We start from the raw sequence: 82,129 nt of genomic DNA on the forward strand, positions 1-82,129 counted from the left end.
GAGAGATGGATCAATCATTACCCCAAACGACTACTAAACTACAAGACGCCTAGAGAAGTTTTAACAACTGGCTAACTTGGACTTGAAATTTGGCTATTTGATAGAATAAGAGCCTATTTCAAGAAAAACAAGCAAAAAGATTGTAAGCGATAACCCTTTGTAGTATAATAGATGATGTAACATTATATTTTATGAAAGAGGAACTTTTAATGAGTAAAATCGTTGTTGTTGGTGCAAACCACGCTGGTACAGCCTGTATCAAAACTATGTTGACAAACTACGGCAATGCAAACGAAATCGTCGTGTTTGACCAAAACTCTAACATTTCTTTCCTTGGGTGTGGGATGGCGCTTTGGATCGGTGAGCAAATTGCCGGTAGCGAAGGTCTCTTCTACTCTAATAAAGAAGAATTGGAAAGCCTTGGCGCAACAGTTTACATGGAGTCACCAGTACAACACATCGACTACGATGCTAAGACTGTTACAGCTCTTGTCAACGGCCAAGAGCATGTGGAATCGTTTGACAAATTGATCTTTGCGACTGGTTCACAACCAATCTTGCCACCAATCAAGGGTGCTGAAATCAAAGAAGGTTCATTGGAATTTGAAGCGACACTTGAAAACCTTCAATTCGTGAAATTGTACCAGAACTCAGCTGACGTTATCGAACGCTTGAAGAACAAGGACATCAACCGTGTAGCAGTCGTAGGTGCTGGTTACATCGGTGTTGAGCTTGCGGAAGCTTTCCAACGTAAGGGCAAAGAAGTTGTTCTGATCGACGTTGTTGATACTTGCTTGGCTGGTTACTATGACCGCGACCTCAGCGATTTGATGGCTAAAAACCTTGAGGACAATGGTATCCAATTGGCCTTCGGTGAGACTGTTAAAGAAGTGGCTGGTGATGGCAAAGTTGAAAAAATCATCACTGACAAGAACGAATACGATGTGGACATGGTTATCCTTGCAGTTGGTTTCCGTCCAAACACTGCCTTTGCTGGCGAGCAAATCGAGCGCTTCCGCAACGGTGCCTTCCTTGTTAACAAACAACAAGAAACATCTATTCCAGGCGTTTACGCCATCGGTGACTGTGCGACAATCTATGACAACGCTTTGAAAGACACAAGCTACATCGCGCTTGCTTCAAACGCTGTTCGTACAGGTATTGTGGCTGCTCACAACGCATGTGGCACTGAACTTGAAGGTATCGGTGTACAAGGTTCTAACGGTATCTCTATCTATGGTCTTAACCTTGTATCAACTGGTTTGACTTTGGAAAAAGCGACTCGTCTTGGCTTCAATGCTGCAGTGACTGAGTACACTGATAACCAAAAACCAGAATTCATGGAACATGGTAACTTCCCAGTAACCATCAAGATTGTTTACGATAAGGATTCTCGTCGTATCCTTGGTGCGCAAATGGCTGCGCGTGAAGACATCTCTATGGGGATCCACATGTTCTCACTCGCTATCCAAGAAGGCGTGACCATCGAGAAATTAGCCTTGACAGATATCTTCTTCTTGCCACATTTCAACAAGCCATACAACTACATCACGATGGCTGCCTTGAGTGCAGAGTAAATCAAGTTGGAAAAAACCTGATGCGTCAGGTTTTTTCCTTTACCTTAAAAATTTTTGGTATAATGAAGAGAAGTGTTTGCTACCTTGTAGGAACTATTCTTGGGTAAGAGACTGCGTATGACGTTTGAGGCACAGAGAAGCAACCAGCGTCCATGCCATGACTCTATTGTTCCAGGAAACCTTGCAATAGTTAAAAAGGTTAGTATTTGAGAGTGATAAACGCTCCATAAATTTATGTTACGAGGAAGAGAAGGATGCACCATATCAAATGCCCCCATTGTGGCACAGCTTTTCAGATTAATGAAACAGAATACAGCGAACTGCTCAGTCAAGTCCGTACAGCGGCGTTTGAGGAGGAAATCCATGACCGTTTGGCAAGAGAGCTGGATTTGGCCCACGAGAAAGCCAAGAATGAACAGCAGCGCCTTTTGGAAGAAAAAAACACTGCCATTCAGGCTCTAACTAGCCAAATCGAGCAATTTGACACGCAAAAAGAGCTGATCAAAAAATCAACTGAGCAGGAGATGGCTGATCAGCTGACTAAGAAGGATCAGGAGATTCTATCTCTTCAAGCTCAACTGGACCGTTTGAAACTAGAACATGAAAACCAGCTCCAGATCAGCCTCAGCCAGATTGAAAAAGAGCGAGACCAGGCCAAAAACCAGCTCCTTCTTCAGGAAAAAGAAAGCCAACTAGCCCTGACAGCTGTCCAAAACGATTATCAAGTCCAGTTAAAAGCGGCCAATGAGCAGGTGGAGTTCTATAAAAACTTTAAGGCCCAGCAGTCAACCAAGGCTATCGGCGAGAGCTTAGAAGCCTATGCGGAAACCGAGTTCAACAAGGTCCGGGCTTATGCCTTTCCGCGTGCCTCCTTTGGCAAGGACAATGAGGTATCCGGATCTGGCTCCAAGGGAGACTTTATCTTCCGTGAGACGGATGAGAATGGCGTGGAGTTCATTTCCATCATGTTTGAGATGAAAAACGAGGCCGATACGACCAAGACCAAGCACAAAAACGCAGACTTTTTCAAGGAATTGGACAAGGACAGACGGGAGAAAAAGTGTGAATATGCCGTCCTTGTGAGCATGCTAGAAGCTGACAACGACTACTACAACACGGGTATCGTGGATGTCAGCCACGCCTATGAGAAGATGTACGTGGTTCGTCCCCAGTTCTTTATCCAGCTGATTGGGCTTTTGCGAAATGCTGCGCTTAATAGCTTGGCCTACAAGCAAGAGCTGGCCTTGATCCGAGAACAACATATCGATATCACGCATTTTGAAGAAGACTTGGAGACATTCAAGACCGCCTTTGCCAAGAACTACAATTCGGCCAGCACCAATTTTGGCAAGGCCATTGATGAGATTGATAAGGCCATCAGGCGGATGGAGGAGGTCAAGCGTTTCCTAACCACTTCTGAAAATCAGCTCCGCCTAGCCAACAACAAGCTAGAAGATGTCTCCGTCAAAAAGCTCACCCGCAATAACCCCACCATGCGGGAGAAGTTTGAGGAGTTGGCAACGTAGGAGCAGTATGATGGGAGTCTGCTGATAACTAGAAATCAAGGAAGTTAATGAGTTGGAGAAGTTTGTCTGTTTTCATTAGTGAAACTATATTGCCTTGCCATAATGGACAGAATCATTGGCAAAATAGATTATGCCAAAAGCATGAGGAAAACGTCGGTTTCAGCCACCTTGTTTTCGTAGACAGTTGTATTTTTAGGATGATATTTTGGTATCTGTCATAAGGAAAGTCAGTGATCATTATACTAAATAAAATTCAAAAATAGATAATTTAGTGCATTACTGACTGATTCTCAAATAAAACAGTATTGGTTGATTTCCAAACGTCGCAATTAGATAAAAACTGCTTCAGTAATTCACGGGACTGTTAGAGAAGCGTGCTACAGAACTAGAAAACGTGGTGGCAGTAAGGCTAGACAAGCTAAGATCAAGTAAACGACCCCTTTACCCCTTCTATTTTTGATTTTGAATGAGTATTAAAATGTAAGAACCTGTGAAGATGTTTAAAAAATGGATGGACTAGAAAAAGGCTACATCCATTTTCTTTCACGAATAGTCACGCCAAACACATGAAGCAAAGATGGTTTTAGAAAACAAATTTTCGGGGAATTAGTGTGCTTTTTAGATAAAATTTGTGGTATCATTTCTGTGAGATGAACAGAATGGTACCGATTAGCCGAAATATTTTCAAGAATTTTTTTGAAAAAATGCAGGTGGCTAGAAAATAGTTGCATGCATTTTCTTCATGCGTATGGCGTGATAAATAGTCAAAAAACATTGACAACGCTTTCTTTTTTTTTTTTTTTATATAATAATCTTGGAATAGAAAAAAGAGTATCCCGTTGATGAAAGGAGGTTAACATTAAGAAAAACGGGAAATGTTTGATAGGAATCATTAGTTATAGAAAGGAACTCAGTCAATGTCTACTAAATCTAATATTCTCAAACTGTTTTTGGGTGTTTCATTTGTTCTAGGAGTTGGAAGTCCAGTTTTGGCCGCGCAGAACGGTGGTTACTGGTCTTATGGAGGCCATCACGATCCCAACAATTGGGGAGCTTTTTCTAGCTATCGTCACGATTATCTGTGGCATTGGGCAAGCGTTACCAGAGCTAGTGATAGTAGAGGGGATTATAAAGCAGCCGATAGGCATTATACCGCATATGCCTTCATCAATACAAGCTTTGGCGAGCATGCTTGGTTTGATTGTGGGACAAACTAGCTTGGTTTTTAGAGGGAGTGGGAAAGAACGCCAACAAGCGAAAAAGAGTTCGTCTTCACTGTCTTATATCAAGGCTCAAACCTGAAACTGTCCACTGGACAGTTTCACTCCCACCCTCGCACAGTTAATTAGGTCAGTTTTGGAGCCTAAAAAACCAACAAAATTGCCAATCAATCACTGCGTCAAGCTGTTTTTTCTACCATTGTTTCAGTAGGACTGACTTTTTACTCAGTCTATTAGAGTGAACCATAAAACTAAAAAGAGTATAACAGTCACGGAAAAGGCTGTTTGAGATTGCAAAATGTAGGGTAATAAGTCTATTCACCTAAACTGATTTCAAAAAATAGGTGTGGCGAAAAGGAGAGTAGATTGCCTAGAGTGAGGCGGTCTAGGCCCTAAACTATTGCACTTTGCTTAACCAATTTAAGACCCTGTATTCACAATAGAAGTACGGACTAGAATGGACTAATTTTAGCTTACTCAATATCAGATTTCTGGAAATACGGTCATTATTCCTGCAAAAAATTGTTCACATTTGGACAAAAACTAGTCTAATCAGCTTAGTATCCCTATTGTGAATACAGATTCTAAAATCGAGTGGAGCGGTTAGGACTTTTTATTCCAGACTGGCTGTACAGATGGAGAGGTAAAATGAAACGATTCTTTCTTTTATTTTCAAATCTACTGTTAACTGTTTTTGTAGTTTGGTTGATTAGTGGACGTGTTACTCAGTTACGGTATGGAAGCTATCCTAGCTTATTTATCCATCAAATAGTGACAGAATCTCCAGCAAATTTAGAAACTCTTGATGCTGAATTAGAGAAGCTTGCTGTAAAAACAGATAGTACGATTGCGAAAGTTTTGGCTGTTCCGCAAGAGAGTGGTGAGGCCAATTTTTTCTATCAGGTTTATGGCCACGGAAAATTACCTAAGGAATTATCACCTGCAACGGAGCAAATGGTCCTTAGCTATCAAAAGCAAGCTACCTCTTATGCTATTATTGATGGTCCGTTGACGGTTCAGGCGCTGGTTGACTTCTTTTTAGGTTTGGGTTATCAAGCGATTCCCAAGCTACCTGAGTCACCTTGGTTATTCGCCTTGTTCGCTTTATCTCGAGGATCTCAGCTACTAGCGGTTTTGATTTGTATATTGACTTTTACGGCCTTGACCCTAATTTATCGGATTACAGAGCTGAAAGCAGTTGGAATTAACCTTTTATCAGGTCAGTCGTTACTCAGTATTAGTCTAGCGAGTATTCTAAAAGATATTATAGGGACAAGTATAGCTACCTTGGTCTCGCTGTTACTTGGTAGCGCTTGGTTATTTTATAGAGGATTAGGGGAATGGTTTTTTATATCCTTTTTATTAGCTAGTTTACTTATTTATCAATTCATTTTGATTTCAATTTCTGCTTTTCTGACACTCGTCTATGTTTTTGGCGTCAGAAAGAACCATATTCTTCCCATTATCAAAGGGAGGCTACCCTTGCTCGGTTTGTTGAGTCTAATGTTGGGAGGGCAATTCTTAGCCATTACTATTGTTGGAGTTAGCCTCAATCGCGTCTTGATTTATCAGAATGAAATGAGCTTACAAGAACAGTCTAAGTCAGATTGGACCAAGGAGCCAGACCTTGTCAATATGAGTTTTAATCTAGCAGTTGGAGAAAGGGATAGACAGGCTACCTATTTTGATAAGTGGTATCCGTTTATCAATAAGGCAGTTGAAGCCAATGTTGCTATGCTGGTTCAAAACAATTTGACACAGTATGTTTTTTCAGATCAGAATAACCAAGGTGTAAAAAAAACAGATTATCATCCGGATGGCAACACCCTCTATGTTACTGTGAACTATCTTGATAAGCAATCCATCGATGTAGATGCTAAGGTAAGACAGCAATTAGAAGAACTCTTGCCGGGTCAGTATGGCCTGCTGTTGCCTTATTCTTTGAAAGATAGAGCTAATGATTACGTAGAACTTTATAGCAAAGAGTTGAACGATAGATTCAAGACTGATGAATCAACAGCCCTTCAGCCAATAAATCCGATTGTCGGTTATCTTTCGGATGGGAGAGAATACTTTTTGTATAATCAGACGGCCATTACTTCCCAACAGTATTTAACTGATCCAATTATTGTGGTGATAACCCCTAAGTCAACAGGAAGTAGTTCATTAGCACGGCAATTTTGGGGAAATGCATTTACCAATCACCTATTTTTCAGTGACTATGCAACCGCTAAACGTTTGCTTGAAGAGGAACAGTTGTTACCTTACATCTCCTATATCGAAAATAGTCGCTTGCTCTATCAGAGACAACTTGAACACATCGCTTCGGAACGATTACTCAGTCTAGGAGGCAGTATTCTAGGCATAGCGACATCAGTTCTTCTATTTCAGTCAATGAATCTCCTTTATTTTGAGCAATTTCGCAGAGAGATTTTTATTAAACGTCTTTCAGGTCTAGGATTTCTTCAGCTACATAGAGACTATTTGACTGCCCAATTAGCGATATTCTTTTTGGCATTTGCTGTATTGGTTTGGTTAAAGATTCCTTTATTTTTAAATAGTTTGACATTTTTGATTTTCTGGTTAAATGCCCTCCTTACGCTAATTTATAGAGCGCATCGTGAAAAATTGAGCCCAGCAACCGTTTTGAAAGGAGCTTAGAGATGATTACACTTCAATCTATATCGAAATCATTCGGGCAACGGCAATTGTTTCAAAAACTCAATTTAACCTTTGAGGCAGGTAAGGTTTATGCTCTGGTTGGTAAGAGTGGTAGTGGTAAAACAACTTTGCTCAATATGATAGGTAAGCTAGAAAAAGAGGATTCAGGGAATATTTTTTATAACGATAAATCTCTGCAATCAATAAGTGATTTAACTTTTTTTCGTCGCCATTTGGGTTACCTTTTCCAAAACTTTGGCCTATTAGATAACCAGAGCATTCAAGACAATCTTGAGTTAGGGCTTATTGGTAAAAAAATGGGAAAGCAGGAAAAAACGAGAGCCCTTTATCAGGCATTAGAGCAAGTAAATCTAGGTTATTTAGAGTTGAATAGAAAGATTTTTGAGCTTTCAGGAGGCGAAGCGCAACGGGTCGCTCTTGCAAAAATTATTCTTAAAAACCCCCCGCTTATTTTAGCAGATGAGCCAACAGCAGCACTGGATCCTAAAAATTCAGAGGCTATTATGACTTTGTTGCTACAATTGAAATCTCCTGAGCGGTTGATTATTATCGCTACTCATAATCCAGCAATATGGGAGAAAGCAGATTGTGTCATTAGGATTGAGGAGATTGTGACTCTCGAGTCTTGTAAGTTGTAAGAGAGTTTAAAAATGATTCTGACTTTTCACATTTAAGGACATTAGTTCTTCTGGTGTGTGACATCGATAAAAACGAACAAAAAGGGATTTTGAGTAGCAAAAGACTAAATGTGTTGGTTTTTTAAATTTAGTTTAAACTTTTATCTCAAAAATGGTTTTTTGATTTTTGACACGCCAAACACATGAAGCAAAGATGGTTTCAGAAAACAAATTTTCGGGGAATTAGTGTACTTTTTAGATAAAATTTGTGGTATCATTTCTGTGAGATGAACAGAATGGTACCGATTAGCGGAATGTTTTCAAGAATTTTTTTTGAAAAATGCATGTAGCTAGAAAATGGTTGCATGCATTTTCTTCATGCGTACGGCGTGGGTTTTTGACTACTCCCCCTAGTTTTTCCCCTTCTTTTATGGTAAAATAAACCCATGTTATCAGGAATTATCAATGTCAAAAAAGAAGCTGGCATGACCAGTCATGATGTGGTTTTTCGCTTGCGGAAAATCCTGCGTGAAAAAAAGATTGGACACGGTGGAACGCTGGATCCCGATGTAACGGGTGTCCTGCCTGTTGCCGTCGGAAAAGCTACCCGGCTGATTGAGTATATGCAAGAAGAAGGGAAAATTTACGAGGGAGAGATTACCCTGGGCTTTTCCACCACCACAGAAGACGCCAGTGGGGAAATGGTTGAAAGGACCCCTGTTGAGGCCAGTTTAAGCGAGGAAGAAGTGGATAGAGCCATGGCGACCTTTGTCGGCCAGATTACCCAGATTCCACCTATGTATTCCGCTGTCAAGGTCAATGGTCGCAAGCTCTACGAATACGCCAGAGCAAGGGAAGAAGTGGAGCGTCCCGAGCGTCAGGTGGTCATTCATTCCTTTGAGCGGACCAGTCCCTTGGTCTTGGTGGATGGCTTGGCCCATTTTGGTTTTCGGGTGAAATGCAGTAAGGGGACCTATGTGCGGACGCTGTCGGTAGATTTGGGGCAAAGGCTGGGCTACGCTAGCCACATGTCACAATTGGTCCGTACATCAGCATCAGGTCTAGTGATTGACCAGTCCCTGACGCTGGCAGAAATCGCTCAGAAAGTGGACGAGGGAAGCTGGGATTTTCTATTACCGATCGCGTCTGGCTTAGGAGATTTGCCACGGGTCAGTTTGGATGAGGAACTGAGTCAGGAAATTCTTTACGGGAGATTTATCGCCTTGCCTGATATGGAAGACGAGGTGCTTGCTGCCTTTAAAGGGGAACAGTTGCTTGCTATACTTGAGAAGAGAGAGGAACTCTATAAGCCGAGAAAAGTCTTTCTTTAAGGAAATATGGTAGAATAAAAAGCATGAAGGTTTACAAGATTAGCGATTACCGAGATATCGCACAAGCAGAGGACACTGTCCTCGTTTTAGGGTATTTTGATGGCTTGCATCTAGGGCATCAAGGCTTGTTTCAGGAGGCGAAAAAATTAGCCAAAGACCTTGGTCTAAAGGTCGCTGTCCTGACTTTTCCAGAATCTCCCAAATTGGCTTTTAGCCGTTTTGAGCCAGAACTTTTGCTCCATCTCAATAGCCCAGAAGACCGCCTAAGGAAATTTGAGAAAGCAGGAGTGGATTTCCTCTATCTGATTGATTTTACAGGGGAGTTTGCCCAAAATTCCTCTGAAGAGTTCATAGGCCATTATGTCAAAAAAATACGGGCCCAAGCTCTGGTCGCTGGTTTTGACTATCGGTTTGGCAGTGATCAAAAAGATAGCCATTACCTAAAAGAGGTTTTGGATTGTCCCGTTCACATCGTGGCCGAGCAACAATGGAAGGGAGAGAAAATCTCATCCACTCGGATACGTCAGGCCGTCTTAGATGGTCAGGTGGCAGAGGCGCGTGAACTCTTGGGCTATACCTATAGCACCAGAGGACTTGTCGTTCATGGAGATGCTAGGGGGCGAACCATCGGTTATCCGACAGCCAATCTGGCGCCTTTGGATAGGGTTTTTCTGCCAGGAGACGGTGTTTATGTGGCTGATGTTGAAATCAAAGGAAGGCTATACAGGTCTATGGCTAGTGTTGGCAAAAATGTGACCTTTGATGGCCAGGAGTTGCGCATAGAAGCCCATATTCTCGATTTTGAAGGGAATTTGTACGGTCAGATGATTCGGATTCACTGGTTGGATAAGCTGCGCGACATGGTGAAATTCGATGGCATTGACAGTTTGACCCGACAATTGGCAGACGATGAAGAAAAAGTTCGGACATGGAAGGCATAAAAACACGAAAAAGTCTAGCAAAATGATTTAAAATATTGTATAATATTAGGGACTGAATGACGAGGACGAGTGTATGATTACCTTATTTTTATCCCCAAGCTGTACTTCTTGCCGTAAGGCAAGGGCTTGGTTGACCAAGCATAATGTACCTTTTAAAGAACACAATATTATGACGAGTCCCTTATCGGCAGACGAGCTCAAGCATATCCTGTCCCTGACGGAAAATGGTACGGATGATCTCATATCAACTCGGTCTAAGATTTTCCAGAAGTTGAACATCGACGTGGATGACTTGTCTATTTCTGAGCTGATTAAGCTGATTGAAGATTATCCTAGCCTCTTGCGTCGTCCTATTTTGCTGGACAGCAAGCGCATGCAGATCGGGTTTAATGAGGATGAGATTCGTACCTTTTTGTCGCGGGATTATCGCAAGCAAGAATTGAAAAATGCAACTTTGAAAGCGGAGATTGGTTAGTGATGGATAAGCAGTATTCCTATCCTTTAAATTTTTTGTGGAGCACTGATGAGATGACCTCAGTGCTTTCTTTTTTAAATCAGGTTGAAGCAGCCTATGAAGGTGGGGTAGAGGCTTTAAAGGTTCTCGAAACCTATCGCCAGTTTAAAACGGTAGTCCCAAGTAAGGGAGAAGAGCGTCAGATTGACCGTGATTTTGAAGCGGTAAGTGGCTACTCGACCTATCGGGTGGTACAAGCAGCAAGGGAACAGGGAAGGGGGAAAATTCGTCTTGGAAGCTAAATTTGATTTTGCTAAATCCCTCGTCTGTTCAGCGGGTGAATATTTAAAGGCAGGCATGGACCAGCCCCTAGCCATCACCGAAAAGACTGATTTCACAGACCTGGTCACGGACATGGATAGGAAGGTCCAGGATTTTTTGATCTCGGAGATTTTAAGTCAGTATCCGGCAGACCATTTCCTGGCAGAAGAAGAGGACTACAAACAGCCCATTGATAAGGGTGCGGTTTGGGTGATTGATCCCATAGATGGGACCAATAATTTTGTGGCCCAAAAGTGTGATTTTGCGATTTCCCTAGCTTATTTTGAGGATGGCGTAGGGCAGTTCGGTCTGATTTACGATGTTATGGCAGAGCAGTTGTTTTACGGCGGGGGGCAGTTTGATGTTTTTTGCAATGATCAACCCTTACCTGCCTATCAAGCCAAACGATTGAGCAAATCCCTTTTGGCCATCAATCCAGGCATGTACCGTCACAATATTCAAGGCCTGGCTGGCCTCGCTGATCAGGTTTTGGGCATTCGCACCTACGGCTCAGCGGCGATCAGTATGGCCAAGGTCTTATCGGGCCAGCTCTTGGGCTATATTTCCCATATTAGCCCTTGGGATTATGCGGCTGCCAAAGTCATGGGAGAGCGCCTTGGCTATGTGACAATCGGCCTCGTAGAAGAATTGAATTTTCAGGACCGTCAGTATGTCATGATGGTTCCTGCCTGTCAGCTTGATGTGATAACAGAAATTTTGGAGCATTCACAGTGACCTTACCACAATCCTTTATTGATAAATACACACAATTGCTTGGAGATGAAGCCCAAGCTTTTTTAGAGAGCTTTGATAAGCCAGCCGTTTCAGGCTTTCGAGTCAATCCTTTGAAGGCTCAAACGAAGGAATTTGACCTAAAAATTGCTCAGACGCCCTGGTCTTACTATGGCAAGGTTTCAGGGAAATCCATTGAACATGTGACAGGACTGGTGTATTCTCAGGAGCCTGCGGCTCAGATGGTTGGGCAAATTGCTGCGCCTCAAAAAGGCATGCGGGTCTTGGACTTGGCAGCAGCACCAGGTGGTAAATCAACGCACTTGCTCAGTTATCTGGATAACACAGGGCTTCTCGTCTCCAATGAAATCAATAAGAAGCGGAGTAAGATTTTGGTGGAGAACATTGAGCGCTTTGGGGCGCGTAATGTTGTGGTGACCAATGAATCTCCGGAACGCTTGGCCAAGGTTTTCCCAGCCTATTTTGATTTGATCGTCCTAGATGCGCCTTGCTCGGGAGAAGGGATGTTTCGAAAGGATCCAGAGGCTGTCCAATATTGGTCAGAAGCCTATCCATCCCAATGTGCTAGTCTGCAAAAAGAGATTTTGAACGCCGCCTTGACCATGTTAGCCCCTGGAGGGAGCCTGGTCTATTCCACCTGTACTTGGTCCCCAGAAGAAAACGAAGAGGTGGTGGAATGGCTCTTAGAGCAAGAAGAGCAACTGAGTCTGGTTCCCATTGAGCTCTTAAATGGCATGGTAGCTGGTATCAAGCAACCGCAAACGGCTCGGATGTATCCCCATCGCTTTAAAGGAGAGGGCCAGTTTGTGGCCAAGTTTCAGGATAAAAGGCCAAGTCAGGCATCGGTTAAGTTAAAACCAGGCAAATCCAATCTCACCAGGGACCAGCTTGCTTACTGGCAAGCCTTTGCCAAAGACCATTTGACCGTTTCTCTTAAAGGCTTAATGCAGGTTTTCGGAGAGGAACTTTATCTTTTGCCAGAGGGCTTACCTGATTTGTCCAAGCTTAAGATTGCCCGTAATGGTCTGCATTTGGGGACCTTTAAAACCAAGCGCTTTGAACCAAGCTTTGCCTTGGGACTTGCTTTGAGGCCGGATGAGGTTTCAAGGACCATTGCTTTGACGCCAGATGACTTTGGCCGCTATGTGACAGGAGAGGCCCTTTCCTTGCCCTTAGACCTTCCTAATGGTTGGTATCAAGTCGTTGTGGAGGGCAATGGCCTGGGCTTTGCCAAGTGGGTCAACGGAACACTCAAAAACTACTTTCCAAAAGGCCTCAGGATGAAATAAACTACTTTCAAAATAAGGTTATCTATGTTATAGTGGAAAGAGAGAATTTTGGTGAAATCCCTTGATTCAATTTAGTTAGACAAAGAATGATAGCTAAAGCGATTTAGGGAGACAGTCTGCCATAAAAGTTACTCTAAGAAGGAGAAAAAAGTGAAAAAACGATATCCATTCGGACGCCTGGTCTTATTAGGATTGGCCAGCCTCAGTTTGACAGCCTGTGCTAGCTGGATTGACCGCGGCGAATCTATTACTGCGGTAGGCTCGACAGCCCTTCAACCCTTGGTTGAGGCAGCAGCTTATGAGTTTGGTCAGGACAATATCGGAAAGACCATCAATGTACAAGGTGGGGGTTCTGGAACAGGTTTATCACAGGTTCAGTCTGGTGCAGTCCAGATTGGCAACAGTGACCTTTTTGCTGAGGAAAAAGATGGCATCGATGCCTCTGCCCTAGTTGACCACCAAGTTGCTGTGGCAGGGATGGCTGTTATCGCGAATAGCAAGGTGACAGTTGATGATTTAACAACAGAAGAATTACAAAAGATTTTCACAGGAGAGATCACCAACTGGAAGGAACTGGGTGGTGAAGATTTAGAGATTTCCATCATCAACCGTGCGGCTAGCTCAGGTTCTCGAGCGACTTTTGACTCTATTATTATGGATGGCAAGTCGGCTAAGCAAAGTCAGGAGCAAGATTCCAACGGGATGGTTAAGTCTATCGTTGCGCAAACCCCCGGAGCCATTTCTTATTTGGCCTTTGCCTACGTGGATGATTCCGTTAAGAGCTTGAAGTTGAATGGCTTTGAAGCAACGGCTGAGAATGTCACGACTAACAATTGGCCACTATGGGCTTATGAGCATATGTATACGCAAAAAGAAATTGACAGTCTGACCCAAGAATTCATGGAATACATGATGAGCCAAGAAGTTCAAGAGGGGATCGTACCAACCATGGGTTATATTTCAATCAACGATATGAAGGTTGAGAAGACAGCTGACGGTCAGGTAAGACCCAAGTAAGGAGTAGAGATGAAAAATCAAGAATTAGCCAAACAGTTAACCACTCCCTCCAAGAATTCCCGTCTGGAGAAGTTTGGAAGGACGATTACTTTCTTCTGTTTGACGTTGATCGTTTTTGTAGTGGCCATGATCCTCATTTTTGTGGCTCAAAAAGGTTTATCGACCTTCTTTGTGAACAAGGTAAACCCCTTTGATTTCCTCTTTGGGAGCCAATGGCAGCCAGGGGTAAAGGATGCTAATGGTCAGCCTTATCTTGGGGCACTTCCGATGATTCTGGGGTCTTTTATTGTAACGATTTTGTCGGCCATTATTGCGACGCCTTTTGCGATCGGGGCTGCGGTCTTTATGACAGAAGTGTCTCCCAAGTATGGTGCTAAAATCCTTCAACCCGTTATCGAACTTCTGGTAGGGATTCCCTCGGTTGTTTATGGTTTTATCGGTTTGCAGGTAGTCGTGCCCTTTGTTCGGTCAATTTTTGGCGGCACAGGGTTTGGTATCTTGTCAGGGGTCTTTGTCCTCTTTGTCATGATCCTGCCGACGGTTACCTTTATGACCGTTGATAGCCTTCGTGCAGTGCCACGCCATTATAAGGAAGCCAGTCTCGCCATGGGAGCAACCCGCTGGCAGACAGTTTGGCGTGTTATTTTAAATGCGGCGCGTCCAGGGATTTTTACTGCAGTTATTTTTGGGATGGCGCGTGCCTTCGGGGAAGCCTTGGCGATTCAGATGGTGGTTGGTAACTCAGCCGTTATCCCGACCTCATTGACGACACCAGCGGCAACCTTGACATCGGTCTTGACCATGGGGATCGGAAATACGGTGATGGGAACTGTTCAAAATAACGTTCTTTGGTCCTTAGCCTTGGTCTTGCTCTTTATGAGTTTGGCATTCAATATGTTGATGAAATTGATTACGAGAGAGGGTAAGAAAAATTATGCACGCTAAAAAGATCGATAAAGTAGCTACTTGGGTGCTCTACAGCATTGCCACCATCATCGTCACGATTCTTACGTCCTTGATTCTCTTTATTTTGGCAAGGGGAATTCCTCATATCAGTTGGTCTTTCTTGACAGGCCAGTCCTCGTCTTATCAAGCTGGTGGTGGGATCGGGATTCAGCTCTATAACTCTTTCTTCTTGCTGGTTGTGACCTTGATCATCTCCATTCCTATTTCCATGGGAGCTGGGATTTACCTGGCTGAATATGCCAAAAAAGGGCCTTTGACAAACTTTATCAGAACCTGTATTGAGATTTTGTCTTCCTTACCGTCTGTGGTTGTCGGTCTCTTTGGTTATCTGATTTTTGTAGTCCAGTTCCAATATGGCTTTTCCATTATTTCAGGTGCCTTGGCCTTGACTGTTTTCAACTTGCCGCAGATGACACGGACAGTTGAAGATAGCTTGCGAAATGTCCACCATACCCAGCGTGAAGCGGGGCTAGCCTTGGGGTTGTCTCGTTGGGAGACGGTCCTACACGTGGTTATTCCAGAAGCCTTGCCAGGGATTGTCACAGGGATTGTCTTGGCTTCAGGGCGTATCTTTGGTGAGGCTGCGGCCTTGATCTACACGGCTGGTCAATCTGCTCCAGCCCTCGATTGGTCTAACTGGAATGTCCTCAGTGTCACCAGTCCGATTTCGATCTTCCGTCAGGCTGAGACCCTAGCGGTTCATATCTGGAAGGTCAATAGTGAAGGAACCATCCCAGATGCGGTTCAGGTTTCTGCGGGAAGTGCAGCAGTGCTTTTGATTTTCATCTTGATTTTCAACCTTTCTGCACGTTATATCGGTCAGACCTTATACAAGAAATTAACCTCAGCAGAATAATCTAAGAGCGTTGGCGCTAAGGTCATTTTCGGGGATAATCCTGAGGTGAGCTTTCAGGTGGCTAGGAGACGGTCCATCTGCAAGGCCAATATGGCCGAACTGTGAGTGTCGGAGAGAGAGTTTGAAAACGCCTCCGATGCCTTTCCCAACTCTTGTCAAACAAAGGAGAACTAATGGCGGATTACAATTGGAATGAACGGCATATCATTACCTTTCCAGAAGAAAAGGTGGCCCTTGAAACCAAGGATCTTCATGTCTACTATGGCCCTAATGAAGCCATCAAAGGCATTGATATGCAATTTGAAAAAAATAAAATTACGGCCTTGATTGGCCCATCAGGGTGTGGCAAGTCAACTTATCTCCGTAGCCTTAATCGGATGAACGATACCATTGACATCGCAAAAGTGACTGGAAATATTCTCTACGAGGGAATTGATGTTAACCGTCCAGACATGAATGTCTACGAAGTGCGCAAACACATCGGTATGGTGTTTCAGAGACCCAACCCGTTTGCCAAATCCATTTACAAGAATATCACCTTTGCCTACGAGCGCGCAGGGGTGAAGGATAAGCAATTCTTAGATGAGATTGTGGAAACCTCTCTTAAGCAGGCAGCCCTGTGGGACCAGGTTAAGGATGACCTTCACAAATCAGCCTTCACTCTTTCAGGCGGTCAGCAGCAACGGCTTTGCATTGCGCGTGCCATTGCGGTCAAGCCAGATATCTTGCTGATGGATGAACCAGCTTCAGCCTTGGATCCTATTTCAACCATGCAGCTGGAAGAGACCATGCTCGACTTGAAGAAGAACTACACCATCATCATCGTGACCCACAACATGCAACAGGCCGCTCGGGCCAGCGACTACACTGCCTTTTTCTACTTGGGAGATTTGATTGAGTATGACAAGACCATCAATGTCTTCCAAAATGCTAAGTTGCAGTCTACGTCAGACTACGTAACAGGCCGTTTCGGATAGGAGGAATCATGTCAGAATCTATTTTAAGTGTGAGAGACCTCTCGGTTTACTACCGGAAGAAAAAGGCTCTGGACAATGTGTCTATGGACTTTCAGGCCAATGAAATCACGGCTCTTATCGGCCCATCTGGATCAGGAAAATCGACACTTCTGCGGTCAATTAACCGCATGAATGACCTCAATCCTGAGGCCACGGTGACAGGCTCGGTGACCTATAACGGCCACAATGTTTACAGCCCTCGAACCGATACGGTAGACCTGCGTAAGGAAATTGGGATGGTTTTCCAACAACCCAACCCCTTCCCGATGACCATTTATGAGAACGTGGTTTATGGCCTTCGCCTGAAGGGCATCAAGGACAAGGCTGTCTTGGATGAAGTGGTCGAACGCTCTCTCAAAGGTGCCTCTATCTGGGAAGAAGTGAAGGACCGCCTCAACGACTCAGCCGTTGGCTTATCTGGTGGCCAGCAACAACGGGTCTGTGTAGCACGTGTCTTGGCAACCAGCCCAAAGCTCATTCTCTTAGACGAACCGACGTCAGCCCTTGACCCTATTTCAGCAGGTAAGATCGAAGAGACGCTCTATGAGTTAAAGAAGGATTACACCCTTCTTTTGGTGACACGCTCCATGCAGCAGGCGTCTCGGATTTCGGACCGCACGGGCTTTTTCCTTGGTGGGAAGTTGATTGAGTACGGGGAGACGCGCAAAATGTTCCTTAACCCACAGCATAAGGAAACAGAAGACTATATTACTGGTAAATTTGGTTAAAAGGAGATCGCTATGTTGAGAACACAATTTGAAGAAGAATTAGACAAGCTGCATAATCAGTTTTATGCTATGGGGACAGAGGTCCTGGCTCAAATCAACCGTACGGTTCGTGCCTTTGTCAGCCATGACCGCGAGTTGGCCCAAGAAATCATCGAAAAAGATGAAATCGTCAATAACTATGAAGTGAAACTTGAAAAGAAATCTCTGGAAATCATTGCCCTTCAACAGCCCGTTGCCCATGACCTTCGGACAGTTATCACCGTATTGAAGGCCTCGAGCGATGTGGAGCGGATGGGAGATCATGCCTTGTCGATTGCCCAGGCGACTATCCGAATGAAAGGCGAGGTTCGTCTGAAGGATGTAGAAGAAGAGATCAGCAAAATGGGACGTGCGGTTAAGCTCATGGTTGAAGAGACCATGCACGCCTATATCAAGGGTGACGATGAAAAGGCTAGAGAAATTGCAGCTTCGGATAAGGATATTGATGCGCATTACGATAGGATCCAAGCCTTAGCAATCGAGCGAATCAAGGAAAATCCAGAAGCTATCATTGCTGGTAAAGATTATTTCCAAGTCTTGACCTATCTGGAGCGTATTGGGGACTATGCGACAAACATCTGTGAGTGGGTGGTCTACCTGAAGACAGGGAAAATCATTGAGTTATAACTGGTCAACCAGCATAGTGTCTATGGGTTTACACGAAAAGAATTTATACTGAACGAAAGACAAAACCTGAATAAAGCAATGGTTATCAAGCAAGGATCTGTTTAAGATACATCAGCAAAAAAACTTTGAGAAAACCACTACGTTCAGATTTTGAATTTTAATGAGTATTATTAGAAAACCTGATAAAAAAGAACCACCTAGTGTCGAAGCTAGGTGGATTCTTTGTCTGTTAGGATAGGTGTGACTTGGTGAAAGACCAGTTGCCAATCCTCATGGCGACGCCAGAGCGAAGTGTGGGTATGGGGGCCTAACCTGTAATGGATTAGCATGCTTTTTTGGCTAATCGGGGTCATGCGAAATTGTCTGAGGGTCTCAGGCTGTTTTTGCTTTTCTGCCAGGTAAGCCAATTTGTTTAGGGTTCGTCCCCTGGCCTCAATGATGGCCAAGTCTTCTGATAATAGATCCTGCCACTGACCTTCTTCTGCTAGGATGTAGGATTCAAAACGGTAAAGTTTGTTAAAGACATTGTCTATAACTTCGTCCTCATCAATGGCCAAGGGTTCGACATGAATATCGATATCAAAGATCCCATATTTGATTTTGAGGAGGTCTTCGACTTGCTCGGTAACCTCATGACTCTCGTAGACAGAGAGATCGGGATGCATTTCAAGGACGATGTCAAGGTAGATGTTGCTGCCATAGCTCCGACCCCGAATAGCTTTGATAGATGAAATTTTGGGAAGTAGAAGGATATCCTGGCTGTATTTGGCCAAAAGTTGTTCGTCAAAACCATCTGATAGCGTAAAATAGGATTCCATAAAAATCCCATAAGCGGTTTTTAGGATCAGGCCGGTGATCAAAATAGCGGCGATTTTATCAATAATGGGAAGGTCATAGGCAGAGGCTAAGATGGCAATGCTGGCTCCGAGAGAGGTAAGGGCATCAGAGAGATTGTCCTTGGCGGCAGCTTTCAAGGCCTTGGAATGGACCTTTTTGGCCAGTTTGTTATTGTAGTGGTAAACGCTAAACATAATGAGGGCAGAAATGCCCCCGACCCAGGCGCCAAGAGGATCAACAGGCACGGTTTGCGGATTAAACAAACTCTGTATGGTTTTAAAGAGGACATCAAACCCAACGGCAAACATTAAAAAAGAAGTGACAAGACTAGTCAGGTCTTCGATTTTCCAATGCCCGAATTTATGATCGGTATCAGCTGGCCGTCGGGCTAGTCTTAGACCAATCAAGACAGCCAAATTGGCAAGGATATCACTCATATTGTTAAAGCCATCTGCCATCAAGGAAGCGGAATGAAAGAGATTTCCTGCACTTACCTTAACAATTGAGAGTAAAATATAAGAAGTAATGCCAATCAGGGCGCCGCGCTCTGCCAGTTTGAGATTAGTAGTGGCTTGGTTCATAGATGATTCTTTCTAGGATAGTGTGTTCTTATTATAACTAAGATAAGGCATTTTTTCAAATCTTCTTGGTCGAGAATTTTGACGGATAAGTTGACACCTACACATGTTAGGAGGGTTATTAGTTGCGTATGGATAACAGGAGAGGCCTTTGAGAGGGGATTTTATGATATAATGGAAGGGTTAGAACAGAAAGTGAGACGATATGCATTCTTTATTAAAAGGTATGAACGATAGACAGGCAGAAGCTGTGCAGACAACTGAAGGCCCTCTCTTAATCATGGCGGGGGCCGGATCAGGTAAGACTCGGGTCTTGACCCATCGGATTGCCTACTTGATTGATGAAAAGATGGTTAACCCTTGGAATATCCTGGCTATCACCTTTACCAATAAGGCGGCTCGGGAGATGAAGGAACGGGCCATGGCCCTCAATCCAGCTACTCAGGACAGTCTGATTGCGACCTTCCACTCCATGTGCGTGCGGATTTTGCGTCGTGATGCAGACCATATAGGCTACAATCGCAACTTTACCATTGTTGACCCTGGTGAGCAGCGGACGCTGATGAAGCGTATTCTAAAAAATCTCAATCTTGACCCTAAGAAGTGGAGCGAACGCTCTATTTTGGGAACGATTTCCAATGCCAAGAATGACCTGATTGATGAAGTGGCTTATGAGAACCTGGCAGGCGATCTCTACACGCAGATCGTCGCCAAGTGCTATAAGGCTTACCAGAAAGAACTCCGCCAATCAGAAGCGGTGGATTTTGATGACCTGATCATGCTGACCCTGCGTCTCTTTGACCAGCATCCTGATGTGTTGACCTATTACCAGCAGCGCTATCAGTATATCCATGTGGATGAGTACCAGGATACCAACCATGCCCAGTACCAGCTGGTCAAGCTCTTGGCTTCGCGTTTTAAAAATATTTGCGTGGTCGGAGATGCGGACCAGTCTATTTATGGCTGGCGAGGGGCGGATATGCAGAATATCCTCGATTTTGAAAAGGACTATCCAGAAGCCAAGGTCGTGCTCTTGGAGGAAAATTACCGGTCAACTAAGACGATCTTGCAGGCAGCCAATGAGGTGATTCAGAATAACCGCCAGCGTAGGCCAAAGAAACTTTGGACCCAAAACCCAGAAGGCGAAGCTATTACTTATTACCGCGCCAGCGATGAGCAGGATGAAGCGGTCTATCTTGTGCGAACCATTGATGATTTGATGCGGCAAGAGCAGTTCCGTTACCGAGATTTTGCCGTTCTTTATCGAACCAATGCCCAGTCACGGACGGTGGAAGAAGCCCTGCTCAAGTCTAATATGCCTTATACCATGGTTGGGGGCACCAAGTTCTACAGCCGTAAAGAAATCCGTGACCTCATCGCCTACCTCAATAGCATTGCTAATCCTGCTGATAATCTCAGCTTTGAACGCATCATCAACGAACCCAAACGCGGTGTTGGCCCTGGAACGCTTGAGAAGCTCCGCCATTTTGCCAACCAGGAAGGGATTTCTCTTTTGGAAGCCAGCCAGAATATTTTGCTATCGCCAATCAAGGGCAAGGCTGCTGGAGCGATACAGGAATTGGCCACTATTTTGGGGAATTTGCGCCAAAAATTGGACCAATTGATGATAACGGAATTGGTGGAACTGGTCTTGGATCTAACAGGCTATGCACAGGCGCTGGCTATTCAACAGACTCCGGAAAGCGAAAACAGGCTTGAGAACATCCAAGAATTCCTCTCTGTAACCAAAAACTTTGACGAAAAGCAAGGTTCAGAAGAAGAAGCTGGTCTTGAGAAGCTGAGCCGTTTCCTCAATGATCTGGCCCTCATTGCCGATACAGATGATGGCGAGGTAGAGTCAGATGAGATTACCCTGATGACCCTCCACGCTGCCAAAGGTTTGGAGTTTCCGGTTGTTTTCGTAGTTGGGATGGAAGAGGATGTCTTTCCGCTCAGTCGGGCCAAGGAAGATGAAGATGAGCTAGAAGAAGAGCGCCGCTTGGCCTATGTCGGCATTACACGCGCTGAACAACGGCTTTATCTGACCAATGCCAATTCTCGCCTCCTCTTTGGCCGGACTAACTATAACCGCCCTAGCCGTTTCTTGGTTGAGATTTCTAACGATCTGCTGGACTACCAAGGCTTAGCAAGACCAGAGCAGACCAGTTTCAAGGCCGCCTATGTCGATGGCAGGGCTGCTAAGTTTGGCCAAGGGATGAGCCTGGCTCAGGCCCTTCAGACCCGCAAGGCGCAGGCAACATCTCAACTGTCTTTCCTTGGGGCGAATTCCCAGACAAAACCTAGCATCGATTGGCAGATTGGTGACACTGCCCACCATAAAAAATGGGGAGATGGCATAGTCCTTGAAGTATCGGGCAGCGGTCAAGCGCAAGAATTGAAAATCAATTTCCCAGAAGTAGGTCTCAAAAAACTCTTGGCCAGTGTTGCTCCGATTGAGAAGAAGTAAAGCAAACGTCAAAATGCCCACCGTGATCGTAGAGGAATCCTGGTGGGCGATCTTGTTTTAGATTGAGAGGTTTAAAGGAAAAGAACGATACTGATTAAGCCTTCTTGGAGCTAGGTCAAGCACTTATAGTCAGAAACTATCTTGTCCTAGTCAGAAAGACTATTGGACAACAGGGCTGAAAAGGATTACACTAGAAAAAAACATTTTATAAGGAGGCCCTTATGACACGACAGTTTCATTTTGAAACCCTGCAATTGCATGCTGGCCAGCCAGTTGATCCCACGACAAAATCACGGGCTGTTCCGATTTACCAGACCAGCTCCTTTGTCTTTGATAGCGCCCAGGATGCTGAGGATATTTTTGCCCTGCGCCAGCCAGCTAATATCTATACGCGTATCACCAACCCGACTACAGCTGTTTTAGAAGAGCGTTTGGCTATTTTAGAAGGTGGCGTAGGAGCCCTTGCAACTTCGTCTGGGATGGCAGCGATTACCTATACAGCTTTGGCCTTGGCCCATGCTGGCGATCATATCGTAGCATCAAGCACCATCTACGGTGGTAACCACAATCTCTTTCATGCTACCCTGCCAAGATACGGCATCACAACAACTTTTGTCGACATCGATGATTTTGAGGCGATCGAGTCAGCCATCCAAGAAAACACCAAGTTTCTCTTTGCAGAGACTATTGGCAACCCTCTGGGCAATGTAGCAGACCTTGAGCGCTTGGCAGAGATTGCCCATGCGCATCAGATTCCTCTAGTCGTGGACAATACCTTTGCAACTCCTTATCTGATCAATGTTTTCTCCCATGGGGTGGATATTGCCATTCACTCGGCAACCAAGTTTATCGGCGGTCACGGAACTTCCATCGGAGGAATTATCGTTGATTCAGGGCAATTCGACTGGGAAGCCTCTGGAAAATTTGCCCAGTTTGTCGAAGAAGACCCGACCTACCATAATTTGAGCTACACCCGCGATGTTGGCAAGGCAGCCTTCATAACAGCTGTCAGGACCCAACTCTTGCGAGACACAGGAGCCTGCCTATCCCCGTTTAATGCCTTCTTGCTCTTGCAGGGCTTAGAGACCCTGTCTCTTCGGGTGGAACGCCATGTTGAGAATGCTTCCAAGCTGGCGAATTTCTTAGAAAACCATCCAAAGATTGAATCTGTGAACTACGCAAGCTTACCGTCTAGCCCCTACTATGAGCGGGCGCAGAAATATCTGCCAAGAGGAACCAGCTCTATTTTCACGGCCCAAGTCAAAGGAGGAGCAGAGCTTGCCCGCCAAGTAATCGATCAATTGGAACTCTTTTCAGATCTTGCGAATGTGGCAGATGCCAAGTCACTGGTCATCCATCCAGCCACAACGACCCATAGTCAGATGGATGAGGCGGCTTTACAGGCTGCAGGTATTACCCCAAATCAAATCCGTATCTCAGTAGGCCTGGAAAATATAGATGATTTGATTGAAGATTTCCGTTTAGCCTTGGAAAAGATTTAAGTGAGTTAGCTGATTGACAGTAGCTCAGTAACTACTGATGGTTAATGTGAAAAAGCCACACTATGATTTTTATCTTGAGAATATTCAAGACCAAAAATCTAGTGTGGTATTTTTTGTTAGAAGATAGGTTATTTATCTCTTTTTGAGACGGGGTTATTGGTTTACTTTTTCTTGTCCTTAAGGCATTAGAAACCCAATTTGCTTCCTTTATGTAAAATTAGATTAAAAGATTTATTGATGATAATTTTGAATGAAATCATGAATCGTTTGAGTGACTAAATCCTGCTGTTGTTGAGGGGAAATGCTTGCTTGCCCATCTCCAGATTGTTGACCATAAAGGCCGAAGCCACTGTGGTTACCGCCTTCTAGCGTGACATAGCGCGCTTTTTTTGGAAGGTAAGGTTTGCTGTTTTCATATTGTTGCCAGTTTAGGATCTGATCCTGGCTGGCGGTTATGGAGAGAAGAGCGAGATGCTCAGCGCTTGATAAATCTAGGCCTGGAGCAGGATAGCTGGCTAGTAAAATCAGACCTGAAACAGCTGACTGCCCTTCTGAACTATCCTTAGCAGCCACGACACCGCCAAGGGAATGGCCGATTAGATAGACAGACTGGAGATTTTTCTCCTCAATCAACTTAAGAGCTTGGCCCTGTCTCAAAATAGGGAGATTGAGCGGGGAGTGGAGCAGGTACACAGGATAGTCCTTCTCAGCCAATTCTTGGGCTAAATAGCTGTAGGAGCGACTGTCTACCAAACCGCCACCATAGATGATGAGGCTTTCTTTCGCATGGTTTGATGACTCAGGCTCGAAGTAGCTATAGCTACCTGTTTGAGTGTGGGCTTTTTCTAATCTTTCATAGGCCAGGGCTGTCGGCCGGTAAGTTTTGACAGTCAGGAAAACATAGCCGATCAGTAACAGGCTCAAAAAGAGGCTCACCAAGATTAGACCCCATTTTCGAGCTTTTTTTGAAAAATTCTCTCTTAAAACCATGGGTTAAAGGCCTTTTCGTAACCGATCGTAGTACTTTGACCATGTCCAGGATGGACAACATAGTCATTCGGAAGGGTGAAGAGTTCTGTTTGAATGCCTGCTTTTAACAGGTTAAGGTCACCAGTGTAGAGATCTGTTCGACCGATACTGCCCTTAAAGAGGGCGTCACCAGTAATCACCAATGCCTCCTGATCAAAGACAAAGGAAACACCTCCGATAGAATGTCCAGGTGTTGGGCGGACTTCAAATGCAAACCCTTCCATCTGGTAGGGCTTATGGAGCTCAAAGATCTTTTCAGCAGGTCTTAATATGACATTTTGCATATCATCGTGTCTTGGAAGGCCAGAAAGGTTGAGCTCAGGAGTGAATAGCCAATCAGCTTCTTCTTTAGCCACATAAACAGGTGGTTGGTTGAAATGATCACGCACAAGATCGACACTCATGATATGGTCATAATGGGTGTGAGTGAGCAGAATAGCTGCTAATGGTTTTCCAAGCTCTTGTAACTTACTAGAAATTTTTGCCCAATCACTGCCTGGATCAACGATGAGCAGATGGGTCTCATTTTCTAAAATATAGGTATTTTCTCCAGCAACTTCGTTGACAATTTTGATGATATTCATATCTTATCCTTTCACATTTTGGTAGCCATCAACAACTAAATCGAGAGCACCTGTTTCTGAATCAATAACCAGTCCATGAACCGGGACATCAGAAGGTAGTAGAGGATGATTTTTGACCAAGTTGACATCGTGTTTGACGGATTGGAACACGTTGCTGAACCCACGAAGCCAGCGCTCAAAGTCGATGCCTGTATATTGAATCAGATCAAGATCTTTTTGGTCAATCCCTCTATCCAACATAGTATGAATCATTTTTTCAGTGTTGACCTTGCTCATGCCACAATCTTTGTGGCCCATAATGATAATTTCATCAGCTTTGAGTTCATAAACGGCTACAATTAAGCTACGCATCACTGAACCAAAGGGATGACTGATTAGGGCACCAGCATTTTTAATTATTTTAGCCTCTCCGCTAGTTAAGTTAAGGGCTTTATGAGCTAACTCCACTAAACGGTCATCCATACAGGTGACCACAACGACATTTAGGTCTCTCGTTTTTTCAGGTTTGGTATAGGTCAAGAAGAGTTCTTGTTCCACAAACTTCTCATTATAAGAAAGTATTTCAGCTAGTAACGACAATTGATGCTCCTTTGCAGTAGGGTGTTGATTGAATGGAGGAATAGACTTGCTGGTCCAGTCTCTAACAGAAATATCCAGCAGAATGGTAAAGTTAGCAGTCCTTGGAAAGCGTCTGCAAAATGTGGCCTATTTTATACCCAGATCCCTTGCTGTGGTAGTTGCTCTAAGCTCAATTAACAGTTTTACATATAATCGAATTGATCTAAAAAGAGCTGAAGCTCAATCAGTTATCTCCATAGTAGATAACAAGTAGGCAAACGATGCAACACATGATTGTGACGATGGCTACTAGAGAGACAGTGCAAACTGCCATCTAGCCTGTTTCTATTTTTACTAGGATAACCAAACTAGCCACTCCCAAGTTTTCGGTTATAAAGCTTGGAAGTGGCTAGTCAAATGCTTAGCTGACGGGAATAGGTGTTGTTAGGGGGCTTATGATAGCTTTACCAACAGGACTGACTGGCTAGCAGTTTAAAAGGCCCAATTACCATTGCGGAAGACGGGTTCGCGGGTACCATCTTCGAGGATACCATCAATAGACATGTCTGCACAACCAATCATGAAATCCACGTGGGCTGTAGAGTAGTTGATGCCTGCAGCTGCAATTTCTTCAGCCGTCATATCACCTCCTCCTTCAATATTAGTAGGGTAAGCAGCACCTAAGGCAACGTGATTGGCTGCATTTTCATCATAGAGCGTATTGAAGAAGAGCAGGCCTGAGTTGGAGATTGGAGAGTCATGTGGCACGAGGGCAACTTCACCGAGGTAACGCGAGCCTTCATCGTGCTCAATCAAGCCTTTCAAGACATCGTACCCTTGTTCACATTCAAAATCAACGACAGCACCGTCCTTGAAGTGGAGTTTGAAGTTATCAATAATTGTTCCGTTGTAAGAGAGTGGTTTTTTGTTGGAAACATAGCCGTTCACGGCAGTTTTCTCAGCCGCTGTGAAGACTTCTTCAGTTGGCATGTTTGGAATAAAGGCAGCGCCTTTTTCATTGTGTGCACCAGCAGCTACCCAGAGATGGGTTTTTGGCAATCCAATGGTCAAATCCGTTCCTTCAGCTGTGTAGTGAAGAGCCTTGTAGTGCTTCTGGTTGAGATAGCTTGCTTTTTCGGTTAGACGCGCACGGTGCTCTTTCCATTCTGTCACAGGGTCTGGGACATTGATTCGAGTTGCTTCCAGCATGGCATCCAATAATTTAGCAACCGCCGTTTCTTCATCAGCTTCGTCTGGGAAGACCAACTTAGCCCAGCCTGGAGAAGGATAAGCAGCAATGGTCCATGAGTTTTTATCTGTCATAGTGCGTGAGCGATAGTACTGGAAACTTTCCCCAATTGCTTTTGCGCGTGCGCTCAATTTCTCAGAATCAATGCCAGCCATGAGGTCTGGTGCAGAAGACACGATGTGGATAAAGACAACATTGTCGTCCAAGTAGAAATTACGTTCATCAACCGCATATTGAGGGACTTCTGAGAAGTAGTCAATTGGCTGGTATTCAGCGCCCAGACGGGCAATGCGGTCATCGGTCATTTTGACATGAACATCCGCAGCGCCGAGTTTGTAAGCTTCCTCGACAATCAAGCGAATCAAGGGAAGGGCATCTGTGGTACAGTTGATCCAAACCCGTTGGCCTGGTTGAACGTTAGCACCCACTTGGGTGATTACTTGGGCGTATTTATGTAAACGTGCGTCAATTTGTGACATAGTCATCTCCTTCTTCGGGCAGGGCCCATTTATTCAAATTAGATACTTTCTATTTTACCATAAAATGACTTTATTTTCAGAATAAAGTTTGAAATCCTGATAAAAGCTCCGTTCCCAAAAAGAAGCGGAGCTGTTTATCCTAAAAGAAAATCAAAATCTGAATAATCTAGTGGGCATCAAGCAAAGATCTGTTTAATTGAGACATCAGTAAAAACAAATCTTCGAGAAAGTTGCTTATTTCAGACTTTTATTTTTGATAAGTATTAGGCTTGTTTTCTGATGGTTCGTGTAATCCAACGTCTCAGCGGGAGCTGTTGGACGATAGCGATAGCGATGGTAATGGTGAAGGCGGTAATAAAGCTACTGCGGATATGATTTATGGCTAACTCATCTGATCCCGTGATGAAGAAGTAGACTGCCCGGTAAAAACTGAGTCCAGGAATCAGGGGAAACATGCTCGTGGATAGAAAAATCGTTGCAGGGCTCTGCCTTTTCACTGCTAAAATGCGAGACATGAGGACTACCATCAAGGCAGGGATGAAAATAGCTAGCGCTTCAATGTGAAAGCTATGCCAGAGGATGCGGTAGAGGCCCCAAGTAGCCCCACCGAGAAGGCCTAAATCCAGACAATAGCGCTTAGGAGTATGGTAGAGGATGGCAAAAGCAACGGTACCAATCCCAGCGGCCAAGGTTTGGACCACTAAGCCAGATAGGCTTAGCTCTGTCAGAGAAAAGCTGCTGGTCATCTGCTCGGCAAAGGGCAGAAAGCCAATGGTGACAGCAACTCCCACCGAAATGGAAATGCAGGTCAAAAGGGCTGACATAGACAGGGCCAGTCCTGTGAAATAATTGTTCTGGGAAAATTCACGGATGGCATTGACAAAGAAGGCACCTGGAATCAAGACCATCAAGGTCCCCAAGATAATCAAGCTACAGTGCTGACCTAGACCCCAAAAGTAGAGCAAATTAGCCGACAAGGAGACTAAACTGGCCCCGAAGATATTGAGCAAGAACTTGGTCTGAATGTAGGGGGCAATCAGCTGGATCAATATTCCCAAGAACCCACCTGACAGGGCGGACGCGAGGGAGTCCATGCCTGTGCTTCCTAGAGCAAGGGAAAAGCCACCTGCACCCACAAAATAGGCAGCGACGACCTGCCAGAAACCATAATCTTGCTGGGTTTCGATTTTTCGCAAGGCCCAGTCTACCTCTACTAGGGAGGCGTCGCCAGCCTCAACCATACGTCGGGAAAGAGCATTAACCGCCTCTAGTTTTCCGAGATTGATGCTGGTCTCAGGGACTGTTGTGGTCCGTGCTTCTGAAAATCCTTTGGGATTTAAGGCGGAGGCGACAACGGCCCGATTGACCACATAGGAGTCAAATTGCTGGAGACCTAGGGAGCCTGCCATCTTGCTCATGGTTTCTTCGACACGGTAGATTTCTGCTCCAGATTCCACCAAAATACGGCCAGCTCTGAGGATGGCGTCCATCTCTGAATAGGTTTGACTTTGTTTCATAGAATCTTCCTTTACTGTCTCTATTATACGCCCTCAGGGCTACCATTTCAAGAGGAAGGGAAGACCTTGTACACTGTCCGCATGAAGAAAATACATGCAACCATTTTCCAGCTGCATGTATTTTTTCAAAAAAATTCTTGAAAATAATTCCGACTCTGGGAAAGTGACCTGCAAGACCTTGTGCAGACGATTCTTAGTTCTAACAATGTCCTCAGTCAAGTTCTGATAGAAACGGCTTAAATCACGCAGGTCTTGATAGACTTCTTCCTGCACATAGGTTGGTTTACGATTCAGCACAAACTGAGATTTAGCCAGTTTTTCAGCGTCAATCTTATCTGTTTTACGGACGCGCAAGCTGTCCAGTTGCTTCTTAGCTTCCAGAGGATTTAGCCGTGTATAAGCGTAGCCATTTTCCTCAAGAAAAGCCTGAAGACGGCGGGAGTAGACGCCTGTCGCCTCGAAGACAATCTCAGGGTTATGGACAGTTTTCAAGTCACCAAGCAACCTAGTAAAACCGATGGCATCGTTGGGCATGGTGTAGCCGTGAACCTTCTCACCATTGACCAAAATGGCCACTTCTGAACTTGATTTACTCACATCAATTCCAAATACTGCTCGCATCGTGTTACCTCTTTTGTCTTGAATGATTCCTTGTTTCAGTGATGTCATTTTCAATACACGACGTCTTGCGTCCCACATACTTTGATAACATTCTCCCTAAAACAGGTGTCTTGCCAGTTTTTATTGCGATGTCTAGCGTCAAAAAGTCCCGCGACTTAACAAGACACCTCTTTAACATAAAGAAAAAGTAGTGAGTACTTTCTCCCGTCGGAGATTTCTTCACTACTAATCTTAGTATGTTTTTTTGCTTTCACAAAAATTTCTTCGAATCATGATTTACAACTGTCTTTTGACCTTTTTTATGTTAAAATGAAAGAAAACCATTCCACCGTAAAAAGGAGACAAGTATGGAAACAGTCAATCTTGGACAATCTGACCTTCAAGTGTCACGTTTATCTCTGGGCTGCATGCGGATGGCTGGCCTTGATTTGGAAGCTGCTAAAGAAGTGATTCAGACCAGCCTTGATTTGGGCATCAATTTCTTTGACCATGCAGATATTTATGGCGGCGGCCAGTCTGAAAGGATTTTTGGCCAGGCTATTAAGGAGCTAGGCATCAAGCGTGAAGAGATTATCTTGCAGTCCAAATGTGGCATTCGTCGTGGCTTCTTTGATTTTTCGAAAGATTACATCTTACAATCAGTGGATGGCATCTTGGAGCGCCTGCAAACAGACTATCTGGATGTTTTGGTACTCCATCGCCCTGACACGCTGTTTGAACCAGAGGAAGTCGCAGAAGCCTTCAGGGAACTTAAAGCGAGTGGCAAGGTTCGACACTTTGGGCTTAGCAATGTCAACCCCTATCAAATTGAGCTTCTTCAAAACTACCTGGATGAACCCCTCTTGGCTAACCAGTTGCAGCTGAGCCTTGCTCACACGCCGATGATCGATGCGGGCTTGCAGGTCAATATGTTGACAGATGGCGGTGTGAACCGTGACGGCAGTGTGCTGGAATATTGCCGCCTGAAAAACATCACGATTCAAACCTGGTCGCCCTTCTTAATCGGTCTTGATAAGGGAACCTTCTTTGATCATCCCGATTATGAGGCTTTGAACGAGACTTTGGTGGAAATGGCAGCTGAAAAAGAGGTTTCTCCAGAAGCGATTGCCATCGCTTGGATTTTGCGTCATCCTGCTAAAATGCAGGCCATTATTGGGTCTATGAAGCCAGAGCGCTTGAAAAAAATTGCTCCAGCCTGTGAGGTTGACCTGACTCGTGAAGAATGGTATAAGCTCTACCTCTCAGCAGGTAATTTCCTGCCGTAGAAGTATGCTGGAAAAGTTTTCTATCCTAGACTTGCAACCCAGCCAATTTTACCTGTCTGAGACTAAACTTCAAGCGGTTAGAGCCTGGTTTGACCCTCAGGATTTGACCAATTTTGACCCCATTTCAATCAAACAGTTGGATGGGGAATGGATTGTGGTGGATGGTCACTCAAGATTGTTTGTGGCCTATCAAGAGGGTTTGACCCATTTGCCAGTTGTTCTGGAAGAGGAAGACTGGAACTGGGACTTTTACCGCTTTTGCACTGAGGCCACCAAGGCAAAAGGGATCTCAACCATTGCTGATTTATGGACACACATTTTGCCGCAAGAGGCTTATGAGACAGACTGGATCGGCTGGTGTCAAACGGTACATGACCAGCATTTTTCAAAAAGGAGTACAATGAACACAATTGACTACATTACAAAACTGACGACAACCCCATCACCGACAGGATTTACCAAGGAAATCATGGACTATGTCGTGACTGAGACCCAAAACATGGGCTATGCTCCCATCAAGACGCCTAAAGGCGGTGTCCTGGTGACTGTCAAGGGGCAAAATGATAACCAGCATCGCTTTATCACAGCCCACCTAGATACCTTGGGGGCGATGGTGCGTGCAATCAAACCAGATGGTCGCCTCAAGATGGACTTGGTGGGTGGCTTTGTCTACAATGCCATTGAGGGGGAAAATTGCACCATCCATGTGGCAAAGACTGGCAAGACCATTTCAGGCACCATGCTCATGCATCAGACCAGTGTTCACGTTTACCGCGATGCCGGGACAGCTGAACGCAACCAGGCAAACATGGAAGTCCGTTTGGATGAAAGAGTGACAAGTGCTGAAGAAACGCGGGCCTTAGGAATCGAAGTCGGTGATTTCATCTCCTTTGACCCTCGGACTCTAGTGACTGAAAATGGCTTTATCAAGAGTCGGCACTTGGACGACAAGGTCAGCGCAGCCATCATGCTCCACCTGCTGAAAATCTATCAAGAAGAAGGCATTGAACTGCCTTATACGACCCATTTTTATTTCTCCAATAATGAGGAAATCGGCTATGGCGGCAATTCCAATATTGATGCCAAGGTGGTCGAGTACCTGGCCGTTGACATGGGGGCTATGGGTGATGACCAGCAGACAGACGAGTACACCGTATCTATCTGCGTTAAGGACGGTTCAGGTCCTTACCATTATGAGCTTCGCCAGCATTTGGTTGCCCTCTGTGAAAGCAAGGGCATCCCTTATAAATTAGACATTTACCCTTACTACGGAAGCGATGCTTCAGCAGCTATGCGAGCGGGCGCAGATGTGCGTCATGCCCTCTTGGGGGCTGGCATTGAGTCCAGCCACTCTTACGAGCGGACCCATGTTGATTCGGTCGATGCGACTGAGCGTTTGGTGGATGCCTACCTCAGGAGCGGGATGATTGAATAGGAACGAACTAGCTCTTCCAAAAACAAAAAAGGATTGGTCCCTTCATAACAAAGGGCCAATTCTTTATTTTTTTCTATGAAAGAAGGGGAGGCCTAAGTTTGCCATTTTTTCTTCGGAGACCTTCATGCCATCTGAGACCCATTTGGCTAGGGTTGAGACAATGGCAGAGCTCCAAAAGGAGTTGGTGTAATCTGTTTCCTTATTCTCTTCGCCGGCATTATCTGTTTCTTCCCTGCCGCTTAAAAAATCAGACAGCATGGTACTCAGGCGCTTTTCAAAATTATAGCGAAAGGCAATCTGAAAGAGCTTAGCTTCCTTTTTGGCTTCCTTAAACAGGGTCAACCAGGAATTATCCTGACCCTGCTTCTTAGAACTGGAACGCATTTCCTTAAAGATACGGCGAATCACCTTTTCAAACATCTCTTCCAACAGCTGTTCCTTGGACTGATAGTTGCGGTAAAAGGCGTTGCGGGAGACTCCGGCTTTTTGGACCAATTCAGACACGGAAATCTTAGCAAGTTCCTTTTTTTCTAAGAGAAATAGCAGAGCTGTTTCAAGCGATTCGCGCGTTAACTGATTGGCCTCTTGGTTAAACGGTTGGAGGTGCTGTGTCGATTTTTGAGGTATTTTTTGATCAGGCATGACACTTCCCTTTCTTTTGTGACATCAAAAGTAGTTTCTACTGTCCAAAATGCGGAGGACATGATATAATTTTAATGATAAAGACCCTAAATGTCAAACTAAAATCATCTAAAATAGAAAAAGGTAAACCTATGTCTTGGAAAATTATTGCAGACTCATCTAGCGAGTTGAAAACCTTAGAAAATCTAGCACCAGATGCTAGCTATCAGCGCGTTCCCTTGACGATTCAGGTGGACGATCGGATTTTTGTAGATGATGAGAATCTAGATATCGATGAAATGATGGAGGTTATGTATGCCTCTTCTAAGCCAGCATCCTCAGCCTGTCCAAGTACAGAAGCTTACTTGCAATCCTATCAAGGAGCGGATAAGATTTTTGTGGTTACTGTTACAGGGACCCTTTCAGGGAGCTTTAACGCTGCTCGTGTCGCTGCAGAAATGTACAAGGAAGATCATCCAGAAGCACAGGTTCACCTGATTGACTCCAAGTCCGCAGGTGGTGAAGTGGATCTCTTGGTTTTGGAATTGAACCGCTTGATCGCTCAAGGCTTGTCATTTGAAGAAGTGGTAGCGGCTATCACAGCCTATCAAGAGCGGACCAAGTTGCTCTTTGTCTTGGCTAAGGTGGATAATTTAGTCAAAAACGGTCGTTTGAGCAAGGTGATCGGAGCAGTTATCGGACTTCTTAATATTCGCTTGGTCGGTCAAGCCAGTGACGAAGGCACTCTGGAGATGCTTCAAAAGGCTAGAGGCCATAAAAAGTCTGTGACAGCAGCCTTCGAAGAAATGACCAAGGCTGGTTATAAGGGTGGGAAAGTGGTCATCAGCCACCGTAATAATGATAAATTTGTCGAGCAGTTTTCTGACTTGATCCATACCCAATTTTCAGCAGCAGAAATCGTGGTTCTCCCAACATCTGGTCTTTGTTCCTTCTATGCAGAAGAAGGCGGCCTCTTAATCGGCTACGAAATTTAATGACAGCAGACTGACAGTTCTCATTGAGCGATTGTCAGTTTTTTCTTGCTAACATCTCATGATAGCCCAGATGGCGAGAAAGATAAGGAGATGTGCTATAATAGAACTATGGAAAATACGACACAAAAACTTTTATTGATTGATGGCTCATCAGTAGCCTTTCGGGCATTTTTTGCCCTTTATAACCAGATTGACCGCTTTAAGAATGCCAATGGTCTCCACACCAATGCTATCTACGGTTTCCACCTCATGCTGGATAACCTCTTAGCACGGGTTCAGCCAACCCATGTCTTGGTGGCCTTTGACGCTGGTAAGACCACTTTCCGGACGGCCATGTATGCCGACTACAAGGCTGGTCGAGCCAAGACCCCAGACGAGTTCCGTGAGCAGTTTCCCTACATACGGGAGCTTCTGCGTGCCCGAGGTATTGCCTACTACGAGCTGACTGACTACGAGGCAGACGATATTATCGGGACCTTGGATAAAATGGCAGAGCGGACAAGTGAGCCTTTCCAGGTGACCATTGTGTCGGGGGATAAGGACTTGATCCAGCTGACCGACGAGAATACAGTCGTTGAAATCTCCAAAAAGGGGGTGGCCGAGTTTGAGGCCTTTACACCAGCCTACCTCATGGAGAAGATGGGAATTACCCCGACTCAATTCATCGACCTCAAAGCCCTGATGGGAGATGCTTCTGACAATATCCCTGGTGTGACCAAAATCGGTGAGAAGACAGGTCTTAAGTTGCTCCATGAATATGGTAGCCTGGAAGGCATCTATGCCAACATCGACCAGATGAAGGCTTCCAAGATGAAGGAAAATCTGATTAACGACCGTGAACAGGCCTTCCTGTCTCAAACACTGGCGACCATCAACACTGGCTCTCCGATTGAGATTGGCTTGGATGACATCAAACTGGGTCAGCCTGATTTGGAACACCTGAGCCGTTTCTACGATGAGATGGACTTCCGCCAGTTCAAGGCAGCCTTGGGTGGGGCTGGCCGTGAGGTGGTTGAGGTCAGCTACATCGAGGTGACCGAGCTGACCGACGACCATTTCAGCGAGGACATGTTTGTCCATCTTGAAATCTTGGACGACAACTACCACACGGCAGATATGGTGGGCCTGGCCTGGGGAAATGACCATCAGATTTATGTCTCTACCGACACTCAACTTCTGACTCATGAGCGATTTGTCAGCTTCTTTGGTCAGGCGGTCAAGACCTATGATGCCAAGCGGGTCAAGGTCCTTCTAGCTAGACTGGGTGTAGATATGGCAAGAGCCAGCTTTGACAGCCGCCTGGCCAGCTACCTACTCTCGACCGTTGAGAACAATGACATATCCACCATTGCTAAACTGTACAGCGACTTCCCTCTGGCGGATGATACGGAAATTTATGGCAAGGGGGTCAAGCGTGGCTTGCCTGAACGTGATGTCCTGCTCAGCCATTTGGCCAAAAAAATCCACGTCCTCGTGGCGACAGAAAGCGTCCTGCGGGACAAGCTGGCTCAGCAGGGGCAGACGGCCCTCTTTGAGGACATGGAGCTGCCGCTGGCGGACGTGCTAGCCAAGATGGAAATTGCCGGCATCCGCGTGGAGCGTGAGGTTTTGGAGGCCATGCAGGCGGACAACCAGCAAGTCATCGACCAGTTGACCCAGGAGATCTACGACTTGGCGGGTCAGGAGTTCAACATCAACTCGCCCAAGCAGTTGGGGACCTTGCTCTTTGAGACCCTGGGCCTGCCGACCTGGGCGACCAAGAAGACCAAGACGGGCTACTCGACGGCCGTTGACGTGCTGGAGAAGCTGGCCCCAGAAGCCCCAATCGTGGCCAAGATTTTGGACTACCGTCAAATCACCAAGCTCCAGTCAACCTATGTCATCGGCTTGCAGGACTATATCCTTGCAGACGGGAAAATACATACCCGTTATGTGCAGGACTTGACCCAGACAGGTCGCTTGTCCTCGACCGACCCCAACCTGCAAAATATCCCTGTCCGTCTGGAGCAGGGCAGGCTGATTCGCAAGGCCTTCCTGCCTAGCCTGCCAGACAGCGTTCTTCTGGCTTCGGATTATTCGCAGATTGAACTGCGGGTGCTAGCCCATATTTCTAAGGATGAGCACCTGATTGAGGCCTTTAAGCGTGGCGAGGACATCCACACGGCGACCGCTATGCGGGTCTTTGGCATCGACAAGCCAGAAGAGGTGACGGCCAACGACCGCCGCAATGCCAAGGCGGTTAACTTTGGAGTGGTCTATGGCATTTCCGACTTCGGTCTGGCCAACAACCTGGGCATCACCCGTGCGGCCGCCAAGGACTACATCGACACCTACTTTGAGCGCTTCCCTGGTATCAAGGCCTACATGGACACCATGATTGCCCAGGCCAAGGAGCAGGGCTATGTGGAAACCCTCTTTAACCGCCGCCGTGAGCTGCCAGATATTCATTCTCGCAACTTCAATGTGCGCAGTTTCGCCGAACGGACGGCCATCAACTCGCCCATTCAAGGATCGGCCGCTGACATTCTCAAGGTGGCCATGATTAACCTGGATAAGGCTCTGACGGAGGGTGGCTACCAGGCTCGCATGCTCCTGCAGGTCCATGACGAAATCGTCCTTGAAGTGCCAAAGGCAGAGCTGGATGCTGTTAGCCAGCTGGTCGCAGACACCATGCAGTCAGCCATCGAACTCTCTGTGCCGCTGGTCGCCGATAGCAGTAGTGGAGATAACTGGTATGAGGCCAAGTAGGGGTATATATGGAAGATCGTAAAGCAACCTTACTTTTCAACCTTTGCAATGGCCTCAATGCTATCCTTTGTTTTTTCAGTATCATTCCACTTGGTGAATGGCACCCACTTCTTCCTTTTGTGTCGCCCTATCTTTATTTTGCTATTCGCTTAGGTTTATATTGGCTGTGGTATCGGTTGGGTTATCATCCCTTGCCGCGAATGAACTATATCAGAGGAACAAAGGGCGGTATATACTTGCCAGCCTTTACCAAGAGTACAGAAGAATACAAACAAAATCGTCAGCAACAATCACGAAAATACCAAATTATTTATAATCTCTATAAAGTTGGTTACAGGACCATCTATTTCACCTTTTTAATGGTTGCTATTTCTGTGATGATTCACAAACTCTTCACGGCGGACAATCGCTACCTAGGTTCTCCACTAGAAAATATGTTGATGAACCTCTCAGGTGGACATAAAAGCATCGAGAAAATCCTATTTGTTACTTTGTTTGTCAGTGCTTGGCTGGTATTTGTAGGAGTGTATAAACTCGGAAGAACGCTTTGGCTAAAACACTTCTATAAACGTTATCCTGTGACCATTCTTGTGATGGAGCGTGGAGAGCCTATACTAGCTGTAAAAGAAAAGGGATAGAGTAGTGCCAATTGGTATGAGGCTATGTAGGCTATTCAAGGAAAATAAATAAGGAGAAAATCCTATGGCTAAATATGGCGATTTGCAGAAAAAATACCCAGATTTGGAAGTCTGGGGGCACCCTGCTGAATACGCAGACTTATATGACTTGACAGTTCGAGGCATCAAGACAGCGACCAGTTCTTGGTATGCAGAGCATTCTTCTGACGATGAGCTGGACCAGTTTGGTGACCGGTCCATTATGGTGGACAATCCTGATCATCCTACTCAGGAAGTCTTGTTGGAAACAGTCAAAGTGGTGATTGAGCCCTTCAATGCCATTTCAGAGGAAACTGCCTGGTGCAATGGCGAAGGAGATAGAAGCATTGCTGACTGGCAGAGAATTTTCGGTGATTTTTGGCAACGACATCTGCCCACTGTTGGATTGAAATTTGTAGAAGACGGTCTGGTGGTGACCGAGTTCTTCCGTGTCGTTGAAGAGTAACTAAAGGAAAAATCTTATGAAAAAATATTTCTATCTAAGTTTATGTGGTATCCTGTTACTAACTGCTTGTGCTAAGCAGTCGGAGAAAGAATCATCCAGTATGCAAGAAGAAAAGGCGGCTAAAAGCGCTTCAGAGTCTCAGTCTACCCCGTCGGAAGAAACTAAATCGAATGCCTTGACTAAGGCTGCTTTTGAACAATTGATTTCTGTTCCCTTAGTAAAAGTTGATTCAACGAAAGTTACTGATTATCAGTTGGCCTCTGCCAATAATGGTGTTATAAAAACCAGCATTGATGGTAAAGAACAAATTGCTTATCGTCTTTATCAGGTACCTGATCATTGGGAACTTTTTCCCGGTAAAGCTGTTGAAGATCGTCAGATTGCTTATTTATTAACCCTTGAACAGGTGCAAGTGGCTGTGCCACTTTCGGTAGAAAATGCTTATACCTCATCTCCTTTGGATGGGGGTGAAGTAGCTAGCCTAGAGGAAGTAGATGCTTGGATTGAAGAAAATAATCCTGTCGTACATAAATCAGTTATAGACATCGATGGTCAGGAATGGCAGGTAGTTTATAGTCATGATGAAGGGGATAGCAATGCGTCTGGCCTACTCTTTTACCGTTTGGAAAACACTGGTAATTTTGATGACTCCCTGCTGATGGCTTCCTTAATTTTTCCTGCTAACATAGAAGAACTTGGCGGTTTGGATCAACTCAAAGAGCCGATTGGTGAGTTAAAGCATGTCTTAGCTCAATTAGCTAAAAAACCATAAAGGAGACCCCTATGACCTATCAGTTTCAGAATCCTTCACAGGAAAAAATTTTTGACTACTTACGACAAGCAAAGACCATCGCAGTAGTTGGCTTGTCCCCCAGAACAGAGACGGTTGCCTATCAGGTGAGTCAAGTGATGCAAGAGGCGGGTTACCGGATTATCCCTGTCAATCCTATGGCTGCAGGCCAGGAAATCTTAGGCGAAGTAGTCTATGCAGACCTGACGGAAGTCCCTGTTCCTATCGATATTGTCAATGTCTTCCGCCGGAGTGAATTTCTCCCTGAAGTAGCAGAAGCCTTTGTCCAAACGGATGCCAAGGTCTTCTGGGCCCAGCTGGGACTGGAAAGTCAGGATGCAGAAGCTATTCTGCGCCAAGCTGGACGAGAGGATATTGTCATGAATCGTTGCATCAAGGTTGAGTACTATGCGCTTAAGCGCTCTATCTAGTTGGCGGAGTGGGTCAATGCCTGCTCCTTTTAATTTCATGAGATTGAACTATACCAATTTTGTGGTTGACAAAGCTCAAAAACTTATATATACTTAATTTTAGTGATTTTGTCTTTATAATGACCTATACCAATTTTAGAAAGAAGTAAGCAAATGTGTGGAATTGTTGGTGTTGTTGGAAACCGTAATGCAACAGATATTTTAATGCAAGGTTTGGAAAAGTTGGAGTACCGCGGTTATGATTCCGCTGGTATCTACGTGACATCTAGTGAGCAGGATTCTCGAGTGATTAAGTCTGTAGGACGGATTGCTAGTCTGCGTGATAAGCTTGGAATTGATATTCATGGGACAGCGGGTATTGGCCATACCCGCTGGGCGACTCATGGTAAACCAAGTGAAGTCAATGCCCACCCGCATCAGTCAGAAAATAAGCAGTTCACCTTGGTTCATAATGGTGTGATTGAAAACTATCAAGCAATCAAGGAGACCTATTTGGCTGGAGATACTTTCCTAGGACAAACAGATACCGAAATTGCTGTTCACTTGGTTGGAAAATTTGCCGAAGAAGGCTTAGACACCCTGTCAGCCTTTAAAAAAGCCCTGTCTATCATCGAAGGATCTTATGCTTTTGCTTTGATGGATAAAGTAGATCCTGAGACGATTTACGTCGCCAAAAACAAATCGCCACTCCTGATTGGTCTTGGAGATGGTTATAACATGGTTTGTTCAGATGCCATGGCCATGATTCGTGAAACCAATCAATTCATGGAGATTCACGACAAGGAATTGGTTGTCGTGACCAAGGATAGCGTGACGGTGACAGATTTTGACGGTAATCCGATTGAGCGCGATAGTTATACGGCAGAGCTTGATCTGTCTGATATTGGAAAAGGGACCTATCCTTACTACATGCTCAAGGAAATCGATGAGCAGCCGACAGTGATGCGCAAGCTGATCCAGAAGTACACCGATGAAAAGGGGAATTTGCTGATCGATGAGGCTATTGTAAAGGCTGTTCAAGAAGCTGACCGCCTTTACATCATTGCCGCTGGAACGTCCTACCATGCTGGCTTTGCGGCCAAGTCCTTCTTGGAGGAATTGACCCAGACGCCTGTAGAATTGGGAATCGCTTCAGAATGGGGTTACCATACGCCAATCTTGAGCCAAAAGCCCCTCTTTATCTTCATCAGCCAATCTGGCGAGACTGCTGACAGTCGCCAAGTTTTGGTAAAAGCGAATCAGTTGGGGATTCCAAGTCTGACCGTTACTAACGTACCAGGTTCAACCCTGTCCCGTGAGGCTGATCATACCCTACTCTTGCATGCTGGACCAGAGATTGCGGTAGCTTCAACCAAGGCTTACACCGCTCAGATTGCCGCCTTGGCGCTTTTAGCGACGGCAGTCGGACGTGCCAATGGTCAAAAAGAAGCGCTTGAGTTCGATGTGGTTCGAGAGTTGTCTTTGGTGGCCCAATCGATCGAAGCGACCTTGTCTGAGAAAGAGTTAGTCGCAAGCAAGGTAGAAAACTTGCTGGCAACCAGTCGCAATGCCTTTTATATTGGCCGTGGCAATGACTACTATGTTGCCATGGAAGCCAGCTTGAAACTGAAAGAGATTTCCTATATCCAGTGTGAAGGCTTTGCTGCCGGTGAATTGAAGCACGGTACCATTTCCCTGATCGAGGATGGCACACCAGTGATTGCCCTCTTGTCAAATAATCCTGCTGTCGCAGCCCATACCCGTGGGAATATCTCTGAAGTGGTGTCTCGTGGCGCCAGCGTCATGACCATCGCAGAAGAAGGTGTGGCTAGAGAAGACGATGACCTACTCGTGACCGCAGTGCATCCTTACCTATCAACCATTGCCATGGTCATTCCAACTCAGTTGGTTGCCTACTATGCTTCGCTCCAACGTGGCCTCGATGTAGACAAACCGCGTAACCTGGCTAAATCCGTGACTGTAGAATAACAGTGATGTGACCTTCTGAAATAGTTGAAAAAGCAATCAAGTGTCTTCCAGCTCAGATTGCTTTTTTGGTCTATAAATAACTTCTCGCAATTTTTGTAGAATTCTATAAAAAAATATGAGAGGCTGAAATTATTTGTCAAGAGGCTAAAAACATAGTAAATGAATTTCCTGCTTTGAAACAGCTATGCTTAGGTTGGCATCTTAACTGAAGTCTCCTACTCTTTGAAAATCAAAACCTAGCCATTGTCAACTCGCTTCGATGAACGCCAGCTCTATCATCAGCTTCGTTTCCTAGGTTAGATTGCTTTTCTTTGAGTATTAGCTCCTTCGTCCCTCCTCCTTTTGGACGTGAAATGATTATATTTTTCAGAACTGGATAAGTTTTTGGACTAGTATCTAATCCTATTCTCCTAACCAGCTTGTTTTTCTCCTAAAAATAGGATAAAATTAGGAGAAAAAAGAAAACAATATGAGAAAATTTGATTATAAACAGCTAGAAGAATTGAAGTGGGATGCTGAAGTGATATCCTTGCTGACGCAGATTCACGAATACAAGGGGCGTCAAGAGCTCTATCTTAAACGTCAACCCCAGACTCTGGATCGCTTGGTTGAATTGGCCAAAATCCAAAGTATCGAGGATTCCAACAAGATAGAAGGCATTGTCATAACGACCAGCCGACTCAAAGAATTGATGGCGGATAAGACGACGCCACGTAACCGTGATGAAGAAGAAATTCTTGGCTACCGTGATGTTCTAGAAACCATTCATGAGAGTTTTGACCATATTCCGGTAAGCCCCGCCTTTATCTTGCAACTTCATCGAGATTTGTACAAATACTCTAGCAAGCAGATTGGAGGGCGATTCAAGAATACCCAGAATGCCATTGTAGAGCGTCGAGCCGATGGTAGTCGTGTGGAAAAATTCAAACCCTTACCTCCTTATGAGACAGAGCCAGCTATTGTAGCTATTTGCCAAGGATTGGATCAAGCCCTAGATGATGGTCAGGTGGATAGTCTGTTGCTTATTCCAATCTTCATTCATGATTTCTTGTGTATCCACCCCTTTAATGATGGAAATGGGCGCATGAGCCGTCTCTTGACGACCTTGCTCCTTTATCGTCAGGGTTACCTAGTCGGGAAGTATATCAGTCTGGAAAGTAAGATTGAAAAGAATAAATTGGCCTATTATGGGGCCTTGGATAAAGCAGGAAATGATTGGCATGACAATACACATGAGGTATCTTATTTTGTCAAGTATCTCTTAGGGATTATCCTGTCTGCCTATCGTGATTTTGAGGAACGGTTAGATGTCGTCGCTGACAAACAACCAACACTTGAACGCGTTAGACGAGCGGTGGATAGCAAGCTTGGAAAATTTACTAAGAAAGATCTCTTGGAGCTGGTTCCAGATGTCAGTCGTGCCACGATAGAAAATGCCTTGAGGAACTTGGTACAAGAAGGCTATGTCCAACAGCATGGCAAGGGACGCTCTACTTTCTATACACGACTGTTCCGATAAAAGAGGTCATGTTTACCTAATGGCTTTAAGTTTCTCCTAAAAAACAGCATTTTTAGGAGAAAATATCCTGCCAAATTAAAGGGTGGTAGTGAATGGGTACAGTTTACAGATTAAAACCGCTGAAACACTGGGTTTGAGCGGTTTTTGATTAAATATCTCTATTCTAGCGGTTCACTGTTTCCAATCACTTCGTAGTAGCCTTCCTCGTTCTTGGACAGCTATGCCCCAGGGCACCTTCTCGACTGCCGTCTTACTTTGTCGCAGGGGTTCAACATCAGCTCTCTTGTGCCAAGCACGGTGAATCGCTGTGTATCACTCCCACTCCACGGTCGCTGGTGGTTTGCTGGTGATGTCGTAGACGATGCGGTTGACGTGATCGACTTCGTTGACGATACGGACGGAGATTTTTTGCAGGACCTCCCACGGGATTTGGGCGAAGTCAGCGGTCATGCCGTCAATGGAGGTGATGGCACGGATGGCAATGGTGTAGTCGTAGGTCCGACCATCTCCCATAACGCCGACCGAGCGAACGCCTGTATTGACTGTAAAGTATTGCCAGATGTCGCGGTCAAGACCAGCCTTGGCGATTTCCTCACGGAGGATGGCATCTGATTCACGCACCGTTGCCAGTTTTTCTTCGGTGATTTCCCCCATGACACGGATGGCTAGGCCTGGTCCTGGGAAGGGCTGGCGCCAGACAATCTCATCTGGCATGCCCAGAGCCGTACCAAGAGCGCGTACCTCGTCCTTGAAGAGGGTGTTGAGCGGCTCAATCAACTCAAACTGCATGTCCTCTGGCAGGCCGCCCACGTTGTGGTGGCTCTTGATGGTCTGGGCAGTCTCTGTTCCAGACTCGATGATGTCGGTGTAGAGGGTCCCTTGTGCCAGGAATTTAACGTCTTTGAGTTTGCTGGCCTCGTCGTCGAAGACATAGACAAATTCATTACCGATGATCTTGCGTTTTTGTTCTGGGTCGGAAATGCCTGCCAGTTTGTCGAGGAAGCGTTTAGCTGCGTCAGCCTTGATAATGTTGAGACCAAACTTCCCACCCAGCATTTCCATGACCTGGTCTGCCTCGCCTTTTCTGAGCAATCCATGGTCCACAAAAATACAGGTCAACTGGTCGCCAATGGCCCGCTGGAGCAGGACGCCAACCACGGACGAATCCACACCACCAGATAGACCAAGAAGAACCTTCTTGTCGCCGACAGTCATGCGGATTTTTTCAATCGCCATGTCGATATAGTTGTCCATAGACCAGTCTTGGCGAGCTCCACAGATGTTAACTGCAAAGTTTTTAAGAAGGTCATTGCCGTAAACGGAATGGCGAACCTCTGGGTGGAACTGAATGCCATAAATCTGACGATCTGCATCTTCGATAGCCGCATAAGGGCAATCAGCAGACACTGCTGTGCGCACAAAGCCTTCTGGAATTTCAGTCACCGCATCGCCGTGGCTCATCAGAACCAGCTGCTCCTCAGGTGTCTCTCCAAAGAGGGCAGAAGTCTTATCGTGGGTCAATGGGGCTTGGCCATACTCACGATTACCAGCCTGACCGGCAGGAACAACCTTACCTCCGAGGGTCTGGGTAATCAGCTGCATGCCGTAGCAGATACCTAAAATCGGAATGCCCAACTCGAAAATCTCTGGGTCAATAGAGAAACTATCCTTCTCGTAAACGGAGTTAGGCCCACCAGATAGGATGATGCCAATCGGGTTGATTTCACGAACTTTATCAGCTGAAATCTTGTGGCTGAGAAGTTCAGAGAAGACACCGAACTCCCGGATGCGGCGAGTAATCAACTGGTTGTATTGACTACCGTAGTCAAGGACGATGATTTTTTGCAGGTCTTGTGTTGCAGACATGGAAATCCTTTCTAAATAAAGAAACTATTTTCTTCATTTTAGCATATTTTAGAAAAAATAGCTAAGTAGATAGGAAAAACTGCTAAGGAAAGTTCGGTATTCTAGACCCTTATCATAAATCTGATAAACAGTCGTTTGATGTTTTAGTAATGGGTGAAAGTTAGCTTTCAGTGTTTGATTGAGAAAATCTTGTTTTTGGAGGTATTAGTCATAGATGTAAAATCCACAGTTAGCGACAAGGATAAAAACAAAACGATAATTGTTTTTAGAAGAGATTGATGACGGCAAGTTGGATAAGAAGGTGGCCGAATTCCTCAGTGACTCTAATTAGGAGATTTTTTAACGATTTGATAAAATTGACTTCTTCAATCTTATTATAAATCAAAATAGTTGACAAAACCTGGTAGGGAGAGGATAATTAGCACAGAAATTTAACAGGGATAGGTGGTTATAGATGGTTAAAAAATTTCTAACACTTTTATTGTTTTTGGGCTTGTTTTTAGGTTTGGCTTGGTTAGAAGCAGATAGAGCTTTAGGTCTATATGGTATTATTTTGATGGTGTATCTCCTAACCAAAATGGGCTTGTCTTTTATTTACAAGCCTTTTAAAGGCGCTCCAAAACAGTACAAGGTAGCAACTGTCATTCCATCTTATAACGAGGATGGGGATGGTTTGATAGAGACCTTGGAAAGTATTCTGGCTCAAACCTATTCGATTGATAAAATTTACATTGTCGATGACGGTAGTCCTGACTTATCTGGGTATGAGAAGGTTTCGGCTTATGTGGCTAATCACCCCGATACCTGTCAAAATGTCATTGTCCATCGCTTAGATAAAAATGCCGGCAAACGCCATGCCCAAGCCTGGGCTTTTAGACAGTCTGATGCAGATGTCTTTTTTACCATTGATTCCGATTCATATATCTATCCCAATGCATTAGAGGAATTGCTAAAAACCTTCAATGATCCTCAGATTTATGCAGCAACAGGCCATATCAATGCACGTAATAGAGATTATAACTTTTTGACCCAACTGATTGATATTCGCTATGACAATGCTTTTCGAGTTGAGCGAGCCGCCCAATCAGTGACAGGAAATATCTTGACTTGTTCGGGGCCTCTAAGTATTTACCGAAGAGAAGTGATTATTCCAAATTTGGAAAAATACCTCAACCAAAGTTTCCTTGGTGTCAAGGTAAATATTGGGGATGACCGCTGTTTGACCAACTATGCCAACCGTCTGGGAAGAACAGTCTATCAATCCACTGCCCGTTGCGATACAGACGCTCCTCATAACTTGAAAACCTTCATCAAACAGCAAATTCGTTGGAATAAGTCCTTCTTTAGAGAAACTCTGGAAGCTATTAAACTAGGTACCATTCGGCCCATGGTTGTTGTTTGGTCTTGCATTGAGTTAACCCTCTTTATTTTGCTAAGCTACGCTTTCTTTAATCTCATTTTCAATAATTTCAAAGTGTTTAACCCAGTCTATTTGGGGCTGGTTCTACTAGGGGTGGTTTTATCAGCACTCGCACGCAATATTCACTATGCTTTGAAGCACCCATTCTTGTTTTTATTAGCGCCATTTTATGGGCTCTTACATATCTTTTTACTGCAACCAATTCGCATTTATGCCTTATTAACCATCCGCGATGTGCGCTGGGGGACAAGACAAAAAACGATTCATAAGGAGGATGCGGCATGAAGCGCATTTTAATTATGGGAGCAGGTTATGTCGGTTTAGCACATGCCCTGCTCTTTGTTAGAAATCAGGGATTTGAAGTCACTATTGCTGATATCGATAGCCAACGCATTCAAAAGATACGTCAAGGCCTTTCTCCCTTATCAGAACAGGATATTACCACAGCCTTAGCCGTCAAACCTGCTAACTTAAAAGCTGAAATGGCTCATGCTATTGACTTTAAGCAGTATGACAGTATTTTTCTTTGTCTGCCAACCAATTACGATGAGACTGAAAATCATTTTGATACCAGTATTCTTGATAGGGTATTGCAAGACATTATCAACACTCTTGAGATTTCTGTTCCGATTGTTATCAAATCTACCTTACCAATTGGCTATACACAATCAGCTATTGAACGGTTTCACTATCCTAATCTCATCTTTTCACCCGAATTTCTCAGGGAAGGGCAGGCGCTTAAAGACAACTTGTATCCTTCTCGTATCGTATTTGGCAGTGTCAGTGAACAGCTAAAAGTAGTAGAAGACCTCTATCTAAGCGTCGTGGAAAACAAACATGTTCCTGTTTTGACCATGTCTCCAACTGAAGCTGAAAGTGTTAAACTCTTTTCCAATACCTATCTGGCTATGCGGATTGCCTTTTTCAATGAACTGGATACTTTCAGTGAGATGCACGGTCTGGACAGCAGCCGTATCATCAAGGCTGTTGGCTTGGATGAGCGGATTGGTCGTTTCTACAACAATCCGTCCTTTGGTTATGGAGGCTATTGCCTGCCCAAAGACAGCAAGCAACTTCGTTCCAATTTTGAAGGCATTCCTGGTGATTTGATTGGTGCGATTGTTACCAGTAACGACAGTCGAAAACGGTTTATTGCAGAAAGAATACTGGAACAAGGCGTCCAGACTATCGGGATCTACCGTTTATCCATGAAGCAATCTTCCGACAACAGCCGTGAATCTGCCGTCTTTGATATTATGGATCAGCTGCTTGTTGCTGGAAAAGAGGTGCTCGTTTTTGAGCCTCAACTATCCTTAGACGATAGTCACAAGGATATCGAAGTTGTCAATGACTTACAAGCTTTCAAGGACCAATCTGACTTGATTTTAGCCAATCGTTGGCATGCTGATTTGGCTGATGTCCGCAATAAGGTCTATACTCGTGATATCTTTGAAATGGACTAAAAGAGTAGCTGAGATGTTTTGTCTCAGTTCTTTTTTTATGGTATACTGAAACCATTGTCAGGCGAGATAGGACTTAAATCCAATCGTTATACTGAATAAAAATCAAAATGAGATAATTTAAGCTGATATCTGATCGGTGCTAGAATAACCATGCGCAAGCTATCTTTTTGCATGTCGCACTGAGCCAAAAAAGAACCGGTGATACACAAGGTACGTAACAGCCACATAAGTCCGTCACTCATTCTATCTTATTTTGATTTTGAAAGAGTGTTAAATCGAATAAAGAGCGAAAGGATCCTGGGTTTAGATGTTGCAACATTTCCAAGTGTCCTGATTTAGGCTATTCGATATCTCTTTGAATGAAAGAACGACTCAACTATTTGATTACGCTCATGAACCAAGAGATTCTAACCGTTTCTTAGAAATATTTACATCTATTTTTTCAGAAAGGATCAGACATGATACCAGCATATTTACATATTCATCACCAGATAAAGGACGAGATTGATCAGGGAATCTGGAAGATTGGTCAGCGTTTGCCCAGCGAGCGTGATCTGGCGGACACCTTTAAGGTGAGTCGGATGACACTTCGCCAAGCTATCACCTTGCTAGTAGAAGAGGGGATTTTGGAGCGTCGAGTTGGTTCGGGGACCTATGTTGCCAGCAATCGGATTCAGGAAAAGATGCGGGGGACGACAAGTTTCACAGAGATCATTAAGTCCCAAGGGAAAACGCCGTCTAGCCAACTCTTGTCTTATACGGAGGATAAACCCAGTAAGAAGGAGCAAGCCCATCTTAACCTGAGGCATACTGATAACGTGGTTCGAATGGAGCGGATCCGCTTTGCAGATCAGGTGCCAGTTGTCTATGAAGTGGCAGTGGTTCCGAAGAAATTGATTGCGGCTTTTGATCAGGAGTCTGTGACCCAGCATTTTTTTCAGACCTTGATTGAGCACGGCTTTAAGATTGGAAAAAGCCAGCAGACCATCTATGCCCGTCTGGCTGAAGAGAAGGTTGCCAGGTATTTAGAATTGACAGAAGGCCAGGCGATTTTGGGCTTGACCCAGGTATCTTATTTAGAAGATGGCAGCCCTTTTGAGTACGTTAAGAGCCAGTATGCAGGCGAGCGATTTGAATTTTATTTGGAAAACAATTAGACAGAAAGGAGTCGAACATGGTAGAGCATTCCATATGGCATGAACGGATCAAAGAACGGTTGCCAGAACATTATTTTGCCAGGATCAATACCTTCCTAAAGCAGGTCTATGAGACCGGAACCATTTACCCACCCAAGGACAAGGTCTTTGCAGCCTTGCAGCACACTTCCTTGGAAGATGTCAAGGTAGTCATTTTGGGACAGGACCCTTACCATGGTCCAAACCAAGCACAGGGGTTTTCGTTTTCAGTTCCGGACACTTTGCCAGCGCCGCCATCCCTGCAAAACATCTTAAAGGAATTAGCGGAGGATGTTGGCGCCAAAGAAAAGCACGACTTGACGCCTTGGGCAGATCAGGGAGTCCTCTTGCTCAATGCCTGCCTGACCGTTCCGGCCGGTCAAGCCAATGGGCATGCTGGCTTGATTTGGGAGCCTTTTACCGACGCGACCATTCAGGTGGTGAACGATCTGGACCAGCCAGTCGTCTTTATTCTATGGGGTTCCTATGCTAGGAAAAAGAAGGCTCTCATTACCAATCCTAAGCACCTGGTGCTGGAGTCGGCTCACCCTAGTCCCTTGTCGGCTTACCGTGGCTTTTTTGGCAGTCGTCCTTTTTCAAGGGCTAATGCTTTTTTGGTGGAAAATGGCAGAGCAACGATTGATTGGTTGAGGTGAAAAATGGTCAAGTTAGCAACGATTTGTTATGTGGATAATGGAGAGGCTCTGCTCTTGCTCCATCGCAATAAAAAGGAAAATGATGTCCACGCTGGGAAATGGATCGGCGTAGGGGGAAAGTTTGAGGCAGGTGAAAGTCCAGAAGAATGTGCTAAGCGAGAAATTTTTGAAGAGACGGGACTGACAGCAACTAAGTTGGCATTGAAGGGAGTGATTACCTTTCCTGAATTCACTCCGGAAAATGATTGGTATACCTATGTTTTTAGGGTTACTGAGTTTGAGGGGGAGTTGACAGTTGATTGTCCAGAAGGTGATTTAGAATGGGTCCCTTACGACCAGGTTTTGCTAAAACCGACCTGGGAAGGAGATTTGACATTCTTATCTTGGCTGTTAGAGGATAAGCCCTTCTTTTCAGCTAAGTTTTCCTATCAAAACAACCTTCTCAAAGGTCAGAGTGTTATTTTTTATGAGCATTAGGCCAAAAGGAGCCCGAAATGACGTATGCGATTATTGCTGGCTTTGATGGAATGACAGATCAAAAGGTTAGGCGGGTTTGGGAGGAGTTGGCCCAAGCTGGCATATCGGACTATGCGGCCCAAATCCCAGATCGCCAACCCCATCTGACGCTAGCAACTTATGGCGATATTGCTGAAATAGACCGGTTTTATGATGCCCTTCGGCAATTTGCTCAAGCTTCTGAAAGAGTTCCTATCCAGATTAGCAGTATAGGGTCCTTTTTACAGTCTGGAACGCTTTACTGGGCGCCTCAGTTGACCAAATCCTTGTCTGACTTTCACCATCAGCTACACATGGCTTTGGCAACTTATGAGTCTAGCGATCACCAATCCTTGTACGGTCCAGCTACTTGGTTACCCCATGTGACCTTGGCCAACTATCTTAATAAGGAAGAGCTTGGTCAAGCCTTTTCCTATTGCCAGGAGAGTCAAGCTCCGTTTAAGGGAGAGATAAGGTCTCTGACCCTGCTAGCTTTTTCAAAAGGGCAAGCTCCTCAGCCTTTGTTAGAAATCTCTTTAGGAAAAGACGTTGCACGCTAAAAGAAAGGACTTGTATTGAATCAGACACGAAAGGGACTTTTATTGGTCCTCGTTTGTTACCTACTTTGGGGCGTTTTATCCCTCTACTGGAAACTACTGGGCGGCATTGCCTCTCTGACAGTTTTTTCCTACCGTATCGTGTTTACGGTAGTTACCATTTTGATTTATATGGCTCTAGCCGGCAAGCAAAAGGCTTATATTGAGGAATGGCAAGGTTTGCGACAAGATAAAAAGTCTTTGCTTCTGATGTTTCTTGCCAGTGGCGCCATTGCCCTCAACTGGATTGTCTATATTCAGGCGGTGACCCACGGCCAGGCTGCCCAAGCGAGCCTGGGCTACTATATCATGCCACTAGTATCCATTTGCCTGTCAGTAGTGGTTTTGAAAGAAAGGATTAGCCAGTACGGCAAAGTCGCTTTCCTGCTGGCAGGGGCTGGTGTGGTGCTCTTGCTTTTCCAATCAGGTCAATTGCCCCTAGTCGCTCTGGCTTTGGCTATTTCATTTGGTTTTTATGGCTTGTTGAAGAAAGGATTAGGGGTTTCCAGTGATTTTGCCATGCTGTTTGAGGCTTCCTGTGTCTTGGTCTTTAGTTTGCCCTATTTACTGATTAAGGGCGAGGACTTTTGGTCTTATACCCCTTTGGAAATGATCTTACTCGCCTTATCAGGAGTCGTAACGGCGATTCCTTTACTTCTCTTTGCAGAAGGGGTCAAGCGTGCACCGCTGAATCTAGTTGGCTTTATCCAGTACATTAATCCGACCATCCAGCTCTTATTAGCCATTGGGGTATACGGTGAAGTCGTCAGCGTTAAAGAATGGCCTGCCTTTCTGCTGATTTTGTTGGCCATTGGGATTTTTGTCCTGGGTCAAATGAAGGACTTAAAGGCGGTTAAATCAACAGCAAAAGTGACAAAAGTAGGGAGAAAACAATGATATTAACGATTCAAGAATTACAAGACTATCTAGCAAGCCACTATAGCCAGCGAGGGCAGGAGCAGGGGCTTTTTATGAAATTGGTCGAAGAAATAGGTGAAGTTGCTGAAATTCTCAACCAACGTGCCGGCCGAAAGGCGCAAGATAAAGCGGATTTGGATAAAGAGCTTGCGACTGAGCTAGCAGACATGATTCATTATATTGTGGCCATTGCAGCCATTAACGATTTGGATCTGACAAAAACGATTCTCGAAAAGGACAAAGAGGCAGCTATTAAATATGGTCATGAGATTGATCTGGAGACTTTTTTAGAGACCAGAGAAGGGGAAAACCATGCCAGTCGGTAAGTCAAACAAAAGAGCTAAGGTCAGGCCTAAGTCCCCGAGGAAGAAGTATCGGCTGAAGCCTGCTATCAGGAAAAAAGTCAAAGCCTATTTGATGTTAGCTAGTCTGGTTGTCTTTTGGCTGTTTGCCTTTCAGCAATGGCGGCTGAGAACAGAGCAGCTAGCTTTTGAGAGGGCTGACCGTTCTGCCTTTATTGAAATAGTTGGCGCTACTGCCAAAGAATTGGCAAACAAGCATGACCTTTATGCTTCTGTCATGGTGGCCCAGGCGATTTTAGAGAGCGATTGGGGGCAAAGTCAGCTGACCAAAGAAGCCAACAACCTCTTTGGCATCAAAGGAGACTACTGGGGCAAGTCTTATGAGATTGAAACAGCAGAGGACGATGGGACAGGGAAACGCTATACGATTATGGCCAAGTTCAGGCGGTACCCAACCTACCATGCTTCTCTCAAGGACAATGCAAGGCTTCTTAGGAAAGGTCTGATAGGGGCTCCTGATTTTTACGCTGGGGCCTGGCGGAGTAGGACACAATCCTACCGAGATGCCACTGCCTATCTTCAAGGCCGCTATGCCACGGATACCAGTTATGCCAGTAAGCTCAATGAGCTGATTGAACAGTATGACTTGACACGGTTTGATGAGTAAGATTTGAAATAGCCCTCTGGCTTAGTGGTCTAGTCATCCGGATAACCTCAGGGGCTTTATCACTTATCTCTTCTTGTTGCTGAAGTTTTGATCAGATTTCACATCTTGATATTACTTGTTTTCATATGGCAAACCCAGGCAAGTTGCTCCAGACCATACAAAAAATAAACGGTGGTTGCCGTTTATTTTTGTTTCTGGTTGGTAATATTTAGCCCCCAAGGAACTAGGTTTTCATTTTTAGCTCGAATGCGGGCCATGTTATCGCGATGTCTAATAATGACAATACTTGCTGCGCTGATAACGATTAAAACGAGGACCCAATCTCCCTTGGGCAAAAGCAACCCAAGCTGGGGAAAGAGCAGGACAGTCACAATAGCAACCCCAGCTGCCACCACGCTAGACATGGAAATCATAGAGGTTAGGTAGAGGGTTATCACAAAGATAAGCATCAAAAAGAGGCAGTAGAGGGGAATGAAGCCCATCAGCATGCCAGCACTGGTCGCGACAGCCTTGCCACCCCTGAATTGGGCAAAAATCGGAAAAGTATGGCCGATGACCGCCAAGAGCCCAAAAATGAGAGGGGAAATACCAGAAATGCCAAAGAGGCTAGGCAGGAGAGTAGCGATGGTTCCTTTCAGAAAATCAAGCAGAAAAACAACGATACCAGCTTTTTTCCCAAGCACTCGGAAGGTGTTGGTCGTGCCGGTATTTCCTGAACCGTAGTCGCGCAAGTTTTTTTGAAAAAAAATCTGGCCAATCCAGAGTCCAGATGGAATGGAGCCCAAAAGATAGGCTAAAATAAGAGCTAGAATTATCATAAGCTCATTATAGCATAGGTGGTCGCCTAATCACTAGCGAAAACTTTTGCAAATTTTTTTAAAAACCTGTAATATAGTAGAGATGACAAATTTGGAGGTCATGATGTCTAAGAAAGAGATTAGTATTAACAACTACGGCGATGACGCCATTCAGGTCTTGGAGGGGCTGGACGCGGTGCGGAAGCGTCCGGGCATGTACATCGGCTCGACCGATGGCGTGGGCCTTCACCACCTGGTCTGGGAGATTGTCGATAACGCGGTCGATGAGGCCCTGTCTGGCTTTGGAGACAAGATTGAGGTGACCCTCAACACCGATGGATCGGTAACGGTGGCCGATAGCGGGCGTGGGATGCCGGTCGGCATGCACGCCATGGGCATTCCCACGGTCGAGGTCATCTTCACCGTCCTCCACGCAGGGGGCAAGTTCGGTCAAGGCGGCTACAAGACCTCTGGTGGTCTTCACGGGGTGGGCTCGTCCGTCGTCAATGCCTTGTCTAGCTGGTTAGAAGTGACCATCACTCGGGACGGCGCCGTGTACCGCCAGCGTTTTGAAAATGGCGGCAAGCCCGTGACCACCCTTGAAAAGATTAGCACTGCGCCCAAGTCCAAGTCTGGCACGACGGTTAGCTTCCTGCCTGATCCGAAGATTTTCTCCACGGTTGACTTTAAGTATGGGACAATAGCAGAGCGGCTCAAGGAGTCTGCCTTCCTACTCAAGAACGTCACTCTCAGTTTGACAGACAAAAGATCTGGCGAGGAGGCTACCTTCCACTATGAGAATGGTGTGCAGGACTTTGTCGCCTACCTCAACGAGGACAAGGAAACCCTGACACCGATTATCGCCTTTACAGGGGAGGAGCAGGAGTTCCAAGTCGACATTGCCATGCAGTACAACGATGGCTTTTCTGACAATATCCTCTCCTTTGTCAACAATGTCCGCACCAAAGACGGCGGTACGCACGAAACAGGGTTTAAGACTGCCATTACCAAGAGCCTCAATGACTACGCGAGAAAAACAGGGCTTCTGAAAGAAAAGGACAAAAACTTAGAAGGGTCTGACTACCGTGAGGGCTTGTCAGCGGTCCTATCCATCCTTGTTCCTGAAGCCCATCTCCAGTTTGAAGGGCAGACCAAGGATAAGCTGGGCAGCCCCCTTGCTCGTCCCATTGTCGATAGCATTGTCAGCGAGAAATTGACCTTTTTCCTCATGGAAAATGGTGAAACTGCCAGCAACCTCATCCGCAAGGCTATTCGTGCCAGAGATGCTAGAGAAGCGGCTAGAAAGGCGCGTGATGATGCCAGAAGTGGCAAGAAGAACAAGAAAGACAAGGGGCTGCTATCTGGTAAGTTGACCCCAGCCCAGTCTAAAAATGCCCAGAAAAATGAGCTCTATCTGGTCGAGGGAGATTCAGCGGGCGGTTCTGCCAAGCAAGGTCGTGACCGCAAGTTTCAAGCAATCTTACCGCTACGAGGTAAGGTTATCAATACCGAAAAGTCCAAGATGAGCGATATCCTCAAAAACGAGGAAATCAACACCATGATTTATACCATCGGAGCTGGTGTTGGGGCGGATTTCAATATCGCTGACATCAACTACGACAAGATTATCATCATGACCGATGCGGATACAGACGGTGCCCATATCCAAACCCTACTCTTAACCTTTTTCTACCGCTACATGCGGCCGCTGGTCGAGGCGGGGCATGTCTACATCGCGCTGCCGCCACTCTATAAGATGAGCAAAGGCAAAGGAAAAACCGAAGAAAAAATCGCCTATGCTTGGACGGACGGTGAGCTGGAGGATTTACGCAAAGAGTTCGGAAAAGGCGCTCTTCTCCAACGCTACAAGGGACTAGGGGAAATGAACGCCGACCAGCTCTGGGAGACTACCATGAACCCTGAGACCCGCACCCTTATTCAGGTGACCATTGATGACCTAGCGCGTGCCGAGCGCCGTGTCTCCACCCTTATGGGCGACAAGGTCGAACCTCGCCGCAAATGGATTGAGGACAATGTGCGGTTTAGTTTGGAGGAGACTGGGGCTTTTAGTTGAGTAAGTTTATGCTAAGAGATTCCAGATATTTCTGAATAGACTCGTCATGAGGAAGTCTCAAACAAGAAGGCTGCCAACTATAGAAAACAAAAGACCTATAAGGAGAAACCAATGAAACTAAATATTGGACATAAAAAGGCTTTGGAGGCTATGCAAAGTCGCTATAAAAAGGCGGAAGAAATCCTAAAAGATGATGCAAAAATGGAGCCATTCTTAGCAAAACTAGAACAAAAAATCGCACGGATTCCCTTTGTCCGTGAGGAAATCAAGGCGATCCCTATCTTGATTGCCATGGTGAGAAGTTACTGGAAAGGCGATTACCGAAAAGTCCCGACCAAAACCATCATTGCCATCATCAGTGCGCTGCTATACTTCCTGTCTCCTATTGACGTGGTGCCAGACTGGATTCCTTTCCTGGGACAGCTGGATGATGTCATCGTGATTGGGACTTGCTGGAAGTTAGTTCATAATGATATTGATGCTTATCGGAAGTGGAAGCAGGAGAGATAGTTGATAACCTCCTCAACATCAGACTACTTAATGCGATTATCATAAGAACAACATAAACAGGAGTTACAATGAGTAACATTCAACACATGTCCTTAGAGGACATTATGGGAGAGCGTTTTGGGCGCTACTCCAAATACATTATTCAAGAACGGGCTTTGCCTGATATTCGTGACGGGCTAAAGCCCGTTCAGCGGCGGATTCTTTACTCCATGAACAAGGACGGGAATACCTTTGACAAGGGCTACCGTAAATCGGCCAAGTCGGTCGGAAATATCATGGGGAATTTCCACCCCCACGGGGACAGCTCCATCTACGAGGCCATGGTCCGTATGTCACAAGATTGGAAAAACCGTGAGATTCTGGTCGAGATGCACGGAAACAACGGTTCCATGGACGGTGATCCGCCAGCGGCCATGCGGTATACCGAGGCTCGCCTGTCAGAGGTGTCCAGCTTCTTGCTCAATGACATCGACAAGAAGACCGTGCCCTTTGCCTGGAACTTTGACGACACGGAAAAAGAGCCGACCGTTTTGCCTGCTGCCTTTCCAAATCTTCTGGTCAACGGGGCGACAGGGATTTCGGCTGGTTATGCCACCGACATCCCACCGCACAATTTGGCTGAGGTCATTGATGCAGTGGTCTACATGATTGACCACCCTAATGCTTCGGTGGACAAGCTCATGGAGTTCCTGCCTGGACCGGACTTCCCGACAGGGGGGATTATCCAAGGGGCTGATGAAATCAAGAAAGCCTACGAAACTGGTAAGGGTCGTGTCGTGGTGCGGTCAAAAACAGCTATCGAGAGCCTTAAGGGCGGCAAGGAGCAGATTGTCATCACCGAGATTCCCTACGAGGTCAACAAGGCTGTTTTAGTTAAGAAGATTGATGATGTGCGGGTCAACAACAAGGTGCCTGGTATTGCTGAGGTGCGTGATGAGAGTGACCGAGACGGCCTACGAATTGCCATTGAGCTCAAAAAAGACGCCGATAGCCAGACCATTCTCAACTATCTGCTCAAGTATACCGACCTGCAAATCAACTATAACTTTAACATGGTCGCTATCGACAACTTCACCCCTCGTCAGGTCGGCTTAGCCAAGATATTGACCAGCTACATCGCCCACAGGCGGGAGGTCATTATCGCGCGGTCTCGGTTTGATAAGGAAAAAGCAGAGCGGCGACTCCACATTGTTGAGGGGTTGATTCGAGTACTGTCCATTCTGGATGAGGTCATTGCCCTCATCCGTGCAAGTGATAACAAGGCTGACGCTAAGGAAAATCTCAAGGTCTCCTACGACTTTACCGAGGAGCAGGCAGAAGCCATCGTGACCCTCCAGCTCTATCGCTTGACCAATACGGACATTGTCACCCTAGAAGAAGAGGACAAGAGCTTACGCGAGCAGATTGCGACCTTATCCGCTATCATCGGTGACGAGAAGACCATGTACCACCTGATGAAGCGAGAGCTCCGTGACGTTAAGAAAAAGTTTGCCAGTCCACGTCTGTCAGAGCTGCAGGCAGAGGCTCAGTCTATCGAGATTGACACCGCCAGTCTCATCGCCGAGGAGGAGACCTATGTCAGCGTGACCCGAGCAGGCTACCTCAAGCGCACTAGCCCACGTTCCTTCTCTGCCTCTACGGTAGAGGAAATCGGCAAGCGTGAAGACGATGAGCTGATTTTCTTGGCGCAGGCTAAGACGACCCAGCACCTGATGGTCTTCACAGACCTTGGCAATGTCATCTACCGTCCTGTCCATGAGTTGACGGACACCAAGTGGAAGGACATCGGAGAGCACTTGAGCCAAACAGTGACCAATTTTGACCAGCAGGAGCAGGTGCTCTATGCTGAGATTGTTGATCAGTTTGACACGACGACCTACGTTGCCACGACCCAGTCAGGGCAAATCAAGCGGGTAGAGCGAAAAGAGTTTACCCCTTGGCGGACCTACAAGTCCAAGTCGGTCAAGTTTGCCAAGCTTAAGGACGCTGATGACCGAGTGGTCTCTATCTCGCCAGTCGCACTTGATGACATCATGGTCGTGACGACCAATGGCTACGCTCTACGATTTAACGTCGAAGAAGTCCCAGTGATCGGCAGTAAGGCCGCAGGGGTTAAGGCCATCAACCTCAAGGACTGCGACCAAGTAGCTGCCAGCTTTGTCGTGACCAGTAGCAGCATGTACCTCCTGACCCAGAGAGGTAGTCTCAAGCGGATGGCTGTCGCAGACATTCCAACCGCCAAGCGGGCAGGTCGCGGCCTTCAAGTCCTCCGTGAGCTCAAGACCAAACCTCACCGTGTCTTTGCGGCAGGAAGTGTCCAGTCAGAAGTCACAGAGCTGGATTTGTTCAGCACAGAAACCAGCCAGCAGACAGAGGTCTTGCAAGTAGTGGACCAAGCCGGTGCGACTTATACCATCAACCTAGCGGAGCTCGGTCAATCCGAACGCACCAGCAACGGTAGCTTCATCTCTGACACCATTTCAGAGATTGGCGTGGCAAGAGCTAGTATGCTAAAATGAGGTCAAACATGATTCGCTTAGAGACGATTACCCCTGAGAATTGGCGAGTAGACTTAGCCGTTTCGGCTAATCAGTTATCTTTCGTTGCTCCTCGTGAAAGGATTTTAGCCAGAGCTTATGCCTATCGCGCAGAGCATAGCCGTGCGTTCATCATTTTTCATGATGATATCCCTATAGGGATGGTGCTTTACTATGATTACCCCAAAGGTCAGACCTATGAGCTCAGCCAATTTTTCATCGACGAAAGATACCAGGGACGAGGTTATGGGTATGAAGCCATGTTACAGGTTTTTGACGTCATGCTAGCAGACGGTCGTTACCAGCAGGTTCGGCTATGCTACACAGCTGACAATCCAGCCGCTAGGCGCTTTTATGACTCGCTTGGTTTCCAAGTAACTTCTGAAGGAGATGATGAAGAGATTGTGATGGTGCGACCTTTAAGCTAACTGATTGCTTCCATCTTCCGTAAGAGGCAAGAGTTTTACTGAAATATGAACGGAGTATTTTATGAAAAAATTATCTCTCCTAGCCTTGGTAGGGCTAGGCTTGACGGCTTGCGCTAATCAGCAGACTAGTCAGTCAGCACCCGCACAGACAGAGCGGTCAACAGCTAGTATCGATTGGAGCAAGGCTGGTCCTGATGCTCAGAAACATCAGATTAGCTTTGCTGATGTCGAGCAGGCTGTTGAAGATGGTGACGTTTTCTACGATGTCCGCTCAAAAGCAGAGTATGAGGCAGGCAATTTCGGCATCACGGAGAGCTTCCCATTCACCGATATGGAGAAAGGGCTCTTACCAGACCTGCCAAAGGACACGCCGATTTATGTCCACTGCCTCAAAGGCGTTCGATCAGCGCAGGCTGCGAAAATCCTGCGTGACGCTGGCTTTACAAACGTCTATGACCTGGGCGGTCTAGCACATGTTGAGGCTATTGGTGGTGTTTTAGGGCAATAGCAGAGCAGGTCACTAGCTTTTGCCAGCCCAGTAAGTGTGGCAGGCGAAACATTCTATGAGCTCAGCTATTTTAAAAAGAATTTTCTGAAAATTTATTGATTTTTTAAGCAAAAAAGTCTAGAATAAAAGCAGATTGAAAAGTACAAAGGAGTCCGTATGACTGTAGAACTCGATTGGGAAAACCTAGGGTTTTCCTACATGAAATTACCCTATCGCTTTTTAGCGCGCTATGAGAAGGGACAGTGGCTAGAGGGTGGCTTGACCGAAGACGCTGATTTGCATTTATCAGAGAGTTCGCCAGCTCTCCATTATGGACAACAGGCCTTTGAGGGCTTGAAGGCTTACCGGACCAAGGATGGTTCTATCCAACTCTTTCGCCCAGATGAGAATGCCAAGCGCCTGCAACGGACAGCCGATCGTCTCCTCATGCCTCAGGTTCCAACGGAATTATTCATCAAGGCCTGTAAAGAAGTGGTCAAAGCAAATCAAGACTACGTGCCGCCTTATGGCACAGGGGCGACCCTTTATTTGCGTCCACTCCTAATTGGAATTGGCGATATTATCGGTGTCAAACCAGCAGAGGAATACATTTTCACCGTTTTTGCGATGCCTGTTGGAAATTACTTTAAAGGTGGACTTCAACCCACTAATTTTCTCATTCAAGACGAATTTGACCGTGCGGCGCCAAATGGAACAGGTGCAGCCAAAGTCGGAGGAAACTATGCTGCTAGTCTCTTGCCTGGGAAGACGGCTAAGTCTAAAGGGTTCTCCGATGTGATTTATCTGGATCCAGCTACCCATACTAAGATTGAAGAAGTTGGTTCAGCTAATTTCTTTGGGATTACAGCAAATGGACAATTTATGACACCTAAGAGTCCATCTATCTTACCGTCGATTACCAAATATTCTCTCCTTTACCTGGCAGAACACCGCCTAGGTTTGACACCCGTTGAAGGAGATGTCTTTGTGGCAGATTTAGACCAGTTTATCGAGGCAGGTGCTTGTGGAACGGCAGCTGTCATTTCTCCAATTGGAGGTGTACAGCACGGAGAAGCCTTCCATGTCTTTTACAGTGAGACTGAAGTTGGACCTGTGACCAAGCGCCTCTACGATGAATTGACAGGGATTCAATTCGGGGATATAGAAGCACCAGAAGGTTGGATTGTGCCTGTTGACCTAGATTGACTTTTTTCTGTTTTTACTAGAGTTGGCACTTGTCAGCTCTAGTCATTTTATATAAAATAGAGGATGAGGTGAAAAAATGAGTAAAAAAGATAAAAAAATTGAACTTCAACTGGCAGATGCTAAAGTGGAAGTATCTGGGCAAATTTATGACGGCTATTCTTTGAGGTTGGGCAAGAGAGACATTGGTCAGATTGCAGAAATTTCAACTAACCAGTTTGCAATCGTTAAAAGTGGAAATGCAGAAGCCTTTTTCAAAAAACTTGAGAAAGCCGTTGAAGCGATTATTGAAAATTATAACTTAAATCATTAAAAATCCTTGAAATGCCTCAAAAATCATGATATAATGAATTTTGTTGGTGCTGGAGAGATAGCGAAGAGGCTAAACGCGGCGGACTGTAAATCCGCTCCTTCGGGTTCGGGGGTTCGAATCCCTCTCTCTCCATAGTCTAAGAGGCTAAGGGCGTCCAAACGCAAAGTAAAAATAGGAAGTTAGTGGCAAATTCTGATTTGCGAGATAACTTATCTTTTTTACATAGCGTTTAGCCCGAGTTCAGTTTTCTTAGACTAGTCAACTAACTTTGGGGTATAGCCAAGCGGTAAGGCAAGGGACTTTGACTCCCTCATGCGTTGGTTCGAATCCAGCTACCCCAGTCAAGGTATCAGGCTTTGCCTGACGTCATTTTAAAAGCGTTGTTGTCGTTGCGGGTGCCTTAAATAAAATATATTTTTATCAGTTAGCAATCGGGCTAGCTGATGTGGAGGATTTTTTAATAATGAACGAATTTGAAGATTTGTTGAACAGTGTAAGTGAAGTTAACACAGGCGATGTGGTAACTGCAGAAGTATTGACCGTTGATAACGATCAAGCTAATGTAGTGATTTCTGGCACTGGTGTTGAAGGTGTGTTGACTCGCCGTGAGTTGACAAGTGACCGCGACGCTAACGTTGCTGACTTGGTAAAGCCAGGTGAAACCCTTGAAGTTTTGGTGCTTCGTCAAGTTGTTGGTAAAGACACTGATACTGTGACTTATCTTGTTTCTAAAAAACGTTTGGAAGCTCGTAAGGCATGGGACAAATTGGTTGGCCGTGAAGATGAGGTTGTGACTGTTACTGTGACGCGTGCTGTCAAAGGTGGTCTTTCTGTTGAGTTTGAAGGCCTTCGTGGTTTCATTCCAGCATCTATGATTGACACTCGCTTCACTCGTAACACTGAGCGTTTTGTAGGTCAAGAGATTGAAGCGAAGATCAAAGAAGTTGATCCAGCAGAGAACCGTTTCATCCTTTCACGTCGTGAAGTGGTTGAAGAGCAAGCTGCAGCAGCACGTTCTGAAGTGTTTGGCAAGCTTGAAGTTGGTTCAGTTGTAACTGGTAAGGTTGCTCGCATCACTAGCTTCGGTGCCTTCATCGACCTTGGTGGAGTTGATGGTTTAATCCACTTGACAGAATTGTCTCATGAGCGTAATGTATCACCAAAATCAGTTGTAGCTGTTGGAGATGAAGTAGAAGTTAAAGTTTTGGCACTTGATGAAGAAGCTGGCCGTGTATCTCTGTCACTGAAAGCAACTACCCCTGGACCATGGGATGGCGTTGAGCAAAAGTTGGCTGCTGGTGATGTGATCGAAGGCAAGGTAAAACGGTTGACTGATTTCGGTGCTTTCGTTGAAGTACTGCCAGGTATCGATGGTTTGGTTCATATCTCACAAATTTCGCACAAACGTGTTGAAAATCCAAAAGATGCTTTGAGTGTTGGTCAAGATGTGACTGTTAAAGTTCTTGAAGTGAATGCTGAGAACGAACGTGTATCTCTTTCTATCAAGGCTTTGGAAGAGCGTCCAGCTCCAGCTGAAGGCGAACAAACTGAAAAACGTCAATCTCGCCCACGTCGTCCACGTCAAGAAAAACGTGACTTCGAATTGCCAGAAACACAAACAGGTTTCTCAATGGCTGACCTCTTCGGAGACATTGAATTATAATCAATAACCAGAGTTAGGAAATTTTCCTAGCTCTTTTTGCGTTTAGGAAATTTGATCTTTCAAGCGGATGTTGACCAGCTAATATTCTTTAAAAATTAAAGATACCGTTGTCAACTCGCTCCGGTGAACTCCAGTTCTATAGTTTCGTTTCTTAGGCTAGATTGAGTTTCTTTGATACTCTTCCAAAAACAAAATGAGATAGGATGAATGATAGACAGGTGTGGATGTTACTTATCTTGCGTATCATCGGTACGTTTTTGGCTCAGTGCGACAGGTGAAAAGATAGTCTATCCATATTTATTTTACCGAAAGTCGGTATCAGTTTAACTCATCTAATGTTTATTTTAATTCAGTATGGCTATAAGCGGGGGATTAGGTTTTGTGATTGCCACACGTTTTAGACTAGATTCTCGCTGAGTTTTTGGAAAGAAAAAGCTTCCATCTCGAAGGAGGAAGCTTTTAATATTTATTGAATATTTAATTTGTACTTAATGAGGTAATGGGTTGAGAAGTAGGCGATGAAACCGATCAGAAGTTGGAAGATTGTATTGAGACCTAGATAAAGATCTATATTATTAATATTTTGTAGCAATCGAGAGACGACAGTCAAATCTAAGCTAATCAAGAGGGCATGAATGAGGAAGTAAGCGACAAAAGAGAGAAGAACGCGACGGTCTTCCGCCATGTGCCCAATAGCAATGGCTAGGTAAATCAGTAAAATAGAATTGATAAATTCTACGGCTAAACTGACCAGATAGAGAGGGCTCGTAGTGAACGGTAGATTGTTTAAGAATTCCGTCAGATCAATCCGTTGGAAGACAGTCGGATCCAGAATGAATGAGATAATACTAATCGTGATCAGAATGGTAACCGCTGCTAAGATGTTCCATACTGCAGCTGCAGTGAGTTTGCTGAGCAGGATTTGATGGGTAGTCACAGGGAGGGTCATGGTCAGGTAGCCTTGACGGCCGTAGATATTTTCCCTAAATCGACGGATGACGAGAAAAGAGGGTAGAGAGACCCAGGGAAGCGATCAAGACACCGAAGCCAATAAAGGTAAGGATTGTAACAATAGCAGGAAGAACAGATGCGCTGGCTTCGAGGCCACCTGCATTCATGTGTTTAAGCCAAAACCCTAGGAAGACTGAAGCGACAATGCTGAGGCCGTAGAGGGCCAGGTACCATTTTCCGACAGCTTTAAACTCGTATTTTAATAATTTTCCAAACATAAAAACCTCCTAAGCTCTAAAATCGTCACGGAAGAGTTCATCGATGGACTCACCGTGTTGAACACGGAGGTCGTCCACATTTCCTTGGCGGACAATATGGCCACGATTGACAAAAATCACTTCATCTAAAATACTTTCAATATCTGAAATCAAATGGGTAGAAATCAGGACTGAAGCTTCTGGCGAGTAGTTGTTGATAATGGTCCGCAGGATGTAATCGCGAGCTGCAGGGTCAACCCCACCAATCGGTTCGTCCAGGATATAAAGCTTGGCCTTGCGGCTCATAACCAGGATGAGTTGGACTTTTTCCTTGTTCCCTTTAGAGAGTTTCTTGAGTTGGATGTCCAAGTTAATGTTGAGATCTTTGAGGAGATCCATCGCGGCTTCGGTGTCAAAGTCGTCATAAAAGGTCTTAAAGAAATCAAGTGCGTCCACCACCTTCATATTATCGTTGAGGTAGGTGGTGTCAGGCAGGTAAGACACGATTTTCTTGGTCTCTGGCGACGGTGCCGTTCCGTTGATAAGGATTTGGCCTTCATTGGGTTGTAAGAGGCCGTTAAGCAATTTGATGAGAGTAGTCTTACCAGATCCATTTGGCCCTAAAAGACCGATAATTTTACCAGACATCAATTGGAAACTGATATTATTGAGCGCTGTTTCCTGACCATAGCGTTTGGTCAGATTGGTTACTTCTACAAGAGGCAGTGCCATATTATTCTCCTTTTAAGTGTTTTTCGAGTTCGGGGATAATCTCTTCATCCTTGAAACCAAGATTTTGTATGTTGGTGACAAACTTTGTCAGCTCTTCCTGGGCCAACAGATGGCGCGTTAGGCTGATCAGTTCTTGATTGTCTGTGACAAAGCGGCCACTGGTCCGTTTGGCATAGACAAAACCTTGGGTCTCTAGGTCAGATAAGGCCCGCTGGATTGTGTTGGGATTGACTCCCGCTACATCAGCCAAGTCTCTGACAGAAGGCAATCGTTCGCCTGTCTGTAGTTGTCCTGTCACGATTTGTAGCTTGATGATGTTACAAATCTGGATATAGATGGGTTGATTGTTGTCAAATTTCCAAGCCATAGTAGTCCTTTCTAATTCAATTGTATTTTTGTTCTAAATACATAATACACTAAAACAATCATAATTGCAAGACTTTAGCGTTAAAAAAATAAAAAAATAATCCATTTTTTGGTATAATAGGATGATTACAGCTAAAGGATAGATTATGACAACGATTGAAGCATTAAAACAACGGCAAGAGAAGATTCGTAACTTCTCCATCATTGCCCACATTGACCATGGGAAGTCAACACTGGCTGACCGGATTTTGGAGAAGACCGAGACGGTTTCCAGCCGTGAGATGCAGGCCCAGCTCCTTGATAGCATGGACTTGGAGCGTGAGCGGGGTATTACCATCAAGCTCAACGCTGTCCAGCTGAACTACACTGCTAAAGATGGTGAGACCTATACCTTTCACTTGATTGACACACCAGGGCACGTGGACTTTACTTATGAAGTCTCTCGTTCCTTGGCAGCCTGTGAGGGAGCGATTTTGGTGGTGGATGCGGCACAGGGAATCGAAGCCCAGACCCTAGCCAATGTTTATCTGGCTCTGGACAATGACTTGGAAATCCTGCCAGTCATCAACAAAATTGACCTGCCAGCCGCGGATCCTGAACGGGTACGGACAGAAATTGAAGATGTCATTGGTCTGGACGCTTCCGAAGCTGTCTTGGCTTCTGCCAAGGCGGGCATCGGCATCGAGGAAATCTTAGAGCAAATCGTTGAAAAAGTTCCAGCGCCGACTGGTGATGTGACTGCGCCGCTGCAAGCCTTGATTTTTGACTCCGTCTATGACCCTTACCGTGGGGTTATCTTGCAGGTTCGTGTGGTCAATGGCATGGTCAAGCCGGGCGACACCATCCAGCTCATGAGCAATGGCAAGACCTTTGATGTAACTGAAGTCGGTATCTTCACCCCTAAAGCGGTCGGTCGTGAGGTTCTGGCAACTGGTGATGTTGGCTATATCGCAGCTTCTATCAAGACCGTGGCGGATACCCGGGTCGGCGATACCGTGACCCTAGCTAGTCAGCCAGCAGCAGAGCCCTTGGCAGGTTATAAGCAGATGAACCCCATGGTCTTTGCAGGGATTTATCCGATTGAGTCCAACAAATACAACGACCTCCGTGAGGCTTTGGAGAAACTCCAGCTCAACGATGCCAGTCTGCAATTTGAGCCAGAAACGTCGCAAGCGCTTGGTTTTGGTTTCCGCTGTGGCTTCTTGGGGCTGCTTCACATGGATGTTATCCAAGAGCGATTGGAGCGGGAGTTCAACATTGACCTCATCATGACCGCACCGTCGGTGGTTTACCATGTCAACACGACAGATGGTGAGATGATTGAAGTGGCAAACCCGTCTGAATTTCCAGATCCGACCCGTGTCCAATCCATCGAAGAGCCGTACGTCAAGGCCCAAATCATGGTGCCTCAGGAATATGTCGGAGCTGTCATGGAGCTGGCACAACGCAAGCGTGGCGACTTTGTCACCATGGATTACATTGACGATAACCGTGTCAATGTCATCTACCAGATTCCGCTGGCGGAGATTGTCTTTGACTTCTTTGACAAGCTCAAATCGTCCACTCGTGGTTATGCCAGCTTTGACTATGAGATTTCTGAGTATCGTACCTCTAAGCTGGTCAAGATGGATATTCTTCTCAATGGCGACAAGGTCGATGCCCTCAGCTTTATCGTCCACAAGGAATTTGCCTACGAGCGTGGAAAAATCATCGTGGACAAACTCAAGAAAATCATTCCTCGCCAGCAGTTTGAGGTGCCTATCCAGGCAGCTATCGGTCAGAAAATCGTGGCTCGTAGCGATATCAAGGCCCTGCGGAAGAATGTCCTTGCCAAATGTTATGGCGGTGACGTGTCTCGTAAACGCAAGCTCCTTGAAAAACAAAAGGCCGGCAAGAAGCGCATGAAAGCGATTGGTTCGGTCGAAGTCCCACAAGAAGCCTTCCTCAGCGTCCTGTCCATGGATGAGGACGAGAAGAAATAAGGGATTGATGATTGATTTGAAGAAGGAATTATCTGCAAATGCAGTTGATACACCTGTTGGAAAATTGATGACCTATTTCAAATCAGGTCAACGGACAATTTTGTTTCTAAGTGGTATAGGAGATTTTTCAACAAAAGAAAATTTTGCACCTGTCCTTCAATCTTTGCCAGAAAGTTTAGGTATACTGACGATTGACTACCCAAATATTGGTGGAAGTAGTATCCAAGACCAATCCTCTTATCATTTTCAGGATTGGATAGATTCTATTATAATGGTCCTCAACCATTATCAAGTATCCGATTATATTCTAGTCGTGCATAGTATTGCTGGTTTATTGGGGTTGAAATTAGTTGAGACAGTTGCGGGTTGTAAGGGATTTGTTGGTATTGAACCAACGACTGTGGCTATTTTGACAGGAGAAATCTTTTATCCAGAATTTGACAAAGTAAGTAAACAGGTAGCTAAGATTGGTTTTGAGCCATATTTTCGAGCTATTTCAAAGCGTGGAATGTCTGCTGAGTACCATCATAACTTGTGGCAATCCTTTGCTGAGAATCAATTAAAATATGATAAAGTTAATAGTAGATCATTTCAATTTTATCCATCGCTAGAGGACGGAGATTTGACTAAGCTAGGGTCTCTACCAAGTCATTTGCCGAGTGTCATACTTTCTCAATCTTTTCGAGAAAAAGAATACCTGAATTCGGAATACAAAACGGACCATAGTAGTAGTCAAATGATTTTAGCAGGTGATTCTCACTACCTACATTGGACAGAGAGTTCCTTGATAGCAGAGGTAATTGTGGTGATGCATGAAGGAATAGAATGAACTGAAGTCTCCATTATGAAGTAACTATTAAAAATCCTGAAAATAATCCAATAGAAAATAGTAGTGAGCAGATCTCCGCAGGTAGATTGCACTCACTACTTTTTATATATATTTGAAACAGAAATGGTTTGATAGATGATTAATTTCTGATTAGAAAAACAAAAAAGCGTCGAGTCGGTGCTTATTACTTTCGCAGTTTGAATACGGACAAAGCTTTATTTTAACGTACTGTGTTGTTTTGAATGGTTCAAAAATAATCATATAGCGACAATATTGAAGCCGATTTTTGCTGATCCACTTTTCTGTCTAATTAAACAGCCTTTAATGAGAAGAAATTAATATATTTTCAATTTAGAGAAGATAAATTGAGAGTTGCAAGATTGAAAAGCAGAGCTATAATTATTTCAGAGAGAATTAGCCGGTCCCTCTTTTCTTATGATATAATAATCATAATTAACAGACCGAGGAGATTTCAGATGAAGGATTTAAAATTAACAACGATTGTGGCCTTTGATAATGCAACAATAGAAGAGGTTGGTGAAGGACATGTCTTGGTTTCAACGGTGGTCGGCCAGCAATCTTTGAATATTTACGGGCATGCTCATGGAGGGTATTTGTTTACCCTTTGTGATGAAGTCAGTGGTCTAACAGCAATGACAGTTGGATGCGACACGGTGACTATCCAGTCGAATATTAATTACCTAAAAGCGGCTAAAGCCGGGCAAAAGCTTTGGATTCAGTCACAGTTGGTCCATAATGGTCGAACGACTAAGGTTATCGAAGTGGTGATTAAAAATGATGCAGGTGACCTCTTGGTGAAAGGGACCTTTACCATGTTTGTGACTGGCCTAAGAGACAGCAAGGAGGCTTAGTGTGACAGGCATTTTTGAATACGAATCATTCGGGACAAGAGGAGAAATGGAATCCGTTGTCCTGTTGAGTGGTTCCCCTAGACGCAAGGAATTATTAAGTTTTTTGAACCCTGAGGTCAAATCAGTTGCTATTGACGAGCGAGCGATAGAAGAAACTTTCATGGCACGCTATGCCTCAGATGATTTCTTAAAGAGAGCCGCCAAGACCTGTTGCGAGATTTCCAAGGCCAAGTCAAGCGGATCTTTAGAAAAGGGCAAGCTCTACATTTCTGCCGATACCATCGTGATTCTAGGGGAAGAGATTTACAACAAGCCCAAGGATCTTGAGGAGGCCAAGAGGATGCTACGTTCTTATTTTGGTCGTAGCCAGCAGGTTGTGACCTCAGTCTGTCTGAGGATGGAAGGATATTTGGAAGTTTTTTACAGCCTTGCCCAGATTGATTTTGTGGATTATTACCCTGCCCTGGAGGAGGCCATAGCGGCTTATGTTGAAGAAAAACAACCTCTGGACAAGTCAGGGGCCTATGGGATTCAGGAGTTGGACCCAAGATTTGTCCAAAAGATTTCAGGAGATCTTTATACCGTCATCGGTCTTCCAGTCGCTGAGATTGCTTCACGTTTGTTTGGAAAATAAGCCAGGAAAGGAGTTTGGCAGTGGGACAGAGGGAATTAGACATCGAGCATTACCGTCAGCTGGCGCTCCAAAAACAGAAGGAGCATCGTCTTTTTCTAGCGCAGTTAAAACGAAAACCTCCTAAGAATCTTGACAAGCTAGTCCAGGAGATTCATCAAGAGGTCTTTCAGGAAATCGATTGTACCCAGTGTGCTAATTGCTGTAAACGATTAGGGCCCCTGTTTACAGAGGCCGATATTACATGGATTGCTAAGCATTTTCGCATGAAATTACCAGCCTTTGAGAGCATGTTCTTAAGGACAGATGAAGATGGTGATAAGGTTTTTCAAAGGATGCCCTGTCCATTTTTAGGGGAAGATAATCTCTGTTCTATTTACGATGTTCGGCCTAAGGCTTGCAGGGAATTTCCCCATACTGATCGGAAGAAAATCTACCAGATCAACCATTTAACCCTGAAAAACACGCTCTTTTGCCCTGCTGCCTATCTTTTTGTTGAAAAGCTACGGGAACGCTGGCGACGATTTCCTAAACTTCTTAGTTAGAACCAGAGTACAGCCTTGTAAAATCTAAAAAGGAGAGTGAGACGAGCCTATTATATGTGGCTTGTCTCAGCTCTCTTTTTTGGTGTCGGACTGGTAATACTCAAAGAAAATCACTCTAGCCTAGGTAAGGAAACTGATAGTAGAACTGACGTTCAGGGTTATCATTGATTCTCAAAGAGTATAAGGGGGTTCATTTTTAGTTTTCTAAGAACCTGTATTCACAACAGAAACACTGACTAGAATGGGCTAATTTTAGCTTACTAACTATCAGGTGTTCTGGAAATATGAGCATTATCCCTGCAAAAAATTGTTCTCATTTGGACAAAAACTAGCCTAATTAGCTTAGCATCCCTATTGTGAATACAGGTTCTAAAACCTTTTGCCTTTCAAATCTTTTCTAGCTAGTCAAAGATAGTCATAGCAGACTGGAGTTCTTCCTTGAGGTGGTCTTGATAATATTGCCGAAAGACAGGCAGGTCCTTGATATCGCGGTAGCGCTTCGCCAGCTTGTAGCTAGGATTTATTTGGTAGTCAGGATAGGCCGTGTAGAAATCCCGGACCAGCTGCCATTCGCGTTTGTACCCCAAGGGTCTAGCTTGGTAATGAATCCCATCGATGATACGGTCAATCCGATGGTGTAGATGGCCAAAGACAACGTTTTTAACACCATACTCCAAGAAAACGTGATGGAAGGCTTGACTTCCTAAAAAAGCCCGAAAACGATCAAAATAGGGATGTTCAGGAATAAAGTCAGCATGAGGCACAAAATGAAGGGCAACAAGAGGCTCTGATTTAGCTTTTTGCAATAATGTTTCAGCACAATATAGGCTCTCTTGCGTTAGAGCTAGATCACTCTTTGAACGGTCGAGCTTGCGATCAAACCATAAAAATTGCTTGTCTCTTAGATGTTCTTCTGAACTTTTATGTGGATAAAAACTATAGTCATACCAGCCAGCAAGATGGACGAGGGTCCGCTTTTCCAGCTCCACAAGACCGCCATCTAGTTGCTGAATGTGCGCTTCTGTCATCCCCAGCATGTCATGGTTACCAAGGTTGAACGACACGTTCACTACAGCAGCGATTTGGTCAAGAAAGGGCCTCGTCACTTGCTCAAATTGATTGGAAATATCCCCTGCAATATGGAGATGTGTGATCTGTTGCTCCTGAAGAATCTGTTTGAAGAATTCCATTTCAAACAGGCCAAAAGCATTGTGATCAATGTGGAGGTCACTCATAATCGCAAGTTTTGTCATAGATTGATTATAGCAGAAAATGAAACTGTTACCTAACTAAAAACTTGCTATTTGTTCTAGATTTAAAACAGAAATTTTCTTGAAGAGAGATAGAGTTTATCCAATCTTGACAGGGAGGGTGATACTCCTTTAGAACAAGAGTAAATCTGTTTGGCCAAGAGGAATGAACTGTCTGCTCTGCTATTTTACAAAAAATAAAAGAAAGTACCTACATGGGATAACCTCAAACTTCCTAAATGCCCTATCAAGCGTTGCGAAATTTAGCGGATGTGCTTGGATCCGAGGATTATACTTAGTGACAATCAGTTCAATTTCTTGGAACGGTTAGAGAGTTCAGATAAAAGTAGAAAGACTAGAAAAGCAGATGACCATTTTTTAAGTACCTCTGGCGCCCTCTTTTTTAATAAATCTTGTAAATTTGTGAAAAAACTGTTAAAATAAAGGTGTCATCATCTAATGAGGAGGTATGTGATGTTAGATTTTGGACAAGTATTTGCTTACGGTGGGATTATTGTGATCCTTATCCTGGCCATTGCTATTTTCTTTGCTGGGTTTGTCTCGGCTTCGCCTGGTGAAATCAAGGTAATTTCGGGTCCGCGTGGCCAACGGGTCCTGCATGGTAGAACAGGTTGGAAAATCCCGATTCTTGAACGGGTGGACACCATGACAGCTGGGATGATTTCGGTTGACGCTAAGACAACCGATTTTGTACCGACCAATGACTACATCAACGTCAAGGTTGATGCAGCAGTTAAAGTCAAGATCGGAACGGAGCGACCGGAGTTGTTCAAAGCAGCGACACGTAACTTCCTTTACAAATCTCAAGAAGAAATCGCTGATGAGGTACGAGATACCTTGGAAGGTCACCTTCGTGCCATTATCGGTCAGATGAAGCTGGAAGCTATTGTCAAGGAGCGGGCCACCTTCTCTGAAAAAGTCCAAGAGAATGCCAAGTTCGACCTAGAAGAAATGGGTCTGGAAATCGTTGCCTTTAACATTCAAGGCCTATTGGATGAGAATGGGGTTATTAAAGATCTTGGTATTGACAACACTGAGCAGATCAAGAAAGAAGCAGCCATTGCCAAAGCTAAAGCTGCTCAAGAAGTTGCCCAACAACAGGCTGAGTCAGACAAGCTGGCCAACGATGCCAAGGTAGCAGCCCAGCTTGAAATCTCCCAAAAACAAACAGAACTGGCCAAACGCCAAGCTGCCCTCAAGGTAGAAGCAGATACCGAGACCGCCAAAGCCGATGCTGCCTACTCTATTCAGCAACAGATTCAGCGTAAGGACATTGAGCGCGAAACTGCGGAAGCCAATATCGTCAAGCAGGAGCAGGAGGCCTTGGTTAAAGAGCAAGAAGTTAAGGTTAGACGGCAATCTCTGGAAGCTGAAGTCAAGGCGCAAGCAGATGCTGAGCGCTATGCCCAGGAACAGCAGGCTCAAGCCCAACTCTTTAAACGCCAAAAAGAAGCAGAAGCGGAAGCCTACGAACGGACCAAGCAAGCCTTGGCAGACAAGGAGGCTATGTTGGCGGAAGCAGAAGGTATCCGTGCCAAAGGTGAAGCAGAAGCTGCGGCTATCGCTGCTAAACTCAAGGCTGAGGCGGAAGGTTTGGAGAAAAAAGCCGAAGCCATGGCTAAGATGAACCAAGCGGCCGTTCTTGAAATGTACTTCAATACCCTGCCAGATGTGGCAAGGGCAGTTGCTGAACCTCTGGCTAAGATTGATTCTATCACCATGTACGGAGAGGGTAATTCAGCCAAGATGGTCGAAGACATCACTAAGTCTATGACACAGGTTCAGTCAGGCCTGAACGATGCCGTCGGTTTAGATGTCAAGCAGTTGATTAACACCTTTGTCGGTGTCAAAGCAGCCAGTCCTGTTATCGAGCAGGCTGTTGCAACAGGTCGAAGCAACCAGGAATAATGATAGGAGCTCATTCCATTGTCTTACAAATTTCTACTCTTCGAAGTTTTTAGAAATTTCTGTACTTTTTTGTTATAATAATTTTTGCATTATTGAATATTTGCAATATGGAGGAGTAGAGCATGCATATTGGAGAACTTTTTTCCATGTTTCGAAAGGAACGAGGAATTACGTTGAAAGAAGCGACGGGTAATCAATTTTCAACTTCGATGTTATCACGTTTTGAAAATGGGCAGACGGATATTTCAGCTGAAAAACTCTTTCAAGCCTTGGACAATATTTATCTGGATCCCGAGGAATTTTTGCACCTGTTGCGAGGATTTCATATGTCTGATTTTCAACGTTTTCAAATGCAAGTTAACAGATACAGAGATAATAAGGACATGGATGCTCTTCTCCGACTTCAGGAGGAAGAAGCGCAGGCTATCACTAAAGATGGCAAAAAGCAATACCATCGCCTGAACCAGTTGGTGATTTCAACGATTTTAGATGAAGATTTTGGAAAGAAAATGTCAAGGGCGGAGTTAAACGAAGTGGAAGATTATCTTTTCAAAAACAGTGTATGGGGGCAATATGAGCTTTACATCTTTGTTAGAAGTATCAACCTTTTCCCATCTGATTTAATGGTAACCTACTGCCGTGAACTCTTGCACCGCATGGATTTTTTAGATAAGCATTATAATAATCGTTTACTCATGCATTCTATTTTTTTGACTGCCCTATTTATTAGCATTGAAAGAAGACGATTTTTAGATGCTCAATATTTTGAAAAGCAGATTAACCAGTATTTTGACGATGATAGAGAATTGTATCTGCGTATTGTCCTTAAATTAGCACAAGCCACTTTGGAATATTGTCAAGGTGGTACAGAAGCTAAGCAGGAGATTGATGACTTGATTGAGACACTCATTAAGCTTGACGCTAGCGATTTTGCTCAATATTATCGCAGGGAGATTGACAAGATTCTTCAAAATTGCAAATAGTCAAAAAAAGTTCTGAAAAGGACTTTTTTGTTATCATTAAACTATCAAAATAAGGAGGAAAAACTCATGACTGATTTTATCGAAGAACTCAACAAGAAATCTGTTGATACAATTTCTAGTATTGAAACAAGAAAATGTGATGTTGTTACAATTTCTTGTTAATTAGCTGACTGTTAGAATAGTTTTCTAGCAGTAATTGTTTATGAGAGTGGGACGGATAGCATAATATCTGTCCCATATCTTTTAGGACATTGGAGGGTTAAGTAAGATGCAAACTAAATCGTGTGTGATTAACGGTAAAACTTTTGAAAATTTTGATTCCAGTAGAGATGATTTGGAATTATTTGAAGTGGTTGATGAAGAAAAACTCCAAGAAATGGAAGCGAAATTCAAAAAATTAAGAGAAAAAATGTCTCACTTAAAGGAAAAATGGCATGGATAAGACATTTTTTACTCATGTCAGATCGACTGATAAACTGCCAATTTTTGGTTTTAAAATTCACATCTCCGCAACATGGGGTAATTATCAAAACATAACTGCTTTAATGCTAGAATTTTTGTCCACTAGGAACATTACTTACAAATACATAAAAGAGGCAAAAAATGTTTTAACTAATTTTTCTACAGAAGAAACCACAGCAGAATCAGGAAAACTCTTTACCTTGTACCCAAAAACTAGAGTAGAGTGCATAGCCTTGTTAGAAGAACTCTATGACTATCTTCCAAGAGATGAGGATGGGATTTACATTTTAAGTGATCGCCCTTATAAAGACTCAAAACTGATTTTTTACCGATATGGAACTTTTAAAGAATCCTTAGATTATCTTGAAGAGGGATTAATGACCATCAAAGGGGGTGACGGAAGTATTTGGCAAGATTACCAAAAATCTTATTTTGATTTGCCTATTGACGTAGAAGATATACAAGAACCACTTATAAAAACATCCAGTCATCTCGCCAAGCGCTTGAAAGTCACAGAAGTTTTGAAAAAACAGAACGGTGGCAATGTGTATCAAGGAGAGCTTCTATCAGACTCGCAAAAAATTATCGTCAAAGAAGCTGTACCTCATATTATGTTTAATAAAGCAATCACCAAAGCGGAACTAAGAAATAGGGAATTTCAACGATCACATCACTTCAAGCGTTTTATTCCGCAACCGATAGAAAAGATGTCTGAGTGGATAAATGATTATTATATTTACCACTATATTGGTGGCGATAAATTATATGAGCATTCTACTCGATATTCCCTATTTGGTATGGAAGCAAGTGATAGGAGTGGTAACGTCCTAAAATTTAAAACCTTTTTAAACATCATTGAAAAAATCTTTGACTTGGTGTCTTATTTTCATGATAAAAATGATGTGATTCATGATATCCATCCAGATAATTTTCGGTTTGACGAAAAAGGGGAACTCTTCTTAATTGATTTAGAAATGATTTATCCCTATGGGGAATCTTATATTCCTATTCAATCAGAAATTGCTTTACCGTCTTGGAATAAATTAGATGGAAAAGTTGCCGATTGCCATAAAGTTGCTAATATGATTTTATATCTTGCTGGTAAATTACATACTTCCAAAGATTGGGAAAGTAATATTTCTATCTTGGAAGAGGTTGCCTATTATTTTGGAATAGAATCAACTATTGGAGATGTTATTTTATATCTTCTAAGGCCAGATGCAGATATTAAAGTTGCTCAAAAATTATTGAGACAAGTCCAAGTAAAAAGCCATGATAACTCAATAACTCTGGAGGATATCCAAGAAGAAAACATTGTTCATTTCAAAGGTTTATCTGATTTGATTGAGCACTTGTGTCCACAATTCAGTTTATATCAAGCCAATGCTCAGAATAAGCAAATGCTTTATTGTTTGTTGGATAAAGAAAAACATATTGGATTAGACGGCATTGCAGGTTTATTATTTCAATTAAAAAAACACTATTTTAGTGAAGAGATTTGCGAGTATGCCATTTCAAAATTGCTAGCTGCTCTCAGAGAAGTAGATCGAGGAAAATCTTTACAATTTAAGCCAGGTTACTGCTCACCCTATCTGATAAATGGCAGTGCTGGCGCCATAAAAGTTTTGATGACTATTGACTGTGAGAGATTTGATAAAGAAATCTTGGCGATGGCTGATGCGCTTTGCTTTGACTTTGCCCAAGGACCAAGATTTTTAGATGGTATGCTTGGCTGTATAGATGCACTACTAGATGTTTATGAATGGTCTGCTAATCCTAAGTATCTGGAATTTGCCAAGAAGCAACTGACGATTTGCTCCATCTATTTAACTCATGATCAATTGGAAGTCGCTGACTTTATCTATCAGTATCAAAGACTTAGAAAGAAAACTAGCGTATGAAACTTGTCTTAAAAAATCATTTCTTCCGAAGAATGGTTATGTCTAACTTTTTAAACAATCTTGGTAGTGCCATTTATAATCTGGTTTTTGTCATCTATGTGGCGGAGGTCTACCATTCCAAAACCATGCTTTTCATCGCTAACAACATCATGATGTTGCCTATTTATTTCCAGATTTTTGTAGGGTTTCAATCGGACAAGACTAAAAACAAGTCAAGAGCTCTTTTGATTTCAGGTTATGTCCAAGCTCTGCTTTTTATCGGAGTGGCATGGTTGACACAAAACGCTACCTTTGTCACCTTTTCTCTTATCTGTCTTATTAATGTTATCAGCGATATGCTTGCCCTCTACAGCAGTAATTTACGTCTGCCACTTTTTAAGCGATTTCTAGGAGAAGAGGAATTACGCGAAGCCTTTTCTTTCAATCATTTTGTTAGAATCCTTTCAAATATCGGAGGGCAATTCCTAGGAGTTTGGCTACTGACGATTAGTCATAACAACTATGGCTTGGTTGCTTTTCTTAATGCTCTGACCTTTTTCTTATCAACAGTGTTACTCATCGGTATCTTCAAAGACTACGATAGCTTAGTTGAAAAAGAAGCACAGAACAGTCAAGAAGAGCCAGAAAAGTCTAAGAAACAGTCTCTAAAAGGGGCTTGGAAAGTTTTGCAAGGCGCTTTTGAAACTGTAGGCAGTGGTATTTCAGTTAAGCGGCTTCTTTTAGCTTTGACCTTACAATTTACCCTTGCTGGAGCTGAAAATGTCATGTTTAACATGTACTTTCTCTCTCATCCCATAGGGATTTTAAGCTATGAGCAGATTTTGATAGCCCTCAACCTCGTCTCAACAGCAGGTCTCGTTGCTGGTGATTTGACGCCAAATGACTGGTTTAGCCGGCAAACCTATCCTTTCTTGCTCATCTGCAATGGTCTTTTGGTAGCTCTCTTTGGTTTTCTCTGTCTCTTGAATTACCAAGGCTATTTTTTGCTGGTTCTCTTGTTTATGACCGGCTATATTTTTGCCAAATCAAGTCCTAAACTAACCAGTGAATTGCTAATCGCGATACCCGAAGATTACTTTGGTCAGGTTATGGGGCTTATATCCACCATTACTCAATTAGCCATTCCTGTTGGAGGCTTCCTCCTATCAGGGCTACTGGTCTGGAATGAAACAGCTACGTGGATTCTTTACACGTTAATAGCTGCAGTGAGTGTATTATTACTTTCTGTGAAGAAAAAGCTAGCGCAGGACTGAGAGTACAGAAATTTTTAGAAATTTCGCCTCATTGTCAACTGTAGTGGGTAGATGTCAGCTAACATCTCGAGAGGACCAAATTGGTCTTCTCTTTTTTGAAATCAGTTGAAGTAAGCGGTACATCCAAGCAGTTAAAACTCTTGAAAGTGCTTGGTTTCAAGGGCTTTTCGTATATGGTTGAAAGATAAATATCTAGAGGAAGTAGTTCTTAGCATAATGACAGATTAGCAATTTTGATTGAAATAGGTAATCGTTTGGATTGTTTCAAATCGTTTGCTGGTTTAGTAATGTGATGAACTTTAGTACTATAGCATAGTCAGTTTTGATTGTTTTGTAGCACAGTGTGTGTTAAAATGTATTTACGAAATATCTTTACAAAGAGGTGATGATTATTATGGCAAGCACTCAACCAGTAAATTTCAGAGCAGATTCTGCTTTTTACCAACAAACAAAACAAATATTGGCGGATGAGAACGTGACCATGTCTGATGTGCTCAATGCAGCCCTTCGTAAAATTGCGACTGGAGCAGTTGATCCAAAAGAGTTCGTCACCAGCGATTCTCAGGAGACGCAGTATCAAGTTGCCTTTGAGGATTTGAAAAAGGAGATTCTGATTGGTCATCAAGAAATCGAGCAAGGTAAGCTGACTGCTTTAGCGGATGTGAGAAAGGAATTTGGTCTTGACTAATCATAAACGTTATCATGTTTCTCTTACAGATCAAGCAAAGAAAGATTTACGAGAAGTTCACGACTATATTCTACTCAATTTTTATAGTCAACAATCGGCTGATGGGAAACTTGACCTTGTTCTAACAGCTCTTGAAACCTTGGAATCTTTTCCAGAAGCCTGTCCGTTGGTTTCTAGACGAGGCTATGGTGAACTGACAAATGATGGTAAACGCTATCGTTACATGCCAATTGAGCATTACTTGGCCTTTTACTATATTGAGAACTATAATGTCTACGTTGCTAGAATTCTAAGTTCTAAGCAAAATTGGGCTAAGTTATTTAATAAGTGACTGTCGTATTACCCTAGAAAGGAAACTCCCTAAATTGTATTACAAATTTCTACTATTCGACCTAGACCATACCTTGCTGGATTTTGATGCAGCAGAAGAAGCAGCGCTCCAGCAGCTCTTTGAGCCGTATCATGTCACAAATATAGCGGCTTATAAGGTTGCTTATCGCAGGATTAACAGTCAGCTTTGGAGGGATTTGGAAGCTGGCAAGATTAGCAAAAAAGAACTGGTAGAAACAAGGTTCTCACGGACATTTGCCCAGTTTAATCAGTTCGTTGATGGCCAGGAGCTAGCTCAGGCCTATCAGCAGCACCTCAGCCAGCAAGGCCAGATTTATCAGGGAGCAGACCAGCTTCTGACCAGCCTTGTTGCGCGTGGTTATCGGCTTTTTGCTGCAACCAACGGCATCGCTGCCATCCAGAAAGGGCGGCTCCAAGCTTCAGGGTTGCTTTCTTACTTTGAGCAGGTTTTTATCTCAGAAGAGATGGGAACCGCTAAGCCTGCCCTTGCCTTTTTTGAAAAAATGGCAGAGCAGATCAAGGATTTTCAGCACGAGGAAGCGCTTATGATTGGCGACTCCTTGACAGCTGATATACCTGGCGGCATTGCAGCTGGCTTAAAAACGGTTTGGGTTAATTTTAAAGGTCAGCAAAACCAGACCCCCTATCAGGCTGATTATGAAGTTAGAACTTACCAAGAATTGCTTCATTTGTTAAGCTAGTCTCTAGCGCTAGGTGAAAAAGTTTTGATGTAGCGCAGCTTTTCCTATCAGTCTAGCTTAGAAGCTATGTTATCTAAAAAATAAGGATTTCAAGGCAAACTATTGGCATTGGAATCCTTTTTTGGATTAGTGTATAATAGACCTATGAACCAACTGATTAAACACAAGCTAGAACTCCTGCCAGACAGCCCTGGTTGTTATCTGCACAAGGACAAGCATGGGCAGATTATCTATGTCGGCAAGGCCAAGAACCTGAAAAACCGTGTACGGTCTTATTTTCGAGGCAGTCACGACACCAAGACTGAACTTTTGGTGTCTGAGATTGCGGATTTCGAGTTTATCGTGACAGGCTCAAACACCGAGGCCCTGCTCTTAGAAATCAACCTCATTCAAGAAAACAAGCCCAAGTTCAACATCAAACTCAAGGACGACAAGTCCTATCCTTTTATCAAGATTACCAAGGAAACCTATCCCCGTCTGATGATTACCCGTCAGGTTAAACGGCACGACGGCATTTACTTTGGTCCCTACCCAGATTCTTATGCTGCCCATGAGATTAAGAAGCTCTTAGACAGGATTTTCCCATTCCGCAAGTGCACCAATCCGCCTGAAAAGGTCTGTTTCTACTACCATATCGGCCAGTGCCATGCCCACACCGTTTGTCAGGTGGACAAGGATTATTTCACTAAAATGGCTGAGGATGTCAAAGGCTTCCTCAATGGTCGAGACGACAAGATTTTGGAGGACTTGCGGCGTAAGATGGCTGACGCTGCCAGTTCGCTTGAGTTTGAGCGGGCGGCAGAGTACAGGGACCTGCTGTCCAGCATTGCTACTCTGCGGACCAAGCAGCGGGTCATGAGTGCCGACATGCAAGACCGTGATATTTTCGGCTATGCGGTGGACAAGGGCTGGATGAGCGTGCAGGTCTTCTTTGTCCGTCAGGGCAAGCTCATCGAGCGCGATAGCCAGCTTTTTCCCTACTACAATGACCCAGACGAGGATTTTCTGACCTATATGGGTCAGTTTTATCAGGACAAGCGGCACTTTCTGCCCAAGGAAATCTTTATCCCGCAGGGGATTGACGAGGAGCTGGTGCGTGCCATCGTCCCGACCAAAATCATCACTCCTCAAAAAGGGGAAAAAAAGCAGCTGGTGAACCTGGCTGTTAAAAATGCGACCGTCAGCCTGCAGCAACAATTTGACCTAGCGGAAAAAGACTTGCTCAAGACCCAAGGGGCGATTGAAAACTTGGGCAAACTTCTTGGAATTGCCACGCCCTATCGCATCGAGGCTTTTGACAACTCCAATATCATGGGAACCTCACCTGTGTCTGCCATGGTCGTTTTTGAAAATGGCAGAGCCAAAAAGTCCGATTACCGCAAGTACAAGATTAAGACCGTTGCTGGACCAGATGACTATGCTTCTATGCGGGAGGTCATTGAGCGACGGTACAGTAGAGCTTTACGCGAGGGAACTGTCCTGCCAGACCTCATTATCATCGACGGTGGCCAAGGTCAGGTCAATGCGGCTAAGGCTAGCCTGGATAAGCTAGGTTTGTCCATTCCCATCGCTGGCCTGCAAAAAAATGACCGCCACCAGACCCATGAACTCCTCTTTGGTCAGCCCTTAGAGGTGGTGGATTTGCCCCGCAATTCACAGGAATTTTTCCTCCTCCACCGTATCCAAGACGAAGTGCACCGCTTTGCCATCACCTTCCACCGCCAAGTTCGCAGCAAAAACAGCTTCTCGTCACAACTCGACGGCATCGAAGGGCTTGGTCCCAAACGCAAGCAGCTTCTTCTCAAACATTTCAAAAGCATCACCGCTATCAAAGAAGCCACTGTCGAAGATATCCGCCAGCTGGGTGTGCCAGAGCAAGTGGCGCAGAGAGTGTTGGAGAGGTTGAGTATTAGGGAGAACAAAAATGATTAAACTGGAGAAAATAGAGCAAACTGAGGTGGAAAAGTTCTGTTGTGAGATTTATGATAAATTAAAAAAGCGCCACATAAATGAAATAAAGAGTATCAATAAATGGATTTTTAATTTTTTTAAATCCGTTCCTAACAGTAATGTCAGATTTACTGCAACGGGTGATAATCTCTTCCAAATTATGGTAGCTGATTATAATGAGTTATTTCTTTTAAAACAGTTTATTGATAGTAGTGTCAACTATGAAAAATTTACGAAAAGAATGACTAGGAAAATACGAAATTCGAGGCCGGGCAAAAACTAGCCTCAAAATCAAACCACACCGTGATTTCTGTCTTGAAAACAATCAAGATGAAAGAATCACTGTGTGGTTTTTGAGTTTTTGAAGTTTTTGAGCCTAGATTCTTGGCCAATTTTGTGAGATTCATGCTCATGAAGAGGAAGCCAATTTCTGTCTGAACAGCTTGGTGACCTCTGACATGAACTCTGCGCACGCCAAAAACACTCTTCAATCGGCCAAAAACGGGTTCGACATCGATTTTCCGTTTGGCGTAGATACGAGAGCCTTCTTCACTATGCAATGATTCCTTGATCCGTTCTTTAAAGTAATTCCAAGTTGGATTGTAATGGATTTGTTTCTGACGACCACACTCGGTTTTAGCTAGTTGTTCCAACCCTGGTGTGTCTTGAACCTTATCCGCCTCATAGATTTTAAAGTCACGTTTAAAACCATACTTGTCCGTTCGACGAGAATAGTGTTTAAAGGAATACACAACCCCGTCTGGTTTCACAAACTGATCCGTTTCTTCAAGGTAAGTCCAGTTGTTTTGGTTTTGAGGACTGTTTTTATAGTTCTTAGTCCGTTCCTTCTGATACATGCTGTATGGAATCAGAGGTGTTTTCTCCAACTCATCAATGATAAAACGATAATTCTCTTCACTCCCATACCCTGCATCAGCTACAATGTTTTGAAACAAGTCTAGAGTTTGGATGGATTCGAGGAAAGGCTTTAACGTTCTAGTATCTGTTGGGTTTGGAAATATATCGTAGGCAAGAACATATTGACCATTGGTGGCAGCTTGGACATTATAGCCAGGTTTGAGCTGGCCATTCCTCATATGATCCTCTTTCATCCGCATAAAGGTAGCGTCATGATCTGTTTTAGAAAAGGAATTGCGATTTCCAAGGATTACTCTTGCTTCTTCGTAACGCTGTTTACGAGGAAGGTAGTCTTTTCTCAACTGATTGCGGAGTTTCTTGAGGCGACGTCGCTTTTGTTTATTAGCAGAGCCACCTTTGATCACTTTGGGTTCCTCAGAAATAACTTTCTCAACTTCCGCCAAGGCATGCTCTGTGTCTTTCAAAAGGCGCACTAATCCCTCGCTAGTTTCACATGCTTCTTTCGAGAGAGCTAAATCTACCCCTTCTTGAACAAGGTTATCATAAAGTTCAGCGGTCTTACCGTTCAATGCTTCGTCGTACTTAATGACAGCTTTTTTCCAAGTAAAAGAATAGAGATTGGCATCGGCTTCCAGTTTTGTACCATCAATAAAGAGTGCCTCATCTTCAATCAGCCCATTCTCACGCATGAGGAGGGTAAAGTAAATAAAGGCGGTCTTAATCAGGTTGTTGGCATGCTTACTAGAACGGAAATTATTGATGGTCTTGTAGC

General features: G+C 44.5%; 76 protein-coding genes, 2 tRNA genes and 1 pseudogene. 63 read left to right on the forward strand and 16 right to left on the reverse strand.

What is annotated here, in order from left to right; genetic code table 11:
- Nucleotides 1-209 precede the first annotated feature (209 nt).
- The 17 genes from nox to phoU all read left to right on the forward strand — a co-directional run bounded on the left by nox (nucleotide 210) and on the right by phoU (nucleotide 17,960).
- Nucleotides 210-1,577: a H2O-forming NADH oxidase gene (gene nox / locus ABID29_RS05365; protein WP_354364938.1), complete on the forward strand. Its 1,368-nt coding sequence runs from the start codon at nucleotides 210-212 to the stop codon at nucleotides 1,575-1,577.
- A gap of 254 nt (nucleotides 1,578-1,831) precedes the next feature.
- Nucleotides 1,832-3,103, forward strand: a complete 1,272-nt coding sequence (locus ABID29_RS05370) for a DUF2130 domain-containing protein (RefSeq protein ID WP_354364940.1) — start codon at nucleotides 1,832-1,834, stop codon at nucleotides 3,101-3,103.
- A gap of 917 nt (nucleotides 3,104-4,020) precedes the next feature.
- On the forward strand, nucleotides 4,021-4,320 hold the full coding sequence (locus ABID29_RS05375; protein WP_354364941.1) for a lactococcin 972 family bacteriocin: 300 nt from the start codon (nucleotides 4,021-4,023) through the stop codon (nucleotides 4,318-4,320).
- Nucleotides 4,321-4,971: 651 nt separating this feature from the next.
- Nucleotides 4,972-6,984 carry a bacteriocin-associated integral membrane family protein gene (locus ABID29_RS05380; RefSeq protein WP_354364942.1) on the forward strand — a complete coding sequence of 671 codons (2,013 nt, stop codon included), beginning with the start codon at nucleotides 4,972-4,974 and terminating at the stop codon, nucleotides 6,982-6,984.
- Between the two features lie 2 nt (nucleotides 6,985-6,986).
- Nucleotides 6,987-7,643, forward strand: a complete 657-nt coding sequence (locus tag ABID29_RS05385) for an ABC transporter ATP-binding protein (RefSeq protein WP_354364943.1) — start codon at nucleotides 6,987-6,989, stop codon at nucleotides 7,641-7,643.
- Nucleotides 7,644-8,068: 425 nt separating this feature from the next.
- The gene (truB, locus tag ABID29_RS05390; protein ID WP_354364945.1) at nucleotides 8,069-8,953 is read left to right on the forward strand and encodes a tRNA pseudouridine(55) synthase TruB; all 885 of its coding nucleotides are present in this window, start codon (nucleotides 8,069-8,071) and stop codon (nucleotides 8,951-8,953) included.
- A 23-nt stretch (nucleotides 8,954-8,976) separates the two neighbouring features.
- A complete protein-coding gene (locus tag ABID29_RS05395) occupies nucleotides 8,977-9,894 on the forward strand; it encodes a bifunctional riboflavin kinase/FAD synthetase (RefSeq protein WP_354364946.1) in 918 nt (305 codons plus the stop codon).
- A gap of 73 nt (nucleotides 9,895-9,967) precedes the next feature.
- On the forward strand, nucleotides 9,968-10,369 hold the full coding sequence (locus ABID29_RS05400; protein WP_354364947.1) for a Spx/MgsR family RNA polymerase-binding regulatory protein: 402 nt from the start codon (nucleotides 9,968-9,970) through the stop codon (nucleotides 10,367-10,369).
- 2 nt (nucleotides 10,370-10,371) lie between these two features.
- The gene (locus ABID29_RS05405; RefSeq protein WP_354364949.1) at nucleotides 10,372-10,650 is read left to right on the forward strand and encodes a UPF0223 family protein; all 279 of its coding nucleotides are present in this window, start codon (nucleotides 10,372-10,374) and stop codon (nucleotides 10,648-10,650) included.
- A complete protein-coding gene (locus ABID29_RS05410; RefSeq protein ID WP_354364951.1) occupies nucleotides 10,640-11,404 on the forward strand; it encodes an inositol monophosphatase family protein in 765 nt (254 codons plus the stop codon). The genes ABID29_RS05405 and ABID29_RS05410 overlap by 11 nt, the downstream gene beginning before the upstream one ends.
- Complete coding sequence (locus tag ABID29_RS05415) at nucleotides 11,401-12,711, forward strand: RsmF rRNA methyltransferase first C-terminal domain-containing protein (RefSeq protein ID WP_354364952.1); 1,311 nt, start codon at nucleotides 11,401-11,403, stop codon at nucleotides 12,709-12,711. Before ABID29_RS05410 ends, ABID29_RS05415 begins: the two co-directional genes overlap by 4 nt.
- 177 nt (nucleotides 12,712-12,888) lie before the next feature.
- Nucleotides 12,889-13,728, forward strand: coding sequence for a phosphate ABC transporter substrate-binding protein PstS family protein (locus ABID29_RS05420; protein WP_435533152.1), 840 nt, complete (start codon nucleotides 12,889-12,891; stop codon nucleotides 13,726-13,728).
- Between the two features lie 9 nt (nucleotides 13,729-13,737).
- The gene (gene pstC, locus ABID29_RS05425; RefSeq protein WP_354364955.1) at nucleotides 13,738-14,673 is read left to right on the forward strand and encodes a phosphate ABC transporter permease subunit PstC; all 936 of its coding nucleotides are present in this window, start codon (nucleotides 13,738-13,740) and stop codon (nucleotides 14,671-14,673) included.
- A complete protein-coding gene (pstA, locus tag ABID29_RS05430) occupies nucleotides 14,663-15,550 on the forward strand; it encodes a phosphate ABC transporter permease PstA (protein WP_354364957.1) in 888 nt (295 codons plus the stop codon). The genes pstC and pstA overlap by 11 nt, the downstream gene beginning before the upstream one ends.
- Nucleotides 15,551-15,723: 173 nt before the next feature.
- On the forward strand, nucleotides 15,724-16,527 hold the full coding sequence (pstB, locus tag ABID29_RS05435) for a phosphate ABC transporter ATP-binding protein PstB (RefSeq protein ID WP_354364959.1): 804 nt from the start codon (nucleotides 15,724-15,726) through the stop codon (nucleotides 16,525-16,527).
- A gap of 8 nt (nucleotides 16,528-16,535) precedes the next feature.
- Nucleotides 16,536-17,294: a phosphate ABC transporter ATP-binding protein PstB gene (gene pstB / locus ABID29_RS05440; RefSeq protein ID WP_354364960.1), complete on the forward strand. Its 759-nt coding sequence runs from the start codon at nucleotides 16,536-16,538 to the stop codon at nucleotides 17,292-17,294.
- Nucleotides 17,295-17,306: 12 nt separating this feature from the next.
- Nucleotides 17,307-17,960: a phosphate signaling complex protein PhoU gene (phoU, locus tag ABID29_RS05445; protein WP_354364961.1), complete on the forward strand. Its 654-nt coding sequence runs from the start codon at nucleotides 17,307-17,309 to the stop codon at nucleotides 17,958-17,960.
- Between the two features lie 209 nt (nucleotides 17,961-18,169).
- Here the strand turns inward: phoU and ABID29_RS05450 are convergent, their stop codons facing one another.
- Entirely contained in the window at nucleotides 18,170-19,378 is a 1,209-nt protein-coding gene (locus ABID29_RS05450) for a cation diffusion facilitator family transporter (protein WP_354364962.1), read from the reverse strand.
- A gap of 202 nt (nucleotides 19,379-19,580) precedes the next feature.
- On the opposite strand from ABID29_RS05450, the gene pcrA reads away from it, so the two are divergent.
- Both pcrA and ABID29_RS05460 read left to right on the forward strand, forming a co-directional pair.
- Nucleotides 19,581-21,842, forward strand: a complete 2,262-nt coding sequence (gene pcrA / locus ABID29_RS05455; RefSeq protein ID WP_354364963.1) for a DNA helicase PcrA — start codon at nucleotides 19,581-19,583, stop codon at nucleotides 21,840-21,842.
- A 221-nt stretch (nucleotides 21,843-22,063) separates the two neighbouring features.
- Nucleotides 22,064-23,344, forward strand: a complete 1,281-nt coding sequence (locus ABID29_RS05460; protein ID WP_354364964.1) for an O-acetylhomoserine aminocarboxypropyltransferase/cysteine synthase family protein — start codon at nucleotides 22,064-22,066, stop codon at nucleotides 23,342-23,344.
- A gap of 231 nt (nucleotides 23,345-23,575) precedes the next feature.
- On the opposite strand, the gene ABID29_RS05465 is transcribed toward ABID29_RS05460, so the two are convergent.
- From ABID29_RS05465 to ABID29_RS05490, 6 genes and pseudogenes are all read right to left on the reverse strand, one after another.
- Nucleotides 23,576-24,334 carry an alpha/beta hydrolase gene (locus ABID29_RS05465; RefSeq protein WP_354364965.1) on the reverse strand — a complete coding sequence of 253 codons (759 nt, stop codon included), beginning with the start codon at nucleotides 24,332-24,334 and terminating at the stop codon, nucleotides 23,576-23,578.
- Nucleotides 24,325-24,957: an MBL fold metallo-hydrolase gene (locus tag ABID29_RS05470; protein WP_354364966.1), complete on the reverse strand. Its 633-nt coding sequence runs from the start codon at nucleotides 24,955-24,957 to the stop codon at nucleotides 24,325-24,327. The genes ABID29_RS05465 and ABID29_RS05470 overlap by 10 nt, the downstream gene beginning before the upstream one ends.
- 3 nt (nucleotides 24,958-24,960) lie before the next feature.
- Entirely contained in the window at nucleotides 24,961-25,536 is a 576-nt protein-coding gene (locus tag ABID29_RS05475; protein ID WP_354364967.1) for a beta-class carbonic anhydrase, read from the reverse strand.
- A 471-nt stretch (nucleotides 25,537-26,007) separates the two neighbouring features.
- The gene (locus tag ABID29_RS05480) at nucleotides 26,008-27,249 is read right to left on the reverse strand and encodes an aminopeptidase (RefSeq protein WP_354364968.1); all 1,242 of its coding nucleotides are present in this window, start codon (nucleotides 27,247-27,249) and stop codon (nucleotides 26,008-26,010) included.
- 257 nt (nucleotides 27,250-27,506) lie between these two features.
- Nucleotides 27,507-28,760: a threonine/serine exporter family protein gene (locus ABID29_RS05485; RefSeq protein WP_354364969.1), complete on the reverse strand. Its 1,254-nt coding sequence runs from the start codon at nucleotides 28,758-28,760 to the stop codon at nucleotides 27,507-27,509.
- A 147-nt stretch (nucleotides 28,761-28,907) separates the two neighbouring features.
- Nucleotides 28,908-29,381: pseudogene (locus ABID29_RS05490) on the reverse strand (IS110 family transposase); the annotation flags it as partial.
- Between the two features lie 347 nt (nucleotides 29,382-29,728).
- Between ABID29_RS05490 and ABID29_RS05495 the strand changes: the two are divergent.
- Nucleotides 29,729-30,646, forward strand: a complete 918-nt coding sequence (locus ABID29_RS05495; protein WP_354364970.1) for an aldo/keto reductase — start codon at nucleotides 29,729-29,731, stop codon at nucleotides 30,644-30,646.
- Between the two features lie 400 nt (nucleotides 30,647-31,046).
- Nucleotides 31,047-32,081 (forward strand): M42 family metallopeptidase, encoded by a 1,035-nt coding sequence (locus ABID29_RS05500; protein ID WP_354365045.1) that lies wholly within the window; start codon nucleotides 31,047-31,049, stop codon nucleotides 32,079-32,081.
- A gap of 63 nt (nucleotides 32,082-32,144) precedes the next feature.
- Here the strand turns inward: ABID29_RS05500 and ABID29_RS05505 are convergent, their stop codons facing one another.
- A complete protein-coding gene (locus ABID29_RS05505; protein WP_354364971.1) occupies nucleotides 32,145-32,723 on the reverse strand; it encodes a TetR/AcrR family transcriptional regulator in 579 nt (192 codons plus the stop codon).
- A 131-nt stretch (nucleotides 32,724-32,854) separates the two neighbouring features.
- Between ABID29_RS05505 and ABID29_RS05510 the strand changes: the two genes are divergently transcribed.
- The 8 genes from ABID29_RS05510 to ABID29_RS05545 all read left to right on the forward strand — a co-directional run bounded on the left by ABID29_RS05510 (nucleotide 32,855) and on the right by ABID29_RS05545 (nucleotide 42,275).
- Nucleotides 32,855-33,697, forward strand: a complete 843-nt coding sequence (locus ABID29_RS05510) for a DegV family protein (RefSeq protein ID WP_354364973.1) — start codon at nucleotides 32,855-32,857, stop codon at nucleotides 33,695-33,697.
- 108 nt (nucleotides 33,698-33,805) lie between these two features.
- The gene (gene polA / locus ABID29_RS05515) at nucleotides 33,806-36,445 is read left to right on the forward strand and encodes a DNA polymerase I (protein WP_354365047.1); all 2,640 of its coding nucleotides are present in this window, start codon (nucleotides 33,806-33,808) and stop codon (nucleotides 36,443-36,445) included.
- Nucleotides 36,446-36,453: 8 nt separating this feature from the next.
- Nucleotides 36,454-37,083, forward strand: a complete 630-nt coding sequence (locus ABID29_RS05520; RefSeq protein ID WP_354364974.1) for a hypothetical protein — start codon at nucleotides 36,454-36,456, stop codon at nucleotides 37,081-37,083.
- Between the two features lie 64 nt (nucleotides 37,084-37,147).
- Nucleotides 37,148-37,567, forward strand: coding sequence for an ASCH domain-containing protein (locus ABID29_RS05525; RefSeq protein WP_354364976.1), 420 nt, complete (start codon nucleotides 37,148-37,150; stop codon nucleotides 37,565-37,567).
- Between the two features lie 16 nt (nucleotides 37,568-37,583).
- Complete coding sequence (locus ABID29_RS05530; protein ID WP_354364977.1) at nucleotides 37,584-38,339, forward strand: hypothetical protein; 756 nt, start codon at nucleotides 37,584-37,586, stop codon at nucleotides 38,337-38,339.
- An 11-nt stretch (nucleotides 38,340-38,350) separates the two neighbouring features.
- Nucleotides 38,351-38,788 (forward strand): CoA-binding protein, encoded by a 438-nt coding sequence (locus ABID29_RS05535; protein WP_354364979.1) that lies wholly within the window; start codon nucleotides 38,351-38,353, stop codon nucleotides 38,786-38,788.
- Nucleotides 38,789-38,941: 153 nt separating this feature from the next.
- Nucleotides 38,942-40,756 carry a glutamine--fructose-6-phosphate transaminase (isomerizing) gene (gene glmS, locus ABID29_RS05540; RefSeq protein WP_354364980.1) on the forward strand — a complete coding sequence of 605 codons (1,815 nt, stop codon included), beginning with the start codon at nucleotides 38,942-38,944 and terminating at the stop codon, nucleotides 40,754-40,756.
- Nucleotides 40,757-41,225: 469 nt separating this feature from the next.
- A complete protein-coding gene (locus ABID29_RS05545) occupies nucleotides 41,226-42,275 on the forward strand; it encodes a Fic family protein (protein WP_354364982.1) in 1,050 nt (349 codons plus the stop codon).
- A 312-nt stretch (nucleotides 42,276-42,587) separates the two neighbouring features.
- On the opposite strand, the gene guaA is transcribed toward ABID29_RS05545, so the two are convergent.
- Nucleotides 42,588-44,141, reverse strand: a complete 1,554-nt coding sequence (guaA, locus tag ABID29_RS05550) for a glutamine-hydrolyzing GMP synthase (protein WP_354364984.1) — start codon at nucleotides 44,139-44,141, stop codon at nucleotides 42,588-42,590.
- Between the two features lie 454 nt (nucleotides 44,142-44,595).
- On the opposite strand from guaA, the gene ABID29_RS05555 reads away from it, so the two are divergent.
- From ABID29_RS05555 to ABID29_RS05595, 9 genes are all read left to right on the forward strand, one after another.
- Nucleotides 44,596-45,846 (forward strand): glycosyltransferase, encoded by a 1,251-nt coding sequence (locus tag ABID29_RS05555; protein WP_354364986.1) that lies wholly within the window; start codon nucleotides 44,596-44,598, stop codon nucleotides 45,844-45,846.
- The gene (locus tag ABID29_RS05560) at nucleotides 45,843-47,024 is read left to right on the forward strand and encodes a nucleotide sugar dehydrogenase (RefSeq protein WP_354364987.1); all 1,182 of its coding nucleotides are present in this window, start codon (nucleotides 45,843-45,845) and stop codon (nucleotides 47,022-47,024) included. The genes ABID29_RS05555 and ABID29_RS05560 overlap by 4 nt, the downstream gene beginning before the upstream one ends.
- 458 nt (nucleotides 47,025-47,482) lie before the next feature.
- A complete protein-coding gene (locus ABID29_RS05565) occupies nucleotides 47,483-48,181 on the forward strand; it encodes a GntR family transcriptional regulator (RefSeq protein ID WP_354364989.1) in 699 nt (232 codons plus the stop codon).
- Between the two features lie 17 nt (nucleotides 48,182-48,198).
- Nucleotides 48,199-48,855: a uracil-DNA glycosylase gene (locus ABID29_RS05570; RefSeq protein WP_354364991.1), complete on the forward strand. Its 657-nt coding sequence runs from the start codon at nucleotides 48,199-48,201 to the stop codon at nucleotides 48,853-48,855.
- 3 nt (nucleotides 48,856-48,858) lie between these two features.
- The gene (locus ABID29_RS05575) at nucleotides 48,859-49,332 is read left to right on the forward strand and encodes an NUDIX hydrolase (protein ID WP_354364993.1); all 474 of its coding nucleotides are present in this window, start codon (nucleotides 48,859-48,861) and stop codon (nucleotides 49,330-49,332) included.
- A gap of 17 nt (nucleotides 49,333-49,349) precedes the next feature.
- On the forward strand, nucleotides 49,350-49,910 hold the full coding sequence (locus ABID29_RS05580; RefSeq protein WP_354364994.1) for a 2'-5' RNA ligase family protein: 561 nt from the start codon (nucleotides 49,350-49,352) through the stop codon (nucleotides 49,908-49,910).
- Between the two features lie 15 nt (nucleotides 49,911-49,925).
- Complete coding sequence (gene rarD, locus ABID29_RS05585; RefSeq protein ID WP_354364996.1) at nucleotides 49,926-50,843, forward strand: EamA family transporter RarD; 918 nt, start codon at nucleotides 49,926-49,928, stop codon at nucleotides 50,841-50,843.
- Complete coding sequence (locus ABID29_RS05590) at nucleotides 50,840-51,190, forward strand: MazG nucleotide pyrophosphohydrolase domain-containing protein (RefSeq protein WP_354364997.1); 351 nt, start codon at nucleotides 50,840-50,842, stop codon at nucleotides 51,188-51,190. Before rarD ends, ABID29_RS05590 begins: the two co-directional genes overlap by 4 nt.
- Nucleotides 51,177-51,833, forward strand: a complete 657-nt coding sequence (locus ABID29_RS05595; RefSeq protein ID WP_354364999.1) for a glucosaminidase domain-containing protein — start codon at nucleotides 51,177-51,179, stop codon at nucleotides 51,831-51,833. Before ABID29_RS05590 ends, ABID29_RS05595 begins: the two co-directional genes overlap by 14 nt.
- A gap of 182 nt (nucleotides 51,834-52,015) precedes the next feature.
- On the opposite strand, the gene plsY is transcribed toward ABID29_RS05595, so the two are convergent.
- Nucleotides 52,016-52,651: a glycerol-3-phosphate 1-O-acyltransferase PlsY gene (gene plsY / locus ABID29_RS05600; RefSeq protein ID WP_354365000.1), complete on the reverse strand. Its 636-nt coding sequence runs from the start codon at nucleotides 52,649-52,651 to the stop codon at nucleotides 52,016-52,018.
- A gap of 103 nt (nucleotides 52,652-52,754) precedes the next feature.
- Between plsY and parE the strand changes: the two genes are divergently transcribed.
- The 10 genes from parE to rpsA all read left to right on the forward strand — a co-directional run bounded on the left by parE (nucleotide 52,755) and on the right by rpsA (nucleotide 61,845).
- Nucleotides 52,755-54,704, forward strand: coding sequence for a DNA topoisomerase IV subunit B (parE, locus tag ABID29_RS05605; RefSeq protein WP_354365002.1), 1,950 nt, complete (start codon nucleotides 52,755-52,757; stop codon nucleotides 54,702-54,704).
- A 111-nt stretch (nucleotides 54,705-54,815) separates the two neighbouring features.
- Nucleotides 54,816-55,214, forward strand: a complete 399-nt coding sequence (locus ABID29_RS05610; protein WP_354365003.1) for a YkvA family protein — start codon at nucleotides 54,816-54,818, stop codon at nucleotides 55,212-55,214.
- Between the two features lie 68 nt (nucleotides 55,215-55,282).
- Entirely contained in the window at nucleotides 55,283-57,733 is a 2,451-nt protein-coding gene (gene parC / locus ABID29_RS05615; RefSeq protein ID WP_354365005.1) for a DNA topoisomerase IV subunit A, read from the forward strand.
- Nucleotides 57,734-57,741: 8 nt separating this feature from the next.
- A complete protein-coding gene (locus ABID29_RS05620; protein WP_354365007.1) occupies nucleotides 57,742-58,179 on the forward strand; it encodes a GNAT family N-acetyltransferase in 438 nt (145 codons plus the stop codon).
- Between the two features lie 61 nt (nucleotides 58,180-58,240).
- Nucleotides 58,241-58,687: a rhodanese-like domain-containing protein gene (locus ABID29_RS05625; RefSeq protein WP_354365009.1), complete on the forward strand. Its 447-nt coding sequence runs from the start codon at nucleotides 58,241-58,243 to the stop codon at nucleotides 58,685-58,687.
- A gap of 156 nt (nucleotides 58,688-58,843) precedes the next feature.
- Entirely contained in the window at nucleotides 58,844-59,872 is a 1,029-nt protein-coding gene (locus ABID29_RS05630; RefSeq protein ID WP_354365011.1) for a branched-chain amino acid aminotransferase, read from the forward strand.
- A 76-nt stretch (nucleotides 59,873-59,948) separates the two neighbouring features.
- Nucleotides 59,949-60,182 (forward strand): DUF2969 domain-containing protein, encoded by a 234-nt coding sequence (locus ABID29_RS05635; RefSeq protein ID WP_354365013.1) that lies wholly within the window; start codon nucleotides 59,949-59,951, stop codon nucleotides 60,180-60,182.
- Between the two features lie 51 nt (nucleotides 60,183-60,233).
- Nucleotides 60,234-60,314 (forward strand) — tRNA-Tyr (locus ABID29_RS05640).
- A gap of 137 nt (nucleotides 60,315-60,451) precedes the next feature.
- A tRNA-Gln gene (locus ABID29_RS05645) sits at nucleotides 60,452-60,523 on the forward strand.
- A gap of 122 nt (nucleotides 60,524-60,645) precedes the next feature.
- A complete protein-coding gene (gene rpsA / locus ABID29_RS05650) occupies nucleotides 60,646-61,845 on the forward strand; it encodes a 30S ribosomal protein S1 (protein ID WP_354365015.1) in 1,200 nt (399 codons plus the stop codon).
- A gap of 466 nt (nucleotides 61,846-62,311) precedes the next feature.
- Here the strand turns inward: rpsA and ABID29_RS05655 are convergent, their stop codons facing one another.
- Genes ABID29_RS05655 through ABID29_RS05670 form a run of 4 tightly spaced genes read right to left on the reverse strand, consistent with a single transcriptional unit; the run spans nucleotide 62,312 to nucleotide 64,152 of the window.
- Nucleotides 62,312-62,794 carry a hypothetical protein gene (locus ABID29_RS05655; protein ID WP_354365017.1) on the reverse strand — a complete coding sequence of 161 codons (483 nt, stop codon included), beginning with the start codon at nucleotides 62,792-62,794 and terminating at the stop codon, nucleotides 62,312-62,314.
- A 34-nt stretch (nucleotides 62,795-62,828) separates the two neighbouring features.
- Nucleotides 62,829-63,074: a hypothetical protein gene (locus ABID29_RS05660; RefSeq protein WP_354365018.1), complete on the reverse strand. Its 246-nt coding sequence runs from the start codon at nucleotides 63,072-63,074 to the stop codon at nucleotides 62,829-62,831.
- Nucleotides 63,075-63,083: 9 nt separating this feature from the next.
- Nucleotides 63,084-63,785: an ABC transporter ATP-binding protein gene (locus ABID29_RS05665; RefSeq protein ID WP_354365020.1), complete on the reverse strand. Its 702-nt coding sequence runs from the start codon at nucleotides 63,783-63,785 to the stop codon at nucleotides 63,084-63,086.
- 1 nt (nucleotide 63,786) lies between these two features.
- The gene (locus tag ABID29_RS05670; RefSeq protein ID WP_354365021.1) at nucleotides 63,787-64,152 is read right to left on the reverse strand and encodes a GntR family transcriptional regulator; all 366 of its coding nucleotides are present in this window, start codon (nucleotides 64,150-64,152) and stop codon (nucleotides 63,787-63,789) included.
- Between the two features lie 145 nt (nucleotides 64,153-64,297).
- On the opposite strand from ABID29_RS05670, the gene lepA reads away from it, so the two are divergent.
- The 5 genes from lepA to ABID29_RS05695 all read left to right on the forward strand — a co-directional run bounded on the left by lepA (nucleotide 64,298) and on the right by ABID29_RS05695 (nucleotide 69,010).
- Nucleotides 64,298-66,133: a translation elongation factor 4 gene (lepA, locus tag ABID29_RS05675; protein ID WP_354365022.1), complete on the forward strand. Its 1,836-nt coding sequence runs from the start codon at nucleotides 64,298-64,300 to the stop codon at nucleotides 66,131-66,133.
- A 7-nt stretch (nucleotides 66,134-66,140) separates the two neighbouring features.
- Nucleotides 66,141-66,962 carry an alpha/beta fold hydrolase gene (locus tag ABID29_RS05680; protein WP_354365024.1) on the forward strand — a complete coding sequence of 274 codons (822 nt, stop codon included), beginning with the start codon at nucleotides 66,141-66,143 and terminating at the stop codon, nucleotides 66,960-66,962.
- Nucleotides 66,963-67,438: 476 nt separating this feature from the next.
- Complete coding sequence (locus ABID29_RS05685) at nucleotides 67,439-67,834, forward strand: PaaI family thioesterase (RefSeq protein ID WP_354365026.1); 396 nt, start codon at nucleotides 67,439-67,441, stop codon at nucleotides 67,832-67,834.
- 46 nt (nucleotides 67,835-67,880) lie between these two features.
- A complete protein-coding gene (locus tag ABID29_RS05690) occupies nucleotides 67,881-68,468 on the forward strand; it encodes a Maf family protein (protein WP_435533153.1) in 588 nt (195 codons plus the stop codon).
- A 20-nt stretch (nucleotides 68,469-68,488) separates the two neighbouring features.
- Entirely contained in the window at nucleotides 68,489-69,010 is a 522-nt protein-coding gene (locus tag ABID29_RS05695; RefSeq protein WP_354365029.1) for a YkgJ family cysteine cluster protein, read from the forward strand.
- A gap of 401 nt (nucleotides 69,011-69,411) precedes the next feature.
- On the opposite strand, the gene ABID29_RS05700 is transcribed toward ABID29_RS05695, so the two are convergent.
- Nucleotides 69,412-70,263: a metallophosphoesterase gene (locus tag ABID29_RS05700; protein ID WP_354365031.1), complete on the reverse strand. Its 852-nt coding sequence runs from the start codon at nucleotides 70,261-70,263 to the stop codon at nucleotides 69,412-69,414.
- Between the two features lie 471 nt (nucleotides 70,264-70,734).
- Here ABID29_RS05700 and ABID29_RS05705 point away from each other — a divergent pair, with 471 nt between their 5' ends.
- The 10 genes from ABID29_RS05705 to ABID29_RS05750 all read left to right on the forward strand — a co-directional run bounded on the left by ABID29_RS05705 (nucleotide 70,735) and on the right by ABID29_RS05750 (nucleotide 80,761).
- Nucleotides 70,735-72,189, forward strand: coding sequence for a flotillin family protein (locus tag ABID29_RS05705; protein WP_354365032.1), 1,455 nt, complete (start codon nucleotides 70,735-70,737; stop codon nucleotides 72,187-72,189).
- Between the two features lie 122 nt (nucleotides 72,190-72,311).
- Nucleotides 72,312-73,172, forward strand: a complete 861-nt coding sequence (locus tag ABID29_RS05710; RefSeq protein ID WP_354365034.1) for an Rgg/GadR/MutR family transcriptional regulator — start codon at nucleotides 72,312-72,314, stop codon at nucleotides 73,170-73,172.
- A gap of 268 nt (nucleotides 73,173-73,440) precedes the next feature.
- The gene (locus ABID29_RS05715) at nucleotides 73,441-73,614 is read left to right on the forward strand and encodes a hypothetical protein (RefSeq protein ID WP_354365036.1); all 174 of its coding nucleotides are present in this window, start codon (nucleotides 73,441-73,443) and stop codon (nucleotides 73,612-73,614) included.
- Nucleotides 73,607-75,535 carry a class III lanthionine synthetase LanKC N-terminal domain-containing protein gene (locus ABID29_RS05720; protein WP_354365037.1) on the forward strand — a complete coding sequence of 643 codons (1,929 nt, stop codon included), beginning with the start codon at nucleotides 73,607-73,609 and terminating at the stop codon, nucleotides 75,533-75,535. Before ABID29_RS05715 ends, ABID29_RS05720 begins: the two co-directional genes overlap by 8 nt.
- Nucleotides 75,536-75,573: 38 nt before the next feature.
- Complete coding sequence (locus tag ABID29_RS05725; protein WP_161980655.1) at nucleotides 75,574-76,788, forward strand: MFS transporter; 1,215 nt, start codon at nucleotides 75,574-75,576, stop codon at nucleotides 76,786-76,788.
- A 394-nt stretch (nucleotides 76,789-77,182) separates the two neighbouring features.
- Nucleotides 77,183-77,476, forward strand: coding sequence for a type II toxin-antitoxin system RelB/ParD family antitoxin (relB, locus tag ABID29_RS05730; protein ID WP_156805287.1), 294 nt, complete (start codon nucleotides 77,183-77,185; stop codon nucleotides 77,474-77,476).
- Nucleotides 77,469-77,807, forward strand: a complete 339-nt coding sequence (locus ABID29_RS05735; protein ID WP_156805286.1) for a type II toxin-antitoxin system RelE/ParE family toxin — start codon at nucleotides 77,469-77,471, stop codon at nucleotides 77,805-77,807. Before relB ends, ABID29_RS05735 begins: the two co-directional genes overlap by 8 nt.
- Nucleotides 77,808-77,841: 34 nt before the next feature.
- Nucleotides 77,842-78,528, forward strand: a complete 687-nt coding sequence (locus tag ABID29_RS05740; RefSeq protein ID WP_354365039.1) for a YjjG family noncanonical pyrimidine nucleotidase — start codon at nucleotides 77,842-77,844, stop codon at nucleotides 78,526-78,528.
- A 144-nt stretch (nucleotides 78,529-78,672) separates the two neighbouring features.
- On the forward strand, nucleotides 78,673-80,460 hold the full coding sequence (uvrC, locus tag ABID29_RS05745; RefSeq protein WP_354365040.1) for an excinuclease ABC subunit UvrC: 1,788 nt from the start codon (nucleotides 78,673-78,675) through the stop codon (nucleotides 80,458-80,460).
- Nucleotides 80,453-80,761: a hypothetical protein gene (locus tag ABID29_RS05750; RefSeq protein WP_354365041.1), complete on the forward strand. Its 309-nt coding sequence runs from the start codon at nucleotides 80,453-80,455 to the stop codon at nucleotides 80,759-80,761. Before uvrC ends, ABID29_RS05750 begins: the two co-directional genes overlap by 8 nt.
- Here the strand turns inward: ABID29_RS05750 and ABID29_RS05755 are convergent.
- Nucleotides 80,724-82,129, reverse strand: a 1,406-nt coding sequence (locus tag ABID29_RS05755; RefSeq protein ID WP_354365043.1) for an IS1182 family transposase, incomplete at its 5' end; no start/stop codon positions are given. The genes ABID29_RS05750 and ABID29_RS05755 overlap by 38 nt on opposite strands.

The organism is Streptococcus rupicaprae, from assembly GCF_040545225.1.
Taxonomy (GTDB): domain Bacteria; phylum Bacillota; class Bacilli; order Lactobacillales; family Streptococcaceae; genus Streptococcus; species Streptococcus rupicaprae.

Bases quoted from the DNA above. Each gene is read 5' to 3' on its own strand.
- ABID29_RS05545 (WP_354364982.1), top strand. From the start codon at position 41,226: ATGAGAAAATTTGATTATAAACAGCTAGAAGAATTGAAGTGGGATGCT.
- ABID29_RS05725 (WP_161980655.1), top strand. From the start codon at position 75,574: ATGTCTAACTTTTTAAACAATCTTGGTAGTGCCATTTATAATCTGGTT.
- pstB (WP_354364959.1), top strand. From the start codon at position 15,724: ATGGCGGATTACAATTGGAATGAACGGCATATCATTACCTTTCCAGAA.
- pcrA (WP_354364963.1), top strand. From the start codon at position 19,581: ATGCATTCTTTATTAAAAGGTATGAACGATAGACAGGCAGAAGCTGTG.
- ABID29_RS05690 (WP_435533153.1), top strand. From the start codon at position 67,881: ATGGAATCCGTTGTCCTGTTGAGTGGTTCCCCTAGACGCAAGGAATTA.
- ABID29_RS05530 (WP_354364977.1), top strand. From the start codon at position 37,584: ATGAAAAAATATTTCTATCTAAGTTTATGTGGTATCCTGTTACTAACT.
- ABID29_RS05655 (WP_354365017.1), bottom strand. From the start codon at position 62,794: ATGACCCTCCCTGTGACTACCCATCAAATCCTGCTCAGCAAACTCACT.
- ABID29_RS05450 (WP_354364962.1), bottom strand. From the start codon at position 19,378: ATGAACCAAGCCACTACTAATCTCAAACTGGCAGAGCGCGGCGCCCTG.
- plsY (WP_354365000.1), bottom strand. From the start codon at position 52,651: ATGATAATTCTAGCTCTTATTTTAGCCTATCTTTTGGGCTCCATTCCA.
- ABID29_RS05520 (WP_354364974.1), top strand. From the start codon at position 36,454: ATGGAAGATCGTAAAGCAACCTTACTTTTCAACCTTTGCAATGGCCTC.
- guaA (WP_354364984.1), bottom strand. From the start codon at position 44,141: ATGTCTGCAACACAAGACCTGCAAAAAATCATCGTCCTTGACTACGGT.
- uvrC (WP_354365040.1), top strand. From the start codon at position 78,673: ATGAACCAACTGATTAAACACAAGCTAGAACTCCTGCCAGACAGCCCT.
- glmS (WP_354364980.1), top strand. From the start codon at position 38,942: ATGTGTGGAATTGTTGGTGTTGTTGGAAACCGTAATGCAACAGATATT.
- ABID29_RS05685 (WP_354365026.1), top strand. From the start codon at position 67,439: ATGAAGGATTTAAAATTAACAACGATTGTGGCCTTTGATAATGCAACA.
- relB (WP_156805287.1), top strand. From the start codon at position 77,183: ATGGCAAGCACTCAACCAGTAAATTTCAGAGCAGATTCTGCTTTTTAC.
- ABID29_RS05590 (WP_354364997.1), top strand. From the start codon at position 50,840: ATGATATTAACGATTCAAGAATTACAAGACTATCTAGCAAGCCACTAT.
- ABID29_RS05625 (WP_354365009.1), top strand. From the start codon at position 58,241: ATGAAAAAATTATCTCTCCTAGCCTTGGTAGGGCTAGGCTTGACGGCT.
- ABID29_RS05510 (WP_354364973.1), top strand. From the start codon at position 32,855: ATGTCTTGGAAAATTATTGCAGACTCATCTAGCGAGTTGAAAACCTTA.
- ABID29_RS05680 (WP_354365024.1), top strand. From the start codon at position 66,141: ATGATTGATTTGAAGAAGGAATTATCTGCAAATGCAGTTGATACACCT.
- ABID29_RS05370 (WP_354364940.1), top strand. From the start codon at position 1,832: ATGCACCATATCAAATGCCCCCATTGTGGCACAGCTTTTCAGATTAAT.
- ABID29_RS05620 (WP_354365007.1), top strand. From the start codon at position 57,742: ATGATTCGCTTAGAGACGATTACCCCTGAGAATTGGCGAGTAGACTTA.
- nox (WP_354364938.1), top strand. From the start codon at position 210: ATGAGTAAAATCGTTGTTGTTGGTGCAAACCACGCTGGTACAGCCTGT.
- lepA (WP_354365022.1), top strand. From the start codon at position 64,298: ATGACAACGATTGAAGCATTAAAACAACGGCAAGAGAAGATTCGTAAC.
- ABID29_RS05385 (WP_354364943.1), top strand. From the start codon at position 6,987: ATGATTACACTTCAATCTATATCGAAATCATTCGGGCAACGGCAATTG.
- ABID29_RS05705 (WP_354365032.1), top strand. From the start codon at position 70,735: ATGTTAGATTTTGGACAAGTATTTGCTTACGGTGGGATTATTGTGATC.
- ABID29_RS05465 (WP_354364965.1), bottom strand. From the start codon at position 24,334: ATGGTTTTAAGAGAGAATTTTTCAAAAAAAGCTCGAAAATGGGGTCTA.
- ABID29_RS05660 (WP_354365018.1), bottom strand. From the start codon at position 63,074: ATGTTTGGAAAATTATTAAAATACGAGTTTAAAGCTGTCGGAAAATGG.
- ABID29_RS05525 (WP_354364976.1), top strand. From the start codon at position 37,148: ATGGCTAAATATGGCGATTTGCAGAAAAAATACCCAGATTTGGAAGTC.
- ABID29_RS05555 (WP_354364986.1), top strand. From the start codon at position 44,596: ATGGTTAAAAAATTTCTAACACTTTTATTGTTTTTGGGCTTGTTTTTA.
- pstA (WP_354364957.1), top strand. From the start codon at position 14,663: ATGCACGCTAAAAAGATCGATAAAGTAGCTACTTGGGTGCTCTACAGC.
- ABID29_RS05610 (WP_354365003.1), top strand. From the start codon at position 54,816: ATGAAACTAAATATTGGACATAAAAAGGCTTTGGAGGCTATGCAAAGT.
- ABID29_RS05665 (WP_354365020.1), bottom strand. From the start codon at position 63,785: ATGGCACTGCCTCTTGTAGAAGTAACCAATCTGACCAAACGCTATGGT.
- ABID29_RS05480 (WP_354364968.1), bottom strand. From the start codon at position 27,249: ATGACTATGTCACAAATTGACGCACGTTTACATAAATACGCCCAAGTA.
- ABID29_RS05720 (WP_354365037.1), top strand. From the start codon at position 73,607: ATGGATAAGACATTTTTTACTCATGTCAGATCGACTGATAAACTGCCA.
- ABID29_RS05700 (WP_354365031.1), bottom strand. From the start codon at position 70,263: ATGACAAAACTTGCGATTATGAGTGACCTCCACATTGATCACAATGCT.
- ABID29_RS05670 (WP_354365021.1), bottom strand. From the start codon at position 64,152: ATGGCTTGGAAATTTGACAACAATCAACCCATCTATATCCAGATTTGT.
- ABID29_RS05580 (WP_354364994.1), top strand. From the start codon at position 49,350: ATGACGTATGCGATTATTGCTGGCTTTGATGGAATGACAGATCAAAAG.
- ABID29_RS05630 (WP_354365011.1), top strand. From the start codon at position 58,844: ATGACTGTAGAACTCGATTGGGAAAACCTAGGGTTTTCCTACATGAAA.
- ABID29_RS05595 (WP_354364999.1), top strand. From the start codon at position 51,177: ATGCCAGTCGGTAAGTCAAACAAAAGAGCTAAGGTCAGGCCTAAGTCC.
- phoU (WP_354364961.1), top strand. From the start codon at position 17,307: ATGTTGAGAACACAATTTGAAGAAGAATTAGACAAGCTGCATAATCAG.
- ABID29_RS05495 (WP_354364970.1), top strand. From the start codon at position 29,729: ATGGAAACAGTCAATCTTGGACAATCTGACCTTCAAGTGTCACGTTTA.
- ABID29_RS05400 (WP_354364947.1), top strand. From the start codon at position 9,968: ATGATTACCTTATTTTTATCCCCAAGCTGTACTTCTTGCCGTAAGGCA.
- polA (WP_354365047.1), top strand. From the start codon at position 33,806: ATGGAAAATACGACACAAAAACTTTTATTGATTGATGGCTCATCAGTA.
- parC (WP_354365005.1), top strand. From the start codon at position 55,283: ATGAGTAACATTCAACACATGTCCTTAGAGGACATTATGGGAGAGCGT.
- ABID29_RS05560 (WP_354364987.1), top strand. From the start codon at position 45,843: ATGAAGCGCATTTTAATTATGGGAGCAGGTTATGTCGGTTTAGCACAT.
- ABID29_RS05460 (WP_354364964.1), top strand. From the start codon at position 22,064: ATGACACGACAGTTTCATTTTGAAACCCTGCAATTGCATGCTGGCCAG.
- ABID29_RS05565 (WP_354364989.1), top strand. From the start codon at position 47,483: ATGATACCAGCATATTTACATATTCATCACCAGATAAAGGACGAGATT.
- ABID29_RS05575 (WP_354364993.1), top strand. From the start codon at position 48,859: ATGGTCAAGTTAGCAACGATTTGTTATGTGGATAATGGAGAGGCTCTG.
- ABID29_RS05710 (WP_354365034.1), top strand. From the start codon at position 72,312: ATGCATATTGGAGAACTTTTTTCCATGTTTCGAAAGGAACGAGGAATT.
- ABID29_RS05375 (WP_354364941.1), top strand. From the start codon at position 4,021: ATGTCTACTAAATCTAATATTCTCAAACTGTTTTTGGGTGTTTCATTT.
- ABID29_RS05470 (WP_354364966.1), bottom strand. From the start codon at position 24,957: ATGAATATCATCAAAATTGTCAACGAAGTTGCTGGAGAAAATACCTAT.
- truB (WP_354364945.1), top strand. From the start codon at position 8,069: ATGTTATCAGGAATTATCAATGTCAAAAAAGAAGCTGGCATGACCAGT.
- ABID29_RS05505 (WP_354364971.1), bottom strand. From the start codon at position 32,723: ATGCCTGATCAAAAAATACCTCAAAAATCGACACAGCACCTCCAACCG.
- ABID29_RS05395 (WP_354364946.1), top strand. From the start codon at position 8,977: ATGAAGGTTTACAAGATTAGCGATTACCGAGATATCGCACAAGCAGAG.
- ABID29_RS05535 (WP_354364979.1), top strand. From the start codon at position 38,351: ATGACCTATCAGTTTCAGAATCCTTCACAGGAAAAAATTTTTGACTAC.
- ABID29_RS05750 (WP_354365041.1), top strand. From the start codon at position 80,453: ATGATTAAACTGGAGAAAATAGAGCAAACTGAGGTGGAAAAGTTCTGT.
- ABID29_RS05635 (WP_354365013.1), top strand. From the start codon at position 59,949: ATGAGTAAAAAAGATAAAAAAATTGAACTTCAACTGGCAGATGCTAAA.
- ABID29_RS05380 (WP_354364942.1), top strand. From the start codon at position 4,972: ATGAAACGATTCTTTCTTTTATTTTCAAATCTACTGTTAACTGTTTTT.
- parE (WP_354365002.1), top strand. From the start codon at position 52,755: ATGTCTAAGAAAGAGATTAGTATTAACAACTACGGCGATGACGCCATT.
- ABID29_RS05570 (WP_354364991.1), top strand. From the start codon at position 48,199: ATGGTAGAGCATTCCATATGGCATGAACGGATCAAAGAACGGTTGCCA.
- ABID29_RS05715 (WP_354365036.1), top strand. From the start codon at position 73,441: ATGCAAACTAAATCGTGTGTGATTAACGGTAAAACTTTTGAAAATTTT.
- ABID29_RS05405 (WP_354364949.1), top strand. From the start codon at position 10,372: ATGGATAAGCAGTATTCCTATCCTTTAAATTTTTTGTGGAGCACTGAT.
- ABID29_RS05500 (WP_354365045.1), top strand. From the start codon at position 31,047: ATGAACACAATTGACTACATTACAAAACTGACGACAACCCCATCACCG.
- ABID29_RS05485 (WP_354364969.1), bottom strand. From the start codon at position 28,760: ATGAAACAAAGTCAAACCTATTCAGAGATGGACGCCATCCTCAGAGCT.
- rpsA (WP_354365015.1), top strand. From the start codon at position 60,646: ATGAACGAATTTGAAGATTTGTTGAACAGTGTAAGTGAAGTTAACACA.
- pstB (WP_354364960.1), top strand. From the start codon at position 16,536: ATGTCAGAATCTATTTTAAGTGTGAGAGACCTCTCGGTTTACTACCGG.
- pstC (WP_354364955.1), top strand. From the start codon at position 13,738: ATGAAAAATCAAGAATTAGCCAAACAGTTAACCACTCCCTCCAAGAAT.